The sequence below is a fragment of the Tsukamurella conjunctivitidis genome (assembly GCF_007858475.1).
GTDB lineage: Bacteria > Actinomycetota > Actinomycetes > Mycobacteriales > Mycobacteriaceae > Tsukamurella > Tsukamurella conjunctivitidis.
Window position 1 is genome coordinate 286,409 of the sequence record NZ_VIGX01000003.1, and the last position, 113,232, is coordinate 399,640.

Genomic DNA, 113,232 nt, shown 5'->3' on the forward strand with positions numbered 1-113,232 from the left:
CGAGACGATCGAAATGCGGCCCGAGGCCCACCTGCGCCAGGACTTCCACCTCAAGGGCGAATGGACCGACACCGTCGTCTACGCAGCGCTCCGGGCGGACCGCTGAGCCGGCGACCCGTCGGGCGGACTCAGCGTTGCTGGTTGCATCCAGGATCGTCGGCGCGGTCCAGGTAGATCTGCGTCGACGAGGTCGTGGGCGTGAGGAACCGGAGGTGCTGGATCAGCGCGTCCGGCAGCGGCTGGATCGGCTGGGCGTACGTGGTGCCGTCGAGCTGGCTGCGCGCGTAGAGCGTGAACAGTGACGCGTGATCGGCGTTGAAGCCGCCATAGACCTGCAGAGCGCGGGCCACCATGAGTTGGAAGGGCGTCAGGCCGAACCGGCTCAGGTCGAGCGCCGGGTCGAGCTGGAGGCGCGTCCCCTGCGGCACGCCTGCGAGAACCGTGCCGTCCGACCGTGTGCCGGGGTACACGACATTGGGGGATCCGCCCGGCAGCGCGTAGCGCAGGGCATGGTCGATCACGCCGGCCTGTACGTCCTGCGGCGTGATCATGCCCGCGAGATAGGAGAACTCGCCGCCCGCGTGACTCGGCCCGGCGGTGTGCCCGCCGGATCCGGTGTAGACGCGATAGCTCGCCGAGGCGATGGCCGTGCGGTTGCTCGCATTGAAGCTCTGGAACTCGTAGAGGCAGCCGGTCGCGTCATCGATGACCGCGAGGTGCGCGTCCGCGTCTTCGGTCGGCCGATAGGACGGCTGATAAGGGATGGCGAGTCGACGGTTGGTGTTGGTCACCAGTATGTCCGTGGTCGGCGTGCCGGCCGGCGCGTTGTAGACGGTGGTCGACCAGTCCCGGCTGTTGACCCATAGCCCGTTGTTGTTCGCATCGAGCGTCCGGATCCATCCGGAACTCCGGGGGTCGACGGTGGCGGCCGCCGGCACGGGCTGGTTCCAGAACGAATCGGCGGCGAAGTAATTGCCGTTGTTCGACGGGGCGCTCGGTGTCGCGCGGGGGAACGAGACGCCGAAGTGCGCGATCCCCGACGTGTTGAAGTACGTCGCGCGCACCCGGTGCTGCCCCGCCTGGACCGTCCGCGGCAGGTTGGTGGTCCCCCACTGCGGGGTCGCCTTGTCGAGGATGAGGGCGTCGTCGAGCCAGACGCGAGCGCCGACGTTGCCCAGCGTCGCGGACGCGATGTACGTGGTGGTCCGCGGGAAGTCGATGACGCCGTTGTAGTCGACGGAGAAGTTGTCGGCGTTGACCCCCGCCAGGGGCTGGCCGGTGAAGGAACCACCCGGTGCGTTCTCGCACTGCACCGCGACCGGGGTGCCGCTCGCGGTCGTGTTGTTGAAGTATCGCGCCTGGTACTGGTTCACGGGGCAGCCGGTCGGCGGCACCGTCGTGGTCGGGACCGTCGTGGTCGGCACCGTCGTGGTCGGGACCGTCGTGGTCGGCACCGTCGTCGTCGGCACCGAGGTGGTCGGGACCGAGGTGGTCGGGACCGTCGTCGTGGGAGTCGGGGTGGTCGTGGGGGTCGGCGCGCCGTCGCGCACCGTGACGCTTGCGACGTACAGGTTCCGGTCGCAGGACCACCGCCAGTAGTCGTTGGTGAATTCGAGCATCACGGGGCTCGTCCCGACCCGACCACCGAGTGCGACGGAGTAGGTGTTCCACCCCGATCCGAGGGTCACCGTGGCGAGCGTGACGCCCGCACGTTTCACCGCCATCACGGGAGCGCCGCGGCAGATCTCCCCGCGTGCCCGGACCTCGAGCTTACCACCGGAATTCGTTGTGGTGGCGGGGATCGCCACCGCACCGTTGCTCCAGAGCTTCACGACGGTGCCTGCGCGCCAGTCGGATACCTGGCCTCCCGCACTCGACGGCGTGACGGTCATCCCCGAGGGGCCGACGGTCGAATCGGCGGTCGCCGTCGCGGCGAGCCCTGTCGCGGTCAGCGCCGCGACGACGGCGGCGATCGTGATACGGACGGACCAGCTTCTCCTGGTCATGGCGGTCTCCTCGGGGTGCTCGCTGTCTTGAAGCATCGTCGGAGGCCGCTGAATCACTTCAGCAACTTCCGCCCATCAGAGAGCATTGAACCACAATTGCAACAGTCGTAACATCCGTGTTCGTGATCCGCTGCACCTGCAACCGTCGGGACCTCAGGGCGGTGCAGACGGCAAGCACACCGAGTGCTACTGTATCCGCGCTGGTCAGGACCGTTAATCGGGCTGCACTCGCGCTCGCGCGCGCAGACCGGCAAGGGGGCAGTAGCTCAGTCGGTTAGAGCCGCGGACTCATAATCCGCTGGTCGTGGGTTCGAGCCCCACCTGCCCCACCACATCGCCGCTGGTAGGCGGCTCGCCCCGGTACCCCGCCGCCCCGGCACCCCATCCCAACCCGGCATTACCCCGGCGCGCATGCAGGTGCTGCGCAGGCGGTAGCTCACGATTGTCCGAAACGTGTCGGTGCCACGTGGCAGCATCAGCGCATGAAGATGCCCCGCATTCCGCATGAGGTGATGGCCATGCTCACGCCCGCACTCGGTCGCGTTGTCGAACGATCAGAGCGGGGCGCCGCACTGGAGCTGTGGGGACTTCGACCGCACGCGGCCGACCCGGGGACCCCAATGGCCCTGGACGAAGCCGACGGCTACTACGACAAGATTCCCGAGGGGGTCACCCGGACAGTGGCATTTCCGATCATGAATGCCACAGATTCGCTGTCCGCGATCAACATACTAATCGCGCATGCTGCGAAGGCGACGCCGATGAATCACCACGCTGCGTCATTCTTGGCGCTATGCAGGACCGCAATCGAATCGTCGTCGCAGGCTATCTGGGCCATGTGTCCAGCCGATCGTGCTGACCGACGAGCGCGAGCAGCGGGCCTTGCCAAGATCGGACTTGAACACGCGCGGGACTACCACGCTGACGCGATTAGCGCCCACGACAACGGCCTGCAGAAGATGCCCGACCTCAATTACAAGCAGTCCCAGCACCGCCGCAAGTTCCATCAGGGCGAGCTCGATGAACTGGCGAAACTCCCTCAGCAGAGCGCTCGAAAGTACACGGAGCTCGTCAGGAAGGCCGCGAACTGGATCAAGGATCATCCGCCCGCACATACCAACGAGACTGCAATGGTCCACTTTCCGACCATGATGCAACTTCAGTACCGCCAGTGCTCCAGCTTCACGCACGGGCACAGCTGGCCGATAGACCTCGTCCAGGGGCCGTCAGGCATGTTCGCCATGATGGCCGACTCCATCAACACCGCACTCCTCACAACAGAGGTGGCCGTGTGCCTGTTCGAAGCGCAGTCCACGGACCCAAACGGTTCTCGCGAGAACTACTACCCCGCGCGACTACAGCCGACAATCGACGCCTGGCGCGAGTTGTACTCGGCCCCTACCGAAAAATTGCCCTCCGCAGTGGGTGACGCCAACGACGAAGGAGCCCCAGCATGAACGAGCCCCTCAAGGTCGAGCTCATAAACAGCGCGAACTGGTGGTTGCCGTGGCTGCCGGTCCTGGGCTCAGTGATCGCCGCGGTGGTGGCGCTAAGAATCGCCGCGACCTCGGCCAAACGGAAGGCGTCGCAATTACAGGTCGAGAAGGCGACGGAGGCCATCGCACTGCTCGCCCTAATGGAGGCCCGTTTCCGAGGTACCTATGCCCGGCTGACCACGGAAATCCCAGCCACCGCGGAAGCGCGAAAGAGCACCCGAGAAGCAGTCTCGGACTACAACCGCAGGTGGGGACAGTCGGTAGAACTCGCGTGGGCACAAGCCTACGCGTTTCTGCAGGACGATCTCTACAAGCAATTCGTCAGTTGCCACAAGCAAGCAACGGCAGTCCTGACCGCAATGACAGGCCTCGAGGACACGCTCGCCGAGGATCCCCGCGGAGACTACGCAACTGCACGACAGAACCTGCGCGACGCTGTGAACAAGCACTGGGCCGGTGTATACAACTTCCTCAATGCCGTTCGGACGGTGGCAAACACGAAGTCGGGCCTGAAGCGGGCCGAAATTCCGACGCCGGAGCCTCCTGAGCTCACCGAAGATTTGCCACCTTCTGATGCGCTCGCGGAGCCGGAGCCACCGTCGGACGAGTGAGGGGAGCTTGCTTGCCGCCTTCAGCCTCGGAGATGTAATCGGCGTAGACGGTAAGCGTGGTCACGAACGAGGCGTGGCCGAGCATCTTGCTCACTGCCATGTAGTGCTCGCCAGCCGACAAGCTGAGCACCGCGAACGAATGGCGCAGGTCGTGCCAGCGCGCGGGTGGCAGTCCCAGAGCAGCCAGGGCGGGCGTGTAGTACCGATTGGAGACGTTGTCGGTGTTGATCGGCTCCGTCCACTTGTAGGTAGCGGCGATCTCCGCTGCGCGGGCCTCGGCGCGCTGCGCGGCTGCTTCGGGGCTTTCGTCGGCTGCGGGCGTCGGGTCAGTGAGCGTCACGCCTGCGGCCTTCGCCTCGGCGCGGGTCATCCGGCCAGGGAACAGCGGCGCGGACGGGTCCAACCGACGCGGGTGCCCCGCGAGGTACGCGCGTAGATCATCGGCCAGCCAACCGTCCAGCGGAACCACGCGGGTGGACTTCACCGACTTGGGGGTGCCGGTAATCCACTCCCCTGCCTGGCGCGTCTTCGTTCGGCTGACCGAGACCATTCCCATCGCGCCCTTCTGGCGTGGCAACGTCACGTCGCCGATCTCCAGCCCGCGCAATTCGCCGGCTCGGAGTCCGGTGTAGGCGCTGAACGTGACGGCAAGGGCGTACACCGGCTGGAGCTGCACGGTAGTCATGTAGTCCGCCACCGCCGCGATCTGAGCTGAAGTGAGCGGCAGCGCCTTGAACGCGCGGCTTGGCGTCGTCGTTCGCGGCGATCTGCGCGGTACCCGCATGACGCGGCAGCGGCACCGAGTGCACCGGGTTCGCCTTGAGGGCTCCGTCGATCACCGCCAGGTCGAGAATGCGGCGGAGGATGTCATATGCCTTCTTCACGGTGGACCGGCTCAGCGTGATCATCTGCGGGGTGCCGTCAGCGTTTACCTTCGGCTTCGAGGCCTTCGAGCGGGTGTCGGGGTTGCGCGCAGGACGAGGCGAGAGCATCGCCGCGCGGAAGTGCCGTACGTCTGCCGCTGTGATCGTCGCGGTGGCCTTCTGTCCGAACGGCTCGGCCAGGTACCGGCGATAGATCGCCTCGCCCTCCTTGATGCTGCGCGGCTTCACGGTCCCCTGTTGCGACTTGAAGAACTCAGCCGCGTAATGCCCAAACGGGAGCGTGCCCGCTACCCGCTGATCCGCGAGCTGAGAGACGGTGCCGCTGTGCTTCGCGCTATTGAGCTCGTCTCGGCGCGCCTCGGCCAGCTCCCGCGTCGGGAACGTCTCCTGTCGGCTGCGGAGCTTCGGCTTGCCGCGCGCGTCCAGTACCGGGAGACCGAACTCGTCGCGGACCGGCTCGCGCCAGACCACCTCGTAGCGCTTGACCGGGCGACCCTTGCGCTTGGTCGTCGTCTCGTGAGCGCGGATGTACGCCATTACGCTGCCTCCTTCGCCTGCTCGATGGAGTTGCAGATGCGGCGCACGGTGGACGCCTGCCAGGTTGTCCGGCCCGCCGGGCTGAGGATGCCGTCGGCTGTGAGCGCGGCGGCGATCTTGCCGTAGCTCTGGCCGCTCTCCCGGGCCGCGACGATGCGCCGGGCGACCGCCTGCGGGACCAGGCTCGGGCGTCCCAGCTTCACGCCGCGCGCCTTCGCCGCCGCTGCTGCCGCGCGGGTCCGCTCGCGGATCAGCTCGCGCTCAAACTCAGCGAACACCGCCATCGTCCCTGCCAGGGCGCGGCCTGCGGGAGTGGTCAGGTCCACGCCGAGGTCCAGCACGACGAGCGCCCATCCTTGGACCTTCGCGGTGTCCAGGGTCTCCACCGCGTGCAGGAGCGACCGGCTGATGCGATCCATCTTCGCGACGACCAGACCGTCCGCGAGACCAGCGGCCAACTGGCCGAGCGCTTCCCGTAGCGCGGGGTTCACTTGCTTGCCGCTCAATCCTTCGTCGCGAAGGATGGTCAGCTCCCAGCCCCGACGGTCCGCCTCGGCGCGGAGAGCTGCCTCCTGAGCCTCCAGCCCGAGGCCACTCCGGGCCTGTTCGTCAGTGGACACCCGCAGGTATCCGATCATGTGAGTCACGCTGTCTCCCTTGCTGTCTGAGGCGAAATGCAACCGCTACGCCTCACGCCCCAACCACACCTCGTACACCTGTTCGATATATCGACGAATAGCTCTGTGCTGTCGAGGGATTCGCGCCTCATCCAGCGTCGTTGTAAGCACTGACGCCAGCCGCCCCTAGCCCGTGGGCCTGGCCGCCTCGCCAAGCTGGCAGCGGGACGGCTAGGCCGCCGCGATAGCTACGTGCCGCTACCTGCCACGGCCCCGGCGCTTGCCGGTGGGCGCGGGTGGCGGCGTGGTGGCCCTGAGCTGCGCGAGGGCCACCTCCATGTCCATTAGTCCCGTGTCGCGTGGCTTCGGTGTCGCCGGCTCCTCGCTGGGCCGCGGAAGTGGCGCGGGGTCCTCAACCTCGACGTCAATCACGTTGGACGCTGCGAGCTCTTCCGCGATCCACGCGGTGTCGGCGTCTTGGTCGTCGTCCACGCCACGGTCAGCGCGGGAGGCCGCACGGCTACCGCCCGGCAGCGTTGCCATGCCAGATAGCAACTGCTCGAACGGCTTCGGGTCCACGGAGACCTCCACTGCCGACTTGCTGGTGAGGCCAGCGCGGTCGAGCGCGTCCTTGATCGCGGCCAGCTTCACGTTGTCCGGGGCGTCGTCGCTGACGGCGATTTTCAGGAGCTCCTTCGCCATGCGGTCGGCGGCCATCTCCAGGCGGACACGGGGCGATGGAGCAAGATGGATGCGAGAGCACTTGGAGGGTACCTACTGATGGAGAGGCAAGATTGTGACGGTGAGTCAGAAGATGGGGCTGCGCCGCATTGCGGTGGGGTGGCTCGCCAGCTCATTGACTGCGGCCGCGGTGGCGGCGCCAGCCTCTGCGGCACCGGACTTTGTGGGCACCCCGTTATCGATTCCTCAAGCTGCACTCACGGGCTGGAAGTTCTACGGGCTCGAGGGCTCCGTCATGGCAACCGCCGAGGTGCCGAACGTTGCATGGAAATCGGCGATTGACCTCGGCAAGATTCGGGGGTTCGTCAGCATCTCTGAGCGCGCGCCACTGGCGGACCTAGCGCGAAACCTCTTCTCCGAGACCGTGAGTCCGCGCTCCGTGGGGTACTCCTCACGCGTCTCCGAGGCCGCCGTTACCCCGATCACGGTCAGCGGGCGCGCCGCCGTCCGGGCAAGCGCAACCATCACGGTCCGAGATCAGCCGATCAAGACGATGCGCTTGCATATCGTCGTCGTCGACACGACACCACGGACCTACTTCCGCTCGCGCGTCCCCCAGATAGCAACACAGCACACAATGCAAGCCGATGCCGCCGAAGCGGGGCTCAAGGTGGCCAACGTCGGCGCGTAGCCATCAGCTCAACGAAGCCACGGAAGCTGATCATCAAAAGCGGTTCTGCCGCGTGCACGCGTCACGTGCAGCGGCCTGCCATCGTCGATTCTGCGCCTACCGGTTCTGTTCGGGGCGGGTGAGGAAGATGGGTTTGCCGAAGGTGGTGAGGGTGTCGTCGGTGGCGTCGGTGCTGATGGCGACGGTGGCGTAGGTGCGGACTTGGACGCCGCCGATGCAGTTGTCGACGGCGATGCGGATGTCGCGGGACATGACCTGGGCGTTGGGGCCGACGACGGCCTTCTTGGCGTAGGGGATGTCTTTGGTGGTGCCGGGTTTGAGGATGCCGGAGATGTTGCCGGTCTCGGTGACGGTGTCCGAGAGGGTGCCGGAGAGGCTGCCGGTTCCGGTGCCGGAGACGCTGCCGCCGCCGGAGCCGCCGTTGGAGCCGCCCTGTCCCTGTCCGGTGACGGTGCCGGATGCGGTGACGGTGGGGGTGATCGAGGCGGTCGTCGCGTTGGAGAGTGATCCGCCGACGGTGAGGCTGTCGGCGGTCACGGCGCAGCCGACCTGGACACCGGTGGTCAGCGTTGCGGATTTGATCTTGCTGCTGGGCTTGCGCTTCGGGTCGTTCGGGTAGGCGGCTTCGATCTTCGCCTCACCGCCGACGCTGGAGAATCCTTCGAAGCTCTGGGGCGATCGGTTGAGCGGCGGGACGGAATCGAGCTTCTCCCCGAACTTGGAGACGGTGACTTTCCAGCCGTCGCGGGTGATCAGTTCGCGGCTGGTGTCGGCGAACTCGCCGTCGCGGATCTGCCCGGGGACAGGGACCCGCATCCGCGGTGCGGGCGGCGGGGTCACCGCCACCGGGGCGGCGGGCTTCGCGGCCGCCGCTGCCGGGGTCGGCTTGGGCGCCGGCGCCGGGGCAGCAATAGCGGGGCCGGCGGCGAGGGTGATCGCTGCGGCGGCAGCGCAAAGCGCGACAAGTGTCCTCGATGCCGCAGACGTGCGGGTGCGTGTGCTGGTCATGTGCGAACGGTCTCCCCCTGGGTGAAGTCAATCAGTGATGTCACATCGTTAACAACAGCCCCAATAGCAACATGCGCAACACTGGTTTGGCAACCCCGAGCACGTCACACCCCGTCTGTCCCGCGTGGGTGCTGCTTGTGCGCCGGGGTGTTTTAGCTGGTGAGGACGCCTGCGATGCCGGCGGCGATCACGCCGATGACGATGAGGCCGACGACGGTGGCCATGATCAGCCGGTGCACCGTCAGCTGCCGCTGCGCGGCGGTGTGGGAGGCCTCCCAGAACGGCAAAGCCGAGCTGGGAATGTGCTCAGCGGTAGCGCCGTCACCGAATCGGTATGCCTGGGCTGTGGTGGCAACGGTGACTGCGGGGACGGTGTGCAGGTGTCGTCCGCACGCGGTCAGCTGTTGCCAGGTGTAGAGGCTGTGCGGGTCGGGGCGAGCGTTCCAGCGAGCAGCGTCGGCGAGCAGAGCAGTTCGGGCTTCGAGAGCGAGCCGGTACTGCTCGATGAGCAGTGCAGCTCTACCCCAGAGGGTGGCGATCTTCGGGTCCGCCCACTGCACCATCGATCGCACTTGCTCGGGCGGTGCCGTAACTGCGGCGATGAGGCCGGTCGCGGAGAGTAGGTCTGCCGCGTCGGCAGGAAGCTCACCGGAGGGAACGCCGGTGGCCACAGGAGTACTGGTGGTGGGGTCGATGCCGGTCAGTTGCAGGATCGCCGTCTTCAGCTCTGCGGTCAGCCGCGCAGCAGCGAAGGAATCACCCGCAGGCGCACTGTCGCTGCCCGACGGATTGTCGTAGTCCTCGGGTTGGGGGTCGGGGTGGGTGAGGAGGAACTCGACTGCGTCGATTCGGGCTTTCAGATCCAGCGCCGCGGCCGCGGCGGGACTCTGCTCGTCGGTGAACAGGCGATACCAGTCACGCATCGACCGCACTGCAGGCCCCGGTCCCGCGTCACCGGACAGGCCATTGTTGTGGTGTTCGCGGGCGCGGAGGGTGAGCCAGATTAGGACCGGTGCGATGGTGTCGAAGCGATCGGGAAGGTGCCGGCCAGAACGCCAGTTCGACAGCCGCTGCGCGGTCACCCCGTGAGCTCCGGCCGCGTTCGCCGCCTCCGCGGTGTCGGCAAGGGTAGGGCTACCGGCGGCAGTGAACAGCTCCCGCAGTGCCGAGCCGAACCCGCCCTCGCCGGATCCATGCGGCGGCGTCGATGACAGCGGAGGGGGTGGAGGTACGGCGGGTGGTGTGGGCATCTACTTCGCTGTCGGCGAGCTTCGCAAGGCCTGCCAGAGGGCGGTGGCGCCGGCGACGGTGAAGTGGCTGGCGATCATCATCGCTAGCACGAACGCAAGGAACACCCAGGGCATGCCGATCTTCGCCCCCCAGCTGTTCAGGTGGGAGACGGCAAATGAGCACCCGATCAACAGGGCCGCACCGAACAGCAGGCCGATCAGCTTCATCGCCATCGCCCGCTGCGCGTCCGCCGCCTCCGCCGCCGGGTCACCACCCACTGGCGGTGCCGCTGTGTCCGACACCTGCTGCGTCACACAATCCCCCTGTTCCGAGCCCCGAAGTAACCCGAACCGCCACTCACCATTGGCGAATCAGCGGTTGCTGTCACCGAACACCAACGCACGTTACACGCTGCCACGCCCCCGTGCCGCGGCGACGCTTGCAAATCCGATATGCCTGAATACAGACCCCCTTGAAAGGGTCTGTATTTTACAGACCCCGGTCTGTATTCGGACACATTTATGCCCCTCTATCTGCGGTGATGACATGTGGTGGCGTTTTGGGGGTTGACAAACCCTCCTGGTGTGGTTGATTGCCGGCATCACGCGACAACTCGTCGCATCCCCCTGGTTCATCCCCCCTCTTCGAGGAGCTTGTCGATGTCAGAAAACAGCCCCAGCCCCGGTGGCTCAGCCGAAGGCGGGCGTCCGCCCCAGCCCACACCGCTCCCTGCGGGTGGCCCGCGGCACGCCCGCAACACGCCCGCGGGTGATACCGCCCAGTTCCCGGTGCAACGCCCCAACCCGAGCGGGGAGGCTGGACAGCGGCCGCAGCTGCTACAGCAACGTCTGCAGGGCACGTTCCTCACGATCATCGGCCTCGCCGGGATCGTCGGCGGTGTCCTCTTCTCCATCGAAGCGCCCCGGTTCACCCCGGTGCCGGTGGTGTTCTTGACCTTCTGGCTCGTCATGGTCATCGTCGGCCGGATCCTGTTCACCGGACTGAACAAGCTCCGCGAAGCCGGCGTCGGGGCCCCGGCGCCGCAGCAGGTGCGCGCCGCTGCCGCGGTCGCCGGGATCGTGGTCGCGGTCGGGATGATGGGCTTCGCCGCCACCACCGCAGGCAGCGGCACCGCTGCGGCGGCGCCGTGCCCCGGTGGAGGGCCTGCAACGTGTGGGCCGACCGGACCGGACTTGACCTTTGCTCCCCCGACCGGCCAGGCCACCGCTCCCGGAGAGCAGCCAGGCCAGCAGGGCGGTCAGGACCAGCAGGGCATTGCTACCTCCCCGGCGAAGGGTGGTGACAACGGCCCCGGCATCCAAGCCCAAACACCCGAGTTCGGCACCCCCGGCCAGCAGGCCCCGAACATCCCCGGCAACGAACAACCCGGCCAAGGCGGCCAGCAACAGCCGACGCAGGGCCAACAGACCGGCCGGCAGAACCCGGTCCGCACGACCGCACCCGGACGACCCGACCAGACCGGTCAGCAGCAGACCGGCCAGCCGACGCAGTCCGGACAGCCCTCCCAGTCGACGGTGACCGTCACGCAGACCCAATCGCAGTGTCCCGCTCCCGGCGCCGCCGGCAGTGGCGGCGCCCCCGGTGGGGGCAACGGTGGACCCGGTGCGCCCGGCACGGAAGGTGGCAGCGGCCCCGACGGGGACGGTGAGAACAAGGACGGCGCACCGTCATGGTCCTACCTCGTCGCCGAAGCCACCGGTGTCATGGCCGGCCGTCGCCGCAACACCAGCGGCGGTTCCAAGCCCACCGCCGATCAGGCGTGGAAGCTGTGGGACCAAGCGCAGCCCGGTGGCAGCGCCGGCCGCACCCCGGAGGAGATGGCCAAGATGGCCGGTCTCAAACTCAACCCGGACGGCACCAGCGCCGACCCGAGCTACGACATCATCACCGTCCCCAAGGAAGACGGCGACTACCAGAAGCTGATCCTGATGAAGAACCAGGACGCTCCCAAGCAGTACCGGTTCCCGCTCAACACTCCCGAGGGCGGCCGCTCGGTCAAGAACGACGACGGCTCCATTTCCGTCTTCGACCGCAACGGCGAGCAGGTCGGCCAGTTCAACGCCCCCTGGGCCTACGACGCCAACGGCAAGGAAGTACCCACCTGGTACGACATCGACGGCGACGAGATGGTCCAGCACATCGAGCCCGGGCCGGACAACGTCTACCCGATTATCGCCGACCCGTTCTGGGACAAGGTCAAAAGCGTTGGCAGCGGCGTGAAGAACTTCGGCGCCGGCGTCGGCCGCAGCGTTCTCGACACCGCTGAAGGTGTCGGAACCATGGTCGCCCACCCCGTCGACACCGCCAAGGGCATGGCACCCCTCGTCGGCCTCGGCGGCGACGGTGCACCCGGCGTCGGCGACTCCTGGAAAGCCGTCGGCAACGCTTTCATCGCGAAGGATGACTTCGACCGCGGCGACACCGCATACGCCTCCGGCAAGGTCGTCGGCAACGTCCTCCAGACAATCGTCGATCCCACCAAGGGCGCAGGAAAGGTCGCCTCCACCGCCGGCAAGGTCGCCAAGGGAACCGAGGAAGCCGCCCAGGTCACCGCCAAAACAACCAGCAAAGCAGCAGAAGCCGCCGGAGACGTAGCCAGCACCGCCGGCAAGACTGCAACGGATGCGGCTGGTGACGCAGCGAGTACCGCAGGCAGAACCGCGACTGATGCCGCAGGTGATGCGGCCAGCACCGCAGGCAGAGCCGCGACAGACGCCGCGCAAACAGCCGGACGAGCCGCGACAGACGCGGCAGGTGATGCAGCAAGCACCGCAGGCAGGGCTGCGACGGATGCCGCAGGTGATGCGGCCAGCACCGCAGGCAGAGCCGCGACAGACGCCGCAGGTGATGCAGCAAGCACGGCGGCGCGTGGCGGTGCTGAATCAGCGGGTAGCGCGGGGTCGAATACCGCGCGAGCGCTGGCGGAAGCTGCGGAAGGCGGCCTCACACCCCCGTCAGGAAAGATCCTGGAGATCTCGCATCCGCCGGCGAAATTCACTGTCGACCAGATCAATCAGGAGATCGCGAAGCTTGTAGAGCTAAATCTTGACTCGATACTCAATGATGGTCTGACAATAACGAAGCCCGTACGTTCAGGGTTCGATAGTATTAAGCAGAATTTCCTGTCGGCGCTCGGGAACGCGCCGACCAACGCTGCTGGTAAGTTTCTTGTCCCGAAGGGATGGAATGTAGATCACATAATTGACCTCCAACTGGGAGGGGAAAATGCGCTGGGAAACCTACAGCTCCTTAACGCGTCAGTCAATCAGAGTATGGGCGTTCGTATCGCGAACGCAATCAAGGCGGCCGGACTTGCCGAAGGGGATTTGATTTCCGAGATCATTTGGAAGGGTGGACAATCTCTAGTACGCTAAGATTGCAGTATCTCTCCCCTGTTGCCGCCCAAGGAAAGGCTCGACCTAATGGCTACCGTTGAATCAGGAGACTCGTCTAGCGGTGACGCTTTCGTGTCAATCGGAAGTGGCGCGATGCAAGTGTATGACGCCAACGCTGCAAGCACACTGTCTAGCATCATCAGTGCAATCCTAGGCAAGCAGGCTAGGGTCATCGCAGGAGACTGGCGCGGTGTGCAGTACTGGGTCGATGCCGGCGAAGGTGGTGCCGCTAGCTCGCCGGTTTGGATCTTTGATCCATCTACGATGGGAAATGATCAAACTGTCGATCTCGCGGCGTTTGTGCGCCTACTTCCGAGCGAAGCGATGCTAAATGCTGTTGACGCATCTTCATTTAACGCATGGCTGAGCTCAAATGACCGATCCTCGATAGGGGAATCGGAGTGTGTTCCCGTTAATCCTCCTCAGTTTGTTTCAGGCTTGGAGGATCCCAGCGACCGGGCGAATCATACTGTTTCCACAGCTGAGTATCTGATCTACTGTGCAAAAGCACTGCGGGTGATGAAAGATCTAGGACTCCGCTCCGGAGATCCGATTCCGGAGAACTTTAGCGAATTGGTATCGGCAGTCTAGCAGAGCGGAATTGAAGTAGTCTCGACGAAATTTGCTGAAAGGTCTTTTAATGAGTATTGACGCTAGCGTTCGGCGGGGAGTTGCCGGAGGTTTGATTGCAACGGTAATGGGGTCAGTGCTGGCTACCGGGGCGGTTTCCGCCGATCCAGGGCGTGTCGCAGCCGGGCCCTTGTCGATGTCGCGAGCGGCGCTGGCTGGGTGGAACGTCTCTGGTCCCGATGCAGAGGGCACGACAGCTGCCTCGGTAAAGCTGCCGGGAAAGAACTGGGCATCGGTCGTCGAGCTTGGGATTACGGGCGCTGACGGTCGGGCGAGCGAGGATGTGGCGCGGTCGATCGTGCTCAATGCACCGAATACATCAGGTTACGCGAAGAACAAGGCTCGCGTGGTTGGCCTAGCTGTCACTCCGACCAATATCTCCGGCGTCCCGGCGACCCGTGCTACAGCGAGCATCGAGGTGCAGGGAGCTCCTGTGCCCGCGGATCGATTCCATGTGGTTGTCGTGAACACCAAGCCTCAGACCTACTTCGTTTCCGCCGTCCCCTTTGAGACTGCAGATCGCATCGCGCAGGCAAACGCGGCGGAATCAGGGCTCATCGCGAACCGCTAGAAACCTCGATCGAACCCGGACACCGAGACATGAGTTGATGTCCGGGTTCGATCGTTCATGAGACACCTCGACCGATGACCCGTTCGCCCAGGGCACACGTGTAACGCGACCCGTGTCCGCAGCAACGTCACGCACTCCACCGTTTCCGATACAGTCCGCGAGGGCTGTCGGAGAAGGGGTGCGTGAGCAGACCGAACCCTTTGGGAAGGGTTGGCCGTGGTTGACGCGACTGATGACAAGACGCCCGGTGCGGTGCCCGGGGATGATCGATGCTGCGACCTGAGAGAACTTCGATCCGAAGCGTCTGACCGAGCAGCGGAAAAGATGGGCAGCCGACGCGCTCACCCACCGCGATCCTCGACGCCCGCTTCATGACCGACATACTGGCAATCGTACGGCCGAGACAGCGCCGCAGCAGGGCACCGTATGAGGCGTTCCCACCTCTGCCCCCATACGATGCCTCAACTCCGTAGGACAGCCACGGATACCCATGACTACTCCGCACCATTGACTCAGGTCAAGCGGCACGAGCGCACTTCCACAGATTCCACGAGACCCGCTGTAGCTCACTTAAAATCCGCTCAGTCCGGGTTCGAATCCCCGTGGGGGAACCTCGTTCTCGCAGGTGGATGGCGTTTTCGCAGTCTCCCCCGGCTTGTGCACGTCACCCCTGCTACCCCCGTGCACCCACCCGCGCTCGTGACAATTGCTACGGCTTCCTGTCGACACGCCGTAGGATGCGGGTTTGACGCGACTCAAGAAGGCAGGTCCCCCTCGATGCCGGACGGCCCACCACCTGGCCATGCTCGTAGGCAACGGCCTGAGCGTGGGTCCCGGCCTCAAGCGTTGCCGCGAGACCGGGACCGTTCGACTAGAGCGCGCCGATGTTGGTACCAAAGCCGTAGTGTTTCAACGACCGCATCGGTGTGCACTGCCTTCAGTATAGGCGACCTCAACCGTCCGCCGTCACCCAACGCGCCTACTGGCCTCCGAATAGCTGGATCACCGAGGCAAGCTCCTCGGTCGGCGGCGTGGCCGCGGGCAGAGCAGGGGCGGGCAGCGTGTTGAGCGCGCCGCCATCCTCCTCGGGGATCCAGTCGCCGTAGGTATCCGGGGTCAGCGTGAACGTGCCGTGGCCGAGCCACCGCGACACCTGCATGAAGTGCATACCCCAGCCATCAGCTGCATGGTGGCGAACGTGGCCGCAGATCGTGCAGACGGACGCCGTGGTGCGCCGGCTCGGCGGCGCGCGTCTTTGTGGCGGGCCTCGCGGGTTGGCTCGCCGGTAGACCAACGGCGATCAGCGCGGGCTTCAGGATCGTGTTCTAGAAGGCCCCTTCGCCAACGGCACACGCTACGGCCTCCAAGTTGTCGTGTAACCACCGTCGTTCATCCGGCTGGACCACCCGCACTTCTGGCGGCCGGGCGCTTCTTCTCGCTGCCCACCCCGGCGTCACCCCGGCCGCTGCGGGTAATCAGGCGATGGTTGGCCGGTGTCCGCTACTGCTCAACCGGTGCGCAAATAGTCGCCCTCACCTGCGTGTCTGCGGAATCGACAATCGCATCTTGCCTGGTCATACGTCTCGGAGCACGGTAGGACTAACGCTCTCATAATCCGCTGGTCGTGGGTTCGAGCCCCACCTGCCCCACCGACCGAAAGGTCATCGCGGAATTCCGCTTGCGGCCCCGGATACGTTGGATCCGTGACCACCTCAGCGCTGTGGATCAGCGGCGCGCCCGGAACGGGAAAGACCACCACCGGGTGGCGGGTGTTCGAACGACTCGCCGCCGCCGGCGCGAACGCCGCGTACGTCGACATCGATCAGCTCGGACTGCTGGGGCCCTTCGCGCGCCTCACCGGGGCCGGGCAGCACGCCGTGAAGGCGGAGAACGCCCGTCGCCTGGTCGAGGCCCTCAGCGAGCTCGGCCTCGGCCAGATGGTGATCTCCGGCATCGTCGACCCGAACCTCGACGAACCCGTCTTCGCCGATGCTCCAGCGAATCCCGGCATCGACCTCACGCACGTGCGACTCCGCTGCGACTGGCCCGAGCTGCGACGGCGCTACCTGGTCCGCGGCTCGGCACCGGACACCCTCGGCGACCTCGAGGAACTGGCCTCGCGACTCGACCGCAGCACGGCAGCCACCGTCGACACCACCGCGCGCGGCGTGGACGAGGTCGCGCGGGAACTGGTCTCCCTCTACTGCGCGACCGATCCCCGGCCGTGGACTGCCGCGCCCCGCACCCCCGCAGCGCGCCTGCCGACGACCGTGCTTCATGGCGCGACCGCCGTCGGTAAATCCACCATCGGCTGGGAATTCGTCCGACGGAGGTGGGCGGCAGGACGCGCGACCGCGTACATCGACGTCGAGCAGCTCGCCTTCCACGCGCCCGGTCACGACCGCGACGTGCACGCCGCCGCGTACGCCGCAGTGACCCGCGGCTACGCGCACGCGGGAGCGGACGAGCTCATCGTCGTGACCCGCGATCCGGACCTGGTCGCAGAGGCGCACCACGGCGAGACGCTGACGCGCGTCCTCCTCGATGCGTCCGACGATGCGCTCACCGCCCGCGTCGCTCTGCGCTCGCTGACGAGCACCGGGCGCTTGCCGGGCGATGCGCTCCTCGGCGCGACACCGGGACAGCAGCGCGCCATCGCCGTCCGCGCGCACCGGGAAGCGGCACACCTGCGGCGGTCGAGTGCCCACGACGGCGTGGTCGACACGACGGGCGCGACACCGACGTCGGTCGTCGACCGGGTCGAACGGGCGCTCGGGGAACCGGACTGACACTCACGCAACGAGCCCGGCACCCCGACCACGGTGACCAGGCATTCCGGCGCTGACTGGTTGCCCGTTCTCACCATCGCCCCGGTGACCCGCTGCCCGGTCGGCGCATTGCATAATGATGGGCGTGACGCAACAGCTGGAGCCCGAGTCCCCGTCGAACTCCGCGACTGCCGATGGGCATCGCGGTGCGTACGACAGCCACCGCGACGCCTGGGTCGCCCGTGAGGAGCAGGCCGAGCGCCTGATCCCCATCATCGGCCGGCTGTACCGCCAGCACGGCGTGGTGTCGTCGATCCATGGTCACCGCCTGATCAACCTCTCCACCTCCGCGGTGATCTCGGCGCACGAGCGCGCCGAGGAGCTGGGCCACCAGGCCCTCACCCTGTCGCAGACGGAGAAGGTCCTGCGCGGCCTCCTGGAGATCGCGCCCGAGCCCGCATCGATCGACATCGCACGTCTCGCCGTCCTCGCCGCGGACCTCGAGTCCGACGAGGCCGTGCAGGACCTGCTGCGCGCCGAGATCGCCAAGCGCAACGTCCCGGTCTCCGACGGTGACGGCGCCGACGTGGTGCTCTACGGCTTCGGCCGCATCGGCCGCCTGCTCGCCCGCATCCTGATCAGCCACGCCGGTAACGGCCACGGTCTGCGCCTGCGCGCGATCGTCGTGCGCCGCAGCGTCAAGAACGACCTCGAGAAGCGCGCCAGCCTACTGGCCCGCGACTCGGTGCACGGCCCGTTCGCCGGTTCGGTCTCGATCGACCCCGAGAACGACGTCATCATCGCCAACGGCACGCGCATCCAGGTCATCTACTCGGACGACCCGTCGACCATCGATTACACCGCGTACGGCATCAAGGATGCGCTGATCGTCGACAACACCGGCAAGTGGCGCGACGAGGAGGGCCTCGGCCTGCACCTCAAGAGCAAGGGCGCCGCGCGCGTGCTGCTCACCGCGCCCGGCAAGGCGCCGCTGAAGAACATCGTGCACGGCATCAACGACAGCACCATCACCGACGAGGACTCGATCCTCTCGGCCGCGTCGTGCACCACGAACGCGATCACCCCGGTCCTCGCGGCTCTGGACGAGGCCTACGGCATCCAGCGCGGCCACGTCGAGACCGTGCACTCGTTCACCAACGATCAGAACCTGATCGACAACCTCCACAAGGGCGATCGCCGCGGACGCTCGGCGGTGCTCAACATGGTGATCACCGAGACCGGCGCCGCAAAGGCCGTCTCGAAGGCGCTGCCGCAGCTCGAGGGCAAGCTCACGGGCTCGTCCATCCGCGTCCCCACGCCCGACGTCTCGCTGGCGATCCTCAACATCACCCTCGAGAAGCCGACCAGCAAGGACGAGGTCAACGACTACCTCCGTCGCGTCTCGCTGCACTCGAAGCTGCGCCAGCAGATCGACTACATCGAGTCCCCCGAGGTCGTGTCGACGGACTTCGTGGGCTCGCACCGCGCCGGCATCGTCGACGGTCTCGCGACCATCGCCGACGGCAAGGACCTCGTGCTCTACGTCTGGTACGACAACGAGTACGGCTACTCCTGCCAGGTGGTCCGCGTGCTCGAGCGCATGTCCGGCGTGCACCCCGTGGTGATCCCGGCCCGCGCCGACGTCCGCGTCGAGGCCTAGTACCCGAAACCGTCGCCGCCCCGGTAGGAGCCACTGCTCCTACCGGGGCGGTGTCGTCTCACGAGCAGTCACAGCATCCGCCGTCGCAGCAGCAGTCCCCGTCGCAACAGCAGTCTCCCGCATTCTCGCCGGCGTCGACGGAGCGCCGTCCGAGCTTCTTCTTCGCCCGTTTGCTCATCGGCGCACGCCGGGCGGCGAGCACGACTGTCATCGCAGTCAGCAGCAACGGCCGGACGAGTCGCTCATCGCGCAGTTCCACCCGGCCGAGCCGGTCGATCACGATGTCGCGCAGCGCCTGCAGTCGGGCGACGGCCGCGTCGACGGACGTCCCGGTCGCGTCGAGCGGGTTGTAGTCGCCCCGAGCCCGATCGGCCGCCAAGTCCTCCAACGCGTCCGCGAGGTGCGCGAACTCGCCGTACGCGCGGCCGAGCTCACCGAGCGCCTCCTGGTTCTCCGGGCACCCCGCGAGCTCCGCCGACGCCGCGAACATCGCACCCACCGCGGTCGCCGTGGGCGCGACCACCTCGTCCAGCCGCGTCGCGCGCGATTCGATCCGCGCCTGCTCCGCGAGACCCGCGAGCGCCTCGGGCACGCGCGCGGCCGCGGCCACCTCGGCGTCGGCCGCCGCGGTCCGCTGCAGGCGCCGCTCGGCCCACCGCCGTAGCCCGACGGTGCGCCGATCCGCGGCGCCTGGGCCGCACAGCCCCTCTTCGCGCTCTGCGGCCCGGTCGCCGACCTTCGCGGACGCCAGTGCGAGGGCCGCAGTACTGCCCAGCCGCACACCGAGTTCCGCGGGCGCGATCACCTCCGCGCCGCGCAGCCCCCGCAGGGCGCACGGCCCCGCTCTCCGTTTCGCGGCGGGCCGCGGCTGCTGCGCCTCCACGAGCACGGACAGTAGCGCCGCGTCGGTGTTGGTGAACAGGCGCGCCGGCTGCCCTGCCGTGTCCCGGAGCGAGAGGCACAGGCCGCAGACGTGCGCACGCCAGAGCGCTCGGACCTCGGGATCGAGGTGCGCGGCGCAGGAGCGCACGAGTCCGAGCACGAGACCTCCCGGATCAGTCGTCGAAGACGAAGCCGTCGGCCTGAGCGGCAGCGAGCACCTCGCGCAGGCGCGCGGGATCGTTCACCACGGAGGCCATCGCCGATCCCAGCAGCACCAGGACCTCCCGCTCGCCGCGGGCGCTGAACAGCCCGGCCTCGCTGTCCAGGTGCACACGCTCGACGAGCTGCGGCGCGATCCGCTCGGCGATCCCCTGCCAGAAGTATCCGTTCGGTTCGTGCCCGTGGGCACGGACGGCGTCGTCGGACGGCCTGCCGCCGGCCACGAGCACCAGCGAGTGCGCGCCCGGCGCGGTCTGGACCACCTGCAGCGGCGCGATCCTCCCGGCGCGGCCGCCCGTGCGCCTGTCCACCATCCTGCGCAGGCCGCGCCACACCGCGAGCACCGCCACGGAGCCGAACAGGATCGCGGGGTACTTCACCCACGGGTTGAGCGGTTCGAGCAGCCAGAACAGCAGCCCGAGGGCCACGACGACCGCCACCAGTTCGGCGATGTCGGCGGGCGTGAACTGGCGGTCCTCGTCGTCGGTCAACACGAGGGGAAGATTACTGCCCTTCGGGCCAGTAGTGGCTGTCGGGCAGCGCCCGCGAGCCGAAGATCGCCTGGCCGACCCGCACGCAGGTCGAGCCCTCCTCGACCGCGACCTCGTAGTCGCCGGACATGCCCATGGACAGCTCGCCCGCTTCCGGCCAGGACTGCACCGCGCGGTCACGGACGTCGCGGAGACGCCGGAAGCAGGCCCGCACGCGCTCCTCGTCGGAGGAGAACTCCGCGAGCGTCATGAAGCCCCGCACCCGCAGCGAGGTGTACGCGGGCAACGCATCGAGGAAGGCGGGCACCTCGGCCGGCGGCAGCCCGTACTTCTGCTCCTCATCCGAGGTGTTCACCTGCACGTAGACGTCGAGGCCCCGACCCAGCGCCTGCAGCCGACGGTCGAGCGCCTCCGCGACCCGGACGCTGTCGAGGGCCTGGAACTCGGCCGCCACGGCGGCGACGTCCTTGGCCTTGTTGGTCTGCAGGTGCCCGATCACGGCCCAGGAGACGTCCAGATCCGCCATCTCGGCGCTCTTGCGCTTGGCCTCCTGGACCTTGTTCTCCCCCAACTCGCGGCAGCCCGCCGCGACGGCGAGCCGGAGGCGCTCCTGGGGCACCGTCTTGCTGACCGGCAGCAGGCGCACGTCCGACGGTGACCGCCCCGCCCGGGCCGCCGCGGCGTCGATGCGGCGCATCACCTCGGCGATGTTGGCCTCGAACTCTGCGACGGTCTGGGCGGGTGGGTACGAGCTCATGGATCGAGCCTATCGGCCGGGGACCGCCCGCCGGAGCGGGCCCGCGGCCGGTACAGTGGCGGCATGATGCGACTGGTTATCGCCGCAGGTGCGGGCTACGTGCTGGGCACCAAGGCCGGACGCCGCCGATACGAGCAGATCAACCGCACCGCGAAGGCCATCGCCACCAGCCCGGCGACCAAGAGGGCCGTGGAGATCGGGCGCCGCAAGCTCGCCGAGCAGCTCAACCCCGATCCGAAGATGCGCACGATGCGGGAGATCGACGCGCAGACGGTGATCTACTCCCCCAAGACCGACCTGGACTGACCGGCGTCGCCCGACCGCTCAGAACGCCGAATCGCCCACGGCCATCTTGAGGAGACTCTGGCGGTAGCTCTCGAGCGCCACGAGGTCGCCGAACAGGCGGTTGTAGTCACCGTCGGAGTTGGGCGACATGCGCCGCAGCTTCGACTTCAGGTCGGCCACCTGCGCCCCGACCCACACCTCCTGCAGCCGAGCCATGACCGACTCGACGTAGCGCGGTGACGGATCGCCCGCCACCTGCATCGGCTCCACCGCGAGTTCGGTGACGAGCGGCTCCAGCACGGGGCCGTCGACATGGCGAACCACCGTGTCGACCCACTCCGGACCGCCGAGACCGGCGGCGATGCCGCCCGCGGACTCGATCGCCAGCCGCACCGCGCGGTAGGCGGGGTCGGTGAACATGTCGTCCGAGAGCGCATCGAAGACCATGCCCGCCAACGACGGCACCTGCAGCGCCGCCTTGAGCACCTCGCGCTGCACCCACAGCACCGGGTCCGCCGGGTTCGGCCGCTGGGGCCCGGTCGGCCTGTGCTCCGGGACCGGGGCGGGGGCCGCCGGCTCGCGGAACCTGGTGGTCGACGGTGCCGGCGCGCCCGGCCCGGGGCGTCCCTCGCCGCGGCGGATCCGGGCGGACTCCTCGCGCACGCGGCGCAGCACCTGCGTCACGTCGTCCCAGCCGACCCAGCCGGCGAGCTGCCGGGCGTACTCGTCCCGCAGTGCCATGTCCTTGATCCGCGCGACGACGGGTACCGAGCGGCGCAGTGCGTGCACGCGACCCTCGGCGGTGTCGAGGTCGAACTCGGTGATCAGCGTCTTCACCGCGAACTCGAACATCGGGACCCGCTGCGCGATCAGGTCGCGCACCGCCTCGTCGCCGTGCTTCTGCCGCAGCTCACACGGGTCCATCCCGTCGGGCGCCACGGCGACGAAGGTCTGCCCGGCGATCTTCTGGTCGCCGTCGAAGGCCTTCATCGCGGCGGCGCGTCCGGCCTCGTCGCCGTCGAACGTGTAAATGACCTCGCCGCGGAAGTAGCTGTCGTCCATCATGAGTCGCCGCACCAGCGAGACGTGCTCCTCGCCGAAGGCGGTACCGCAGGAGGCGACGGCGGTCTCGACGCCCGCGGCGTGCATCGCCATCACATCGGTGTAGCCCTCGACGACGACGACCTGATGTCCCTTGGCGATGTGCTTCTTCGCGTGGTCGAGCCCGAACAGGACCTGGGACTTCTTGTAGAGCATGGTCTCGCTGGTGTTCATGTACTTGCCGAGGTTGTCGTCGTCGAAGAGCTTGCGCGCCCCGAACCCGATCACGTCGCCGCCGAGATTCTTGATGGGCCACAGCAGCCGGCGGTGGAACCGGTCGATCGGCCCGCGCTGCCCGGGCTTGGTCAGGCCCGCGGCCTCGAGCTCCTTGACCTCGAAGCCCTGTCGCAGCAGGGCCTTGGTCATCGTGTCCCAGCCCGACGGTGCGTACCCGCAGCCGTAGAACGCCGCGTCCTCCTCCGTGAACTGCCGGTCCGTGAGGTACGTACGGGCCGCCTCGGCCTCGGGAGTGCGCAACTGCTCGGCGTAGAACTTCTGGGCGGCCGCGTTGGCGGCGACCAGCCGCATGCGGGTGCCGCGGTCCTGCTTCGGGCCGGGCCCGCCGCCCTCGTACGTGATCTGGATGCCCACCTTGTCGGCGAGCTGCTCCACGGCCTCCACGAAGGGCACGTGCTCGATCTTCTGGAGGAAGGAGATGACGTCGCCGCCCTCGCCGCAGCCGAAGCAGTGGAAGAAGCCCTGCGTGGGCCGCACGTGGAAGCTGGGGGTCTTCTCGTCGTGGAACGGGCACAGGCCCTTCATCGACCCCACGCCGGCGGGGCGCAGAGCCACGTACTCGCCGACGACGTCCTCGATGCGCGCACGGTCGCGGATCGCCGCGATGTCACGCTCCGGGATTCTGCCGACCACAGGTTCGAGTGTACTGCCGGTCAGCCCTCGAGGACCTTCTGGTCCAGCCGCTCGAGCCGCGTCTCCGTCATCGACGCGATCTGGTCGACCACCACGCGCAGGCGCACGGCGTCCGAATCCGCGGCGAGGTAGGCCGGCGAGTACAGCGGATCGATGTTCGACGGCGACGCTCCCATCAGGTAGTCCGCCACGCGCAGGATCCGGTCCCGCTGCCCCTGCTGGATCGCCAGGTGCATCTGGTTCGAGTAGATGTACTGCAGCGCCATCGTTTTCAGCAGGATCACTTCGGCACGCACCGACGGCGGCACCGCGACGTCGGCCTCGTACCGGCATACCGGTTCGTTGGCCGTGGCGGCGCGGGTCGCGTCGATGGCGGCGGACGCGAACCGCCCCACCAATTCGCTGGTCATGCGTTTGAGCGCCACGGACGACGCGAGGCCCCCGTCGTACTTCGCGGCCTCCGCGACCACCTCGAAGGAGGCGAGCCGCGCGCCGGCCTCCTCCAGCTCGGCGGCCTCGGCGCCGCGGAAGCTGCTCGCGCCGAAGCCCGAGAGGCTGCGCACCTCCTCGGGCGAGGAGAGCGCGCGCAGGTCGAGGCGGCCCGAGAGCACGCCGTCCTCCACGTCGTGCACCGAATAGGCGACGTCGTCGGACCAGTCCATGACCTGCGATTCGAGACACTGCCGGGTGCCGTGCGGCCCGTTCTCGCCGCCGCGCATCCACTCGAGAACGTGCGCGTCGTCGTCGTAGACGCCGAACTTGCCGCCCGGCTCGCGGCGCAGCCACGGGTACTTCGTCGCGGCGTCGAGCGCGGCCCGCGTGAGGTTGAGGCCCACCGACTCCCCCGCGGCGTTCAGCACCTTCGGTTCGAGCCGGGTGAGGATCCGCAGGTTCTGCGCATTGCCCTCGAAGCCGCCGATGTCCCGCGCCACCTCGTCGAGCGCCCGCTCGCCGTTGTGCCCGTACGGCGGATGCCCGATGTCGTGGGCGAGGCCCGCGAGATCGACCAGGTCCGGGTCGCAGCCGATGCCGAGGGCGATACCCCGGCCGATCTGGCTGACCTCCAGCGAGTGCGTGAGCCGGGTGCGGGGCGTGTCGCCCTCGCGCGGGCCCACGACCTGCGTCTTATCGGCGAGACGCCGCAGCGCGGCACTGTGCAGGACGCGCGCGCGATCCCGCGCGAAGGCGGAGCTGTGCCCCTCCCACCGCAGGGCCTCCCACTGCGGGCCCGAGAACAGCGTGGGCTCCGAATCCGCTTCGAGGCCGGCCGTCTTGGGCGGCTCGGCGACGAGGCGTTCGACGTCGGCCGGCTGATAGGCGGCCGGCCCGGGCAGCAGCGGCACCTACTCGGTGACCCAGCCGCGGGCGAAGGCGAAATCCGCGATGCGCTGGCGGATCTCGATGATCTGACCGGCGGTCAGGTCGTTCGAGGAATCCAGCAGCAGTTCGGTGAGCTCATCGACGAAGGACTGCATGTCGAGCGCGCCGGCAACCGGCCGCGGCGCGGTGTCGCGACGCGGCGCGTGATCGCGGCGATCCCCACGATCGCCCCGCCCGTCGCGCTGGTCCCGGTTGTCGCGGCGAGGTGCGGCGGCGGGCGCACCGCCGACGACCGCGACGTTCACCGCCTTGAGCCCCTTGTCGCCCTTCTCCACCTCGAACGTCACCGCCGTGCCGGGCCGCAGCGCCGACTCGTCGAAGTCGATGTCGTTCACATGGAGGAAGACGTCCTCGCCTCCCGCGTCCGGCGCTAGGAAGCCGAAGCCGCGCTGCGTGTCGAAGTGGACTACCTTGCCGTTCGTCATGCCCCGAGTATCCCATAACGCGACCGTGCGACCCGGTGGGTGCGGTGCACCGGACCGGCGGCGATGCACCGGTACGGTGATGCGCATGAAGAAAGCGGCAGTCGCCCTCGCGGGCTGCACCCTCGTGGCGCTCGCGGCGTGCACCTCACCCAACATCGACTCGAGCACCGTGGTCGAGATCGACGGCAAGGCCGAGTCCGCGGCCGAGTTCGTCAACGCCGGATGCTCACGCAACGGCGACGGAATCACGGTCGGCTCGGGCAGCGTGCAGACTGCCCGTGGCATCGGCGCCATGCTCACCGAGGGCAACCCGCCCACCGTGAACAGCCTGTTCATCGCCACCGGCGGGAACGTGATGACGGTGCTGAACACGCCGGTGGGCAAGGTCGGCTCCGCGAAGGCCTCCAAGGCCGGCAACCGGTACACGATCACCGGCGAGGCGCGCGCCGCCGACCTGAGCACCAAGAAGTTCCGCATCGAGATCACCTGCGGCTAGCGGCGCCCGGCACGCGCGAGGCCGCCCACCGTGCGGTGGACGGCCTCGTCGCTCGACGGCCCGGACGGGTGTGGATCAGCAGCCGGCGAGGCGCGCGGCCAGGTACTGCTGAATCTCCGCGAGCGGCACACGCTCCTGCGCCATCGTGTCGCGCTCGCGCACGGTCACGGAATCGTCGTCGAGGGTGTCGAAATCGACCGTGACGCAGAACGGGGTACCGATCTCGTCCTGGCGGCGGTAGCGCTTGCCGATGCCCTGGGCGTCGTCGAAGTCGACGTTCCAGAACTGGCGCAGCTGCGCGGCCAGCTCGCGGGCCTTGGGCGAGAGCTTCTCGTCGCGCGAGAGCGGCAGCACGGCCACCTTCACGGGCGCGAGCCGGCGGTCCAGCTTCAGCACCACGCGGGTATCGGTGCCGCCGTTGGCCTTCGGCACCTCCTCCTCGGTGTAGGCGTCCACGAGGAAGGCCATCAGCGAGCGGGTCAGGCCGGCCGCGGGCTCGATGACGTACGGGGTGTAGCGCTCGCCCGACTGCTGGTCGAAGAACTCCAGCGACTCTCCCGAGTGCTTCGTGTGGGTCCCCAGATCGAAGTCGGTGCGGTTGGCGATGCCCTCGAGCTCGCCCCACTCGCTGCCGGCGAACTCGAAGCGGTACTCGATGTCGACGGTGCCCTTGGAGTAGTGGCTGAGCTTCTCCTGCGGATGCGTGAACAGGCGCAGATTCTCCGGATCGATGCCCAGATCCGTGTACCACTTGAGGCGGTAGTCGATCCAGTACTGGTGCCAGGTGTCGTCCTCACCGGGCTTGACGAAGAACTCCATCTCCATCTGCTCGAACTCGCGAGTACGGAAGATGAAGTTGCCCGGCGTGATCTCGTTGCGGAAGCTCTTGCCGATCTGGCCGATGCCGAACGGCGGCTTCTTGCGAGCCGTCGTCATGACGTTCTTGAAGTTCACGAAGATGCCCTGCGCGGTCTCGGGACGCAGGTAGTGCATGCCCTCCTCGGACTCGATCGGGCCGAGGTAGGTCTTGAGCATCATGTTGAAGTCGCGCGGCTCGGTCCACTGCCCCTTGGTGCCGCAGTCGGGGCAGACGATCTCCGTCATGGGCACGTCGTCCGGGTCGACGGTCTCGCCCTTGGCCGCGCGCTTCTCGGCGAAGGCCTCCTGCAGGTGGTCCTGGCGGTGCCGCTTGTGGCAGTTCAGGCATTCGACCAGCGGGTCGTTGAAGACGGAGACATGGCCCGACGCCACCCACACCTCGCGGGGCAGGATGATCGCGCTGTCCAGACCCACCACGTCGTCGCGCGTGGTGATCATGTTCCGCCACCACTGCTTCTTGATGTTCTCCTTGAGCTCGACGCCCAGCGGCCCGTAGTCCCAGGCCGACTTCGTGCCGCCGTAGATCTCACCCGACTGGAAGACCAGCCCCCTGCGCTTGCACAGGTTGGCGACGGTATCGACTTTGGTTGCTTTGGCCACGGCGCGCTTCATCTCCGACGGGTTGTGAGACCAGAAAAACGTACGCACCGACTCTACCGTTCGCGCCTCGCGCCCCGGCGCGATGGGACGCCTCCCGCACGCTCGCTTGACGTGGCCGATCCCGCATATGAAAATGATTGTTGATAAGAGGAGGCTCCCATTCCCACCGACGTCGTCGCCGACTGCCCCGTCGACCCCGAGGACCCGCCGCGCGCCCAGCCCGACCCCGCGGTGCTGACCGCCACGGGCGACCTGCTGCGCGCCCTGGCGGCCCCGGTCCGCATCTCCATCGTCCTCGAGCTCATGCACTCCGAGCTGTGCGTCCATCAGCTGGTCGACGCGCTGGGCGTGACCCAGCCACTGGTCAGCCAGCACCTGCGCGTGCTCAAGTCCGCCGGCGTCGTGCGCGGCGAGCGCAACGGCCGCGAGATCGTCTACCGGCTCGTCGACGACCACCTCGCGCACATCGTGGTCGACGCGGTCGCGCACGCCACCGAACGGCCGGGAGCCTGATGGTGACCACCCACGCTGCGAAGGGCACCGGCGTCCGCGCGACTAAACAGCGCGGCGCCATCACGCAGGCGCTGCAATCGGTCTCGGAGTTCAAGTCGGCCCAGGAACTGCACGAACAGCTGCGCGCGGACGGCGAGTCGATCGGCCTGACCACGGTGTACCGGAACCTGCAGGCGATGGCGGACGCGGGCGCCGTGGACACCCTGCGGACCGACAGCGGCGAGGCCCTGTTCCGCCTGTGCTCCGACGAGCACCATCACCATCTGGTCTGCCGCGAGTGCGGGCGCACGGTCGAGGTGACGGACCGGGCCGTCGAAGCGTGGTCGGCGCGGACCGCCGCCGCGCACGGCTTCACCGACGTGACGCACACGCTGGAGATCTTCGGCCGCTGCGCCGACTGCCCACGCCCCTGAGGGACGGCGCTCAGGCGCGGACGGCCTGGGCGAGGAAGGGTGAGAGCACCTCGGAGACCTCGCGCGCCGCCTCCTCCGGGCCCTCGATCGGCATCGTGAGGTGGCTGAACGCGAGCCGCACGAGCACGGCGGCGGCGACCTGCGCATCCGCCCGGCGGACCTGCGCCCAGCTCATCGCGAGGATCTCCGCCAGCCCCTCGGAAGCCCGCTGCATGATCGGCGTGCCGTCGATCGTCACGATCCCCATGAGGTCGCGGTGGGGGTTCGGGCCCACGATGTTGATGACCACCGGGTCGCCCATACCGATCCGGAAGACGCCGCGCATGGCGTCCTCGACCGCCGCGTCGATCTGGCCGGGATTGGCGTCGATCCGCTCCTGCACGTAGGCGAGCAGGCCGTCGACGAACCGGGTGACGTAGGCGACGGCCATGCCCTTGCGGGATCCGAACTCGTTGTAGAGGGTCTGCCTGCTGACGCCCGCCTGGCGGGCTACGGCGGCCATCGTGACCGCCGACCACTCCCGCCCGCTGAGGACGTCGCTCACCGCGTCGAGCGCCTGATCCCGCACCGTTTGCTTGGGCGCGGCATCAGCGGCATCGCGCCCGACGAGGACGGTCATCGCGCGACCGCCGCCGCGATCTGCTCGGACAATTCGCCACGGACCGCCCGGAGTTCCTTGGGCCGCCCCATCGCCACGGCGCCCGCGAGCGCGCCGTCGCGGTGGCACCGCGCGAAGAAGGGATCACTGCTCGCCGTGTCCATGGGGCCGTCCACCTCCAGCTCGTCGTCCGCCGCGGGCCAGCCCGCGAACTGCAGTACCGCCCCGAACTGGTTCGACCAACCCCACGGGACCGTGGGGGCGGGCGCACCGCCGAGGAGCACCTGCGCGACCGCCGTGCCCTGGTCCTGTGCCGCTGACCAGTTCTCGGCGCGGTAGGTGCCTCCCTCCAGCGGGTTGGGCACCCGCGCGCAGTCGCCGACGGCGTAGACGCCCTCGGCGGACGTGCGGTACTGCTCGTTGACCAGGATACCGTCGTTCACCCGCAGGGCCAGACGCTCGGCGAGGCCGGTGTCGGGGGTGGAGCCCACCGCGACCACCAGGAGATCGGCGACGAGCACACCGCCGCCGGGCAGCGCGACGGAGACCTGATCGGGCTCGACGGTGATCGCGCCCGCCCGGACGCCGAGGAGCAGGTCGACGCCGGCGGCGCGCTGCAGGCCTGCAAGACGCTCACCGATCGAGGGAGGCACGACACGGGCGAGCGGCAGCGCGGCCGGCTCGACGACGGTGACGGCCGCGCCCAGCTTCGCGGCCGCCGAGGCGACCTCCGAACCGATGAGGCCCGCACCCAGGACGATGACGCTGCACGCGCGGCTCAGTTCGTCGCGCAGAGCGGTCGCGTCGGCGAAGTCCCGCAGGTACTTCACGCGCGGCGCCGGCGGCAGGCCCGGCAACTCCCGGGCGACACCGCCGGTCGCCAGGACCAGCGAGCCGTAGGCGAGTGCGGCACCGTCGGACAGTTCCAGGGTGCGGGCGCCGGTGTCACCGCCCGTGACCGTGACCCCGGTGCGGACGGCGACCGCGATGTCCTCCCAGTGCGCCGCCGGCTTGAGGAGCGCCTTCTCGACGGGCATGCCCGAGAGGAGGACGTCCTTCGACAGCGTGGGCCGCCGGTACGGGAGGTACTGGTCGCGACCGATGAGGGTCACGTTCCCGTCGAATCCGCCGGTCCGCAGCGCCAGGGCCGCGGTGGCGCCCGCGACGCCCGTGCCGACGATCACCACACTGTCGGTGCTCATGCCCGCGACACCTCGACCATCTCGAAGTCGGCCTTGGCGGCGCCGCAGTCGGGGCAGGACCAGTCGTCGGGGATGTCGTCCCAGCGGGTGCCGGGCTCGATGCCGTCCTCGGGCCAGCCCTCTGCCTCGTCGTACTCGAAGCCGCACTGGAGGCAGCGGAACAGCTTGAAGGGGGCGTCACTCATGATCGTTTCCTTTCTCGGGGCGAGGATTCGGACTCAGACCGGCTCGAAGTCGATCTTGTCCCGGACCCCGCAGTCGGGGCAGTTCCAGTCGTCGGGGATGTCGGTCCAGGCGGTGCCGGCGGGCCACCCCTCGCGGGGCGCGCCGGTGGCCTCGTCGTACACGTAGTCGCAGATGGGGCACTTGAAGGAACTCATGCGGCGGCCTGCTCTCCGGGGGTGGCGGCGCCGTACTTGGCGAGGACCCGGTCCCGGACGCGGGGATGGATGTTGACCTTGGTGATGTCACCGTCGTAGTGATCGAGGACGCGGTGGTCCATGATCTTGCGCCACAGGGGCGGGAAGTAGGTCACGCCGATCAACGTGGCGTAGCCCTGGGGCAGCGACGGTGCCTCCTCGAACGACCGGAGGGTCTGGTAGCGCCGGGTGGGGTTCGCGTGGTGATCGCTGTGACGCTGCAGGTGGTAGAGGAAGACGTTGGTGACGATGCGGTCCGAGTTCCAGGAGTGCTTCGGCGCGCAGCGCTCGTAGCGGCCCGAGGCGAGCTTCTGACGCAGCAGACCGTAGTGCTCGAGATAGTTCACGGACTCCAGCAGGCTGAACCCGTAGACGCCCTGCAGGATCAGGAAGGGCAGGACGTACCAGCCGAAGACCGCGGTCAGCACGCCGTACAGGACGATCGTCATGAGCCAGGCGTTGAGTACGTCGTTCTTCAGCGTCCACGGGCTCTTGCCGAGGCGGTGCAGGCGGGTCTTCTCCAGTTCCCAGGACGACTTCAGGCTGCCCCAGACGCTGCGCGGCAGGAACTCCCAGAAGGTCTCGCCGAAGCGGCCGCTGGCGGGGTCCTCCGGCGTGGCCACCCGCACGTGGTGACCGCGGTTGTGCTCGATGAAGAAGTGGCCGTACATGGCCGGCGCGAGGGTGAGCTTGGCGATCCATCGCTCGTTCTCGGGCTTCTTGTGGCCGAGCTCGTGGCCGGTGTTGATGCCGATGCCGGTCACCACGCCGAGGCTGAGGGTGACGCCGATCTGGCTGATGAGGCTGAGCCCGCCGCCGCCGGCGTACACGCCACCGAGCCAGCTGAGGTCATCGGCGGTGAGGAAATAGCACATCGCCACCAGCGACGCGAGGTGACACGGGAGGAAGATGTACGTGAGCCACTTGTAGTACCGGGAGTTCTCGAGGGCCTCCATCACCTCCTCCGGCGGGTTCTCGCCGTCGTCGCCGGCCTTGATGTCGACGATCGGGAGGATCACGTACAGCAGCAGCGGGCCGATCCACCAGAGCACCGGGGCGAGGTACATCAGCGGTGTGCTGCCGATGCCGAGCAGCATCATGAGCCCCACGGCGAAGAACAGGGCGGTGGGCACGAACAGCCCCCACAGCCACATTCGCTTCTTGTGGTCGGTCCAGACGGCTTCCTTGCCGTCCGCGTCGATGTAAGCCAGGCCCTTCACGGTGCCCTCCTTAATCCGTTCGCCCCCGATGAGGGCTGTGACTGAGGTCATACGCTCTAGAGTCAGTATTTGACACCTTCGCCATGTTTGTCAAGCGATTCGTGGACACATCTGCCAGATCTGTAAACCTGCAGGTAGACAGGTCGGCACCGTTCGTACAGTCTGAGGCATTTTAGTTGTGCGCAACTGAATTGCGTGTCATGATCATCAGGTGGAAGCAAGCCAGACCCTCGACGACCAGCTGTGCTTCGCGCTGTACTCGGCGGCGCGGGTCGCGTCGAACGCCTACCGCACCGAACTGTCGGCGCTGGGCCTCACGTACACCCAGTACGTGACCCTCCTCGCGCTGTGGGAGCACGACGGCGTCACCGTCTCCGCGCTCGGCGACCGGTTGCGACTCGACAGCGGCACACTCTCTCCACTGATCCGGCGCCTCGAGGGCGCCGGCCTGCTCGAACGCCGACGTGACCAGGCCGACGAACGCCTGGTCACGGTCCACGTCACCGACGCCGGGCGTGCGCTGCGTCCGCGGGTCGACGCGGCCCGGCGCCGGGTCTACGAGAGCTTCGACCTCCCCGTCGAGGACGCGATCGCGCTCCGCGACCTGGCGAACCGCTTCTGCGCGGCCCACACCTGACCCTCCACCGTTCCGAAGGAGCATCCATGAGCACCGTGTACACCGCAGAGGCGATCGCCACCGGCGCAGGCCGCGACGGCCGCACCCGCACCGACGACGGCCGCGTCGATCTGCAGCTGGCCGTCCCGAAGGAGATGGGCGGCTCGGGCGACGGCGCCAATCCCGAGCAGCTCTTCGCCGCCGGCTACGCGGCGTGCTTCCATTCCGCGCTGCAGATGGTAGCCCGCTCGCAGAAGGCGGACCTCGGCGACTCGAGCGTGGGCGCCCGAGTCGGCATCGGCCCCAACGGTTCCGGCGGATTCGGCCTCACCGTCGCGCTCGAGGTGATCATCCCGGCGCTCGAGCACGACGCCGCCCAGGCGCTGGCCGATGCGGCGCATCAGGTCTGCCCGTACTCGAACGCCGTGCGCGGCAACGTCGACGTCACCGTGACCGTCGCCGACGACTGAACTCCCCCCACCATCCCCCGACTTAGGAGACATCCATGCGTGCACTGATCCAGGACGAGTTCGGCGACCCCGCGAGCGTCCTGTCCGTCCGTGACGTCCCACTGCCCGAGCCCCGTCCCGGGCAGGTGCGGATCCGCACCCTGCTGGCGCCGATCCACAACCACGATCTCTGGACCGTGAAGGGCGACTACGGCTACAAGCCCGCCCTTCCGGCCGCTTCCGGCTCCGAGGCCGTCGGCGTCATCGACGCGCTCGGCGAGGGCGTCGAGGGCTTCACCGTCGGCCAGCGCGTCGCCACCGGGTCGGCCTTCGGCACCTGGGCCGAGTACTTCGTCGCCGGCGCCGCCGGCCTCCTGCCGGTCCCCGGCGAGATCTCCGATGAGGCCGCCGCACAGCTCTTCTCGATGCCCTTCAGCGCGATCAGCCTGCTCGACTACCTGAACGTCCAGCCCGGGCAGTGGATCGTGCAGAACACCGCCAACGGCATGGTCGGGCGCATGCTGGCGCAGCTCGCCACCGCCCGGGGCATCAATGTCACGGGCCTGGTCCGACGGTCCGCCGCCATCGACGAGCTGGCCACCTTCGGCGTGCAGAACGTGATCGCCACCGACACCGAGGGCTGGCGCGGGCGCGCCAAGGAGCTCGCGGGTGAGGCCGGCTACGCGGCCGCCGTCGACTCGATCGGCGGCCCCGCGAGCACCCAGCTCGCGCTCCTCCTCGGCCAGCGCGGCACCCTCGTCTCGTTCGGCGCGATGAGCGCCACCAACCCGGGCGAGGGAGCGATGCTGGAGATTCCCGTCAACGTCGCGATCTTCAAGGAGATCGTGGCCAAGGGTTTCTGGGGCCGCACCGTGAGCCAGGAGATGGATCCCGGCAAGCGGGCCGAGCTGATGGGCGAGGTCGTGCGCGGCGTCGCCTCCGGGACCCTCGCGCTGCCCGTCGACGGGGTGTACCCGATCGACGAGATCTCCTCCGCCGCAGCGGCGAGCGGGCGCCCCGGCCGCGTGGGCAAGGTGCTGCTGCGTCCCTGAGCGTGCACCTGCGGGATCGACGCGCGCTGTCAGCCCACGAGGCGGCGGCGCGCGTCGAGGCCCTGGGCCAGGACGAACAATACGAACTCCCGCAGCGCCTCGCCCGCGAGCGTGCCCGCAGGGAAGGAGTAGTGCAGCACGAGGTCGGCGGAGACCTCCCGCTCCATGAGTCGCAGGGAGCCGAATTGCACGCTCTCCGTCACGGCCCGCACGTCGGTGCGGAGCTCATCGGTGAGCGCCAGATCCCAGGCCACCACCTGGGTCAGCGAGTAGACGTCCACGTCGCGCGCGAGTTCGAAGACCTGGACCGAGGCGGGCGTGTCCCCGAAATCGACGAGCACTGCCTGGTTCTCGTCGCGGCGCAGCGCGACCCCGTCCGCGAGGGCGGATTCGAGGCGCGAGCGCAGCGCGTCCAGGCGCGGGTCCTGCGCCGTCACTCGGCGCCCCCGAACCGCCGGTCGCGCTTGGCGTACTCGAGGCACGCGTCCCAGAGGTTCCGCCGGTCGAAGTCGGGGAACAGCGTGTCCTGGTAGACGTACTCGGCGTACGCGCTCTCCCAGAGCAGAAAGTTCGAAGAGCGCTTCTCCCCCGACGGCCGCAGAAAGAGATCCACGTCCGGCATGTCGGGCTGATACAGGTACTGCTGGAAGGACTGCTCGGTGATGCGGTCCGGGTTGATCTCCCCCGCCGCGGCCCGGCGCGCGAGCTCGCGTGCGGCGTCGACGATCTCGGCCCGGCCGCCGTAGTTGACGCACATCGTGAGTGTCATGACCGTGTTGTTCTTGGTGAGCTCCTCCGCGACCTCGAGCTCCTTGATCACGCTGGCCCACAGACGGGGACGACGGCCGGCCCACTTCACCCGGACGCCCATCTCGTGCATCTCGTCACGGCGACGGCGGATCACGTCGCGGTTGAAGCCCATGAGGAAGCGCACCTCCTCCGGGCTGCGCGACCAGTTCTCCGTCGAGAAGGCGTACGCGGACAGCTGTTTCACGCCGATCTCGATGCACCCGCAGACGGTGTCCATGAGCACGGCCTCGCCGCGCTTGTGCCCCTCGGTGCGGGCCATACCCCGTTCCTTGGCCCAGCGACCGTTGCCGTCCATGACCAGGGCGACGTGATTCGGTACGAGTTCCGCGGGGATCTCCGGCGGCATCGCGCCCGAGGGGTGCGGATCCGGCGGCCGCACCGCGACCGGCGCCGGTGGCGTCTTCGACCTACCCCGCCGCAGTCCCGGCACCGTCGACCTCCCTCTCACCGGCCGCGAGGGCCGGGCTGTGCGGCGCGTGCCGCTCGATCATGGGCAGCGATCGCAGCTGCCGCCCCACGTGCCACTGTAGGTGCGCCGCGGCGAGCCCGTTCGCCTGCCTGCGCACCCGCTCGCCGGTGGACTCGGCGAAGTCGAAATCGGCCCGCGCGAGAGCCGCCATCAGATCCAGCACGCCCTGCCCCGGCACCGCTGATCCCGACGGACGGCAGTGCACGCAGACAGCGCCGCCCGCGGCCACGTGGAAGGCGCGGTGCGGCCCCTCGTCGCCACAGCGGGCGCACAGCGTGAGCGCGGGCGCCCAGCCCGCCGATTCCATGGCGCGCAGGAGGAAGGAGATCAGCACCAGGTCCCGGTCGCGTACGCCGGCCGCGATGGCCCGCAGTGCGCCGACGGTGAGCCGGTGCAGCTCCATCGCCGGGGCCCGCTCTTCGCCCGCCAGTCGTTCCGCGGTCTCGATCACGGCGCAGGCCGTGGTGTAGCGCCCGTAATCGCCCGCCAGATCGCCCGAGTAGGCGGCGATCGAGTGCACCTGCGTCACCATGTCCAGGTTGCGGCCGGGGTGCAGCTGCAGGTCGACGTGGGCGAACAGCTCCAGCCGCGCGCCGAACCGCGACCGCGGCCGGCGCACGCCCTTCGCGACCGCGCGGACCAGGCCGTTCTCCCGGGTCAGCAGCGTGAGGATGTAATCGGCCTCCCCCAGCTTGTGCTGCCGCAGCACCACAGCGCTGTCCCGGTACGACCTCATACCCTCCATCATCCCACCCCACACCGACGGATACGGCCCCGCCGCGCCGCCACCGTCTGGCACACTGATCTCCGAACGTCACGAGGAGATCAGCTATGACGGATTCATCAGGAAAGGTCGCCACGCCGGAGCAGGCGTGAGCACCCCGTTCGAGACGCCCCGCGGCGCGGTACTGCCCCTGCGGGTGAGCATCGCCAGTTGGATGCTGGGCGATGGATCGCCTCCCCCACCCATCGTCGGCGAGATCGGCGAATACGTGATCGGCTTCCGAGAGGCGGACGCCCACGACCCGAGCGACGCGGCCGTCTCCGAGCTCACCGCCCTCGCGATTCCCGACGGTGCGCCGTCCGTCACCGGCCGCGGCGACGAGCGGCGGATGCGATGGCCGACGCGGCTGCGCGGGGTCGGTTGGGAGGTGTTCTGGGGCGCGTCGCGCCCCGCCTCGGGGCCGGTGCACGTGCGCGGCACCGTCTACGCCGACTACGTCTACGGCGGGCGACCGGTCCGCGTCCGCGGTCGGATCCTCCGCGTGCAGATCGAATCGGTCCTGATGCATCTCGACGAGGAGCGCGGCCGGTACGTCGCCGTGCCCGGGACCTACCGGTATCGCGACGTCGACGAATGCCCGCAGTGGTTCGGCGGACCGTCGGAGGCGACGGCCGAGGACGGCGGCATGCGGCAGGAGTGGGCGGCGATCGTCGATCTCGATCTCGCGGATGTCCCGCCCGCGACACCACGGCCGCGGGTGTGCCCCGACGCTGTTGCGGTCGACGGCGATCGGGTGTGGGTGATCGATCGCGAGCTTCCGCTTGTAGTGGAGTACGACCTCTCCGGCGAGGACGAACCGACGGAGCACCTCTTGCCCGGCGCGGTGACGCCGAAGGAGGAGTACGAGATCCCGACAGTGTGGGCCGCCGCGGGTGCGTGCTGGGCGTTCAGGTCGGACGGGGTGTTCCGCATCGCCGACGGGGCCGTCACTCGCGTATCGACCTTGCCGGTCGACTCCGTCGTCAGCGGCAGCAACACCGCGCTGATCGCGCTCAGCGAGGAGCGGAACACCGTGCGGCTGCACGTGATCGAAGCCGAGGACGTCACGTTGCGCGAGCCCGTGTACGTAGGTGACGCGCCGCGCTGGGGCGCCGCCACTGACGCGGCGTTCCTCTTGCTGACCTGCAACGGGGAGATCGAACCGGAGGATCGAACCTTCCGGCTTGTGCGGATCGACGAACGAGGTGGGATCACCGTCGGGCCCGTACTCCACGAGGTCGGCCCCAATCCGGACGGGTTCGGCGGTGCGCCGCCGCGTGTCTTCACCGGAGGCATGTTCGGCAACCCGACGGCTCTCGAGGTGCGCCCCGACCTCACGGTCGGGCGCAGCCCCCGCACCCTGCAGCGCGGCTGGAGCATGCGGACGATCGGCGACGACCTGTTCGTCGTCTGTCACCCGGCCGACGGCACCGGCGACGACGGCTGGTGGCCCCTCGAAGGACCGTGCGAGTACCGGAGTGAGGAGCAGTTCTGGCTGCTGGTCCGCCTGGACGGGGACACGCTCGAACCGGTGGCGGTCGCACCGATCCACATCACGCAGGTGTCCGTCGCTCGGCACGGCGACGAACTCCTGGTCGCGACCGGCTCCGGCCTGTTCCGGTGGCGCGGCACGGGTTACTCGGAGCTCGAGGAGATCCCGCTCGCCGCACTCCTCGACCAGCACTCCTGAAACCTGTCAGCGGTGCGAGAATACTGAGGAACGCGGGCGGAGTACGGGAGGCCGGCATGAGTGACGCGACGCGGGATCCGGTGTCCATCGACGAACGCCGGGGCATGATCCGCGTGGTCGTGAGCGGACTTCGCGCGTTCAAGGATCCAGTGCCCCGGCAGATGATCGACTCCGTCGATGGCAGAACGGACGACCCCGGGCCGCTCCCGGACACCGGGACGTATCGGAACGCGCGCCCCAACTGGTGGCAGCGGATGCTCGGCCGCTGAGCCGGGCCCCTAGAAGCCGAGCCGTCCCAGCTGTTTCGGGTCGCGCTGCCAGTCCTTCGCCACCTTCACGTGCAGCGAGAGGAACACCTTGCGGCCCAGGAGCTTCTCGATCTCGCCGCGTGCCGCGGTCCCCACGGACTTCAGGCGCGAGCCGCCCTTGCCGATGATGATCGCCTTCTGCGAGGGCCGCTCCACGTAGAGCAGGGCGTGCACCTCCAGCATCGCGGGTTTGCCCGACTTCTCCTGCGTCTCCGTCTTCTCCCGCTCCAGCACCTCCTCGATCACGACGGCCAGCGAGTGCGGCAACTCGTCGCGCACGCCCTCGAGCGCGGCCTCACGGATGAGCTCGGCCATCATCGTGTCGTCGTCGGTGTCGGTGATCTCGTCGTCCGGGTAGAACGCCGGGCCCGGCTCCATCTTCGAGGCGAGCAGCTGCACCAGGTCCTCGACCTGCTGGCCGGAGGTGGCGGACACGGGGATCACATCGCACTCCCCGCCGAGGAACGCGGACACTGCCATCAACTGCTCCGCGACCTTGTCGCGACCCACCTTGTCGATCTTGGTGACCACGCCGATCAGAGTCGTTCTCGGCGCCATGTGCCGCACCTGATCGAGGATGTACCGGTCGCCGGGGCCGATCTTCTCGTCCGCGGGGATGGTCAGGCAGATCGCGTCGACCTCGGAGTAGGTGTCGCGCACCAGGTCGTTCAGCCGCTGCCCGAGCAGCGTCCGCGGCCGGTGCAGGCCCGGGGTGTCCACGAGGACGAGCTGGCAGTCGGGCCGGTTGACGATGCCGCGGATCGTCGAGCGGGTGGTCTGCGGGCGCGAGCTGGTGATCGCCACCTTCGCGCCGACCAGAGCATTGGTCAGCGTGGACTTTCCCGTGTTGGGCCGTCCCACGAAGCACACGAAGCCGGACCGGAAGTTCTCGCCGTTGTCGCCGTGCGTCTGGGTCTCTTCGGTCACGTCAGGGCCTCTCCACGCGCGTCGAACAACAGGATCGGTGCCGTCGGCGACACCTCGTGCAGGGCCGCCACGCCTGGATCGGCGCCATCGGCGGTACCCACGAGAACGGCGGCCTCGAAGCCCTCCGCCCCGGAGCTCAGGGCCGCGGCGACGGCCACCTGCAGCCCCGTCATCGCCAGGGACGACAGGGCGACGGGGGCGCCCGCGTAGGTGCGGCCGTCGAGGTCCCGGACCGCGGCGCCGTGCGCTGCGCCGGCCCGGCCCATCGCGCCGCGCGCGAGGGTCACCAGCTTGCGGTCCTCGTCGGAGGTCTCGGTCACACGGACTCCTTCTGATCGTTCTCGGTTGCGGGCCCGTCGTCCGACGGTGCGCCGTCCTCGGCCTCGGCCCTGCGCACGAGGACCGTCGAGATCCGCATCCGGCCGCGGCGATCGGTCGCGCCCTCGGCCTCCAGCAGCAGGCCGTGCGCCCGGGCCGCGGAGCCCGGCAGGGGCACCCTGCCCAGCGCCAGCCCGAGGAGGCCGCCGACCGTGTCGACCTCGTCCTCCTCGATCTCCTCGTCGAAGAGCTCGCCCAGCGTTTCCAGGTCGAGCCGGGCGGACACCCGGAACACCCCGTCGCCGAGTTCCTCCACGGGCGCGATCTCACCGGCGTCGTACTCGTCGGTGATCTCGCCGACGATCTCCTCCAACACGTCCTCGATGGTCACCAGACCGGCGATCGAACCGTACTCGTTGACCAGGACGGCCATGTGGTTGTTGGTGTGCTGCATCTCGCGCAGCAGCGCATCGACGGGCTTCGAATCGGGCACGAAGACCGCCGGCCGGGCCATCCGGCCCACCTCGATCGCGTGGCGGTCGGCACCGTCGGGCAGGGCGACGAGGTCCTTGAGATAGACGACCCCGCGCACGTCGTCGACGTTCTCCCCGATGACGGGGATGCGGGAGTGGCCGGAGCGGACGGCGAGCCGGGTCGCCTGCGAGACCGACTTGTCGGCCTCGATCCACACGATCTCCGGGCGCGGCACCATGACCTCGCGCGCCGCGGTGTCGCCGAGCTCGAAGACGGACTGGATCATCTTGCCCTCGTCCTCGTCCACCACGCCGCGCTGCTGCGCGAGGTCGACGAGCTCGCGCAGCTCGACCTCGGTGGCGAACGGGCCGTTGCGGTAGCCGCGGCCGGGGGTGATCGCGTTACCGAGCAGGATGAGCAGGCGCGTGATCGGCCCCATCAGGATCGCGATCGCCTGCAGCAGGACCGCGGTCGAGCACCCGAGCGTGTAGGCGTGCTGGCGGCCGAGGGTGCGGGGGCCCACGCCGATCAGGACGTAACTGACCACCGTCATCACAACGGCGGTGACCACCGCGGTCCACACGGTGGACAGGTAGCGGTCGAGCACGAGGAAGACGAGGACCGTGGAGAGGACCTCGCACGCGGTGCGCAGCAGCACCACGAGGTTGACGTAGAGGGGTCGGTTGACGAGGACGCGCTGCAGGCGCTTCGCGCCGGGCCGGCCCTCCTCCACGAGGTCCTCGACGCGCGCCGGTGACACCGTGAGCAGAGCGGAGTCGACGGCCGCGAACAGCCCGCCCAGCAGGACCAGTGCGACGACGCCGACGATCAGCAGGATCGACGAGGACACGGCTCAGTCCCGCCGCCCCAGGAAGCCGGTGCGGCCCAGCAGCTTGTCGTCGCGAGCGGACTGACGGGCGCGGCGCTCCTTGTCCCGCTGCTGCGCGTAGTACTCGGCGAGGATGCTGTCCTGGAGCGCGAACATCTCACGCTCCTCGTCGGGCTCGGCGTGGTCGAACCCCAGGAGGTGCAGCACGCCGTGCACGGTGAGCACGTTGAGCTCGTGCGCGGTGGAGTGCCCCGCGGCGGTGGCCTGCTCCGCGGCGAACTGCGGGCACAGCACGATGTCGCCGAGCGTCGCCGGCCCGGCGTCGGTCATGTCCGGGCGCCCGCCCGGGGTGAGCTCGTCCATCGGGAAGCTCATGACGTCGGTGGGGCCGGGCAGGTCCATCCACTTCACGTGCAGGTCGGCCATGGTGTCGAGGTCGACGGCGAGCATGTTCAGCTCGGCGCCCGGGTGCACGTCCATCGCGGCGATGGCGAAGCCGGCAACGGCCACCACCTCCGCCTCATCGACGTCGAAACCCGACTCGTTGGCGAATTCGATGCTCATCGGCGTCCCGGGATGCGTCGGGCGCCCAGCTGCGGGCGCTTGGTGGCTTCGAGCTGTTCCTCGAACTGGGAGTACGCGTCCACGATCTCGGCGACCAGCCGGTGCCGCACCACGTCCGAGCTGGTGAGCTCGGAGATGTGGATGTCGTCGATGCCGCGCAGAATGCCGACCGCGGCGCGCAGGCCGCTGGTCGCACCCCCGGGGAGGTCGACCTGCGAGGTGTCACCCGTCACCACGATCTTCGAGCCGAAGCCGAGGCGCGTGAGGAACATCTTCATCTGCTCGGCGGTGGTGTTCTGCGCCTCGTCGAGGATGACGAAGGCGTCGTTGAGGGTGCGGCCGCGCATGAAGGCGAGCGGCGCGACCTCGATGACCCCGGCCTCCATCAGCTTCGGGATCGCCTCGGGGTCCATCATGTCGTGCAGGGCGTCGTACAGCGGGCGCAGGTACGGGTCGATCTTCTCGTTGAGAGTGCCGGGCAGGAAGCCCAGCCGCTCCCCCGCCTCGACCGCGGGCCTGGTCAGGATGATGCGGCTGACCTGCTTGGACTGCAGAGCCTGCACGGCCTTGGCCATCGCGAGGTAGGTCTTGCCGGTGCCCGCGGGGCCGATGCCGAAGACGATGGTGTGCTCGTCGATGGCGTCGACGTACTTCTTCTGGTTCACCGTCTTGGGGCGCACCGTCTTCCCGCGGCGGGAGATGATGTCGAGGGTGAGCACCTCGGCGGGCGACTCGCCAGAACCGTCGGTCATCATGCCGATGGAACGGCGCACCTCCTCGGGGCTCACGGCCACGCCGCTGCGGACAGCGGCGAGCAGCTCGGCGAGCACGCGCTCCGCCAGCGCGACGTCGGCGGGGCGACCGGACAGCGTGATCACGTTGCCGCGCGCATGGATGTCCGCGGCGAGCGCGCCCTCGAGCGCACGAAGGTTCGCGTCCGCGGGGCCGAGGAGACCGAAGGTCAGCTCGACGGGGATCTCGACGGTGGACCGCGCCGGCGTCACTGCCTGAGCGGGGCTGTCGGAACTGGTGGGGTCTGGCACGCGGTGCGTCAATCCTTGTCTCGGCGGTCACCGCGCCTGACGGTGCGGATACGCCCAGTTTAGTACCGCTGACCCCGGGAAGGCCCGTGGGTTTCGCCCGCGGCCGATCCCGCCGCGGCGCGCGTCACCGGACGGACAGTTCCTCGATGGCCGCGAGGGTGGCGGCGTGCCCCTTCGAACCGGGCTCGAGGAAGTCGTCGTGCCCCTCGCCCTCGATCATCGTGAGCGTCGCGTCCATGCCGTTCTCCTGCGCCTGCGAGAGGAACCACTCGGAGAGCTGGTACGGCACCTGTTCGTCGAGCCGGCCGTGCAGCGCCCGCACGCGCGTCGAGAAGGGCATCGCCGCGACGGGGCTGGCCTGCGCGAAGGTCCGCTTGATGAGCCGCTGGTTGGCGTTCGGCGCGAGGTCGAAGAGCAGGCGCATCGACTGGTCGCCGTCGCCGCGCTCGATGAGGTCGAGCACGCCACCGCGGGAGATCACACCGAGCAGGTCGGGGCGCTGCGCGGCGGCCCAGACCGCGAGGGTGGCGCCGGCGCTGTGGGCCGCGACGATGTGCCCGGCGCCCTTGGCGAGCTTGGCGGTGCCGTAGTCGATCGCAGCGAGGACATCGTCGCCGAGGATCGGCCACACCACGCCCGGTTCGCCGACGCGGCGGTACTCGATGTTCCACACCGGGTAGCCGCGGTCGTTGAGGTCCTTGGCGACCTTGGACTCCATCGTCATCGAGTACAGGTTCCGCCAGTAACCGCCGTGCACCAGGGTGACCAGCGGCTTGTCGGCGTCCCCCGGGTAGAAGTGCCCGTGCTGCGATTCCTCGCTGCCGTAGAAGATGCGACGCGCCATCGTGTCCGAGCACTCCTTCGTCCCAGCCGCCGGACGGCACCCCGCCGATCCGGTTCGTTCAGTCCGGCGGCGTGCCGGACCATCTGTCTGTCATCACTCCCAGAGCGCCCAGGGCGACGGCTGCGGCGGTCGATGTCCGCAGCACCGTCGGGCCGAGGAGCGCGGGCTGCGCACCCATCCCGACCAGGGCTTCCAGTTCCTCGGGGCTGATTCCGCCCTCCGGCCCCACCACGATAACGACGGTTTCGGTTACTGAGAAGTCAACCTCGCCGAGAGGCACCGCCGAACCCTCGTGCAAGACAACTACATTCGCATCCATACTGGTGAGTAACGGAACGAGTTCCCGCGTCGTCACCAGGTCGTGGACCTCCGGAACATACGCTCGCCGTGCTTGTTTCGCGGCGGAACGAGCCACCGCGCGCCACCGCGCGACGCCCTTCTCGGCCTTCCCCTTGCCCCCGTCCCACCGGGAGACGCACCGGGCAGCCTGCCACGGGACGATCGCATCGATCCCCGCCTCGGTGGCGAGCTCCACCGCCAATTCGGAGCGGTCGGACTTGGGCAGCGCTTGCACCAGCACCACGCGCGGCGAGGCGGGCGGCACCCTCCAGGTCTCGGCGCACCGCACCGTCACGTCCGCCTTGCCCACCGCGATCGCCGTGCAGCGAGCGAACCCGCCGGCACCGTCGGAGAGTACGAGCTCCTCGCCCGTCCGCACCCGCCGGACCGCCGCGGCGTGCCGCCCCTCGTCGCCCGCGAGGAGGTGCTCCTCCCCCGGCGCGGGGAGCGACTCCGCGAGGAAGACGGTGGCCGCCACCTGCGGCTACCGTCCGGCGAAAGTGTCGCGCAGGCGGGAGAAGATGCCGCCGCCCTGGTCCGCGCCGCCGCGCCGCGCCGCCTGCGGGCCCTCGCCCGGGAACAGCGCCTTGAGCTCGCGCAGCTTCTCGGTCTGCTTCTTGTCCAGACGCGACGGGACCGCGACGTCGAAGTGGACGACGAGATTGCCACGCACCTGCGAGTTGACCTGCGGCATGCCGTGGCCGCGCAGCACCTTGGTGTCGCCGGTCTGAGTACCCGGGGCCACCTCCACCGTGAGCTCGCCGTCGATGACGGTGGGCACCACGACCTCGGACCCCAGCGCCGCGTCGAACATCGGGACCCGCGCCGTCACGTGCAGGGTGCTGCCGTCCCGGGTGAGGTACTCGTGCTCGCGCTCGGTGACTTCGACGTAGAGGTCGCCGGCGGGACCGCCGCCGGGACCGACCTCGCCCTGGCCCGCGAGCCGGACGCGCATCCCGTCGCCGACGCCGGCGGGGATCTTCACGGTGAGGTTGCGCCGGGTGCGCACGCGGCCGTCGCCGCTGCACTTGCTGCAGGGGTTCTCGATGATCTCGCCGACGCCCGAGCAGGTGGGGCACGGCCGCGAGGTCATGACCTGGCCGAGGAAGGACCGCTGGACGGACTGCACCTCGCCCGCGCCGTGGCAGGTGGGGCACGTCGACGGCTTGCTGTCGCCCTCGGTGCCGGCGCCGTGGCACTTGTCGCAGAGGATCGCCGTGTCGACGGTCAGCTCCCGGCTCACGCCGTTGGCGCACTCGTCCAGATCGAGCTCCATGCGGATCAGTGCGTCGTTGCCCTCGCGGACCCGGCCGCGCGGGCCGCGGCCCCCGCCGCCCATGCCGCCGCCGAAGAACGCCTCGAAGACGTCGCCGAGGCCGCCGGAGAACCCCCCGCCGAAGCCGCCGGCGCCGAACCCGCCGCCGCCCGGCGAGCTGTCCAGCGGATCACCGCCCATGTCCACGACGCGGCGCTTCTCGGGGTCGCTGAGCACCTCGTAGGCGTCGGAGACGTCGCGGAACTTCTCCTGGGCAGCCTCGTCGGGGTTCACGTCGGGATGCAGCTCGCGGGCGAGCTTGCGGTACGCGCGCTTGATCTCCTGGTCGGAGGCCTTCGAATCGACCCCGAGGATGCGGTAGTAATCACGTGCCACTTCTGCGTAATCCCTCTAACGAAATCGGCGACAGTCAGCGGACCTGCTCGGACCGCGCTCAACCCATGATTCCACCACACCGCCGGTTCGGACCATTCGCGCAGGTCGGGGCGCGGCCGCAGGGGCGTCCGCGGCGCAGTCAGCGCTCGCCGAGCACCTCGCCGACGTAACGTGCGACCGCCGCGACCGACGCGATCGTGCCCGGGTAGTCCATGCGGGTGGGCCCCAGCACGCCGACGCCGCCGAAGATCGCGCCGGGGGCGCCGTAGCCGGTGGAGATCACCGACGCACCGCGCAGGTTCTCGTCCTGCGTCTCCGAGCCGATCGCCACCGAGACGGTGCCGGGCTGCTGCCGCGCGGTGAGCAGCTTGAGCACCACCACCTGCTCCTCCAGCGTCTCGAGCACACTGCGCAGGGACCCGGAGACGGCGTCGAAATCCGCGGCGTTGCGGGTGAGGTTCGCGGTGCCGCCCAGCACCAGTCGGTCGTCTGCGCGCTCGACGAGCGTCTCGACCAGCACCGTGGACACCCTGATGACCGCGTCGCGCAGGTCCCGCGGCGCAAGGGGCGCGAGGTCCGCGACACCCATCGAGGCGTCGGGGATCAGCTTCCCGTGCACCGCCGCGCCGAACAGCTCGCGCAACCGGGAGAGGTCCTCGTCCGACGCGGCGTCGCCCAGTTCCACGAGCCGCTGCTCGACGCGGCCCGAGTCCAGGATGACCACGAGCAGCAATCGCGTGGGAGCCAGGGCGACGACCTCGAGGTGGCGCACGCGCGCGGAGCTGATGACCGGGTACTGGATGACCGCGACCTGCCGGGTGAGCTGCGCCAGGAGCCGCACGGAGCGCTGCAGCACGTCATCGAGGTCGACACCGGTCTCCAAGAACTGCAGAATCGCACGCCGCTCGGCCGCCGACAACGGCTTGATCTGGGCGATCCGGTCCACGAACTGCCGGTAGCCCTTCTCGGTGGGGATGCGGCCGGAACTGGTGTGCTGCTGCGTGATGTACCCCTCGGCCTCGAGGACCGCCATGTCGTTGCGGACCGTCGCGCTGGAGACGCCGAGGTGGTGGCGGTCCACCAGGGCCTTCGAGCCGACGGGCTCATGCGTCTCGACGTAGTCGGCCACGATCGCCCGGAGCACCTCGAAGCGGCGGTCCTCCGTCGTCGACATGGCGCGTCCTTTCGCGAGTGAACTTCGAAGGACCAGTTTACGCGGGCTAGAGTCGAGCCGTGATCTTCAAGGGCGTACTCGACGGGAAGCCGTACCCGGATCACGGCCTCACCGCCCGCGACTGGTCGCAGATCCCGCCGCAGCAGGTGCGGCTGAGCGCGATCATCACCACCACCACCGTGCTGGCGCTGGATCGCCTCCTCTCCGAGGACTCCACCTTCTACGGCGACCTGTTCCCGCACGCCGTCGAGTGGAACGGCGACCTCTACCTCGAGGACGGTCTGCACCGCGCCGTCCGGTCCGCGCTGCGCGGCCGCGAGGTGCTGCACTGCCGGGTGCACGCGCTCCCGCCCGGCACTCCGCGGCGTCCGGCATCCTCGGGTAGGTACGGCAAGCACGCCCGCCAGGACTGAGAGGACTCCCATGTCGCGCACCATCCGCCTGACCGGAACCGGCGTCGCCACCGCGACCCCCGATGTCGTCATCGCCCGGATCGGCGTGGAGTTCCGCGCGGCCGATGTCGCGACGGCCTTCACCGGCGCCGGCGCGGCGGCGCGCGCGGTCGTCGCCGCGGTTCACGAGGCCGGCGTGTCGGAGGGCGACGTCGCCACGTCGAACGTCGGGCTGCAGCCCGTCGAGACGGGCCCGTGGGAGGACCGTCGGCTGGACGGCTACGCCGCGACCGAGTCCCTCACGGTCACCATCCGCACCGTCGCCGACGCCGCCGCGGTGCTCCAGGCGGCCGCGAGCGCCGCGGGCGACGCCGCGCGGATCCAATCCGTCACCTTCACCGTGTCCGACGGCGCCGCACCCGCCGCGGCGGCCCGCGAGGCGGCCTTCGCCCACGCGAAGGCCAAGGCGGAGCAGTTCGCGGGCCTGTCGGGCGACGCTCTCGGCGCCGTGCTGTCGATCACCGACGATTCCTCGCCGAGTCCGCGCGCCGAGGTGCACGTCGCCGCCAAGTCGCTCGCCGCGGCGGCGCCCGCCGGACCGGCGATGGAGGCCGGCGAGCAGGAGGTCGGCGCACAGGTCACCGTCGAATGGGAGTTGGTGTAACCGTCCGCCCGTTGCCGTAACGGGCGATCGGCTGCGGCGGCGGGCCGCCGCTGCCACGCTGGGGCCATGGCGAACTCCACATCCAGCACAGCACGGAAACTGCGCACCACCGGCGTCGCACTCCTCGCGGCGGTCGTGCTGGGCGGGTCGGTGACGGCGTGCGGATCGTCGAGCACCAGCAACGACTCGCCGCGCGAGATCACGGCCGTCGGCACCGGAGACGCCTCCGGCAAACCGGACGTGCTGACGGTCGAGCTCGCCGTCCAGCACCAGGCGGGCGACGTCACCACGGCCCTCAACGACGCCTCGGCGAGCGCGCAGAAGGTGATCGATGCGGCGGGCGCGAACGGCATCGACAGGAAGGACATCGCCACCGCGAACGTGCGGGTCAACCCCCGCTACGGCACCGACCGGCAGATCACCTCCTACGAGGCGACGCAGTCGCTCACCGTGAAGGTCCGCAAGCTCGACACCGCGTCGAAACTGCTGGGCGACCTCGCGACCGCGGGCGGCGACGCCACGCGGATCAGCTCCGTCGGCTTCGACGTCGAGAACGATTCCGCGCTCAAGGCCACCGCCCGCGACAAGGCCTTCGCCGAGGCGAAGAGCCGGGCCGAGCAGTACGCCAAGCTCTCCGGAGGCAGACTCGGCGAGGTCCGGACGGTGACCGAGGGAGCGCCCGCGCGCCCGACCACGGCCCGGCAGTACACGCCCGATTCGGCCCCGGGGGTCGCCGCGTCGCCGGTCCCGATCGAGACCGGCGAACAGTCGCTCACGGTGACGGTGACAGTGGTCTGGGCCCTGTCGTAGCTCAGTCCAGGAGGCGACGCACCACGCCGTCGGCCAACAGCCTGCCGGCATCGGTCAGCACGTACGCGTCACCCAGCCGGCCCAGGTTCCCGACGGCGACCTCGTCCTCGGCCCGGGCGATCTCGTCGGGCCGCAGCACCGAGACCGGGATGCCCGAGCGCATGCGCACACGCAGCATGACGTCCTCGACGTGCCGGTCCTCGGCGGTGAGCACCTCGTGGCCCGCGAGCGGCAGTGCGCCGCCCGCGACGGCCTCGGCGTAGCGCGCCGGGTGCTTGACGTTCCAGACCCGCGTGCCGGCGACGTGACCATGCGCCCCGGGCCCCGCGCCCCACCAGTTCGCTCCCTCCCAGTACAGCTCGTTGTGCCGGCATCGGCCCGCCTCCGAGCGGGACCAGTTCGACACCTCGTACCAGTCGAAGCCGGCGTCCTGCAGGGCCCCGTCGAGCATCTCGTAGCGGTGGGCGAGCACGTCGTCGTCGGTGTCGGGCAGTTCGCCCCTGCGGATCCGCCGGGCCAGCGCGGTGCCGTCCTCGACGATGAGCGCGTACGCGGAGACGTGGTCGACCCCGGCGTCGAGCACGGCGTCGAGCGACGCCCGCAGGTCGTCGTCGGACTCCCCCGGCGTGCCGTAGATCAGGTCCAGGTTGACGTGCTCGAATCCGGCCGCGCGCGCCTCCTTCGCCGCCGCGACCGCGCGTCCCGGCGTGTGGGTGCGATCGAGCACCTTGAGCACGTGCGCGGCGGCCGACTGCATGCCGAGCGAGATCCGCGTGAAGCCCGCCTCCCGCAGACGCGCGAAGAACTCCGGGGAGGTCGACTCGGGGTTGGACTCGGTGGTCACCTCGGCGTCGTCGGCGAACCGGAAGTGTCGACGGGCCGTGTCCAGCAGGGCGGCGAGCCCGTCGCCGCCCAGGAGCGACGGGGTGCCGCCGCCGACGAAGACCGTCGACACCGCGGCGTCGCCGACGACGCCGCGCGCCAGCGCGAGTTCCCCGTCGATCGCGTCCGCCCAGGCCTGCGGTGACGTCGACGCACCGAGCTCGCCCGCCGTGTAGGTGTTGAAGTCGCAGTATCCGCAGCGTGTCGCGCAGAACGGAACGTGCAGGTAGAGCCCGAACGGCGCGTCCGCGCCCTCGAGTGAGGGCAGAACGGGAGCGGCGTCGGTGGCGTGCGGGGCGGTCACCCGTCCAGTCTGGCAGGCACCAGACCGGAGGGCCCTCGGCGCTCACCGGATTTCGCTCATCGGTGAGCGGAACCCGATTCTGAGATCGGGCCCAACCAGTGGCACAATGATCTCGATGGATGAACAGGGTGAGCTGCTGGCATCGCGCCGGCACATCGATTACCTGCGGGTCTGCAGCAGCGGCTGTCGGGCCTGATTCCCGACGCCCTCTGCCGCGTCGAGTCACCTGAGCGCCACCAGCCCGGCGCACCATCCCATGAATCTCCCAGGAGTCTCCATGACGTCGATCGCCGACGCCCCTGTCCCCTCCGCCGCCGAGGCCGCACCGACGCGGCCGGCGCGCACGCGGCCGGTCAAGCGCAAGTCGGAGGGCCAGTGGAAGCTGGGGTACCGCACGCCGCTCAACGCGAACGAGCAGACCAAGCGCGACGACAACCCGCTCAACGTGCGGGCGCGGATCGAGAACATCTACTCGAAGCAGGGCTTCGAGTCGATCGACAAGGCCGATCTGCGCGGCCGGATGCGCTGGTGGGGCCTGTACACGCAGCGCGAGCAGGGCTACGACGGCACGTACACCGGTGACGAGAACATCGACCTGCTCGAGGCGCCCTACTTCATGATGCGGGTGCGGTGCGACGGCGGGAAGCTCGACGCCGCCCAGATGCGTACCCTCGGCGAGTTGTCCACCGAGTTCGGCCGCGACACCGCCGACCTGTCGGACCGCGAGAACGTCCAGTTCCACTGGATCGAGATCGAGAACGTCCCGGAGATCTGGAAGCGGCTCGAGGCCGTCGGCCTCAAGACCACCGAGGCGTGCGGGGACTGCCCCCGCGTGGTGCTCGGCTCGCCGCTGGCGGGCGAGTCCTTCGGCGAGGTCCTCGACCCCACCCCCGCGATCGACGAGATCGTGCGCCGCTACATCGGCGACCCGAAGTACTCGAACCTGCCGCGCAAGTTCAAGACCGCCATCTCGGGCCAGCAGGACGTGGTGCACGAGATCAACGACGTCGCCTTCGTCGGCGTGGAGCACCCCGAGCACGGCCCCGGCCTCGACCTGTGGGTCGGCGGCGGCCTGTCGACGAACCCGATGCTGGCTCAGCGGGTCGGCGCGTGGATCCCGCTCGACGAGGTGCCCGACGTCTGGGAGGGCGTCGTCTCGATCTTCCGCGACTACGGCTACCGCCGGCTCCGGTCGAAGGCGCGGCTGAAGTTCCTCGTCAAGGACTGGGGCATCGAGAAGTTCCGTCAGGTCCTCGAGGACGAGTACCTCGGCCGCAAGCTGATCGACGGTCCCGCCCCCGCGCTGCCGGAGCGCCCCATCGACCACATCGGCGTGCAGAAGCTGCGCAACGGCCTCAACGCCGTCGGCTTCTCCCCCATCGCCGGCCGCGTCTCGGGCACGGTCCTGAGCAAGGTGGCCGACGCGATGGAGCGGATCGGTTCCGACCGTGCCTCTTTCACGCCGTACCAGAAGCTCATCGTTCTCGATGTCCCCGATGACCAGGTCGATTCCCTGATCGACGAGCTGGCGCCGCTGGGCCTGCAGGGCCGGCCGTCGATCTGGCGCCGGAACCTCATCGCGTGCAGCGGCATCGAGTTCTGCAAGCTCTCCTTCGTGGAGACCCGCAAGCGCTCGCAGGTGCTGGTCCCGGATCTGGAGCAACGGCTGAACGACATCAACGCCCGGCTCGACGTGCCCATCACGGTGAACATCAACGGCTGCCCGAACTCGTGCGGCCGCTCCCAGATCGCCGACATCGGCTTCAAGGGCCAGCTCGTGGACGACCACGAGGGGAATCAAGTCGAGGGCTTCCAGGTTCACCTTGGTGGAAGCCTCGGCCTCGACAGCGGGTTCGGTCGCAAGCTGCGCCAGCACAAGGTGCTGTCGACGGAGCTCGGGGACTACATCGAGCGAGTGGTGCGGAACTTCGTGGCACAGCGCGAGACCGGCGAGCGGTTCGCGCAGTGGACGCTCCGGGCCGCGGAAGAGGATCTGCGATGAGCGCACCGTCGAACCCCCTGACCGGACGCGACGCGGACGAGCTCCGCGCCCTCGCGGACCGCGCGGCGAAGGAGCTGGAGGGCGCCGACGCGCTCACCCTGCTGCAGTGGACGCTGGACACCTTCGGCGAGGACTTCGTCGTCGCCTCCAACATGCAGGACGGGGTGCTGGTGCATCTCGCCAAGCAGGTCCAGGACCGCCCGAAGGTGCTGTTCCTCGACACCGGCTACCACTTCCCCGAGACGATCGGCATGCGCGACGCGGTCGAGGCGATCTACGAGGTGGAACTGCTCAACGTGACGCCCGCGCAGAGCGTCGGGGAGCAGGACGCGACCGTCGGCAAGGACCTGTTCGCGACCGACCCGGCGCAATGCTGCAACCTGCGCAAGGTCGTGCCGCTGCGCAAGACCCTGGCGGGCTACCGCGCCTGGGTCACCGGTATCCGCCGCGTCGAGTCGCCCACCCGCGCGAACGCGCCCTTCATCTCCTTCGACGAGGGCTTCGGCCTGCTCAAGGTCAATCCCATCGTCGACTGGACCGACGAGCAGATGCAACGGTTCATCGAGGAGAACGGCATCCTGGTGAACCCGCTGGTCGACGAGGGTTACCCGTCGATCGGCTGCCAGCCCTGCACCAACAAGCCCGCCCCGGGTTCCGATCCTCGTAGCGGCCGCTGGGCCGGCTCGACCAAGACAGAATGCGGACTGCACGCCTCATGACCATCACCGAGCCCACGGAGCCCGTCATCGCCGCCGACCACACCGAATTCAGCACGCTCGACGCGCTGGAGTCCGAGGCCGTCCACATCTTCCGGGAGGTCGCGGGCGAGTTCGAGCGCCCCGTCATCCTGTTCTCGGGCGGCAAGGACTCGACGGTCCTGCTGCACCTCGCGGTGAAGGCCTTCTGGCCCGCGCCGCTCCCCTTCGCGCTGCTGCACGTGGACACCGGCCACAACCTGCCCGAGGTCCTGGACTTCCGCGATCGAATGGTCGAGAAGTACAACCTGCGCCTGCACGTCGCGAAGGTCGAGGACTACCTCGCCGACGGCCGGCTCGAGGAGCGCGCCGACGGCATCCGCAACCCGCTGCAGACGGTGCCGCTGTTGGACGCCATCTCCGAGAACCGGTTCGACGCCGTCTTCGGCGGTGGCCGCCGCGACGAGGAGCGCGCCCGCGCCAAGGAGCGGATCTTCTCGCTGCGCAACGCCTTCGGCCAGTGGGACCCGAAGCGGCAGCGCCCCGAGCTGTGGAACCTCTACAACGGACGGCACGCCCCGGGCGAGCACGTGCGCGTGTTCCCCATCAGCAACTTCACCGAGCTCGACATCTGGCGGTACATCGCCCGCGAGGACATCGAGCTCGCGTCGATCTACTACGCGCACGAGCGCGAGGTCTACTCGCGCGACGGCATGCTGATGACCTCCGGCGTGTGGGGCGGCCCGCGCGAGGGCGAGGAGGTGCGGACCCTGTCGGTGCGGTACCGCACGGTGGGTGACGGCTCCACCACCGGCGCGATCGAATCCACCGCGTCGAACAACGAGCAGATCATGGCCGAGGTCGCCGCGTCGCGCCTCACCGAGCGCGGCGCCACCCGTGGCGACGACCGCGTCTCCGAGGCCGCCATGGAGGACCGCAAGAAGGAGGGCTACTTCTGATGAGCACCGCCCCCGCGCTGCTGCGCCTGGCCACGGCCGGCTCCGTCGACGACGGCAAGTCCACCCTCGTCGGGCGACTGCTGTACGACACGAAGTCGGTCCTCGCCGACCAGATCGACGCCGTGACTCGGGCATCGGTCGACAAGGGCCTCGACACCCCCGACCTGTCGCTGCTGGTGGACGGCCTGCGGGCCGAGCGCGAGCAGGGCATCACCATCGACGTGGCTTACCGCTACTTCGCGACGCCCAACCGGTCGTTCATCCTCGCCGACACCCCGGGGCACGTGCAGTACACCCGCAACACGGTGTCCGGCGCGTCCACCGCCCAGGTCGTGATCCTGCTGACCGACGCGCGCAAGGGCGTCATCGAGCAGACCCGCCGGCACGCCGCCGTGCTGTCGCTGCTGGGTGTCCCGCGCCTGGTGCTCGCGGTCAACAAGATCGACCTGGTCGAGGACCCGGCGTCGGTCTTCCAGGAGATCTCCACCGAGTTCCGCGCGCTCACCGGCTCACTGGGCTGGTCCGAGGAGTCCGTCCACGCGATCCCCGTGTCGGCGCTGCACGGCGACAACGTCGCCTCACGCTCGGAGGGCACGCCGTACTACGACGGCCCGTCGCTGATCGAGCACCTCGAGTCGATCCCCACGGACCCGGACACGAAGCCCATCGGCTTCCGGTTCCCGGTGCAGTACGTGATCCGGCCGCGCACGCCCGAGTACCCCGACTACCGCGGCTACGCCGGGCAGGTGGCCGCGGGCACCGTCGACGTGGGCGACGAGGTGCTGGTTCTCCCCGCCGGCACCCGCAGCCGCGTCGAGCGCATCGACACCCCGGACGGGGAGCTCGCCTCGGCGCACACCGGCCGCTCGGTCACGGTGATCCTCGCCGACGACGTGGACGTCTCGCGCGGTGACGTCATCGTCTCCGCCGCCGACGCCCCCGAGCCGCGCCAGCAGTTCGAGGCGACCGTGTGCTGGCTGGCCGAGAAGCCGCTACGCATCGGGGCCCGCCTGCTGCTCAAGCACGGCACCAAGACCACGCAGGCCATCGTCGGCGGGCTGGACGCGGTGTTCGACGAGCAGAACCTCACCGTCGGCGAGGGCACCACGCTGGAACTGAACCAGATCGGCCGCATCACGGTCCAGACCGCGGAGCCGATCGTCGCCGACGACTACGACAAGAACCGGGAGATGGGCTCGTTCCTGCTCATCGACCCCGCCGGTGGCAACACCCTCGCCGCGGGCCTGGTCGGGGACGCCCTGGCGCACCTGGTCTGAGCAGTTCGACGGTCCGACGGCCGCACCTCGGTTCCCGGAGGTGCGGCCGTCGTCCGCGAGGTGCACTGCGCCCGTCGATCGTGGTAGGTCTCGTACTCGTCGTCCTCCTCCGGCAGGAATCCGACTCCCGCAGCGCCGGGGATTCCCGGAAAGGACAGCCACAATTCCACGTCTCCCCGCGGCGGCCACGTGAAAACGCACGACAGCCGACTCACGTGCATGTCCCGCTCCACCCGCAGGAACGCGGGCGACGTCGAGTGGTCGAGCATCAGAAGTGCTCGACTCCCCACGGTCGGCGGGGGCTGAACAGCATGAGGTCGGCGCGGGCCGCGGCCCCGTCGTTCAGCTCGCGCACCGAACCGACGGCGACCCGACGTGCGACGGGCTCATCGGAGAGCCACAGCCGACCGAGATCGGTGACGTCGAGGGCGAGGTCCGCGGGCTCGTCCGACGGCGTGCAGGTCCCGGCTCCGCCGTCGGTGGAGATCAGGAACCGGCCGTGCGCCGGGCCCGGGCCGGCCCCGTCGAACCCCGGGTCGGTGACGTCGAGGACGAGCCGCCCCGGGGCGGCGTAGGTGCGCGTCGCGAACAGGGCGGGCACGTCGAAGGGCCTGAGCCACAGCATGTCACAGCGGTTGGATACCTGGACGATCCGCGGATCGTCGGGAACGGTGGTCACGATGTCGTCGAGCGCGCGCTGCGGCGCGACGACGGCGGTGACCCAGTCGATGCTCATGGCGAACGCCCACAGCTCGCGTTCGGCGGCCGCGTCCACGCCGAGCAGTTCGACGATGGTCACGGTCGAGTCGGGCCGGGAGTCGGTCCACTTGTTCGCGACGGTGTACGTCAGCACGCCCGCGACGTCCCCGTCGCGACGCAGGACGAGACGCTGCTTGTCGTCACTCTTTCCGAGCAGGCCCGCGGCCTGCCGGCCGTTGATCTCGAGACGTGAGACGCGGCCGGGGATGTTCACGCGCTCGCGAACCCGGTCGGCGGCGGCCAGGTAGTCCTCGCCCGCGACGTACCGCAGCTCGCCCGACCGTCGCGCCGGCAGGTTGCTGCGGTCGACCGATATCCGGAAGTCGACGACCTCGGTGCTCTGGCCGAAGCCGTACCGGCCGTATATGGCGTGCTCCGCGGCGATGAGAGTGGCCGCGGCGGCGCCGTCCGCTCGGGCCGCCGTCAGGCAGTCGCGCATGTGCGTGGCGAGGATGCCGCGACGTCGATGAGTGGGCAGCACCGTCACGGCCGAGACGGCCCGGACCGGCACCCGCGCCCCGCCTACGGCGGTCAGCTCCTGATCGAAGGAGAGGAAGGTCCCGACGGTCCGCTCCCCGTCGACCGCCACCCTATGGTCCAGCGAATCCAGTTGCGCCGATACCGCTTCGAGCCATTGCTCGGCGTCCGGCAGCGCGCTCTGGAAGCCGATGGAGGCGCACTCCTGGAAGCCGAGCAACTGTTCGCGGGTCGTGACGCGCTGGAAGTCGATACCGCTCGAATCGGTCATACCGCCAACGTTACCGGCGCGCACAACTGCATTTCGGCGATCAGCACCCCCAACCGCAGCGGTGCACGCCGAGGATGCTCCCGTCCAGCCCCGCGACCAGATGGGAATCGAGACCGTTGCTGTTGACGCCCACCCACACCTGGCCGCCGTCGTCGCCGCCGACGGTGACCCGGAACGGCACGGTGCGCGGCACCGCCCCGGTCGTCAGCCCCAGCCGCTCGGGCGCCGAGGCGATCAGCGCCGCGAGGCGGCGGGTGTCGAGCTTCGCCACGTCGACGCGGAGGTTCGGGTCCGACGAGACCGATTGGCCGCCGTAGACCTCGCGTTCGTGGAAAGCGCCGCCGAGCGAGTAGGTGTACCAGGCCGAGCCCGTCGGGGACGTGGCCTCGGGGATGCTCGCGACCGCCTTGTCGCGGTAGAAGTGCACCCCCTCGATCACCGTGGTGCCGAACTTCTCGCGGATCGCGCGCACCACCTCGTCGAGGCCGGCGGCGGCGAAGACGGGCCCGCCCACGAGCCGGTCGGTCTCGGACGCGACGACTGCGGCGGGACCGGCGGGCGCGACACCGGCGGGCGCGACACCGGCGGGCGCGGCCTCGTCGGGTATCGCCTCGATGGAGAAGAACGCCACGCCGAGGACGACGACCACCGCTGCGACGGCGACCGCCGCCAGGCCGATCACGATCCGCGCGCGCCGCCGGCTCTCCCGCGGCCGCGCCGTCGGAGCCGCGGGGAGGCGCAGATCGCGCAGCACGTGATCGAGCTCGTGGACCCGCACCGCGGTCCGGGCGGTCTCCAGCCTGTCGAGGTGTTCGTCGGCCGAGAGCTGACCGTCCGCGAAGGCCTCGTCGAGCCGGGCCATGACCCACACCCGATCGACGTCCCGCGCCCGCAGTCCTGCTTCGTCCGGTTCCCGCGGTTCTTCATGCCGCGCCGCCATGTTCACGACGGTACATCGGCGCGACGCCGTGGGACGCTACTTCGGGGCCGCGATCTCCGGGACGTGCGTGGCCCGCACGTACACGGAATCCCCCTCGGACAGGTCCAAGGCGGTGGCGTCGCCGCGCGTGATCTGCGCCTGGAAGCGCTCCCCCGTCGCGGCGTTCCTGAGCTCCACACGGACCTCGAAGCCGAGGTAGACCACGCGCTCGACCTCGGCGCGGAGCACACCCGCCTCCTCGGAGCTGAGCCCGCCGGCGCGCGCCAGCTCCGGCGTGCGCCCCACCCGGATGTCGTGCGGGCGCACCAGCACGCCGTTGAGCTTCGCCACCGAGCCGAGGAAGGACATGACGAACTCGGTCTCGGGTCGGTCGTAGACGTCCGCGGGAGTACCGACCTGCTCGATACGGCCCTTGTTGAGCACGGCGATGCGGTCGGCGATGTCGAGCGCCTCCTGCTGATCGTGCGTCACGATCACGGTGGTCACGTGGACCTCGTCGTGCAGCCGCCGCAGCCAGGACCGCAGCTCGTCGCGGACCTTCGCGTCCAGCGCCCCGAAGGGCTCGTCGAGCAGGAGCACCTGCGGGTCCACCGCCAGGGCGCGGGCGAGCGCCATGCGCTGGCGCTGACCGCCCGACAGCTGCGCCGGGTAGCGGGTCTGGAAACCCGCGAGCCCGACGACCTCGAGCAGGTCGTCGACCTTGGCCTTGACCTCGGCTGCGGGACGCTTGCGGATCTTGAGTCCGAAGGCGACGTTCTCGCGCACGGTCATGTGCTTGAACGCCGCGTAGTGCTGGAAGACGAAGCCGATGTCGCGCTGCTGCGGGGTCGCGTGCGTGACGTCGACGCCGTTGATCTCGACGAGGCCCGAATCGAGCCGGTCGAGCCCGGCGATCGAGCGGAGCAGCGTCGACTTGCCCGAGCCGGACGGCCCGAGCAGTGCGGTCAGCGAGCCGTCCGGGATCTCCAGGGAGACGTCGTCGAGGGCCGCGAAATCGCCGTAGCGCTTGTTGGCTCCCACCACGTTAATCGTCATCGCGGTTCCTCCTGCGGGTCGCTTCGAGCAGGGACATCGCCACCAGCGCGACGAGCGCCAGCAGCATGAGCAGCGTCGCGGCGGCGTACGCCCCGAAAGTGTTGTAGTCGTCGTGGTTGCGTGAGCTCACCAGCAGGGTGAGCGTCTGCGAAATGCCCGGGAAGTTCGACGAGACCATGAGCACGGCGCCGTACTCGCCCAGCGCGCGGGCGATCGTGAGCACCACGCCGTAGGTCAGGCCCCAGCGGATCGCGGGCAGCGTGATCCGCCAGAACGTCTGCCAGGCACTCGCGCCGAGTGTCGCCGCAGCCTGCTCCTGGTCCTGACCGATCTCGTGCAGCACCGGCTCCACTTCGCGCACCACGAAGGGCAGCGTGACGAAGGTCGTCGCCAGCACCATGCCGGGGAGCCCGAAGATGATGCGGAAGCCGAGCGACTCTATGCCGCCGAACCAGCCTCCCACGCCCCACAGCATGATGAGCGCGACGCCCACGACGACCGGCGAGACGGCGAAGGGCAGGTCGACGGCCGCCTGCAGCGCGGCCTTGCCGCGGAACTTCCCGCGGGCGAGGGCGAGTGCCACCAGCACGCCGAAGATCACGTTGAGCGGCACCACGATCGCGACGATGAGCAACGACAGCTGCAGCGCCGAGATCGCGGCCGGGGTGGTGATCCAGGCCCAGAACTCGCCGAAGCCGCGCTCGAACGAGCGGTACAGGATCACGCCGATGGGTAGGACGAGCAGCACCAGCAGGTACAGCAGCGCGACCGATCGGAGGCTGAGGACGGTTCTCCTGGAGAGGTTCATCGGCTCTTCTCCTCGCTGCGCTCGCCGGGCTCGCGGCGGGAGGCGCTCGTGTCGCCGGTCATTCGCTGTTCTCCTCCCGCTTGGCGGTCCTGCCCCCGACGAAGCGCATCACGGCCAGCAGCACGAAGGCGATGGCCAGCAGCGCCACCGAGACGGCGGAGGCGGCGACCTGGTTGTCGACCTCCAGTTGCTGTTGGATGTACTGCGAGGCGACCTGCGTCTGCCCGGGGATGTTGCCGCCGACCAGGACCACCGAGCCGAACTCGCCGATCGCGCGGGTGAAGGCGAGGCCGGCGCCGGACAGAATGGCGGGGAGCAGGGTCGGGATCACGATCTTCGCCGCGATCACCCGATTGGGCGCGCCGAGCGAGGCCGCGGCCTCCTCGACCTCACGGTCGAGCTCGATGAGCACCGGCTGCACCTGTCGCACCACGAAAGGCAGGGTCACGAAGGCCAGCGCGATGACGATGGCCGGCTGCGTCGCGTTGAGCGTCAGGCCGATGGGGCTGTCAGGCCCGTACAGCGAGAGCAGCACGATCGACGCGACGATGGTGGGCAACGCGAAGGGCAGGTCGATGAGCGCGTTGACGATCCCCTTACCGGGGAAGTCGTCGCGCACCAGCACCCAGGCGATGACGGTGCCCATGACCACGTTGATCAGCGTCACGAGCAGCGAGACCCACACCGTGATGACCAGCGTGGAGACGGCGTTCTTCGCGGTGAGGGCGTCCCAGAAGCCCGACCAGCCGTTGTCGAAGGCGCGAGTGGTGATGGCCGCGATCGGCAGCAGCACGATCAGCGAGATCCACAGCCACGCGACGCCGATCCGCAGCGGGTTGACGAGCCGCCGCATCACTTGCCGCCGTTCTTGTACGCCGCGGCGATGGCACCCTTGTCGCCGAACAGTGCCGCGTCGACCGCCGGCCAGCCGGTGAGGTCCTTGCCGTTGTTCTTCGCAGCGGTGCCCTTGCCGAGCACGGCGCCGAGCTCATCGACGGTCCACAGCCGCTGCGGCTGCGCGGGGAACAACGGCGCGGTCTCGGCGGCGATCGCCGGGTCGCCGGCCCGGAAGCCCGACCGCGGGATGGCGCGCTGCGCCTCGGGCGAGAACAGGAAGCCGACGAAGCGCTTCGCGGCGTCGGGCGACTGCGCGGTGTTCACGACCGCCACCGGTAGGTCGATCCGGAAGGACTGCGGCGGGATGAAGTACTCGGGTGTGGGCTTGCCGTCCTTCCGGCTCTGCCGTTGCAGCAGCACGGCCTCGCTCTCGTAGCTGAGCAGCACGTCGCCCTGCCCCGACTCGAAGGCGGAGGTGGCGTCGCGGCCGGAGCCGGGGCTCACCGTCGTGTGGTCGCGGATGAGTTCCTTGACGAAGGCCAGCCCCTTCTCGGGCTCCTTGCCGCCGTTCGACAGCGCCGCGTAGGGCGCGAGCAGGTTCCACTTCGCCGAGCCGGAGCTGGCCGGGTTCGGCGTCACCACTTCCACGCCGGGCTTGAGCAGGTCGGCCCAGTCGTGGATGCCCTTGGGATTACCGGGGCGGACCACGACGGCGACGAGCGAGGTGAACGGCACCGACTTCCGCGGGTACGCCTTCTCCCAGTCCTTGTCGATGAGGCCGGCCTTGACGATGCGGGTCACGTCCGGCGCGACGGACATGTTCACCACGTCGGCCGGGACGTGCCGCGCGACCTTGCGGGACTGGTCGCCCGAGGCGCCGTACGACTGCGAGAAGCCCACGTCCGGGTTGCTCTCGCGGAAGAGCGGGATGGCCACGTCGAAGGCGGGCTTGGGGGCTGCGAAGGCGACCAGGTTCACCCGCTTGTCGCCGCTGGAGATGTCGACGCCGTGCGGGTCGTCGGTGGAGCCGCCCCCGCATGCCGCGAGCAACACGGTCAGGGCGACCGCGATGATGCTCACAGCACGGCCGCGGTGGCTGGGTCGGATCACGTCTCGCCGTTCTCCTCGGGGCTTCGGTCAGGCGAGAATCCTACGAAGCGCGGTCAGCGCAACACGGCCCACGCGATGACGAGGAGCACCAGCAGCGCGATCAACGCGAGCGTCACCTTCGATTTCGGTACCAGCGCCCGCCATCCACGGCCCGTCTCAGACACTCTCGTCATTCCCTTCTCCGGCACGCTGACCTGCGCCGTCCGCACGACCGGACCGCTCGAGGCGAGCGTCCAGCGCGTCGGCGACGCGATCGATGAGGGCGCTGAGGACGCGCACCACCAGCATTGCGATCACTGCGAGTACAACCATCACGAGGCTGACCTGCAGTACGTAGGGCAGACCGGTGAGCCATAGCTCCACCGAGTCCCACCACTGCGCGATCGCATGCACCCGCCCAGCCTAGCGACCGCCGTGCGCGAACCCGTCGCCGTGCCTCATCATGGAGTGCATGTCATCGAAGAACGACAGCCCGACCTCCGATGCGCCCGGCTCCGACGCCCTCATCACCGACACCCCGTCGGTCGGCGATGGCGTCTTCCCGCCCATCCACGATTACGCCTTCCTCTCGGACTGCGAGAACACGTGTCTGATCGCGCGGGACGGCAGCGTGGAATGGATGTGCATCCCCCGGCCGGACTCCCCCAGTGTCTTCGGGGCGATCCTGGACCGCGGCGCCGGCTCGTTCCGGCTCGGGCCGTACGGGGTGAAGGTCCCCGTCGACCGGCGGTACCTGCCCGGCAGCCTCATGCTCGAGACCACGTGGCAGACCTCCACGGGCTGGCTGATCGTGCGCGACGCCCTCGTGATGGGACCGTGGCACGACACGAGCACCCGGTCCCGCACGCACCGCCGGACCCCCACCGATTGGGACGCGGAGCACATCCTGCTCCGCACGGCTCGATGCGTGTCCGGCACCGTCGAACTGCAGCTCAACTGTGAGCCGGCTTTCGACTACAACCGGGCCGGTGCCGAGTGGACGTACTCCGCCGACGGCTACGGCGAGGCCGTCGCGCAGGCCCGGACGGACTTCGGCACGAACCCGGAGCTCAAACTCACGACCAACATGCGGCTGGGGCTGGAAGGCCGCGAGGCCCGCGCGCACACCCGGCTCAAGGAGGGCGACGAGGTCTTCGTCGCCCTGTCGTGGAGCAAGCACCCCGTGCCGCAGACCTACCCCGAGGCCACGCAGAAGATGTGGGCGACCGCGGAGTCCTGGCGGCAGTGGATCAACCGCGGGCAGTTCCCGGACCACCCGTGGCGCACCTACCTGCAGCGCTCGGCACTCACCCTCAAGGGCCTGACGTACTCCCCCACGGGCGCGCTGCTCGCCGCCTCCACCACCTCGCTCCCGGAGACGCCGGGCGGGGTGCGAAACTGGGACTACCGGTACGCCTGGGTGCGCGACTCCACGTTCGCGCTGTGGGGCCTGTACACACTCGGCCTCGACCGGGAGGCCGAGGACTTCTTCTCCTTCATCGCCGACGTCTCCGGCGCGAACAACGGCGAGCGCCATCCGCTGCAGGTCATGTACGGGGTCGGTGGGGAGCGCACACTCATCGAGGAGGAGCTCGGGCACCTGTCGGGGTACGACGGTGCGCGGCCCGTCCGGATCGGGAACGGGGCCTTCGACCAGCGCCAGCACGACATCTGGGGCACGATGCTGGACTCGGTGTACCTGAACACCAAGTCGTCCGAGCGGATCCCCGAGACGCTGTGGCCGGTCCTCAAGGAACAGGTCGAGGAGGCGCTCAAGCACTGGCGCGAGCCCGATCGCGGGATCTGGGAGGTGCGCGGCGAGCCGCAGCACTTCACCAGCTCGAAGGTCATGTGCTGGGTCGCACTGGACCGGGGGGCGAAGCTGGCCGCGATGCACGGCGAGGACGACTACGCCCGTGAGTGGGCGGAGAAGGCCGAGGTGATCAAGGCCGACATCCTGGAGAACGGCGTCGACGAGCGCGGCGTCTTCACCCAGCGTTACGGCTCGCCCGCCCTCGACGCCTCCCTGCTGCTCGTGCCGCTGCTGCGGTTCCTCCCGTCCGACGACCCGCGCGTCCGCGCGACGGTGCTCGCCATCGCGGACGAACTCACCGAGGACGGCCTCGTGCTGCGCTACCGCGTGGAGGAGACCGACGACGGGCTCTCCGGCGAGGAGGGTACGTTCACGATCTGCTCGTTCTGGCTGGTCTCGGCCCTGGTCGAGATCGGCGAGGTGACCCGTGCGCGAGCGCTGTGCGAGCGGCTGCTGGCCTACTCGTCGCCGCTCAAGCTGTACGCGGAGGAGATCGATCCCAAGTCGGGCAAGCACCTCGGCAACTTCCCGCAGGCGTTCACCCACCTGGCACTGATCAATGCGGTGGTGCACGTGATCCGCGCGGAGGAATCGGGGCACGACGCCTCCGCGTTCCTCCCCGCACATCACACGCCCTGAGGCCGTAACGTGCAGTCATGCACGACGACCGGCGACTGACCGAAGAGCGGCTCGACAGGTTCACGCGGGAGTTCCTGAACGGCGCGGTGTACTCGCACTCGGCACCGGTCACGGTGACCGCGTGGGCGGCACCGGGCGAGCCGGTCCCGTTCGCGGAGGCGGTGGCGCAGGACTTCACGCCGATCGAGCCCGGCACGCCGTGGGGCCCGCCGTGGTCCACGCTGTGGCTGCACGTGACGGGGTCCGTTCCGGGGGATTGGTCCCGGCTCGTCGAGCCCGACGGCGCCCTCCACGCCCTGGAACTCCGTGTGGAACTCGGCTTCACCGGCGGCCCCGGGTTCAACGCCGAGGGCCTCGTCTACCGGGCGGACGGCACCGTCGTGAAGGGGATCTCCCCCTTCAACGCCTCCGTCCCACTCGAACCCGGCGAGCCGCTGGACCTGTACATCGAGGCCGCCGCGAACCCCGACCTCGGCGGCGATTTCGTCTCCCCCACCCACCTGGGCGACCGGGAGACTGCGGGCGACGGTCCGCTGTACCGGCTGGGAACCCTCGACCTGGCGCTCCGCGATCTGACGGTGTGGGAGCTGCAGCAGGACGTCTGGACGCTCAACGGCCTCATGCACGAGCTGCCCTTCGACCTGCCGCGGAGGCACGAGGTGCTGCGCGCGCTGGAGCGGATGCTCGACGCGGTGGATCCGCACGACGTCGCCGGCACCGCCGCCGCCGGACGGGAGGCCCTGGCGCCGGCACTCGCCACGCCCGCCGCCGCATCGGCGCACCGGATCACCGCGGTCGGCCACGCGCACATCGATTCCGCGTGGCTGTGGCCCGTGCGCGAGACGGCCCGCAAGTGCGCGCGGACCTTCGCGAACGTCGTGAACCTCATGGACCGCGACCCGTCGTTCCGGTTCGCCTGTTCGTCCGCACAGCAGTTCGCCTGGGTGCGTGACCGCTACCCCGCGCTCTTCGGCCGGATCAAGGACAAAGTGGCGGCCGGGCAGTTCATCCCGGTGGGCGGGATGTGGGTCGAGGCCGACACCAACATGCCCGGCGGCGAGGCGATGGCCCGGCAGTTCGTCGCGGGCAAGCGCTTCTTCCTGCACGAGTTCGGGATCGATACGGCGGAGGCGTGGCTGCCGGACTCCTTCGGCTACTCCGCGGCGATGCCGCAGATCGTGGCCGCCGCGGGATCGCAGTACTTCCTCACGCAGAAGCTGTCGTGGAACCAGACCAACCGGATGCCGCACTCGTCCTTCCTGTGGGAGGGCATCGACGGCACCGCTCTGTTCACGCACTTCCCGCCCGTCGACAAGTACAACTCGGACCTGTCCGGCGCGGATCTCGCGCGGGCGCAGAAGAACTACCGGGAGCAGGGCCACGGCACCCGGTCGCTCGTCCCGTTCGGCTGGGGCGACGGTGGCGGCGGCCCCACCCGCGAGATGCTCGCGGCCGCCGCGCGTACGTCCTCGCTGGACGGCTCCCCGACCGTCGAGATCGGCTCACCCCGGGAATTCTTCGACGCCGCCTCCGCGGAGCTGCGTCATCCCGCGCGGTGGGTGGGAGAGCTGTATCTGGAGTTCCACCGTGGCACCTACACATCACAGGCGAACACCAAGCAGGGCAACCGCCGCAGCGAGCACCTTCTGCGCGAGGCGGAGTTGTGGGCCGCGACGGCTGCCGTGCGAGCCGGTTCCGCCTATCCGGCGGAGGAACTCGAGGAGATCTGGCATCTGGTGCTGCTCCAGCAGTTCCACGACATCCTTCCCGGCAGCTCCATCGCGTGGGTGCACAGGGACGCGGAGCGGAACTACGCGGCGGTCGCCCGGCGACTGGAGTCGATCATCGGCACCGCGCTCGAAGCGCTGGTGGCCGGGAGCGCCACGGTCGCGCGAACCGCGGACGCAGCGATCGCCGGCGGTCAGCGGTCGCTCGCGGACTCCGGCGACCGACGGCTGGTGTTCAACGCCGCGCCGCACGCCCGGGACGGTGTGCCGCCGCTGGGCGCCGCCGTGATCGAGCCCGCCCCGGCGGTCTCCCCGGTCGTCGAGGACAGCGGATTCCGACTCGACAACGGCATCGTCTCCGTTCTCGTCGACGCGCGGGGTCTCCTCGTCTCGCTGATCGACGCCGCCTCCGGGCGGGAGGCGCTCGCGGGACCCGGCAACCTGCTCCAATTGCACCGCGACATCCCGAATCACTGGGAGGCGTGGGACATCGACTCGTTCTACCGCCGCGACGTGACCGATCTGGTCGACGCGGATTCCGTGTCCGTGGAGGGCGACGCCGTGGTGGTCCGTCGCAGCTTCGGCGATTCGGCGATCACACAACGGATCGGCCTACTCGCCGGCTCCCCCGCCGTCGACATCGTCACCGAGATCGATTGGCACGAGAGGCAGAAGCTGCTCAAGCTGGCCTTCCCGTTCGACGTGCATGCCGACCGCAGCGCCGCGGAGACCCAGTTCGGCCATGTCTTCCGGCCGACGCACGCGAACACGTCCTGGGACGCCGCGAAGTTCGAGATCTGCGCGCATCGCTGGGTCCACGTCGGCGAGCCCGACTACGGCGTCGCCGTCGCCAACGACTCCACGTACGGCCACGACATCGCGCGCCGCTCGAGTGATTCCGGCACCGTCGTGCGATTGTCACTTCTCCGTGCGCCGCGCTACCCCGACCCGGAGACCGATCAGGGATTCCATCGCCTCGCCGTCTCGGTGCGACCGGGAGCGACGATCAGCGACGCGGTCGAGGAGGGGTATCGCCGGAACCTCGCGCCGCGCACGGCGATGGGACCCGCTGGGTCCGTCGCTCCCCTGGTGAGCGTGGACCACCCCGGCGTGATCGTCGAAGCGGTCAAGCTCGCGGAGGACGGCAGCGGCGACGTCGTCGTGCGCCTCTACGAGTCCCGCGGCACCCGCGCGAGTACGACGGTGCACGGCGATTTCGAGCACCGCTCCGTGGTCCGCACCGACCTGTTGGAACGCCCCGTCGCCGAACCCGAGCCGGTCGGTGAGACGCGACTCACGCTGCGCCCCTTCCAGATCGTCACCCTGCGCTTCCGTCGTTGACGTGGCCAGCATCACCCCGAGATGATCTCGATTCATCCGAGCTCGAGTGATAGTTTGAAAGATCATTCCTATCAATCGAGATTCTTCGAGCTCAGGAGGTCGAGATGCTCACCGTGCTGGCATTGATCACGTTCATCGTCTTTCTCATCTGGCTGACGAACGACCGGAACGGCCTGGACTTCCGCGCCCGCGACATCCACCGCGCCGCGGCGGACCGGGACGCCCGCACCGACCACCGCGGCGTCATCGTTTCCTGACCTGCGCGGTCACACCCCCGCGTCGTCGGCGCCACGCGACACGATGTGACCGCCGAGGTCCAGCACGTCCCGCAGGAAGTGTCGGACGTGCTCGACCTCATCGGGACCGCAGTCGATCAGCACCTTGATCTCGGTGTCGCGCTTGCGCGGATCCGAAGTCAGCGCGACCGCCACCACGCCCGCGCCGGTGGCGGATCCGACGAAGACGTCGATCCCGTCGCCGTCTCCACCGATGGTTGCGGCGAGATAGCCGTAGTCGAGCGGATAGACCACTTCGGGATATCGAGGGTGCGCCGAACCACGCGGGCGGTCGATCACCACCTCGGATCCGCGCACGATCTCGTCGAGGGCGAGGAAGTACCGATCGGAGGCAGTGTCCCGCATGGCTACGCCGTCAGCCCCCGCCGCTCCAGCAGCGGCTCGATGTCGGGATCGGCGCCGCGGAAGTCGCGGTAGGCCTGCGAGGCGTCCACACTGCCACCGCGGGAGAGCACTGCGGCGCGCAGCTTCTCGCCGTTCTCGCGCGTCGGCCCGTCGTGCGCGGTGAACCAGGCGGAGGCGTCGGCGTCGAGCACTTCGGACCAGATGTAGCTGTAGTACCCGGCGCTGTACCCGCCCGAGAAGATGTGGTTGAAGAAGGGACCGCGGTACCGCGGCGGCACCCCGGCCACGTCCAAGCCCGCATCCGCGAGCGCGGCGGCCTCGAAGGCTTCCACGTCGGCGACCACGGTGCCCGGCTCGATCGTGTGCCAGGCCAGGTCGATCACGGCCGCCGCCAGGTACTCGACGGTGCTGAATCCCTCACCCCGTGTACCGGGCTCGAGGACGGACCGGCGCAGCCCCTCCGGCAGCGGCTCCCCCGTCTCGTGGTGCCGGGCGTAGCCGTCGAGGATCGTGGGCCAGGCGGCGAACATCTCGTTGAACTGGGACGGGAACTCGACGAAGTCGCGCGGCACGCTGGTCCCCGAGAAGTACGGGTAGGTCACGTCCGAGAGCAGGCCGTGCAGCGCGTGCCCGAACTCGTGGAAGACGGTGGTGACCTCGTCCCGGGTGAGCAACGCAGGCCGTCCCGTGGGCGGCCGAACGAAGTTGCACACGTTGATGATCACGGGCCGCGCGTCGAGCAAGCGCGACTGGTCCACGAAGCTCGTCATCCAGGCACCGCCCCGCTTGCTCGGCCGGGCGAAGTAGTCCCCGATGAACAGGCCGAGCGGCGCACCGTCCGGCCCGGTGACCTGCCACGCCCGCGCATCCGCGTGGTGCAGGGCGAGGTCGGTGCGTTCGGTGAAGCGGAGCCCGTACATGCGGGCGGCGGCCTCGAAGACACCCTGCTCGATGACCGTGTCCAGCGCGAGGAAGTCGCTGAGCTGCGGCCCCTCGTCGGTGTCCTCCCCCGCCTGCGCACGCTGTTCGGCGAGGCGGGCGTAGAAGGGCCAGTCCCAGGCCTCCATCGGGTGGCCGGCCAGTTCTTCCAGTTCGGCGCGCTCAGCGGCGGCGTTGCGCGCGGCCGGGACGGCGAGATCGCGCAGCATGCCGAGGGCCGCCTCGGCGGTGCCCGCGGTCTGATCGGCGATCTGGTACGCGGCGTGATGCGGGTACCCGAAGAGCGCGGCCCTTTCGGCGCGTAGAGCCGCGACGCGGGCGATCAGTTCGCGGGTGTCGTTCTCGTCCCCGCGCGTGTTCCGTTCCGACGATGCCTCGAAGACCTTGCGACGCGACTCCCGGTCGGTCAGGCGGGCGATGGTGGGCTGGTTCAGCGGGTAGCCCAGCGCGAGCAGGTAGCCGTCCCGTCCCGCGTCCCGTGCGGCCGCGCGGGCGGCGGCGACGGTATCCGCATCGAGGCCGTCGATCTCTGCTTCGGTCGCGAAGTGGACCGCCGAGGCGTTGGTCTCGGCGAGGGTGCGCCGGGAGAACTCGGTGGTGAGCTCGGCGAGCTCGGTGTTGATCGCGCGGAGGCGGTCCTGCGCGTCGGCGGCCAGCCCGGCGCCCGCGCGGGTGAAGCGCAGGTGGTAGCGCTCGACGAGACGCAGCTGCTCGGCGTCGAGGCCGAGTTCGGTGCGCCGGCTGTGCAGCTCGTCGATGCGGGCGAACAACGCCGCGTCCATGAGGATCGCGTCGAAGTGCGCCGACCAGCGCGGCGAGATCGCCGCCTGCGCCGCCTCCAGCGCGTCGGTCCGGTCGGTGGAGGTCATCGAGAAGAACACCGCGGCCACGCGCCCCAGCTCCTGTCCCGCGCGTTCCATCGCCTCGATCGTGTTCGCGAACGTGGCGGGTTCGGGACTCTCGGCGATCGCCGCGATGTCCCGACGGTGCCGGGCGAATCCCTCGGCGAACGCCTGCTCGTAGTCCACGTCCGCGAACGCGGCGAAGTCGGGCAGGGCGAAGGGCAGGGCGCTGGGGGCGAGAACGGCGTCGACGGTCACCTCTCGAACCTACCGCCCCCGCCTGCTCCACCTCAGGGCGAAGACGGGGAGATTGCGGGCGGGATCTGAATAGTTCCACGGATACCCCGCGGTCGCCGCCCGGCGAAGCTGGATCCCATGAGCGATCCGATTGCCCTTCCGACACTGTTCACGACGGAACCCGCGCCGCGCCGGGAACGCTCGGCGACCGCGGACACCGCCGCCGGCGTCGCGCTGTGGATCATCCTGCTCAGTGCGGCCTTCTGCACAGCGACCTTCGCCTGCCTCTACGCGATGGCTGCCGATGGCTGTCCCATCGACGGGCCGTGCGCCGCCGCCGATGCCGCGGGACGCGCTATAGCCACGCAGTGGGCAGGGGTGACCGCGATCGTCGTCGCCACCGCCGTCGCCACTGGCATCCAGGCACGCCGGAACCGGTACTGGTTCTACTGGCCGCTGGCGGGAATCGGTCTCGTCGCGCTCTGCACGCTCGTCACCGTCAGCATGGCCGACGCGGCGATGGCACTGTGAACCGGCACGACCGGCCGGTCATCGATCCGATTATCGGAGGGCTTCTCCTCGGCGTCCTGGGCGTCGCGGACTTCTTCGCGATCCTGTGGGCCTCGCTCGGGTTCGCCATGGCGTCCGACCCGTGCGCCGGGAGCGACTGCACGTCGACGGGGTGGCCCCCGGGGTCGGTATCGCCATCGTCGTCGGCGGCGCGGGGCTTGGCGGGCTGATCGCGCTCGTCGGCTACGGCCGAGCGCTCGACGACGGGAGGACCACCATCGGCTGGCCGTTCGTCGGTTTCGCCTTCACCGTGGTCGGGTGGAAGGTCGGCGCATGGCTCACCGCACCGATCTGGTGATCGCTCAGTCGGTGACGCTGATGCCCAGGTGGGCGGCGAAGACCTCCGCGAGGCCGACCACCTGCAGGTGCGACATGGTGGCGCCGGCGATGCCCTCGACGCCACGGATCCGCTCGACCTGCAGCCCACGCAGGTCGACGTGCTGCAGCTTCGCCCGCGAGACGTCGATCTCGCCCGCCGTGCAGTCCTCGAAGGCGACGCGCGTCAGGGCCGCGTCGGCGGCGTCGATCCCGTCGAGCATGCAACCCCGGAAGACCACGTCGGTCAGGCCGGCTCCCCGCAGGTTCACGAAGCCCAGCCGGACGTCGGTGAAGACCACGGACCGTAGTTTCGACTCCATGAGCTCGACGGCGCCGATCCGGGCGTCGTCGACCTCGACCTGGCGGAACGTCGACCGCGAGGCCCGGAAACCCGTGGCGAACAGTCCCGCGATCCGCGTCTCGAGGAACGCCGACTCGGTGAAGATCGCGTCGCGGACCTCCCACCCGGCGAGTTCGCACTCGCTGAAGGTGATACCGCTCAGGTCGCGTCCCTTGACCGTCGGCCCGGCGAACCGGCGCCGGTCCTCGGTGCTGTCCGGCGTCAGCTCGTCGGCGTCGCCCTCCTCGAGATCCGCCAACCGCAGCGGCGCGATCTTCGGCGCGGCGAGACCGGCCATCAGTCCAGGACCCCCGCGACGGCGCGGAGTCGCGCTTCCGCGTCCGCGGCGATGCTCTCGACCACCTCGCGGGCGGGACGCACCGCGTCGACCAGGCCCGCGGCCTGACCCGCGTACACCACCCCGACCTCGGGCATCGTTCCGTCGTACGCGGCGCTGACCGCCTCCTCCGTTCCGGACGAGGGGACGGCACCGTCGCCGTCGTGCCACCGCGCGGTGAAGTCGTTGGTGAGCGCCCGGCCGAACCACCGTGTCGGCCACGGCTGATGGCGAGCCTTGTCGAAGACGTCGGTGTACACGGTGTCGGCGCTACGCGCCTTGAGCAGCGCCGGGATCGCGTAGTCGGGTCCCACGGTCTCGGGCGAGGCGAGGAGCGCCGTGCCGATCAGCGCACCCTGGGCACCCGCGGCGAGGACGGCCGCGAGACCCGCACCGGTACCGATGCCACCCGCCGCGAGGACGGGGAGCTCCGTGGCCCGCAGCACCTCCTGCAGTAGCGGCAGGGTGGCGATCCGGCCGGTGTGGCCGCCCGCCTCACCGCCCTGGGCGACCACGGCGTCGACACCGGCGGCCTCCACCTCGCGCAGATCGTCGACGGAGTTGATCTGGGAGATCACCACGGCCCCGGCATCCTTGCACCGCTGCACGAACGGAGCGGGGTCACCGAAGGAGAGCGACACGAGCTTCGGCGCCTCCGCGAGCACCGAGTCGAGCAGTTCGGGGCTCTCGGCGAGCGACCAGGTCTGCAACCCGAACGCGAGTGGCGCGGACTCGCCCGCGGCGGCGCGGATGACCCGCAGTTGCTCGTCGATCCACTCGGGAGTCGCGTACCGTGCGGCGCCGATCATTCCCAATCCGCCGGCGGCCGTGACCTGCCCTGCGAGTTCACCGCCGGCGCGGCCGCCCATGGGGGCGCCGAGGATCGGCAGATCGATGTCCAGGGAGCGCGTCAGCCAGGTGTTCCACACACCGACGAGGCTACGCCCGTGGCAGGATTCCGCCATGGGCACCACCGCATCCGTCGATCCCGAGATCCGCCGCATCCGCGCACTCCGACTCCGGGCGCAGGGACTCGTCCCGGGGGTCCGGAAGTGGCGTTCCGCGCCGGACGCGGCACGGGGCATGCTCGCGATCCAGGCGCAGGACGGGGCCGCCGCTCGGTTCGCCCTCTCGCTCCGCGCGTCCGACCGTCCCGACGACGCGACCGTGCTCGACGACCTCGCCCAGCGGCGCATCACCCGGAACCGTCCCGCGCGGGGCACCCTGCAGATCACCGCGCCCGAGGACTTGCACTGGCTGAGCGCCGCGCTCACCGTCCGCTCGCGATCGGAGGCCGCGAAGCGCCGCCCGCAGTTGGGAATCACCGAGACGATGATGGCGGACGCCGAGCGGATCATCCGCGCGGAGCTCGCCGGCGGCGTCTCGCGCACCAGACCCGAACTCGTCGCGGCGTGCGCCGACGCGGGCCTACCGCTGGACAATTCGCAGACCGGGAACATTCTGCGCGACCTCACCGAGCTCATGGCCATCGTCTTCGCCGACCCCGTACCGAAGACCGACGTCTTCGCCCTCGCCGACGACTGGATCCACGACCGCCGAGACCCCGAACACGCCCTGGGCGAGGCGGTCTCCCGATTCGTCGGCTCCCGCGGACCCGTGACCCGTCAGGACATCGGGAAGTGGGCCTACCTCCCGATGGGCGCGGTCGACGAGGGCATCGAGGCCGCGGGCGGCACCGTCGAGTGGGTGACCCTGGCGGGGACCCGGTACCTGGTCGCGCCCGGCACCGTCGACCTGACGGACGCACAGATCGATGAGGCACTGGCACGCCCCCTCATGCTCCCGGGCTTCGACGAGTACATCATCGGATACGGCTCCCGCGCACCGCAGCTCGACGAGTCGCACCTCAGCCGAATCGTCCCCGGACGCAACGGTGTCTTCAAGCCGATGGTGGTGATCGACGGTGAGATCGTGGGCGTCTGGAGCAGGCGTGCCACAACGAAGTCGGTGACCGTCACCGTAGAGCCCTTCACGAGGATCACGGCAGCGGCCAGACACCGCCTCGCCGCACCCGTCCGCGAGTACGGCGGGTTCCTCGGCACCGACGCCACCCTCGCATAACCCTCCGACCTGCCGCATCACCCGATACGCTGCGATCGTGAAGACGATCGCAGCACGGACGGCGCCGCTCGCAGTGGCCTGCCTCCTCCTCGCCGGATGCACCACGACCACGGGCGGCACGGCCCTCCCGGCGAGCGCGACGACGACCGCGTCGACAGCACCCACCACAGCGGAAGCACCGGCAACGAGCGGTACCGCGGCGACGAGCAGTGCTCCCGCCGACGCACCCGCTGGAGGCGGGCGCGTGGTGGGGTCAGCGGTCATGCGGGTGACGGGTTCGGCCGCACCCGTGACCATCCGGTACCGCATCAACGGCGGACCGGAGCAGGTCGAGACGGCCGCGACGCTGCCCTGGGAGCGCACCTTCGAAGCCCGCGATCAGGTGTCGAGCAGCGTCTCGGCCGATGCGGGCGCGGAGATCCTCACCTGCACCATCATGATGGGGTCGCTCCTCATCAGCTTCAAGGTGGACCCCACACCCTCCTGCACCTTCTACTACGCCGAATGACGTAGCCGCGCACCGCGATGCCGGGATCGGGCCCCACGGTGCGCGACCCGACGCAGATCAGTTGCGTGCGACGAAGTAGTTGTTGCTGTAATTGATGTCGAAGCTGCTGGTCGCGGTGTGCACCCACGTCGACCGGAAGGGACAGCCCCAGGTCGGCACGGTACGGGTGGTGGCGAAGCCCTGGCCGGGCGCCAGCGTCGCACGTCCCTGGCCCCCGCCTCCGCCGAAGCCCAACCAGACGTTGACGGCGGGCACGTTGCCGTTGTTACGGACGTAGCCGTGGTCGGTCTGCGAGTTGGTCTCCGCGCGCCCCGGCAACGGCCCTCCGCACGAGATCCCTCCCGTGACCTGCAGATCCACGATGGGTACGAACGCGCTCGCGGACGGTGCGGTGACCAGCGACGAGGCGCCGACGATCGCGGCCGAGACGGCCGCCAATGCGAATTTCCTCATGATTCGATTCCCCTGTTCCCCGATCGAACTTCTTCGGACGCGGCGCATTTTCGACCGCGAGCGCCGAGGTGGCGCTGTCTGTCTTGTCGGTACGGCTGGGCCCACTGTTACGGCGGCCACATCACGATTCGGATTCGTTCAGCACGAATCCCGTTATCCTTCCGCCACTTCCGTGCAACAGACCCGCGACCTCGCCGCCCACCAGGCCAGCGATTCGTTCCACAGAGGTGCGGAAGTGCCTGAAGTTTCCCACGATTCGCACGGGATGATAGCTCGCGCTAGTTGAGTCGCCAGTCCTCATAGGCGCGGGGATCGCCCAGCGGCTCGGTGTGGATCGTGGTCCGCAGATCCGCGAACCGCTCCGCGAGCTCCTGCTCCACCTGCTCGGAGAGGTCGTGCGCGTGGTCGACGGTCCAGTCACCGGGGACGAGCATGTGCATCTGCACGAACCGCTCGTGCCCGGACTCCCGGGTCCGCAGGTCGTGGAACTCGACGCCCTGGACGCGATGCCGGTCCAGCACCTCCTCGATCCGTGCGAGGTCCTCGTCGGGCATAGCCGCATCCATGAGCCCGGCTCCGGACCGCAGCACCAGTCGCACACCCACGATCAGGATGTTGATCGCCACGGCGATCGCGATGAGCGGATCCAACGGCAGCCAGCCCGTCAGCGCGACAAGGAGGACGCCGGCGATCACGCCGACCGTCGTCCACACGTCGGTGAGGAGGTGTTTGCCGTCTGCCTGCAGGGCGAGGGAACGGTGCTCCCGCCCGACCCGCAGGAGGTAGACGCCGACGGCACCGTTGATGGCCGTCGCGAGCACGGAGATCGCGAGGCCCAGCCCGACCTGCTCCAGTTCCTGCGGGTTGAACAGGCGATTCACCGCGGAGACGATGATGACCCCGGCGGCGACCACGATCATCACGCCCTCGAGGACAGCGGAGAAGTACTCGGCCTTGGTGTGCCCGAAGTTGTGGCCGCTGTCCGCGGGCCGCGCGACCACCCGCAGCGCGATGTACGCCGCCACCGCGGCGACCAGGTTCACCGAGGACTCGGCGGCGTCGGAGAGCAGGCCCACCGAGCCGGTCAGCAGCCAGGCGACGACCTTGAGGCCGATCGTGACCACACCGGCCGCGATGGCGACGAGCGCGTACTTCGAGAGGTCCGGGCGCAACGGGGCCGTCGGCCCGTGATCATGACCACCGCCCATGACCGTTCCCTACTTGCCCTTGGGCTTGTCCGACGCGGCGTCCGACGACAGCGCGGCGACGAAGGCCTCCTGCGGCACGTCGACCCGGCCGATCGTCTTCATGCGCTTCTTGCCCTCCTTCTGCTTCTCCAGCAGTTTGCGCTTACGGCTGATGTCGCCGCCGTAGCACTTAGCGAGGACGTCCTTGCGGATGGCGCGGATGTTCTCACGGGCGATGATCTTGGAACCGATCGCGGCCTGCACCGGCACCTCGAACTGCTGGCGCGGGATGAGCTCCTTGAGCTTGACCGTCATCTTGTTGCCGTACGCCTGCGCGCCGTCCCGGTGCACGATCGCACTGAAGGCGTCGACGGCCTCACCCTGCAGCAGGATGTCCACTTTGACCAGGTCGGACTGCTGTTCGCCCGACTCCTCGTAGTCGAGCGAGGCGTAGCCGCGGGTGCGGGACTTCAGCGAGTCGAAGAAGTCAAAGATGATCTCGGCCATCGGCAACGTGTAGCGCAGCTCCACGCGGCTCTCGGACAGGTAGTCCATGCCGCCGAGCTCGCCCCGTCGCGCCTGGCACAGCTCCATGATCGTGCCGACGAACTCGCTGGGCGCGATGATCGTGGTCTTGGTGATCGGTTCGTAGGTCTCGCGCAGTTTGCCGTCGGGCCAGTCGGACGGGTTGGTGACGATCTGCTCCTTGCCGTCCTCGCCGACGACGCGGTAGACCACGTTCGGCGAGGTGGAGATCAGATCGAGGCCGAACTCGCGCTGCAGCCGCTCCCGGGTGATCTCCATGTGCAGGAGCCCGAGGAAGCCGCAGCGGAAGCCGAAGCCCAGCGCGACCGAGGTCTCCGGCTCGTAGGTGAGTGCCGCGTCGTTGAGCTGCAGTTTGTCGAGTGCCTCGCGCAGGGCCGGGTAGTCCGAGCCATCGACGGGATACAGGCCGGAGTACACCATCGGCCGCGGCTCCTGGTACCCCGTGAGGGCCTCCTCCGCGCCATTGCGCGCACTCGTCACGGTGTCGCCGACCTTCGACTGACGCACGTCCTTCACGCCGGTGATGAGATAGCCCACCTCGCCCACACCGAGGCCCTTCGTGGCCTTCGGCTCCGGCGAGACGATGCCCACCTCGAGCAGCTCGTGGGTCGCGCCCGTCGACATCATCTTGATCTTCTCGCGCGGGACGATCTTGCCGTCGACCACGCGGATGTAGGTGACGACGCCGCGGTAGGTGTCGTAGACCGAGTCGAAGATCATCGCGCGGGCCGGGGCGTCGGCGTCGCCGACGGGGGCGGGCACGCGCTCGATCACGCGGTCGAGAAGAGCACCGACACCCTCGCCGGTCTTGCCCGAGACGCGCAGCACATCGTCGGGCTCGCAGCCGATGATGTGCGCGATCTCCTCGGCGTACCGGTCCGGATCGGCAGCCGGCAGGTCGATCTTGTTGAGGACCGGAATGATCTCCAAGTCCTTGTCCATCGCCAGGTACAGGTTCGCGAGGGTCTGCGCCTCGATGCCCTGCGCGGCGTCCACGAGCAACACAGCACCCTCGCAGGCCTCCAGCGCGCGCGAGACCTCGTAGGTGAAGTCCACGTGCCCGGGGGTGTCGATGAGGTGGAGGACGTACTCGTCCTTCGTCCCGTCCTCGGCGGTCACTGTCCACGGCAACCGGACGTTCTGCGCCTTGATGGTGATGCCGCGCTCGCGCTCGATGTCCATGCGATCGAGGTACTGCGCCCGCATGGCGCGCTCCTCGACCACACCCGTGAGCTGCAGCATCCGGTCGGCCAGGGTCGACTTGCCGTGGTCGATGTGCGCGATGATGCAGAAGTTACGGATCCGGGCGGGATCCGTGAAGGTGGTGTCGGCGAAGCTGGGAATCGGTCTCACTCCTCGGGCGGCTGGCCGGGTTCCCGGCACACGTCACCTTTCAGTTTCTCATGCCGCAGCGAACGGGCGCACCATGGTGAGCTGGTGGACCCGCGCGCCGCGGTATCGGACGCCCGGCACCGTCGGGCTCGGGCCGTACGGGACGAACCCGTGACGCTCGAAGAACCGGATCGCGCGCGGGTTCTCGACCAGCGTCTGGAGATGGCAACCGGCCCCGTCCAGGGCGCCCATCCAGGCCTCCATGAGCCCGTCCGCCGCGCCCGTGCCGCGCGCCTCCGGCGCGACGTCGATGTGCAGGTGCGCGGGCCAACGGTCGTCGTGCAGTTCTCCCGAGGCCGACGGCTCGCGGCGGCACACCGTCGCCATGTCGAGCGCCGCGCGCCCGAAGAAGCGGGCGGTCGCCGGCCGCAGCAGCACGGCCGGGCTGCGGAGCGCGCCGATCAGGCGATCGTCCTCCGACGGCAGGGCGGCGCCCGGCGGGCAGCCCGTGAGGTAGCCGACGAGGGCCCCGTCCGTCTCGGCGACGAACAGCGATTCCGGGCAGTGCTCGATGTAGGGATCGAGGTAGACGGCTCGTTCGGACTCCGGGTGGCGCCACAGGTCCCCCGACGGGGAGCCCTCCCCCGCTCGGATGAAGAGGGCACGCAGAGCCTCCGCGTCGGAGGCCCGGTAGGTGCGGATCACGGCCGTCGCGCCCCATCCGGGGAATGACCGTCCTCGTCCGGTTTCATGGCGTCCACGGTAACGTCGAACGACATGAGTGATTCTGAATCCTCACGAACATCGAAACCAGCAGAGACGACACCGACACCGACGAGCTCCTTGAACCGCCGAGTCTTCATCGCCGCCGCAGGCTCGGTCGTGGCCTTCGCCCTCTGGGCGCTCGCCTCTCCCGGAACCGCGGAGAGTGTGATCAGCGGCGTCGTCACCTTCATCACCACCTGGTTCGGATGGTGGTACTTCCTCCTCGCGACGGTGATCGTCGGCGTCGTGGTCTTCATCGGCTTGAGCCGCTACGGCACCTACCGCCTCGGCCCCGAGGAGTCCCGGCCCGAGTACAGCCTGTTCACCTGGACGTCGATGCTGTTCGCGGCGGGCATCGGCATCGACCTGATGTTCTTCTCCGTGGCCGAACCCGTGAGCCACTACCTCAATCCCCCGGTCGGCTCCGGCGAGAACAATCACGCCGCGCGCGAGGCCGTCACCTGGACGGTCTTCCACTACGGCGTCACCGGCTGGGCGATGTACGCACTGATGGGCGGAGCGCTCGCCTACTTCGCCTTCCGCCACAACCTTCCGCTGACGATCCGTGCAGCGCTCTACCCGATCCTGGGCAAGCGCGTGCACGGCCGGCTCGGCGACGCCGTCGACGTGGCCGCCGTGCTCGGCACCATCTTCGGCATCGCCACGTCGCTGGGCATCGGCATCGTCCAGCTCAACTACGGACTGCACGAGCTGTTCGGCGTGCCACAGGGCAAAGCCGCGCAGATCGGTCTCATCGTGCTGTCCGTGATCGTCGCGACGATCTCGGCGACCTCCGGTGTCGACAAGGGCATCCGGCGGCTCAGCGAGCTCAACGTGATCCTGGCGATCCTGTTGCTCGTCTACATCCTGGTGGCGGGCCGCACCGACTTCCTGCTCAACGGACTGGTCCAGAACACGGGCGACTACCTCTCGACCTTCCTCGACCGCACGATGGACACCTTCGCGTGGGGCCAGATCAATCCGGAGACCGCGGGGAACGATCCACGCGGCTGGCTCGACTCCTGGACGTTGTTCTTCTGGGCGTGGTGGGTGGCGTGGGCACCTTTCGTGGGCCTGTTCCTCGCCCGCATCTCGCGCGGCCGCACGTTGCGCCAGTTCGTCTTCGGCGTGCTCGTCGTGCCGTTCAGCTTCATCCTCGTGTGGATCTCGATCTTCGGGAACAGCGCCCTCGAGGTCGCGCGCGGCGACAAGACCTTCGCCGAGGCGACCGCGTCGACCCCTGAGGTGGGCTTCTACTCGCTGCTCGAGACGTACCCCGGCGCCCCCTTGCTGCTCGCCGTCGCGACCATCACCGGCCTGCTGTTCTACGTCACGAGCGCCGACTCCGGCTCGCTGGTGATGGGCAACTTCACGTCGAAACTCGACGATCCGATGGCGGACTGCGCCCGCAGCACCCGCATCTTCTGGTCCTTCGCGATCGGTCTGCTGACCCTTGCCATGCTGTTCGCGGGCAACGACGGATCGATCGTGACGCTGCAGAAGGCGACGATCATCATGGGCCTGCCCTTCTCGTTCGTGCTCGCCCTGGTGGGACTCTCGCTGCTGCGCGCTCTGCACACCGAGTCGTACAAGCTGGACAGCTACCGCACGGCGCTGCCGAAGTCCCTGGCCGCGGGCCGCGGCAGCAGCGAGCCGGGCAGTTGGCGCAGGCGGCTGCTGGCGACGGTCCACTACCCGAGCCGCAACGCCACGCTGAAGTTCCTGGAGAACACCGTCGGTCCCGCGATGCGGGACGTGGCCGCGGAGTTCGCGTCCGAAGGGGTGTCGGCCTCGATCGACGAGTCGGGGCGCAGCGAGTCGCTGCCCTCCCCCACGCTCACCGTCGACCTGGCCGGCGAGCCGCACTTCGAGTACTGCGTGTGGCCCGTCTCCGCCCCCGCACCGAGCTACGCGATCCTCGCGCAGCGATCCGACGACCGCTACTTCCGCTGCGAGGTCTACCTCGCCGAGGGCTCCCAGGGGTACACGCTCAACGGCTACACCCGCGAGCAGATCATCGGCGACATCCTCGACCAGTACGAGCGGCACCTCGGTTACCTGCACCTGCGGCGCGCCGCATCCGACCACCACGACGGCCACGACGAATCCACCGACACCCGAACCGATCCCGACCCTGAAGCGTCCGCAGAACCCGAAGGGACACCCGCATGACCGAACCCACCCTGTTCATCGACGGCGCCTGGCGCCACAGCGAGAGCGGCGGAACCCGCACGATCGTCTGCCCCGCCGACGGCACCGAGGTCGGCATCGTCGACGAGGCGACCCCGGCCGACACCGAGGCCGCGATCGCCGCGGCCCGCCGCGCCTTCGACACCGGCCCGTGGCCGCACATCCCCGCCGCCGAGCGCGGCGATCTACTGCTCGCCGTCGCCGACGCCCTCGACCGCCGCCGCGACGAGTTCGCCCGCGCGGAGACGCTCGACACCGGCAAGCGCCTGTACGAGTCGGAGCTCGACATGGCCGACATCGCCGCCTGCTTCCGCTACTTCGGCAAGCTCGCCGGTCAGGAGAGCGGCCGTATCGTCGACGCCGGGTCGGCGGACGTCGCCTCGCAGATCGTGTACGAGCCCGTGGGCGTGTGCGGGATGATCACTCCCTGGAACTACCCCCTGTTGCAGGCGGCGTGGAAGGTCGCGCCGGCGCTGGCCGCCGGAGACACCTTCGTGCTCAAACCCTCCGAGCTGACGCCGCACACCTCGATCCTGCTGATGAAGGTGCTCCAGGAGGTCGGCCTGCCCGCGGGCGTCGCCAACCTCGTGCTCGGCGCGGGTGCGCAGGCGGGCGCGCCGCTCTCCACCCATCCGGACGTGGATCTCGTGTCCTTCACCGGCGGACTGGTGACCGGCCGGATCATCGCCGCGAACGCCGCCGGCACCGTCAAGAAGGTCGCACTCGAGCTGGGCGGCAAGAACCCCAACGTGATCTTCGCCGACAGCTGCGCCACGCCGGAGGGCCTGGCCGCGGCCGTCGACAACGCCCTCAACGCCGCCTTCCTGCACTCCGGACAGGTGTGCTCGGCGGGTGCGCGGCTCGTGATCGAGGAGTCGGTGCACGACGTCTTCGTCGACGAGCTGGTGCGCCGCGCCGAGGGGATCCGCCAGGGTCTCCCCTACGCCGAGGGCACGGAAACGGGGCCGCTGATCTCCGCGGCGCACCGGGACAAGGTGCACGCCTACGTCGAGAAGGCGCGCGAGGACGGCGCGATCGTCCGCACGGGCGGCGCCTTCGCCACGGGCGATCAGGGGTCCGGCGCGCTCGACGCCGGCTACTTCTACCTCCCGACGGTGCTGGACCGCTGCGATCCGTCGATGGCCTGCGTGCACGACGAGGCCTTCGGGCCGACCGTCACCGTCGAGACCTTCACCACGGAGGACGAGGCCGTGTCGATCGCCAACGACACGGAGTACGGGCTGGCGGGCGCTGTGTGGTCGGCGGACGGCGGCCGCGCCAAGCGCGTGGCGCGGCGGCTGCGGCACGGCACCGTCTGGATCAACGACTTCGGGCCGTACCTCCCCCAAGCCGAGTGGGGTGGTTTCGGCGCCTCGGGCATCGGGCGTGAGCTCGGGCCCACGGGCCTCGGCGAATACCTCGAGGCCAAGCACGTCTACGAGAACCTGCGGCCGTCCGTCACCGGGTGGTTCGCCGAGCGGAAGGACGAGAAGTGAGCAGCGAGACCTTCGATTACGTGGTGGTGGGCGCCGGTTCCGCCGGGGCGGCCGTCGCCGCCCGCCTCTCCGAGGACCCGGCGGTGACGGTCTGCCTGCTGGAGGCCGGACCGTCCGACGTGGGCGACGACGCGATCCTGCAACTGGACCGCTGGATGGAGCTGCTCGAATCCGGTTACGACTGGGACTACCCCATCGAGCCGCAGGAGAACGGCAACTCCTTCATGCGGCACGCCCGCGCGAAGGTGTTGGGCGGCTGTAGTTCCCACAACAGCTGCATCGCCTTCTGGGCGCCCCGCGAGGACCTGGACTCGTGGGAGCACGATCACGGCGCCACCGGCTGGGGCGCGGATTCGGTGTACCGCCTGTACCCGACGATCGAGAGCAACGACGCCCCCGGCGACCACCACGGGCGATCCGGACCGGTGCACATCATGACCGTGCCGCCGAACGATCCGTGCGGCGTCGCGCTGCTCGACGCCTGCGAGGAGGTCGGCATCCCCCGCGCGGAGTTCAACTCCGGGACCACGGTCACCAACGGCGCCAACTTCTTCCAGATCAACCGTCGCGCCGACGGGACGCGGTCCTCCTCGTCGGTGAGCTACCTGCACCCGATCCTGGACCGGGAGAACCTGACCATCCGTACCGGCGCGTGGGCCAAGCGCGTCGTCTTCGACACCTCCGGCGATCTGCCGCGTGCCACCGGCGTGGACATCACGGACAACGCCTTCGGGCGCACCACCTTCGTCGAGGCGCGCCGCGAGGTGATCGTGAGCGCGGGCGCGATCGACTCGCCGAAGCTGCTGATGCTCTCGGGGATCGGGCCCGCGGATCACCTGCGGGAGACCGGCATCGACGTCCTCGTCGACTCGCCGGGTGTGGGCGCGCACCTGCAGGATCACCCGGAGGGCGTGATCGGCTTCGAGACCTCGCGGCCGATGGTGCGCGAATCCACGCAGTGGTGGGAGATCGGGATCTTCACCCCCACTGAGTACGGCCTGGACCGGCCGGACCTGATGATGCACTACGGCAGCGTGCCCTTCGACATGCACACGGTGCGGCAGGGCTACCCCACCGCGGAGAACACCTTCTGCCTCACGCCGAACGTCACGCACGCGCGCTCGCGCGGCACCGTCCGGCTGCGGACCCGCGATTTCCGGGACAAGCCCAAGGTCGATCCGCGGTACTTCACCGATCCCGAGGGACACGACCTCAAGGTCATGATCGCCGGGATCCGGAAGGCGCGCGAGATCGCGGAGGCGGGCCCGCTGAAGGACTGGATCGAGCGGGAGCTCTACCCCGGCCCCGGGGCGCAGACCGACGCCGAACTGGCCGACTACATCCGACGCACGCACAACACCGTCTACCACCCGGCGGGCACGGTGCGGATGGGCGCCGTCGACGACCCGATGTCGCCGCTGGACCCGGAACTGCGGGTCAAGGGCACCGCGGGACTGCGGGTGGCGGACGCCTCCGTCTTCCCCGAGCACACCACGGTGAACCCGAACATCACCGTGATGCTCGTGGGCGAGCGCTGCGCCGAACTGGTGACCGCGAGCCGCTGACCGTCCCGCTCCGGATCAGCGCGCGGCCAGACGGGCCGGGAGGCCGAAGGCCTCGAACCGGTCCGCCTGATCGAGGCACGTGGTCACCCGGGTGACACGGGCGCCGTCGGATTCGACGACGACGAGGGCGAACGGGACCATCCCGTCCTCGTCGCCCGGCGCGTACTGACCGAACGCGGGTGCGCCGTTCGCGGTCGTCGGGACGAGGCGGTGCCCGACGCAGGCGTCACCCCCCGCGAACATCGCGGCGTAGTCCTCGGCGCCGCGGAGCCAGAAGGCGACGGGCGGCATGGAGAAGACCACGTCCTCCGCCAACAGCGCGGCCAGGCCGGCGGCATCGTGCCGCTCGAAGGCGCGCACGAAGCCGTCGAGCAGCCGGGTGTCCACCTCGCCCGCCGGAACATCCGACGGTGCCGGGGCCGCACCGGCGAGAACCTTCCGGGCGCGCTGCAGCGACGAGTGCGCCGCCGCCGCGCTGATCCCCAGGATCGCCGCGGTCTCGGCGGCGCTGTGCCGGTACACGTCGCGCAGCACGAGCACGGCGCGCTGGGGCGGCGTCAGGTGCTGCAGCGCCGCGACGAAGGCCATCCGGATCGTCTCGTGCCGCTCGGCGGCCGCCGCCGGATCGGACTCCGCGGTGTCGGGCAGCGGCGTCACCCAACTCCCGGGAGGCAGCTCGGCGAAGGCCTGCTCTCCGGCTCCGCCCCGCTCGGACAGGTCGGTCGGCAGTGCTCGGCGCGCGGCGGCGCGGAGCAGATCGATGCAGTAGCGCGACGCGATCGCGTACGCCCAGGTCCGGACGCTCGCGCGGGCGGGGTCGTAGCCGTCCCGCGCGCGCCACAGCCGCAGCAGCACCTCCTGCGCGGCGTCCTCCGCGCCGGCCCCGTCACCGATCATCCGGTAGCAGTGGCGGACCAGCTCGGGCCGCAGGTCACCGAGGACGCTCTCATCGATCACCGCGTCGTCGATCACCGCCACGGGGCGATCATCCCACGGCGTCGCGCGTCGGGACCGGGTGTCGGCCGGTCGCGATCAGCACGATGGTGAGTGTCGGGAGCGGGACATCTGTGGGGCCGTCACCGAGGACGAGATCGGAGTCGTCCGCCGTGAGCCGCAGCCCGTCGAGGTCGACGCCGAAGAAGGCGAGCCCCTCGGGAGTCGACCCGGCGACCGTCGCCGCGAGGACCTCGGGCGCGGGCCCGGGCAGGCCGAGCGGGAGGGTGATGTCGAGGCCGTGGATCACCTCGTGCGCGAGGGCGCCCTGTGTCGCGCCGGGCCCGGGGGTCCACCGGCTCGCGACCCGGGCCTTCTGGATCGCCAGCAGCTCGGCGTCGGTGTACCGCGCGACGTCGGCGCGGGCGGTGCGGTCGACGGCGACGTTCACGTCGCCGCCCGCAGCGGCGAGCGCCGCCCCGAACTCCTCCTGGGTCTGGGTGTCGGTCATGTTCAGGTGAGCGACCACCTCGCGGATGCGCCAGCCGGCGCAGAGCGAGTCGGCGGCCCATTGCGCTGGTGCGAGGCCGCCGAGCAGCGCGGCCATCCGGGTGCGCTCGGCGACGGTGGCGTCGTACAGATCGGTGTCGGTGAGGACGGTCATGATGGTCTCCTGTGCTCTGGTCGGTCGTCACAGGTGCATACGAGCGGGACCGCCGGAATTCGTCGCGCGAGCGACTCGTCGTGGTCCGGGCCTATCCTGGGAGTCATGGCGAACGACTTCACCCGCTTCGCGGCGGTGGCGGCCAAGCTCGCACGCGAGCACGGCCCGCGACTCGCGGCGCAGGTCGTGAACAGCCCTCCGGTCCGTGCGGGCCGCGAGGCGATCACCCAGGTGGTCACGCAGACGGTGAACCAGGCGCTCGGCCTGGAGGCACCGTCGGAGCCCAAGGAGTTCACGCCCGGCAGGCCCGTGACCCGCACCTCCACACCCACGGCGCTCATGGCGCGCGGCGTCTTCTACGCCCCGCAGCTCGACGGCCAGGCCGACCCGGGGGAGATCGTCTGGACCTGGGTGGAGTTCGAGGAGACGACGGGGCCGAACGCGGGCCAGGGCAAGGACCGACCGGTGCTGGTCGTCGGGCGGTCGGTGAACAGCCTGCTCGGGCTGATGCTGTCCAGCCAGGAGCGGCACATGGGCGATCCGGACTGGGTCGGCATCGGCTCGGGGCCGTGGGACGCCGATCAGCGCCCCTCGTGGGTGCGGCTCGATCGGGTGCTCGACGTGCCGGAGGACGGGATCCGTCGCGAGGGTGCCGTCCTGGACCGCCGGCGTTTCGAGTCTGTCGCACAGCGCCTGCGGGACGATTACGGCTGGACCTGAGTCAGTCCACGACGGCTGCGACGGCCTCGAGTTCGACGAGCTGATCGTCGTAGCCGAGAACGGTGACGCCGAGGAGCGTACTGGGCACGTCGTGGTCACCGAAGGCAGTGCGAACGACGTCCCAGGCGGTGACGAGGTCGGACTGCGACGTGGACGCGACGAGGACGCGGGTGTGGAGCACGTCCTCGAGAGTCGCCCCGGCCGCCTCGAGGGCGATCACCAGGTTCTCGACGCACCGCGCCGCCTGCGCGGCGTAGTCCCCCGCACCGACAGTCGCTCCGTCGAGGGCGAGAGGGCACGCGCCGGCCAGGAAGATCAGCCGGGCGTCGGCGGGTGCCGTCGCCGCATAGGCGTACTGGGCGACATCGCTCAGCGCGGACGAACGGATGAGACTCACCTGGCTCGGCATGCCCCGAGCCTGTCACACCGTCACCCGAGGATCGCCGCGACCTTCTGCGCGGTCTCCTTGGCGGAGCCCGGATTCTGGCCGGTGACGAGGTTCCCGTCGACCACCGTGTAGGACGTGAACGGCAGCTTGCCCTTCCGGTACAGCGCGCCACGCTCCTTACAGCGCTCCTCGGCGTTGTACGGAACGAGCTTGTCTACGCGGGCGAGAACCTCTTCCTGCCAGGCGAAACCTGTCATCTCCCGCCCCGCGATGAGGTACTCGCCGTTCGACAGCGTGGTGTCGAGCAGGCCGCAGTAGCCGTGGCAGACCGAGGAAACGACGTCGCCCCGCTCGTAGAGCTCCCGCGTGATCCGCTGCAGCCCTTCGCTGCCCGGGAAGTCGTACATCACGGCGTGGCCGCCGGTGAAGTAGATCGCGTCGAAGTCGGCGGAATCGACCTCTTCCGGGCTGAGCGTGTTCTCCAGGAGCTTCATCCGCTCGGGATCGGCGTGCCACGCCTTGGCGGTCCTGTCGTAGTTCGGGAACTTCAGCGACCGCGGTTCCAACGGCGACGCTCCCCCGGACGGACTGACGAGGACCTGTTCGTAGCCCTTCTCCTCGAAGACGTGCCAGGCGTGCGTGAGCTCCGAGAGCCACAGGCCCGTCTTGTGTGACGGGTCGTCGTACTGCCCGACGTTGGTGACGACGTTGAGGATCCGCTTCGACATGGTGGCTCCTACCTGGAAGGATTGCGCTGTTGACACTGCTTACATTAGCGCACTCAGGCTATGTAAGCAATGCACACATCGATGTCCGGCGCGGTCACGCCTCCAGATGGGCCCGCAGGAATCGCCCCGTGACACTCTCCGGGGCCGCCGCCACATCCTCCGGCGTCCCCTGCGCGACGACGGTGCCACCCGCGGCGCCGCCACCCGGCCCCAGGTCGATGACGTGGTCGGCGTTCGCGATCATGTCCAGATCGTGTTCGACGACCACGACCGTGGCGCCCCGCTCGACGAGCCGCTGCAGCACCTCGAGCAGCACCCGGACGTCCCTCGGGTGCAGGCCGACGGAGGGCTCGTCGAGGACGAAGACCGCATCGGACTGATCACGGCCGAGCTCGCCCGCCAGCTTGAGTCGCTGCGCCTCGCCGCCGGAGAGGGCAGGGGTGGCCTCGCCGAGAGTGAGGTAACCCAGGCCGAGGTCGGCGAGGGTGCCCAGCTTCTTCGCGATCCGGGGCACGGGCACGACGTCGGCCGCCTCGCGCACGCTGAGCGCCAACAGATCCGGGAGCGGGCGCCCCGCACCTTCCGGCGCCTCGGGCCAGCGCACCGCCGCGGCCTCGGGGGCGTACCGTCGGCCCAGGCAGGCCGGGCATTCGATGTCGACATCGGGCAGGAACTGCACGTCGAGCGAGACCTGGCCCGTGCCGTCGCACCGCGGGCAGCGCAGGGAGCCCGTGTTGTAGGAGAACGCGCCGGCCTTGAGTCCGGCAGCCTTCGCCGCCTCGGTCTTCGCGTACTCGCGCCGCAGGTCGTCGAGCACGCCGCTGTAGGTCGCGACGGTCGAGCGCACGTTGACGCCGATGGGCGTGGCGTCCACCAGGTTCACGCGACCGAGGCCCGGTGCGTCGAGGACGGTGACGTGCGCGGGCAGGGTCTCGCCGGCCACCGCCGCGGCCAGGGCCGGTACGAGCCCCTCGAGGACCAGCGTCGACTTCCCGGACCCCGATACCCCGGTCACCGCGGTCATCCGGCTCACGGGGAGGTCGACGGCGAGCGCGTGCACGGTGTGGATAGAGGCGGTCTCCAGGCGGATCCGGCCGTGCGCGAAGACCTCCGCGTCGGGCGTACGCGGCCTGGTGCGGACGGGCACGCGCCCGGCCAGGTAGGGGCCGAGCACGGATGCGTCGTAGCCCTCGATCTCCCCGACGGTGCCCTGCGCGACGAGTGTGCCGCCCTCCGCGCCCGAGCCGGGACCGATCTCGATGAGGTGCTCGGCCTCGCGCAGCACGTCCAGGTCGTGATCCACGACGACGACGGAGTTGCCGTCCCGCAACAGGTCCCGCACCACACCGATCAAGCCCTCGACGTTCGCGGGGTGCAACCCGACCGAGGGCTCGTCGAGCACGTACAGCACGCCGGTCGTCCGATTGCGGACCGCCCGCGCGAGTTGGACGCGCTGCCGCTCGCCGGTCGAGAGCGTGGAGCCCGCGCGATCCAGGCCCAGGTAGCCCAAGCCCAGCTCCCGGAGCCGCCGCGCGATGGAGTCCAGCGTGTCGACGAGGATCGCGGCCATCTCCCGCATGTCGCGCGGAAGCGGGTCGACGGTGCCGGACGCCCACGCCACGACCTCGTCGAGCGTCATCGCGGTGACGTCGGCGAGCCCGAGATCACCGATGCGCGGCGTGCGGGCCTGCGGACTCAATCTCGTTCCGCCGCAGTCGGGGCAGACGCCCGCGTGCACGAATTTGGTGATCCGCCCGAGCCCCGCCTCGGTGGTCGCCTTGTCCAGCGCCTCCTGCACCGCGGCGTAGGCGTTGCGATAGGTGAAGTTGACCTCGAACAGCTTTCCGTTCTTGCTGGAGACCGCGACTTTCCGCTTCTCGGCGGGGCCGTGCAGCACGATCTCGCGCTCGGCAGCGGTGAGGTCCGCGTAGGGCACGTCGATCCGCACGCCGAGGTCCTCGACGACCTGCGGCATGAACGCGAACCCGAACATCGACCAGGGCGCGACGGCACCGTCGGCGATGGTCTTCGTGGGATCGGGCACGAGCGCGGCCCCGTCGATCTCGCGGACGGTGCCCGTCCCCGAGCAGGTGGGGCAGGCACCGTCGGAGTTGAACGCGAGGGCCTCCGCCCCCGGTGGGGCGAAGACGGCCGCGCAGACGGGACAGGTGAGGTCGAGACCGACGGCGACGTCGATGGTGGGATCGAGGTAGTGGCCGTTCGGGCAGCGGTGCGAGGCGAGCCGGGAGAACATGAGCCGCAGCACGTTCAGCAGCTCGGTACTGGTGCCGAAGGTGCTGCGCACGCCGGGCACACCGGGCCGCTGCCGCAACGCGAGGGCCGCGGGGACGTGCTCGACCGAGTCGACGGCGGCCCGCGGCGCCTGCGCCATGCGGCGGCGGGTGTACGTCGACAGCGCCTCCAGGTAGCGGCGCGAGCCCTCGGCGTAGAGCACGCCCATCGCCAGCGAGGACTTGCCGCTGCCGGAGACTCCGGCGATCGCGACCAGTCGCCGCAGGGGCACGTCGACGTCGAGGGACCGCAGGTTGTGCACCCGCGCTCCGCGGACGGCGATCCGCAGCGGGGCGTCGTCGGTCATGCGTCGCGCACGGTCATGCGAGGCGGGTGATCTCGACGACGACGTCGAGGTCCGAGGCGCCGCCGCCGGCGATCACACCGCGTAGGGGCGGTACGTCGGCGTAGTCGCGCCCCACGCCCACGGACACGTGCCGCTCGCCGATCGGCACGTCGTTGGTCGGGTCGTAGCCGCGCCACTGGCCCGTCCACGCCTCGATCCAGGCGTGCGACTCCCCCGCCACCGTCGAACCGACCTCGGCGTCGCGCTGCGGGTGCAGGTAGCCCGAGACGTATCGCGCCGGGACGCCGACGCTGCGCAGCAGGAGCAGCGTCAGGTGCGCGTAGTCCTGGCAGACGCCCTTGCGCTCGTCCCAGGCGTCGATCGCCGACGAATGCACGCCGGTGGTACCCGGCACGTAGTCGAGCTCCTCGTGCACCCAGCGGCACACCGCGAGCACGGCCTCGTCGGGCTCGAGATCCTTGACCAGCTTCTTCGCCTGCGCGGCGAGCTTGCGCTGCTTGGGCACGTAGTCGGTGTAACTGAGCAGCTCGTCGAAGCGGTCCCGCACACGGTCCGTCGCGAGCTCGTCCCAGGTCACCACGTCGCCCGATTCGTCGGCGGCCTCGGTCTCCACGACCGAGGCGCCCGTCACCTCGAGGGCGGTGTGCGGGGCGTGCAGGTCGAAGGCGGTGACCGCGGTACCCCAGTAGTCGGTGTACCGGTACGCACGCGTCGCGGGCACGGTCTCGACGCGGTTGAGGATCACGTTCTGCCGCTGATCGCTGCGCGGGGTCAATCGGGCCTCGTTGTACGACGAGGTGACCGGTGCGTTGTACCCGAAACCGGTGGAGTGCACGACTCGAAGACGCCAGCTCACAGCTCCCCCTCCAGGATGGTGTCGATGTCGCCGCGGGCGCGGGCGTCGGTCCACGCGACGTAGGGCGTCACGTGGAAGTAGCGGGCGGTGATCGCCTCACCGGCGGCCTGGCCCAGCTCCTGCATCGCGAGCAGGCGCCGCTGCAGATCGTCGAGGAGTTCGCCCGGGGCGAGGAACTCGAGCTCGCCGCGGGCGCGGCCCAGCAGTCGCTGCGCCTCGGTGCGGGTGCCGAGCCGGCCCTCGCGGCCGCCCTCGATGGCGCTCAGGCAGTCCTCGGCCGTCGTGAGCGCGTGGATCACCGACCGCGGGAACAGGCGGTCGACGAGGATGAACTCGACGACCCGGGTCGCGTCGAGCACGCCGCGGTGCGTGCGCAGGTAGGTGTCGTGGGCGCCGGTCGCGCGGAGCACGGTGACCCATGTCGGGGCGTTCGCGCGGTCACCGGCGCGGGAGAGCAGCAGGCGCACGGCCATGTCCATCCGCTCGATAGAGCGGCCCAGCAGCAAGAACCGGTAACCCTCGTCGCGCGAGAGGGTCGAGTCGGTGAGGCCGGCGAACATCGCGGCGCGGTTCTTGATGTAGTTCAGGAACTCGTGCGGGCCCAGTCGCCGCGCGGCGCGCTCGCGCTCGGCGAGACCGTTGTAGGTGGCGTTGAGGCACTCCCACATCTCGGAACTGGTCACCTCGCGGGCGCCGCGGGCGTTCTCGCGGGCCGACGCGACACTGGCGGCGATCGAGCCGCTGCCCGGGTCCCGGTTGTAGGCCACGACCTCGGTCACCGACCGCAGGTCCAGGGGCTGGTCGGCGGGCGGTTCCGGGATGCCCAGGACGCGGACGAGTTGGCGGGAGGCCCGGTCCTCGTCGATGGTGGCGTCCTCGAGGAACTGGTGGACGGTCACGTCGAGCATGCGGGCGGTGTCGTCGGCGCGTTCGGCGTAGCGACCGATCCAGTACAGCGCCTCGGCGTTACGGGCGAGCATGGGGCGCCTCCTGACGGGCCTGCTGTTGCTGTTGGTCCTGCGAACTGAGTTCGGGGCCGAGTTCCACCTGCTGCTGTTCCGCGAGGTCGCGACTCGGGACGACCTCGACGCCCTCGAGTTCCGCCTCCGCGGCCGAGGAGCGGGCGGCGAGCACCCAGGTGTCCTTGGAACCGCCGCCCTGGCTGGAGTTCACGACGAGGGAGCCCTCGGGCAGCGCGACGCGGGTCAGGCCGCCGGGCAGGACCCACACGTCGTCGCCGTCGTTGACCGCGAAGGGCCGCAGGTCGACGTGGCGCGGCCGCGCCTGCTCGCCGATCTTGGTGGGCACCGTCGACAACTGCATGACCGGCTGCGCGATCCATCCGCGCGGATCCGCGGCGACCTTGCGGCGCATGGTCGCGAGCTCCTTGTCGCTCGCATCGGGGCCGAAGACGATGCCGTACCCACCGGAGCCCTCGACGGGCTTGATCACCAGCTCGTCGATCCGGTCCAGCACCTCCTCGCGCTCGTCGTCGAGCCAGCAGCGCAGGGTGTCCACGTTCTGCAGCAGCGGCTTCTCACCGAGGTAGTAGTCGATGATGTCGGGCACGTAGGTGTAGGTCAGCTTGTCGTCGGCGACACCGTTGCCCACCGCGGAGCTGATCACCACGTTGCCGGCGCGCGCCGCGTTGAGCAGGCCCGCGACGCCCAGCACGGAGTTCGGGAGGAACTGCATCGGGTCGAGGAATTCGTCGTCGATGCGGCGGTAGATCACGTCCACCTGTTGCTCGCCGCTCGTGGTGCGCATGTAGACCACGTTGTCGCGGCAGAAGAGGTCGCGCCCCTCGACCAGCTCGACGCCCATCTGCCGGGCCAGCAGGGAGTGCTCGAAGTAGGCCGAGTTCGCCATACCGGGTGTGAGAACCACCACGGTCGGGTCGGCCTCGTTCGATGCCGCACTGCGCCGCAGCGCGCGCAGCAGATGGGAGCTGTAGTCGGCGACCGCGCGCACGCGGTGCCGCTGGAACAGGTCCGGGAAGACCTGGGCCATGGTGCGGCGGTTCTCCATCACGTAGCTCACCCCCGACGGGGAGCGCAGGTTGTCCTCGAGCACGCGGAAGGTGCCCTCGGCGTCCCGGATCAGGTCGATGCCCGCGACGTGGATGCGCACACCGTTGGGCGGGCGGATCCCCGCCGCCTGCCGGTGGAAGTGCGCGCACGAGGTGACCAGCCGCTTGGGCACGACCCCGTCGCGCAGGATCTCCTGCTCGGAGTAGATGTCGTCCAGGAACATCTCCAGCGCCTGAACCCGCTGCTTGATGCCCTTCTCCAGGCGGTTCCACTCCGCGGCGGCGATCACCCGGGGCACCAGGTCCAGCGGGAAGGGCCGCTCGCGGCCCTCCAGCGAGAACGTGATGCCCTGATCGATGAAGGCGGCACCGAGCGCGTCGACACGGGCCGCCAGGTCCGATTCGTCGGCCGAGGAGAGCGCGCCGAAGATCCGCTTGTAGGGGGCGCGGACGGTGCCGTCGTCGGCGAACATCTCGTCGAACGCCCGCCCGAACGACGGTGCGTCGTCATAGCCCCCGAAGAGGGGCGCCTCGTCGGACAATCGGGGGGCGGCAGCCTGCTTCCGGGTCGCGGACTTGGCCTGTTTCTGCGGGGTCACCCGGCCATCGTGCCGCACCCGCGCGGTTTCGGCAGCGGTCTCGTTCACGGCGTGGCAAGGTGACGGCCAGGCGGTGTTCCCGCGGGCGGCGTCGCGATTTGGGTTGTATCCGGGCCACTGGTAACCTGGTACGTCGGCAGTCAGTACCGGCTGTCCCTTTCGAGACAAGAGAGTTTGAACGCGTGGCCAACATCAAGTCCCAGATCAAGCGGATCAAGACCAACGAGCGCAACCGTCTGCGCAACCAGTCGGCGAAGTCGTCGCTGCGTACCGCCATCCGCCACTTCCGCGAGGCCGTCGAGGCCGGGGACAAGGCCAAGGCCGGCGAGCTCCTCGTGAGCACCAGCCGCCAGCTCGACAAGGCCGCCAGCGCCGGCGTCATCCACGCCAACCAGGCCGCCAACAAGAAGTCGGCCCTCTCGCTGGCGCTGAACAAGCTCTGATCTTCCGCTAGACGCGCGTATCACCGCGCCGCACCACCCACCGGCACCACGCGGGCCGGGAATGGTACGGCGCGGTTTTCGCGTATCCGGGTGCGGGTGACGGAGCTCGACGGTCCCCGCAGTCCCCGTCGCGCCCCGGCCCGGTGTCGGCCCGGCTCAACCGGCGAGCGTGGCGACCTTGCGGACGGCGATCTCCAGGGCGTAGTCCGGGTCGGCGGCCTGGCCCTTGACGTCGGCGTTGGCCGCGGCCACGGCCTGCAACGCGCCCGCGACGTTCTCGGCCCGCCACCGTCGCGCGACCTGGGTCATCTTCTTCACCTTCCAGGGCGCCATGCCCAGCTCCCCCGCATCCCGGTACTGATCGGGAGTGCGGCCCAGCCCGCGGATGCGCGCGACCGAGTGCACCGCGTCCGCGAGGGCGTCGGCGATGAGCACGTGCGGGGTACCGCGGTGCTGCGCCCACCGCAGCGCCTCGAGCGCGGCCGCCACCTGCCCGGCGACCGCCTTGTCGGCGATCTCGAAGCCGGTGACCTCGGCGCGGCCCGCGTAGTAGCGGTGCACCGCCGCGAGATCGACGCGCCCACCGGTGTCGGCGACGAGCTGGGCGATGGCCGCCGCGAGTTCGCGCAGATCCTTGCCCACGGAGTCCACGAGCAGGTCGACCAGTTCGTCCGAGACGCGCACCTTCTGCGCCCGGAACTCCGACTTGGCGAAGTCCGCCCGATCGCGCGCGGAGGTGATGGTGGGCACCTCGATCATGGTCGCGCCGGCCTTCTTCAGCGCCGCGACCATGGACTTCGCCCGACCACCGCCGCTGTGCTCGATCACCAGCGTGATCCCGTCCGGCGGGTTCTGCGCGGCTTCCACGATCAGGTCGACGGGCGCCTTGCCCGCCTCGCCGGCGGACTCGAGGACGACGATCCGTTCCTCCGCGAACAGCGACGGGCTCAACAACTCCACGAGTTCCGACTGGTCGACGTCACCGGCCCGGATCCGAGTGACCGGCACCGCGTCTCCCGCGCCGCCCGGCAGCCCCATCCCGCCGTCGCCCGCGGATGCGCGCGCCGCCTCGACGATCGTCGCGACCGCTCGCTCCACCAGGAGGCCCTCGGTCCCCACCACCACGTGTACGCGCGCGCTGTCCACCACGTCTCCCATACTTCCAGACCCCACCGACGACACCGCACGCCACGACGAGTGCCAACCCGGTGCCGGCGCCGCCCGGCACGTCGAGAACGCCGATCCGCGCGCACCACCGCGCTACGGTGATCACCCACCACAGCTCCGGCCCCGTCGCCCGCACCGCCAGGGCGGCCACGGGGACGACGATCGGCGCGGCCACGGCGGCGAGTGTCCCCGCCACGGTGACGACCGGGATCACCGGCCCTGCGAGCAGGTTCGCAGCCACCCCTCCCACCGGCACGCGGCCGGAGAACGCGATCACCAGGGGCAACGTCACCACCTGCGCGACGAGGGTCACCGCGAGCAACCCGGCGAGCACGTCCGGCACCCGCGCCGCGACCAACCTGTCGCGCACCACCGGGGACCACAGCACCAGCCCCGCCGTCGCCCCCACCGAGAGCGCGAAGCCGATGTCGCGGGCCAGAGCGGGGCGGACCAGCATGAGCACGACGATCGCGGCGAACAGCGCGACGAGCGGCTGCCGGCCACGGCGCAGCGCGAGCGCCGCCACCCCGACGAGCCCCATCACCGCGGCGCGCACCACGGACCCGGTGGGCCCCACGAGTCCGACGAACGCGACGATCGCCACCGTCGTGACCGCGGCGCGCACCGCGAGCGGCAGCCCCACCGCGGCGCAGAGCCCCAGCACGCACAGCGCGATGATCGCGAAGTTGGCGCCGCTGACGGCGGTCAGGTGGGTGAGACCGGCGTCCTGGAAGTCGCCGCGCACCGTCGGCAGCGTCGACGACTCGTCACCCAGCACGAGTGCGGGCAGCAGCCCGGCGGCGTCGACGGGCAGCGCATCGGCGGCCACCGCGGCCAGCGCGCGACGAACCGCGGCGGCGGCACGGAAATAGGGCGGCGCGCGGCCCAGTACCGTGGGCTCCCCCGCCCCGACGAGGACCGCGGCCACCAGTCCCGGGCGCGTGCTCCGCAGCACGGTCGCGCGGATCGCGATCCGCTCGCCCGGGACCAGGGCACCGAGATCGTGGGTGGTGCCGAGCAGGAGCACTTCCCCGCGCGCAGGAATCGCCTCGTGGGTGCGCACGGCCAGCGCCGTCGCGGGCACCAGGACGCGGGACGCGTCGAGGTGGCCACCGGGATCGCCGGACCGCTGCCGCGGCCACTCGTCGACTTCCAGCAGTACCCGGACCGGGCCCGCGCCGTCGAAGGCGGCGATCGGGGCCCGCTCCCGGTCGTGGACGCGCACCGCGACCGACCCGGCGACCCCGGCGCCCAGGCCCGTCGCGGCGGCGAGCACGAGGCAGACCGTCTGTGCGACGGGCCGAGAATCCCGCCGCCGAAGAACCACTGCGCCGACCGCGACGGCCGCCAGTCCGGCCGTCGTCCGCCACGCCGACGCGGCGGAGATCAGCGCGATCGCCGCGGCAGCCCAGCAGACGACGGCCGCCGGCAGGAGTCGCAGGTCGAGCTGCTCCCGCACGTCACACCGTTGCCATCGACTTGATCTTGGCGAGCTTCGCGTCGCCGATCCCACTCACCTTCCCGAGATCGTCGACGGTGCGGAACGGACCGTTCTTGTCGCGGTACGCGATGATCGCGGCGGCGGTCGCCGCCCCGACCCCCGGCAACCGGTCGAGCTCGGTAGCGCCCGCGGTGTTGATGTTGACCGCGCCGGCCGCTGCGGCTCCGGTCGCGCCCGCGGGCGCGACGCCCGAGGCTTCCGGGGCGGACGCGCCGGCGGCCCCGGGTCCCGACCGGACCGAGCTGCGCAGCGTCACACCGGCCTTCGGATCGACCACGCCCACGACGACCTGGTCGCCGTCCCGCAACTGCTGGGCGAGATTCAGGCTCGCGGTGTCGGCGCCGCCGAGCGTGCCACGGGCGGCGGTGAGCGCGTCGGCCACCCTCGCGCCGGGCCGCAAGCGATGGAGCCCGGGCGTCCGCACCAGGCCCACGACGGCCACCACCATCTCCGACGGCGCCGCACTCGGTGCCGCGGTCGCCGAACCGCCACCGAGCGCGGGCGTCGGCGCGCCCGCCGCTGACGGCGCCACCGACGATGACGCCCCGGCGAAGTCGACGATCGGGTGCTGCCCCGCGCCCGACCCGCGCGCGGGTCCGAGGACCGCGATCGCCGCCACCACGGCGGCGATCAGCCCCACCGCGACGAGGGCGAGCGCGGCGCGTGGCGTCGTCCGCACCTTCTCGACGGTGGAACGCCACCCCGAGGGCTCCTCGTCGTCCCAGAAGTCGTCATCCACGCGCACCCGGCGCGACGGGCTGATCGCATCGTCGCGACGCTCGGGATCGCCGTGCCCATCACCCCGATCCGGCGTGAACTCGTCCAGCCATGCCGGGCGCGCGAAGATCTGGTCGTCCGCGGCCCCGGTACCCGGGTCGCCCTCACGTTCGCCGTTCATGCGACGACGGTAGGGCGCGGACATCGTCGGACAGGCCCGTGCGCACCCGAGAATCGGGCTGCCTGTGGATAACCCCGAACCTGTGGACGAAGGGCTCGGGCGGGCAGATCCCGGCGGAGGGACGTGTTAGGCCCCGTCGCCCGCCTCCACCAGCGCCGGAGCGACGGCGACACCCACGGCACCCGGCCCGAGGTGGGCTGCGATGGTGCCGCCGAAGCGACCGATCACCAGTTCCTCGAGCTGCGGGAACTCCTCCTTGACGAGGGCCGCCACGTGCTCGGCGGCGTCGGGCGCCTCGACGTGGTGCACCGCGACCCGAGCGGGACGGTTCCCGAGGTGCTGGGAGGCCAGCGCCGCGAGCTGGTCCCGCGCGCGCGAGACCGTCCGGGTCTTGCGCTCGGAGACGATCCGGCCGTCCTGCAGCCGCAGCACGGGCACGATCTGCAGCGCACCGCCGAGCAGCTTCGCCAGCGCGCTCACGCGCCCGCCCGCCCGCAGGTGATCGAGCGTGGCGACGCAGAAGAAGCCCTCGGCACCGTCGAGCACCTGGCGCGCGGCCTCCGCGACCTCGTCGGCGGACGCCCCGGCCCGGGCCAGCCGAGCGGCCTCGAGCACCCCGAAGCCCATCGCCATGTCGATGCTCCGCGAGTCGATCACCGTGATCCCGGCGTCCATGAGCGCCGCCTGCGCCACCGACGTCGAGTACGTGGAGCTCAGGTGCGAGCTCATCGTGATCACGACGACCCCGTCGCCGTCCGCCTCGGCGACCGCGGCGGCGAGAACCGCGCGGACCTCGCCCACCGACGGGCCGGAGGTGGTCACGCCCTCCTTGACGAAGCGCTCCGCCTGGTAGCCGGTGCCCCGGTCGATGTACTCGCCCTCGCCCGACAGCACGTGCAGCGGAAGGATGTGGATGCCCAACTCGGCGGCCCGCTCCGGGGTGATCGCGGCCGATGCGTCCGTCACCACGACGACGCTCATCGCGCACCCCCTTCCGCACCGCGCAGCGCGCGCAGCACCCGCTGCGCCACCTGCTCGTGCATCTCGAACGACCAGTGGATTCCGTCGATGTTATTGATCCCCAGGTCGAACGACCACTCGCACAGGTCACGCAGGGGGACGACGGGCACGCGGGCACCGTCGGACCAGTCCCGCATGGCCCGCCGCGTCCGCGCCCATCCCGGGTGCGCGAAGGAGTAGGCGAGCGCCCGGTGCGTGGGCGGCTCGAGGACCGCGACGGGCGCGGCCGGGCGCAGGGAGTGGATCGAGTCGTAGGTCTTGCCGAGGTAGTCGACGGTGACCTTCGGCGGTAGCGCCATCGGCCAGCCCACCGGGGCGAAGGTCTTCTGCACGGCGGCGTAGCCGTCCCGTGCGCGGGCGCGCAGCGATGCGGGCCGCAGGTAGCGGATCTGCTCGCGGAGCGCGGTCGGCAGCGGCGAGGGCAGCGAGTCCATGCCGCCCAGCGCCAGCACGGCGGCCTCGACGGTGGGCACCGCGGCCCAGACCCGCGGGTCCTGCGTCACGCACCACCAGCCGTCGCGCGTGGTCCAGCCGACGCGGGCGAAGAGCTCGCACCGCAGCCCCAGCTCGGCGGCGACCAGGTTCGGCCAGATCCGCGGATCCGAGGCGGGCAACGCGCCCTCGGGCCCGTAGAAGCCGAGGGAATCGCTGAGCACCAGGAGGGTGCCGGTCGACGGTCCGCTCACTGGACCTCGGGCGCGACGTCCGACGAGGCGTTCCACACGTCGAGGCGCCAGCGCGGCACGTCGCCGTGACCGGAGAGCTGTACCCAGCTGCAGTTCCCGAGACCGCCGAGAATCGGCCAGGAGGTCACCGGGAGGTCCAGCAGCCGGGCGGTGAGTGCTGCGACCAGGCCGCCGTGGGCGACGAGCACCACGGGGCGCTCCGAGTCGCCCCACTCGGGCAGCCTCTCGATCAGCTCCTCCACCAGCGGGTACGAGCGGGCGGCGACGTCCACCCGCGCCTCGCCGCCGGGCGGCGCCCATTCGGGCGCGTCGCGCCAGCGCAGTCGCGCGCCGGGCATGTACGCGTCGACTTCGCCGTGGGTCATCCCCTGCCAGTCGCCCAGCATGGTCTCCCGCAGCCGGACGTCCGTCTCGACGGCGCCGCCCGTGACCGCCGCGAGCGCGTCCGCCGTGTCGCGGGCACGGCGCAGGTCGGAGCTGAGGATGGTGAGGGGATCGCGGTCACCGAGCGCATCGGCGGCCGCGGCGGCCTGCCTGCGGCCGAGCTCCGTCAGGTCGGTGTCGAGCTGGCCCTGCATGCGCCCCTCGGCGTTCGAGGCGGTCTGCCCGTGCCGGAGCAGGATGAGCCGGCGCACCGTCGGGGTCAGGCGCTCGACCGACGAGTCGAGACCGTCCTCCACGCGCATCAGGCGTCCTCGCGGTCCCCGCCGGAGCCCGCGGAGTCCTCGGCCCCGGCGTGCTCGCCCAGGCCCTCCACCTCGATGTGCGGGCAGTCCTTCCACAGCTTCTCGAGGGCGTAGTACTCACGCTCCTCCTCGTGGAAGACGTGCACCACGATGTCGAGGAAGTCCAGCAGCGCCCAGCGGCCCTCGCGGGCGCCCTCGCGGCGGGTGGGCTTGACGCCGGCCTCGCGGAGCTTGTCCTCGACCTCCTCGACGATGGCGTTGACCTGCCGCTCGTTGCTCGCCGACGCGATGACGAAGGCCTCGGTCAGCACGAGCTGCTCGGACACGTCGAGCACGACGACGTCGCTGGCCAGCTTGTCGTCGGCCGCGCGGGCCGCGATCGCGGCGAGGGTACGGGCCTGATCGGATGCGGTCATGATCCTCCTGGGTTCACGGTCTTGTCCGGTGCCGGGCGGCTCTGGTACAGAGCGCGCTTGGCGATGTACTGCACCACGCCGTCGGGCACCAGGTACCAGACGGGCCGGCCGGCGTCGGCGCGCGCGCGACATTCGGTCGACGAGATGGCCAGCGCGGGCACCTCCACGAGGAACAATCTATCCTTCGGCACGTCCGACAGGTGATCCGCGGCCAGGTGATAGCCGGGGCGGGAGACTCCGATGAACGTGGCGAGGCCGAAGAGCTCCTCCCAGTCCTGCCAGCTGAGGATCGACGCGAGGGCGTCGGCGCCGGTGATGAAGAACAGGTCGGTGTCGGGGTTCTGCCGATGCAGATCGCGCAGGGTGTCCACGGTGTAGGTGTCGCCGCCGCGGTCGATGTCGACGCGGCTGACGGAGAAGCGCGGATTCGACGCGGTCGCGATCACCGTCATGAGGTAGCGGTCCTCGGCGGGCGTGACCTCGCTCTTCTGCCACGGCCGGCCGGTGGGGACGAAGATCACCTCGTCGAGGTCGAACCGATCCGCCACCTCGCTCGCGGCCACGAGATGGCCGTGGTGGATCGGGTCGAAGGTCCCACCCATGACGCCGACGCGACGGCGTCCGTTGTCGCCGCCGCGGCGGCGCCCGGCGGTGCTGGACTCACGCATAACGGACCATCCTATGCATGTGGCCGCGGGGTCAGACCGGCAGCAGGCGCCCGATGACCTCGGCCAGCTGCCCCGCGGTGCGGCACTCGTACATGTCGATCAGCCGCCCGTACCTGTCCGCCACGGAGTCACCCGTCCCCCACGCGGCCTTCCGCTCGGGGTTCAGCCAGAAGGCGTGGCGCGCCTTGTCGACCAGTTCGTCGAGCTCGGCGAGTGCCGGATCGGTGTGGTTCGATCGCGCATCGCCGAGGATGAGCAGCGTTCCGCGGTGGGTGACCGCGTCGGGGAAGTCGCGCACGAAGGTGCGCAGCACGTTGCCGTAGTCGGAGCCGCCGAACCGCGCCACATTGGTCTCGCGGATCACCCGGTCGAACATGTCCACGACGGTGTCGACGGTGAGCGTGCGGGACGGATCGATGTAGTCGGTGATCTCGTCGACCGAGTCGACGAAGCCGAACACCCGGATCTTGGAGAACTCGGCGCTGAGCGCATGCGTGAGCAGCAGGGTGAAGTTGGAGAATCCTGCGACGGAGCCGGACAGGTCGCACAGGAGGACGAGCTCGGGCTTGGTGGGGCGGGGCCGACGGTGCGCCAGATCGATCGGTACACCGCCGGTCGACATCGACTTGCGGAGCGTGCGCCGCAGGTCGATGGGGCCGCGGCGGGCGCGGCGACGGCGCACGAGCAGCCGCGTCGAGAGCTGGCGGGCCAGCGGCCGCACGGTCTGCTCCATGCGGTGCAGCTCGGTGCGGGTGGCGGCGAAGAAGGCGACGTTCTCGGGCAGCTGCGGCGCGGCGTACTGCGCGACGGCCTCGGGGCCCCGCCGGGCGGCCATGGCGACGGAGGTGAGCTCCTGCACGCGCTCGGTGAGGCCCGCGACGCGGGACCGCGCGACCCGGCGGGCGGACTCGTACTCGAAGCTGCCGGGCGCGGCGCCGTCCTCGCCGGCGGCCGCGAGCAGGCCGTTCGCGATCGCGGCGATGAGCGTCTGCGGGTTGAGCGCCTTGAGCGCCTGGTACGAGGAGAAGGCGGTGCCGGTGGCCGACTGGTACTCGCCGAGCTGCTCGACGATCTGGCTGGCGATGCCGTCGTGGTCCCCGCCCGCCACGAGGGCGGCGACGGCCTCCTGGCGCAGCGCCTCGCGCACCGCGTCGGGGTCGGGCGGCGTATCGGCGGCGGGCATCTTCAGCGGGTCGACCTGATCCGGTGCCTCACCGGGCACCCCGGAGCACCCGCCCGGTCCGCCCTGGCCCGAGCCGGCGGCACCGTCGGCCCCGAAGCCCCCGCGGACGGGGAAGTACAGGTCGAAGATGACGTCGAAGGTCTTGCGGTGCATCTGCTCGCGCAGCAGCACCGCGGCGAGGCCCTCGCGCAGCTGGCTCCGATCGGCGAGGTCGAGCACCGTCAGCACCTCGGCGGCGGTGATCGCCTCGCCGGGCCCGATGGCCATGCCCCGCTCACGCAGCGTTCGCACGAAGGCGTGCAGGTGCTGATCGAGCGGGGTTCCGGCGCTGGTCATCTACAGGCCCAGCGCCGCGGCCGCGGTCTCGATGTCGACCTGGTGCTTGAGCACCACGCCGAGCGTCGAGCGGAGCGCCGCCTTGTCGATGGAGCCGCTGGCGCTGCCCGTGACGCCGAGCGCCAGCAGGGTGCGGCACCAGTCGAGCGTCTCCGAGACCGACGGCTTCTTCTTCAGGTCCAGCCCGCGCAGCGTCGAGATGACGCGCAGCAGCTGCTGCGCCACCTCGGTCGGCAGGTCGGGCACCCGGCTACGGATGATCGACAGTTCGAGCTCGGCGTCCGGGAAGTCGATGTGCAGGTAGAGGCAGCGGCGCTTGAGCGCCTCCGACAACTCGCGCGTCGCGTTGGAGGTGAGGAAGACCAGCGGCTTGCGCACGGCGGTGATGGTCCCGAGTTCCGGCACCGTCACCGCGTAGTCCGAGAGGACCTCCAGCAGCAGTCCCTCGAACTCGAGGTCGGCCTTGTCGGCCTCGTCGATGAGCAGCACCGACGGTCCGCCCTCCCGCACGGCCTGCAACAGCGGACGCGGGAGGAGGAACTCCTCGGAGAAGACGTCCTCCTTGGTCTCGTCCCAGTCCCCGCTCGCACCGGCGGAGCCGGCGGACTGGATGCGCAGGATCTGCTTGGCGTGGTTCCACTCGTACAGGGCGCGCGCCTCGTCGATGCCCTCGTAGCACTGCAGGCGTACGAACCGCGCGTCGCGGGCTTGCGCGCAGGCGCGGGCCAGTTCGGTCTTGCCGACGCCCGCGGGGCCCTCGACGAGAAGCGGCTTGCCGAGCTTGTCGGCGAGGAAGACGGCGGTGGCCGTCGCCACGGACGGGATGTAGCCCGTCTCGCGGAGCGCGGCGGCGACGTCGTCGACGCTGGTGAACAGGGCCGTGGGAGCCGGGGTGGCGGCGAGAGTACTCAGCGTGCTGCCTTCCGTTTGAGGACCTCCTTCGTGAAGCCCTTCGACGCGATCTCTGCTGACATCTTCACACCCTTGCGCACGACGAAGCCGGGCAGCTTGATCTTGAGGTCGATGTTCATATCGCACAGGACGTGCACCTTGTCGTCGCCGACGGGCGTGAGCAGGTAGTACCCGCCCTGCGAGCGCACGGCCACGCCCTCACCCTCGGACTGCCATGCGACCCTGGTCCCGGGCGTGAACTCGTACCGGAACCGCATGCGGTCGCTGATGCCGACCATGCCCGCCTCGACCTCGACGACACTGGGGTTTCCCGCGGCGTCGCGCTCGACGACCGTGACGCTCTTGTGCGACGAGGACCATTCGGGCAGGGATTCGACGTCCAGCAGCGTCGCGTAGGCGAGCGCCGCCGGCGCGTCGATCTCGAACTCGACCTTCTCGTTGATTGCCATCGCAACAATCTAGCGGCGCCGCCGGGGCTTTCGCGCCGAGCCCCGGCGGCCGACCGTCAGGCGGCGGCCTTGCGCTTCATGACCTCTTTGGTCAGGCCGTTCTTGATGATGTCCATGGCGAGCTTGATGCCCTTCTTCACCACGAACCCCGGGGCCTTGACCTTGGGGTCGAGGTACATCGTGACCTTGACGTGCGTCTGGTCGTCCCCCTTCGGCGAGAGCTCGTAGATGCCTCCCTGGCTGCGGACCGCGGTGCCCTCGTTACGGGTGTCCCACTTGCAGCTGACGTCGGTGAAGACGTAGTCGAAGGTCAGGTTGTCGCTGAACATCATGAGACCGACGGAGGCGTCGACGACGCTCGGCCGGCCGTTCGCATCGCGCTCGACGACCTTGACGTTGCTGTGCGCCGACGACCAGTCCGGCAGGGCCTCGACGTCGGCGAGCGTGTCGATGACCAGCGTGACCGGGGCGTCGATGTCGAATTCGAGGGACTTGTTGATTGCCATGGCGACAACCTACCCCCGACGGTGCCGTCGTCCGGCGGGGTCGGGATTACCGGGGCCGGACGTGCCCGTCGCCCCACGCGATCCACTTGGTGGAGGTGAGCTCCGGCAGACCCATCGGGCCGCGCGCGTGCAGCTTCTGCGTGGAGATGCCGATCTCGGCGCCGAAGCCGAACTGCTCCCCGTCGGTGAAGGCGGTGGAGGCGTTGACCATGACGGCGGCGGCGTCGACGCGGGTGGTGAACGCGCGGGCGGCGGCGAGATCACCGGTGATGATGGCCTCGGTGTGCCCGGTGCCGTACCGGTCGATGTGCTCGATCGCGGCGTCGATCCCGTCGACCAGCTTCACGGCGACGTCGAGGCTGAGGTACTCATCGGCCCAGTCCTCCTCGGTGGCGGGCACCATCGACGCCTCGTCGCCGTGCACGATCACGCCCTCGGCCTGGAAGGTGCTCAGCAGGCGGGGCAGGAAGGTGTCGGCGAGCGCGCGGTCCACGAGGACGGTCTCGACGGTGTTGCACACACTGGGGCGTCGGGTCTTGGCGTTGACCACGATCTCCTCGGCCATGTCGAGGTCGGCCGCGGGGTGGACGTAGATGTGGCAGTTGCCCGTACCGGTCTCGATGGTGGGCACCGTCGCGTCGCGCACGACCGCCGCGATCAGCCCCGCACCGCCGCGCGGGATCACCACGTCGACGAGGCCGCGGGCGCGGATCAGCGCGGTGACGCTGGCCCGGGACTCGGCAGGGAGCAGCGCGACGGCGTCGGGCGTGATGCCGCTCGCCTCCAGGGACTCGCGCAGGACGGTCACCAGGGCCGCGTTCGACGAGGCCGCCGAGCTGGAGCCGCGCAGCAGCACCGCGTTACCGGACTTGAGCGTGAGACCGAAGGCGTCGACGGTGACGTTCGGCCGCGCCTCGTAGACGATGCCGACGACGCCGAGCGGCACGGCGACCTGTCGGAGCTCGAGACCGTTGGGCAGCGTGGATCCGCGCAGCACGGTCCCGATCGGGTCCGGCAGGCCGGCGACCTGACGCAGGCCGGAGGCGATGCCGTCGACGCGGGCGGCGTTGAGGGCGAGCCGGTCGATCAGCGATTCCTCGGTGCCGGTGGCACGCGCCCGCTCGACGTCCTCCGCGTTGGCCGCGAGGATGCGATCCTTCGCCGCGAGCAGCGCGTCGGCGGCGGCGTGCAGCGCCGTGTTCTTCTGCTCCGTGGTCAGCGTGATCAGCTGCTTCGACGCGGCGCGGGCGGCGCGGGCCGCCTCCTCGACCGCGACGGTCGCGGTCTGCAGGTCGGCGTCCTGGGCGGTGGGCGTGCTCATGATCCGAGAATACGCGGCGGCCGGAATCGTCGGTGCGCGGTGCTACGTTGCGCTCGTGTCCCGCCGGAGGAGTGTCCGCAGCCTGTCCCGGCAGGCGTGGGTCTCGTTGATCCTCGTGGTCGCGACGGCGGTCTTCGTGGCCGTCGGCGTCCTCCGCGATCGGTCGGCCGGGGACCCCTCCCCCGGTCCCGCCTCACCGTCCGGGACCGTGTCCGACGGTGCGCCGCTCGCGGGAGTCCGGATCGTCGCCGCGCGCGAACGCGCCCCGCAGCCCTACCGCCGGGCCGCCTTCGGGAAGGCGTGGACCGATGACCAATCGGCCCCGCTCGGGCACAACGGCTGCGACACCCGCAACGACGTGCTGGACCGGGACCTGAAGAACAAGACGTACGTGCGCACGTCGGGCTGCCCGAGCGCCGTGGCGACGGGCACCCTCGTCGATCCGTACAGCGGGACCACGATGCGCTTCGAGCGCGGTGCGAAGACCTCGGCCAAGGTCCAGATCGATCACGTGATCGCGCTCGCCTACGCGTGGGACATGGGCGCCTGGTCGTGGGACGACGCGAAGCGCACCGTCTTCGCCAACGATCCGCGGAACCTGGTCGCGGTCGACGGCCCGGCCAACGAGAACAAGCGCGACTCTCCCCCGGGCCGGTGGATGCCGGCCAACGGGCGCTTCCACTGCCAGTACGCGCGCCAGTTCTCCTTCATCGCCCGCGAGTACGGCCTGTCGGTCGACCGCGCTTCGTCGGCCGTCATCGAGCAGGCCGGCCGGACCTGCTCCTGAGCGCCTCCGCACCCCGCCCGGGAGCGGTGTCGGCAACCCCGGCACATCAAACAAGCATTGCTGCTTGTTTTTTTCGTCCGGGGCTGACAGAGTGTGCGCGTGCCCACTTCAGCCCCCGTGTTCGACGCGCTCGAGTCCACCTCGGCCGCCGTCGCCGCCATCGCGGATTCGCTCCCCGACTGGTCGATTCCCACGCCCGCCGAGGGCTGGACCGTCGCCCACCAGGTCGCCCACCTGGCCTGGACCGACGAGGTCTCGCTGGTCTCCGCCACCGATCCCGACGGCTTCGCCGCGATCCTCAAGGACGCGATGCAGGACCCGATGGGCTTCGTCGACGCCGGCGCCGCCGAGCTCGCCGCCGACCCCGACCTGCGCGCCCGCTGGGACCGCGCCCGCGCCGCCCTCGCCGCCGCGCTCCGCGAGGCCGATCCCGGCACGCCGCTCCCCTGGTTCGGCCCGCCCATGCGGCCCGCCACCATGGCCAACGCCCGCCTCATGGAGACCTGGGCCCACGGCTTGGACATCGCCGACGCCGCCGGCACCGAGCTGGACACCCCCGAGGCGCTCCCCCACGTCGCGAAGATCGCGTACAAGACCCGCGACTTCGCGTACACCGTGAACGGCGAGACGCCGCCCGCCGAGCCCTTCGACGTCTTCCTCGTGGCCGCCGACGGCTCCGAGGTCTGCTTCGGCCCCGGCGACGCCGCGCAGCACGTGAACGGCTCGCTCGAGGACTTCTGCCGCCTCGCGACCCAGCGCATCAACGTCGCCGACACCGACCTCGTCGCCACCGGCGCCGACGCCGCCCACTGGCTGACCATCGCGCAGTGCTTCGCCGGCGCCCCCGGCACCGGCCGCGCCCCTACCTCGACCTAGGAGGCATCTGACATGACCAGCCCCATCCGGATCGCCAACATCTCCGGCTTCTACGGCGACCGCGCCGCCGCGCTCGGCGAGATGCTCGCCGGCCCGCGCGTCGACTACATCACCGGGGACTACCTCGCCGAACTCACCATGCTCATCCTCGGTCGCGACCGGCTCAAGGACGCGGACCTGGGATACGCCAAGACCTTCCTGCGGCACCTGACCCCGCACCTGCAGACACTCGCCGAGCGCGGCACCAAGGTCGTCGTCAACGCCGGCGGCCTCAATCCGGGCGGCCTCGCCGCCGCGGTCGAGAAGGCCGTCGCAGAGTCCGGCACCGACCTCAAGGTCGGCTGGGTCGACGGTGACGATCTGCTCGCCCGGTCCGCCGACCTCGGCGTGCCGAACGCGGTGACCGCCAACGCCTATCTCGGCGCCTTCGGTATCGCCGACTGCCTCACCGCGGGCGCCGACATCGTCATCACCGGCCGCGTCACCGACGCCTCCGTCATCCTCGGCCCCGCGATCGCCGAGTTCGGCTGGCAGCGGACCGACTTCGACGCGCTGGCCGGCGCGGTCGCCGCGGGACACATCATCGAGTGCGGCACCCAGGCCACCGGCGGCAACTACGCCTTCTTCGACCGCCACCCCATCACGCAGCTCCTCCACCCCGGCTTCCCCATCGCCGAGATCGCCTCCGACGGCTCCTTCGCCATCACCAAGCAGCCCGGCACCGGCGGCGTGGTGGAGGTCGGCACCGTCACCGCCCAGCTGCTCTACGAGGTCACCGGCCAGCGGTACGCGAACCCCGACGTCACGCTGCTGCTCGATTCGATGACCCTGGCCCAGGACGGCGCCGATCGCGTGACCGTCACCGGGGTCCGCGGCGAGGCACCGTCGGCCATGACCAAAGTGGCGACGACGACCCTGGGCGGGTTCCGCAACGAGATCGCCTTCCTGCTCACCGGCATCGACGTCGAGCGCAAGGCAGAGCTGCTCGAGGCACAGCTGCGGGATGCGCTGAACCCGGCGCCGTCGGGCCTGCAGTTCCGGCTCGCGCGCACCGACCACCCCGACGCCCCCACCGAGGCGGCGGCGTCCGCCACCCTCACCGCGGTGGCCTGGGACGCCGACCCGAACCGCGTGGGCCGCGCGTTCAGTTCGGCCGCGGTCGAGCTGGCGCTCGCCACCTACCCCGGTGCCTCCCCGATGGCGCCGCCCTCGAGCGGCGGCCCGTACGGCGTGTACCAGGCCGTCTACGTGCCCAACGAGGACGTGCCCCACCGCTCGCACCGGCCCGACGGCACCGTCGCCGACATCGCGCCGCCGGCCGTCACCCAGGACCTCCCCGTGGACCCGTCGCAGCCCGGCACCGCGCCGCAGGTCTCCGCCGGCCCCGGAGCGACCGCCCGCGTGCCGCTCGGCACCGTCTTCGGTGCGCGCAGCGGCGACAAGGGCGGGAGCGCCAACGTCGGCGTCTGGGCGGAGTCCGACGAAGCCTACGAATGGCTCCGCAGTAACCTGACCGAACAGGCTCTGCGCGAACTCCTTCCGGAGGCGGCGGACCTCCCCGTCCGCCGGTACGAGCTGCCCAACCTCAAGGCCCTCAACTTCGTCATCGAGGACCTGCTCGGTAAGGGCGTCGCGCACGGCTACCGGTTCGACCCGCAGGCCAAGGGCGTCGGCGAGTGGCTCCGCGGCCGCTACGTCGACCTGCCCGTCGCCCTGCTGCCCGCCAGCCACACCACGAAGGAGATCGCATGACCGACCTGTGGGAGTCCGACGAGCGGCTCGCCCTGCGGAAGACGGTGACGGCGTTCACCGAACGCGAGATCCTGCCGTACCAGGACCAGTGGGAGGCGGAGGGCCTGCTCCCCCGCGAGCTGCACAAGAAGGCCGGCGACCTGGGCCTGCTCGGCGTCTCTTTCCCCGAGTCGGTCGGCGGCGGGGGCGGCGACCCCCGCGACGCGCTCGTCGTGTGCGAGGCGATGCACGAAGCCGGTGGCTCCGGCGGCCTGTTCGCGTCGCTGTTCACCTGCGGGATCTCCGTGCCGCACATCATCCTCGCGGGCACCGACGAGCAGAAGGCGAAGTGGGTCGCCCCCGTTCTCGCCGGCGAGAAGATCAGCTCGCTCGGCCTCACCGAGCCCGGCGGCGGCTCCGACCTGAGCCACCTCACCACCACGGCGCGCAAGGACGGCGATCACTACATCGTCAACGGCGCCAAGACGTTCATCACCTCGGGCATCCGCGCCGACTGGGTGGTCACCGCGGTCCGCACCGGCGGTGAGGGAGCCGGCGGCATCAGCCTCCTCGTGATCCCCAAGGGCCTCGACGGTTTCGAGGTCAGCGCGCCCCTGAAGAAGATGGGCTGGCACGCCTCCGACACGGCCGAGCTCTCCTTCACCGACGTGCGTGTGCCGGCCGAGAACCTCATCGGCCCCGAGAACAGCGGCTTCCTCATGATCGGCGCCGCCTTCGTGACCGAGCGCCTCGCGCTCGCCGTCCAGGCCTACTCGCACGCCCAGCGCTGCCTCGACCTCACCCTCGACTGGGTCCGCCAGCGCGAGACCTTCGGCAAGCCGCTGATCAAGCGGCAGGCGGTGCAGAACACCGTGACCGAGATGCGCCGCCGCACCGAAGTGGCACGCGTCTACAGCCGGCACGTGGCCGACCTCTACACGGAGGCCCTCGCCGCGGGCGGTCCGGCAGCGGCCGCGGAGCTCGTGCCCCAGGCCTGCTTCGCGAAGAACACCGCCGTCGAGTGCGGCGAGTGGGTCGCGAACGAGGCGGTGCAGCTGTTCGGCGGCCACGGATACATGTCCGAGTACGAGGTCTCGCGGCACTACCGCGATGTCCGCATCCTCGGCATCGGCGGCGGCACCACGCAGATCCTCACGACGCTCGCGGCGAACCGCCTCGGCTACAAGTGATCCCCACCCAGGCACCCACTCCGACACCGACGACAGGCAAAGGAACACACCCATGACGGTGCTCCGCAGCACCCCGGCCCCCGACGCCGCCGCGTACCGCGAGACCATGCTCGGCAAGCTCGCCGACCTCACCGCCGAGTTCGACAAGGCCCTGGCGGGCGGCGGCGAGAAGTACGTGGAGCGGCACCGGGGGCGCGGCAAGCTCACGGCCCGGGAGCGCATCGACAGCGTGCTCGATCCGGCTTCCCCGTTCCTCGAGCTGATGCCGCTCGCGGCGTGGGGCAGCGACTTCCAGGTGGGCGCCTCCCTCGTCGGCGGCATCGGCGTGGTCGAGGGCGTCGAGGTGATGATCGTCGCGAACGACCCCACCGTCAAGGGCGGCACCTCGAACCCGTGGACCCTACGCAAGTCGCTGCGCCTCAACGACATCGCCAAGGAGAACCGGCTCCCGGTGCTCTCCCTGGTCGAGTCCGGCGGCGCCGACCTCCCCACACAGAAGGAGGTCTTCGTCCCCGGCGGCGCGATGTTCCGCAACCTGACGCAGCTGTCCAAGGCCGGTATCCCGACCATCTCGGTGGTCTACGGCAACTCCACCGCCGGCGGCGCGTACATCCCCGGCATGAGCGATCACGTGGTGATGATCAAGGAGCGCTCCAAGGTCTTCCTCGCCGGGCCGCCCCTGGTGAAGGCCGCGACGGGCGAGATCTCCGACGACGAGACGCTCGGCGGCGCCGAGATGCACTCCCGCACCTCGGGCCTCGGCGACTACATGGCCAACGACGAGCTCGATGCCGCACGGATCGCGCGCTCGATCGTCAAACGCCTCAATTGGCACAAGCAGGGCACGGCTCCGTCGAGCCTGGTCAAGCCCCCGCGCTACGACGCCGAGGGCCTGCTCGACATCGTCCCGGACGATCTGAAGATCCCGTTCGACCCGCGCGAGATCATCGCCCACATCGTGGACGACTCCGACTACGACGAGTTCAAGCCGCTCTACGGCGGCTCACTGACCACCGGTTGGGCGAACCTGCACGGCTACCCGATCGGCATTCTCGCGAACGCGCGCGGCGTCCTCTTCTCCGAGGAAGCGCAGAAGGCCACGCAGTTCATCCAGCTGGCCAACCGCTACGACACGCCGCTGCTGTTCATCCACAACACCACCGGCTACATGGTGGGCGCCGAGTACGAGCGCGGCGGCATGATCAAGCACGGCTCGATGATGATCAACGCGGTCTCCAACTCGGAGGTGCCGCACCTCTCGCTGATCGCCGGCGCCTCGTACGGCGCGGGCCACTACGGCATGGCGGGCCGCGCCTTCAACCCGCGCTTCCTGTTCTCCTGGCCGAGTGCGCGTTCCGCGGTCATGGGCGCCAAGCAACTCGCCGACGTGGTCACCGAGGTCGCCGCCGCCTCGGCCGCCTCCCGCGGTCAGGCGATGGACCCCGCGTTCGTCGACGGCATGCGCACCGCGATCGAGACCCAGATCGACAAGGAGTCCCTGCCGGCCTTCATGTCCGGAATGCTCTACGACGACGGCATCATCGACCCCCGCGACACCCGCACGGTGCTCGGCATGGCGCTCTCCGCCATCCACAACGGCCCCGTCCACGGCACCGACGCCTTCGGCGTCTTCCGGATGTGAGGAACCCATGACGACATTCGATTCCGTCCTCGTCGCCAATCGCGGCGAGATCGCCCGCCGCGTCATCGCCGCGGCGCACGCCCGCGGCCTGCGCGCCGTCGCGGTGTACTCCGACCCGGACGCCTCCGCGCCGCACGTCACGGAGGCCGACGAGGCCGTGCGCCTGCCCGGCGAGTCCCCCGCTGATACCTACCTGCAGGGCGAGAAGATCATCGCCGCGGCGAAGGCCACCGGCGCGCAGGCGATCCACCCCGGTTACGGCTTCCTCTCCGAGAACGCCGACTTCGCCGCCGCGGTCCACGCGGCCGGGCTCACCTGGATCGGTCCCTCCCCCGAGGCGATCACAGCGATGGGCTCCAAGGTCGCGGCGAAGGCGCGCCTCGCCGAGGCCGGTGTCCCGATGCTGACGAACCTCACGCCGGATCAGGTCTCCGACAGCGACTTCCCCGTGCTGGTGAAGGCCTCCGCAGGCGGCGGCGGTCGCGGCATGCGCGTGGTCCGCACCCGTGCGGAGCTGCAGGAGAATCTGGACGCCGCCGAGCGCGAGGCGAAGTCCGCCTTCGGCGACGGGACCGTCTTCTGCGAGCGCTACCTCGAGCGCGGCCGCCACATCGAGGTCCAGGTGATGGCCGACTCCCAGGGCACCGTCTGGGCCGTGGGCGAGCGCGAGTGCTCGATCCAGCGCCGCCACCAGAAGGTGCTCGAGGAGGCACCGTCGCCGCTCGTCGAGCGCCACCCGGCGATGCGGACCGCCCTGTACGAGGCGGCCGCCAACGCCGCCAAGGCCATCGGCTACACCGGCGCGGGCACCGTCGAATTCCTCGCGACGGACGCGGGCGAGTTCTTCTTCCTCGAGGTGAACACGCGTCTGCAGGTGGAGCACCCGGTCACCGAGGCCACCACCGGCCTCGACCTCGTGGGCCTCCAGTTCGACGTGGCCGCCGGCCTTCCCCTGCCGTCGGCCGAGCCGCCCGCCACCCGCGGCTGGGCCATCGAGGCCCGCCTCTACGCGGAGGATCCGGCCAACGACTGGCGCCCGGCCGCCGGCACCGTGCACCGCTTCGAGGTCCCCGGCGTGGTCAGCGAGTTCTCCGGCCCGGATCGTCCCGGCATCCGGCTCGACAGCGCGCTGGCGCCCCGCGACAGCGTCGTGGAGGTCTTCTACGACCCGATGCTGGCGAAGGTCATCGGCTACGCCCCGACTCGCGCGCAGGCCCTCGCGATCACCGAGGCCGCCCTGCGCAAGGCTGTGATCCACGGCCTCACCACGAACCGCGACCTCCTCGTGCGCGTCCTCGCGGACGCGGACTTCAAGGCGGGCGACTTCGCGACGGACTTCCTCACCGGTGAGCGGCTCGAGCGGCTCGCGGCGCCGCTGCTGGGCGAGGACGAGCTCGCCGAGGCGGCAGCGGCCGCCGGGGCGGTGCTGGACCGCCGGGGTGCCGCCGCGAGCCCGCTGCCGCACGTCGCACCCGGCTGGCGCAACCTCGGTTCCCGCACCCTGGTACCGGAGTTCCGCACCGCCGACGACCGCGACTTCCGAGCTGACGGCGGACGGGTCGCCGCCGTCACCGACGACGGGGAGCGCGCCACTGTCGCGGTCGAGCGCGACGGTGTCCGGCGCACCGTCGCCGTCACCGCCTACCCCGGTGACCAGACCGTGGTCGAGGTGGAGACCGCGCGGGGCGCGGCGACGCTGACGCTCGTGAACCCGCTGCCCTCGGCGGACGCCGCGGCCGCCGCGGGCTCGCTGCTCGCGCCGATGCCCGGCGTGATCACCCGGATCGGCGCGCAGGCGGGCGATTCCGTCACCGCCGGTCAACCGGTGCTGTGGATGGAGGCCATGAAGATGGAGCACGCCATCTCCGCCCCCGCCGACGGCGTCATCGCCTCCATCCCGGTCGAGGTGGGCCAGAACATCGATGCCGGCGCGGTCGTCGCCGTGCTGGAAGAGACGGAGTAACAGGGAATGAGCACCACGGAAGCCATTTCGATGGACGTCATCGAGTCCGACGAGCGCCAGGCGCTCCGCACGACGGTCTCGGATCTCGGTAAGCAGTTCGGCCCCGAGTACATGCGCGAGAAGATCGCGGCCGGCGAGGGCCCCACCGAGCTGTGGAAGGCCGCGGGCGATCTCGGCCTGATCGGCGTGAACATCGCCGAGCAGTACGGCGGCGGCGGCGCCGGGATGTACGAGCTGGGCATCGTCGGCGAGGAGCTGGCCGCGGTCGGTTCATCGCTGCTCATGCTGGTGGTCTCCCCCGCCATCAACGGCACCATCATCTCCAGGTTCGGCACGGAGGAGCAGAAGCAGCGCTGGTTGCCGGGCATCGCCTCGGGCGAGACGATCGCCGCCTTCGCGATCACCGAGCCCGACGCGGGCAGTAACAGCCACCGCATCACCACCACCGCCCGGCGCGACGGCGACGACTGGATCATCTCCGGCCAGAAGACCTTCATCTCCGGCATCGAGCTGGCGGACGTGATCCTCGTGGTCTCGCGCAGCGAGGACGCCAAGACCGGCAAGCTGCGCCCCGCGCTCTTCCTCATGCCCACCGACTCGCCCGGCCTGCAGAAGACCAAGATCCCCATGGAGGTGGGCCTGCCGGAGTCGCAGTGGACGCTCTTCTTCGACGACGTCCGCCTGCCCGCCGAGGCGCTCGTCGGCGAGCCCGACGCCGCCATCGCGCAGCTCTTCGCCGGGCTCAACCCGGAGCGCATCATGGCCGCCGCCGGCTCGGTCGGCTCGGCCCGGTACGCGATCGACCGCGCGGTGGCGTACGCCAAGGAGCGCACCGTCTTCAAGGTCCCGATCGGCGCGCACCAGGCCATCGCCCACCCGCTCGCCGAGCTCAAGGTCGAGACGGAGCTGGCGAAGCTCATGCTGCAGAAGGCGGCGACGCTCTACGACGCCGGCCAGGAGTTCGCCGCGGCCGAGGCAGCGAACATGGCGAAGTTCGCGGGCGGCGAGGCCGGCGCGAAGGCCGTCGACCGCGCGATCCACTCGCTCGGCGGCAACGGCCTCACCACCGAGTACGGCCTCGCACAGATGCTGGTCGCCTCGCGCCTGTTCCGCATCGCGCCGGTCAGCCGCGAGATGGTGCTCAACTTCATCTCCGAGCACTCGCTCGGTCTGCCCAAGAGCTACTAGGAGTCCGCATGACCGAACCCCTGGTCCGGTACGACACCACGAACGGGGCCGCGTACCTCACGATCGACAGCCCGCACAACCGCAACGCGATCTCGCAGCGGCTCCTCGCCGACCTGAGCGCCGGGCTGCAGCGGGCTGCCGCGGACGACGCCGCACGCGCCGTGGTGCTCACGCACACCGGCACCACCTTCTGCGCGGGTGC

At 70.0% G+C, this 113,232-nt stretch carries 113 protein-coding genes and 1 tRNA gene (2 of these 114 only partly in view); 45 read left to right on the top strand and 69 right to left on the bottom strand.

Annotated elements, in window-relative coordinates:
• Positions 1 to 106, top strand: the 3' portion of a protein-coding gene (locus FK530_RS08410) for a GNAT family N-acetyltransferase (RefSeq protein WP_146486564.1). Its footprint begins 35 nt before the window's first position; 106 of the gene's 141 nt are visible here — the last part of the coding sequence; its start codon lies beyond the left edge, outside the window; its stop codon occupies positions 104 to 106.
• 22 nt (positions 107 to 128) lie between these two features.
• On the opposite strand, the gene FK530_RS08415 is transcribed toward FK530_RS08410, so the two are convergent.
• Positions 129 to 2,006 carry a carbohydrate-binding domain-containing protein gene (locus tag FK530_RS08415; protein WP_191834065.1) on the bottom strand — a complete coding sequence of 626 codons (1,878 nt, stop codon included), beginning with the start codon at positions 2,004 to 2,006 and terminating at the stop codon, positions 129 to 131.
• Between the two features lie 255 nt (positions 2,007 to 2,261).
• Here FK530_RS08415 and FK530_RS08420 point away from each other — a divergent pair.
• The 3 genes from FK530_RS08420 to FK530_RS08430 all read left to right on the top strand — a co-directional run bounded on the left by FK530_RS08420 (position 2,262) and on the right by FK530_RS08430 (position 4,113).
• A tRNA-Ile gene (locus tag FK530_RS08420) sits at positions 2,262 to 2,338 on the top strand.
• Between the two features lie 150 nt (positions 2,339 to 2,488).
• Positions 2,489 to 3,463, top strand: coding sequence for a hypothetical protein (locus FK530_RS08425; protein WP_146486566.1), 975 nt, complete (start codon positions 2,489 to 2,491; stop codon positions 3,461 to 3,463).
• Entirely contained in the window at positions 3,460 to 4,113 is a 654-nt protein-coding gene (locus FK530_RS08430; RefSeq protein WP_146486567.1) for a hypothetical protein, read from the top strand. Before FK530_RS08425 ends, FK530_RS08430 begins: the two co-directional genes overlap by 4 nt.
• On the opposite strand, the gene FK530_RS08435 is transcribed toward FK530_RS08430, so the two are convergent.
• From FK530_RS08435 to FK530_RS08445, 3 genes are all read right to left on the bottom strand, one after another.
• On the bottom strand, positions 4,052 to 4,897 hold the full coding sequence (locus tag FK530_RS08435) for a tyrosine-type recombinase/integrase (protein ID WP_146486568.1): 846 nt from the start codon (positions 4,895 to 4,897) through the stop codon (positions 4,052 to 4,054). The genes FK530_RS08430 and FK530_RS08435 overlap by 62 nt on opposite strands.
• A gap of 636 nt (positions 4,898 to 5,533) precedes the next feature.
• Positions 5,534 to 6,172, bottom strand: coding sequence for a recombinase family protein (locus tag FK530_RS08440; RefSeq protein WP_146486694.1), 639 nt, complete (start codon positions 6,170 to 6,172; stop codon positions 5,534 to 5,536).
• Positions 6,173 to 6,409: 237 nt separating this feature from the next.
• Entirely contained in the window at positions 6,410 to 6,853 is a 444-nt protein-coding gene (locus FK530_RS08445; protein WP_158645054.1) for a hypothetical protein, read from the bottom strand.
• 100 nt (positions 6,854 to 6,953) lie between these two features.
• Here FK530_RS08445 and FK530_RS08450 point away from each other — a divergent pair, with 100 nt between their 5' ends.
• A complete protein-coding gene (locus FK530_RS08450) occupies positions 6,954 to 7,523 on the top strand; it encodes a hypothetical protein (protein WP_146486570.1) in 570 nt (189 codons plus the stop codon).
• Between the two features lie 96 nt (positions 7,524 to 7,619).
• Here FK530_RS08450 and FK530_RS08455 read toward each other — a convergent pair whose 3' ends face one another.
• From FK530_RS08455 to FK530_RS08465, 3 genes are all read right to left on the bottom strand, one after another.
• Positions 7,620 to 8,531 carry an MspA family porin gene (locus FK530_RS08455; protein WP_158645055.1) on the bottom strand — a complete coding sequence of 304 codons (912 nt, stop codon included), beginning with the start codon at positions 8,529 to 8,531 and terminating at the stop codon, positions 7,620 to 7,622.
• Between the two features lie 152 nt (positions 8,532 to 8,683).
• On the bottom strand, positions 8,684 to 9,613 hold the full coding sequence (locus FK530_RS08460) for a hypothetical protein (RefSeq protein WP_146486572.1): 930 nt from the start codon (positions 9,611 to 9,613) through the stop codon (positions 8,684 to 8,686).
• A 168-nt stretch (positions 9,614 to 9,781) separates the two neighbouring features.
• Positions 9,782 to 10,075, bottom strand: a complete 294-nt coding sequence (locus FK530_RS08465; protein ID WP_146486573.1) for a hypothetical protein — start codon at positions 10,073 to 10,075, stop codon at positions 9,782 to 9,784.
• Between the two features lie 474 nt (positions 10,076 to 10,549).
• Between FK530_RS08465 and FK530_RS25805 the strand changes: the two genes are divergently transcribed.
• On the top strand, positions 10,550 to 13,156 hold the full coding sequence (locus FK530_RS25805) for an HNH endonuclease signature motif containing protein (RefSeq protein ID WP_158645056.1): 2,607 nt from the start codon (positions 10,550 to 10,552) through the stop codon (positions 13,154 to 13,156).
• A 48-nt stretch (positions 13,157 to 13,204) separates the two neighbouring features.
• On the top strand, positions 13,205 to 13,768 hold the full coding sequence (locus FK530_RS08485; protein ID WP_146486576.1) for a hypothetical protein: 564 nt from the start codon (positions 13,205 to 13,207) through the stop codon (positions 13,766 to 13,768).
• 1,589 nt (positions 13,769 to 15,357) lie between these two features.
• Here the strand turns inward: FK530_RS08485 and FK530_RS26640 are convergent.
• Complete coding sequence (locus tag FK530_RS26640; protein WP_231706549.1) at positions 15,358 to 15,546, bottom strand: hypothetical protein; 189 nt, start codon at positions 15,544 to 15,546, stop codon at positions 15,358 to 15,360.
• Positions 15,547 to 16,081: 535 nt separating this feature from the next.
• On the opposite strand from FK530_RS26640, the gene FK530_RS08495 reads away from it, so the two are divergent.
• Together FK530_RS08495 and FK530_RS08500 are read left to right on the top strand one after the other, a co-directional pair.
• Positions 16,082 to 17,167 carry a hypothetical protein gene (locus FK530_RS08495; protein ID WP_146486577.1) on the top strand — a complete coding sequence of 362 codons (1,086 nt, stop codon included), beginning with the start codon at positions 16,082 to 16,084 and terminating at the stop codon, positions 17,165 to 17,167.
• A gap of 136 nt (positions 17,168 to 17,303) precedes the next feature.
• A complete protein-coding gene (locus FK530_RS08500) occupies positions 17,304 to 18,806 on the top strand; it encodes a glyceraldehyde-3-phosphate dehydrogenase (protein ID WP_262406658.1) in 1,503 nt (500 codons plus the stop codon).
• 58 nt (positions 18,807 to 18,864) lie between these two features.
• Here FK530_RS08500 and FK530_RS08505 read toward each other — a convergent pair whose 3' ends face one another.
• The 3 genes from FK530_RS08505 to FK530_RS08515 are packed head-to-tail and all read right to left on the bottom strand — an operon-like array spanning position 18,865 to position 21,155.
• Positions 18,865 to 19,848 carry a DUF5685 family protein gene (locus FK530_RS08505; RefSeq protein WP_146486579.1) on the bottom strand — a complete coding sequence of 328 codons (984 nt, stop codon included), beginning with the start codon at positions 19,846 to 19,848 and terminating at the stop codon, positions 18,865 to 18,867.
• A 13-nt stretch (positions 19,849 to 19,861) separates the two neighbouring features.
• Positions 19,862 to 20,401, bottom strand: a complete 540-nt coding sequence (locus FK530_RS08510) for an Imm51 family immunity protein (protein WP_146486580.1) — start codon at positions 20,399 to 20,401, stop codon at positions 19,862 to 19,864.
• Positions 20,402 to 20,411: 10 nt separating this feature from the next.
• Complete coding sequence (locus FK530_RS08515; RefSeq protein WP_146486581.1) at positions 20,412 to 21,155, bottom strand: YggS family pyridoxal phosphate-dependent enzyme; 744 nt, start codon at positions 21,153 to 21,155, stop codon at positions 20,412 to 20,414.
• A 63-nt stretch (positions 21,156 to 21,218) separates the two neighbouring features.
• On the opposite strand from FK530_RS08515, the gene FK530_RS08520 reads away from it, so the two are divergent.
• Positions 21,219 to 21,461: a hypothetical protein gene (locus FK530_RS08520; protein ID WP_146486582.1), complete on the top strand. Its 243-nt coding sequence runs from the start codon at positions 21,219 to 21,221 to the stop codon at positions 21,459 to 21,461.
• A gap of 18 nt (positions 21,462 to 21,479) precedes the next feature.
• Here FK530_RS08520 and dnaG read toward each other — a convergent pair whose 3' ends face one another.
• The 3 genes from dnaG to FK530_RS08535 are packed head-to-tail and all read right to left on the bottom strand — an operon-like array spanning position 21,480 to position 25,216.
• Positions 21,480 to 23,411, bottom strand: a complete 1,932-nt coding sequence (dnaG, locus tag FK530_RS08525; RefSeq protein ID WP_146486583.1) for a DNA primase — start codon at positions 23,409 to 23,411, stop codon at positions 21,480 to 21,482.
• A 20-nt stretch (positions 23,412 to 23,431) separates the two neighbouring features.
• The gene (locus FK530_RS08530; RefSeq protein ID WP_146486584.1) at positions 23,432 to 24,754 is read right to left on the bottom strand and encodes a deoxyguanosinetriphosphate triphosphohydrolase; all 1,323 of its coding nucleotides are present in this window, start codon (positions 24,752 to 24,754) and stop codon (positions 23,432 to 23,434) included.
• Positions 24,755 to 25,216 (bottom strand): cold-shock protein, encoded by a 462-nt coding sequence (locus FK530_RS08535; RefSeq protein WP_146486585.1) that lies wholly within the window; start codon positions 25,214 to 25,216, stop codon positions 24,755 to 24,757. It lies immediately after the preceding gene.
• Between the two features lie 85 nt (positions 25,217 to 25,301).
• Here FK530_RS08535 and FK530_RS08540 point away from each other — a divergent pair, with 85 nt between their 5' ends.
• On the top strand, positions 25,302 to 25,712 hold the full coding sequence (locus tag FK530_RS08540; protein ID WP_158645057.1) for a lipoprotein LpqH: 411 nt from the start codon (positions 25,302 to 25,304) through the stop codon (positions 25,710 to 25,712).
• A gap of 75 nt (positions 25,713 to 25,787) precedes the next feature.
• On the opposite strand, the gene FK530_RS08545 is transcribed toward FK530_RS08540, so the two are convergent.
• Positions 25,788 to 27,191, bottom strand: coding sequence for a glycine--tRNA ligase (locus FK530_RS08545; protein ID WP_166443265.1), 1,404 nt, complete (start codon positions 27,189 to 27,191; stop codon positions 25,788 to 25,790).
• Between the two features lie 231 nt (positions 27,192 to 27,422).
• Between FK530_RS08545 and FK530_RS08550 the strand changes: the two genes are divergently transcribed.
• Both FK530_RS08550 and FK530_RS08555 read left to right on the top strand, forming a co-directional pair.
• Complete coding sequence (locus tag FK530_RS08550; protein WP_231706550.1) at positions 27,423 to 27,704, top strand: ArsR/SmtB family transcription factor; 282 nt, start codon at positions 27,423 to 27,425, stop codon at positions 27,702 to 27,704.
• A 2-nt stretch (positions 27,705 to 27,706) separates the two neighbouring features.
• Positions 27,707 to 28,117: a Fur family transcriptional regulator gene (locus FK530_RS08555; protein WP_231706551.1), complete on the top strand. Its 411-nt coding sequence runs from the start codon at positions 27,707 to 27,709 to the stop codon at positions 28,115 to 28,117.
• A 10-nt stretch (positions 28,118 to 28,127) separates the two neighbouring features.
• On the opposite strand, the gene FK530_RS08560 is transcribed toward FK530_RS08555, so the two are convergent.
• The 5 genes from FK530_RS08560 to FK530_RS08580 are packed head-to-tail and all read right to left on the bottom strand — an operon-like array spanning position 28,128 to position 31,490.
• On the bottom strand, positions 28,128 to 28,736 hold the full coding sequence (locus tag FK530_RS08560; protein WP_146486590.1) for a TetR/AcrR family transcriptional regulator: 609 nt from the start codon (positions 28,734 to 28,736) through the stop codon (positions 28,128 to 28,130).
• Positions 28,733 to 29,917 carry an NAD(P)/FAD-dependent oxidoreductase gene (locus FK530_RS08565; RefSeq protein ID WP_146486591.1) on the bottom strand — a complete coding sequence of 395 codons (1,185 nt, stop codon included), beginning with the start codon at positions 29,915 to 29,917 and terminating at the stop codon, positions 28,733 to 28,735. The genes FK530_RS08560 and FK530_RS08565 overlap by 4 nt, the downstream gene beginning before the upstream one ends.
• Complete coding sequence (locus FK530_RS08570; protein WP_068521261.1) at positions 29,914 to 30,102, bottom strand: rubredoxin; 189 nt, start codon at positions 30,100 to 30,102, stop codon at positions 29,914 to 29,916. The genes FK530_RS08565 and FK530_RS08570 overlap by 4 nt, the downstream gene beginning before the upstream one ends.
• 33 nt (positions 30,103 to 30,135) lie before the next feature.
• A complete protein-coding gene (locus tag FK530_RS08575; RefSeq protein WP_146486592.1) occupies positions 30,136 to 30,297 on the bottom strand; it encodes a rubredoxin in 162 nt (53 codons plus the stop codon).
• Positions 30,294 to 31,490: an alkane 1-monooxygenase gene (locus FK530_RS08580; protein ID WP_231706559.1), complete on the bottom strand. Its 1,197-nt coding sequence runs from the start codon at positions 31,488 to 31,490 to the stop codon at positions 30,294 to 30,296. The genes FK530_RS08575 and FK530_RS08580 overlap by 4 nt, the downstream gene beginning before the upstream one ends.
• A gap of 277 nt (positions 31,491 to 31,767) precedes the next feature.
• Here FK530_RS08580 and FK530_RS08585 point away from each other — a divergent pair, with 277 nt between their 5' ends.
• From FK530_RS08585 to FK530_RS08595, 3 genes are read left to right on the top strand one after another with little or no spacing between them, the layout of a single operon-like run.
• Entirely contained in the window at positions 31,768 to 32,193 is a 426-nt protein-coding gene (locus tag FK530_RS08585; protein ID WP_146486594.1) for a MarR family winged helix-turn-helix transcriptional regulator, read from the top strand.
• Between the two features lie 26 nt (positions 32,194 to 32,219).
• Positions 32,220 to 32,642 carry an organic hydroperoxide resistance protein gene (locus FK530_RS08590; protein ID WP_146486595.1) on the top strand — a complete coding sequence of 141 codons (423 nt, stop codon included), beginning with the start codon at positions 32,220 to 32,222 and terminating at the stop codon, positions 32,640 to 32,642.
• A gap of 35 nt (positions 32,643 to 32,677) precedes the next feature.
• The gene (locus FK530_RS08595; protein ID WP_146486596.1) at positions 32,678 to 33,673 is read left to right on the top strand and encodes a zinc-binding dehydrogenase; all 996 of its coding nucleotides are present in this window, start codon (positions 32,678 to 32,680) and stop codon (positions 33,671 to 33,673) included.
• 29 nt (positions 33,674 to 33,702) lie between these two features.
• Here the strand turns inward: FK530_RS08595 and FK530_RS08600 are convergent, their stop codons facing one another.
• The 3 genes from FK530_RS08600 to recO all read right to left on the bottom strand — a co-directional run bounded on the left by FK530_RS08600 (position 33,703) and on the right by recO (position 35,688).
• Positions 33,703 to 34,110 carry a hypothetical protein gene (locus FK530_RS08600; RefSeq protein ID WP_146486597.1) on the bottom strand — a complete coding sequence of 136 codons (408 nt, stop codon included), beginning with the start codon at positions 34,108 to 34,110 and terminating at the stop codon, positions 33,703 to 33,705.
• On the bottom strand, positions 34,107 to 34,829 hold the full coding sequence (locus FK530_RS08605) for an isoprenyl transferase (RefSeq protein WP_146486695.1): 723 nt from the start codon (positions 34,827 to 34,829) through the stop codon (positions 34,107 to 34,109). Before FK530_RS08605 ends, FK530_RS08600 begins: the two co-directional genes overlap by 4 nt.
• Positions 34,830 to 34,890: 61 nt before the next feature.
• On the bottom strand, positions 34,891 to 35,688 hold the full coding sequence (recO, locus tag FK530_RS08610; RefSeq protein WP_146486598.1) for a DNA repair protein RecO: 798 nt from the start codon (positions 35,686 to 35,688) through the stop codon (positions 34,891 to 34,893).
• Positions 35,689 to 35,824: 136 nt separating this feature from the next.
• On the opposite strand from recO, the gene FK530_RS08615 reads away from it, so the two are divergent.
• The gene (locus tag FK530_RS08615; protein WP_146486599.1) at positions 35,825 to 37,405 is read left to right on the top strand and encodes a hypothetical protein; all 1,581 of its coding nucleotides are present in this window, start codon (positions 35,825 to 35,827) and stop codon (positions 37,403 to 37,405) included.
• Positions 37,406 to 37,461: 56 nt separating this feature from the next.
• On the top strand, positions 37,462 to 37,674 hold the full coding sequence (locus FK530_RS08620) for a hypothetical protein (RefSeq protein WP_146486600.1): 213 nt from the start codon (positions 37,462 to 37,464) through the stop codon (positions 37,672 to 37,674).
• A gap of 9 nt (positions 37,675 to 37,683) precedes the next feature.
• Here the strand turns inward: FK530_RS08620 and era are convergent, their stop codons facing one another.
• From era to hrcA, 9 genes are all read right to left on the bottom strand, one after another.
• Positions 37,684 to 38,640, bottom strand: coding sequence for a GTPase Era (era, locus tag FK530_RS08625; RefSeq protein ID WP_146486601.1), 957 nt, complete (start codon positions 38,638 to 38,640; stop codon positions 37,684 to 37,686).
• Entirely contained in the window at positions 38,637 to 38,960 is a 324-nt protein-coding gene (locus FK530_RS08630; protein ID WP_146486602.1) for a cytidine deaminase-like protein, read from the bottom strand. Before FK530_RS08630 ends, era begins: the two co-directional genes overlap by 4 nt.
• Positions 38,957 to 40,282 carry a hemolysin family protein gene (locus FK530_RS08635; RefSeq protein WP_146486603.1) on the bottom strand — a complete coding sequence of 442 codons (1,326 nt, stop codon included), beginning with the start codon at positions 40,280 to 40,282 and terminating at the stop codon, positions 38,957 to 38,959. The genes FK530_RS08630 and FK530_RS08635 overlap by 4 nt, the downstream gene beginning before the upstream one ends.
• Before the next feature lie 3 nt (positions 40,283 to 40,285).
• Positions 40,286 to 40,825 carry an rRNA maturation RNase YbeY gene (gene ybeY / locus FK530_RS08640; protein ID WP_146486604.1) on the bottom strand — a complete coding sequence of 180 codons (540 nt, stop codon included), beginning with the start codon at positions 40,823 to 40,825 and terminating at the stop codon, positions 40,286 to 40,288.
• Entirely contained in the window at positions 40,822 to 41,880 is a 1,059-nt protein-coding gene (locus FK530_RS08645; RefSeq protein ID WP_223120178.1) for a PhoH family protein, read from the bottom strand. The genes ybeY and FK530_RS08645 overlap by 4 nt, the downstream gene beginning before the upstream one ends.
• Before the next feature lie 112 nt (positions 41,881 to 41,992).
• The gene (locus tag FK530_RS08650; RefSeq protein WP_146486606.1) at positions 41,993 to 42,712 is read right to left on the bottom strand and encodes an alpha/beta hydrolase family protein; all 720 of its coding nucleotides are present in this window, start codon (positions 42,710 to 42,712) and stop codon (positions 41,993 to 41,995) included.
• A 58-nt stretch (positions 42,713 to 42,770) separates the two neighbouring features.
• Positions 42,771 to 43,529 carry a 16S rRNA (uracil(1498)-N(3))-methyltransferase gene (locus tag FK530_RS08655; RefSeq protein WP_146486607.1) on the bottom strand — a complete coding sequence of 253 codons (759 nt, stop codon included), beginning with the start codon at positions 43,527 to 43,529 and terminating at the stop codon, positions 42,771 to 42,773.
• 6 nt (positions 43,530 to 43,535) lie between these two features.
• Positions 43,536 to 44,702, bottom strand: coding sequence for a molecular chaperone DnaJ (gene dnaJ, locus FK530_RS08660; RefSeq protein ID WP_146486608.1), 1,167 nt, complete (start codon positions 44,700 to 44,702; stop codon positions 43,536 to 43,538).
• 139 nt (positions 44,703 to 44,841) lie between these two features.
• The gene (hrcA, locus tag FK530_RS08665) at positions 44,842 to 45,876 is read right to left on the bottom strand and encodes a heat-inducible transcriptional repressor HrcA (protein WP_146486609.1); all 1,035 of its coding nucleotides are present in this window, start codon (positions 45,874 to 45,876) and stop codon (positions 44,842 to 44,844) included.
• A gap of 59 nt (positions 45,877 to 45,935) precedes the next feature.
• On the opposite strand from hrcA, the gene FK530_RS08670 reads away from it, so the two are divergent.
• The 3 genes from FK530_RS08670 to FK530_RS08680 all read left to right on the top strand — a co-directional run bounded on the left by FK530_RS08670 (position 45,936) and on the right by FK530_RS08680 (position 47,742).
• Positions 45,936 to 46,289 (top strand): type II toxin-antitoxin system VapB family antitoxin, encoded by a 354-nt coding sequence (locus FK530_RS08670; protein WP_146486610.1) that lies wholly within the window; start codon positions 45,936 to 45,938, stop codon positions 46,287 to 46,289.
• Positions 46,290 to 46,299: 10 nt separating this feature from the next.
• On the top strand, positions 46,300 to 46,932 hold the full coding sequence (locus FK530_RS08675; protein ID WP_146486611.1) for an SIMPL domain-containing protein: 633 nt from the start codon (positions 46,300 to 46,302) through the stop codon (positions 46,930 to 46,932).
• A 66-nt stretch (positions 46,933 to 46,998) separates the two neighbouring features.
• Complete coding sequence (locus tag FK530_RS08680; protein WP_146486612.1) at positions 46,999 to 47,742, top strand: SIMPL domain-containing protein; 744 nt, start codon at positions 46,999 to 47,001, stop codon at positions 47,740 to 47,742.
• 1 nt (position 47,743) lies between these two features.
• On the opposite strand, the gene hemW is transcribed toward FK530_RS08680, so the two are convergent.
• Positions 47,744 to 48,892: a radical SAM family heme chaperone HemW gene (gene hemW, locus FK530_RS08685; RefSeq protein WP_223120195.1), complete on the bottom strand. Its 1,149-nt coding sequence runs from the start codon at positions 48,890 to 48,892 to the stop codon at positions 47,744 to 47,746.
• Between the two features lie 313 nt (positions 48,893 to 49,205).
• On the opposite strand from hemW, the gene FK530_RS08690 reads away from it, so the two are divergent.
• Genes FK530_RS08690 through FK530_RS08705 form a run of 4 tightly spaced genes read left to right on the top strand, consistent with a single transcriptional unit; the run spans position 49,206 to position 53,861 of the window.
• Positions 49,206 to 50,930, top strand: a complete 1,725-nt coding sequence (locus FK530_RS08690) for a nitrite/sulfite reductase (RefSeq protein WP_146486614.1) — start codon at positions 49,206 to 49,208, stop codon at positions 50,928 to 50,930.
• Positions 50,927 to 51,649 (top strand): phosphoadenylyl-sulfate reductase, encoded by a 723-nt coding sequence (locus FK530_RS08695; RefSeq protein ID WP_146486615.1) that lies wholly within the window; start codon positions 50,927 to 50,929, stop codon positions 51,647 to 51,649. Before FK530_RS08690 ends, FK530_RS08695 begins: the two co-directional genes overlap by 4 nt.
• Positions 51,646 to 52,584: a sulfate adenylyltransferase subunit CysD gene (gene cysD / locus FK530_RS08700; protein ID WP_146486616.1), complete on the top strand. Its 939-nt coding sequence runs from the start codon at positions 51,646 to 51,648 to the stop codon at positions 52,582 to 52,584. The genes FK530_RS08695 and cysD overlap by 4 nt, the downstream gene beginning before the upstream one ends.
• On the top strand, positions 52,584 to 53,861 hold the full coding sequence (locus tag FK530_RS08705) for a sulfate adenylyltransferase subunit 1 (protein WP_146486617.1): 1,278 nt from the start codon (positions 52,584 to 52,586) through the stop codon (positions 53,859 to 53,861). Before cysD ends, FK530_RS08705 begins: the two co-directional genes overlap by 1 nt.
• A 268-nt stretch (positions 53,862 to 54,129) precedes the next feature.
• Here FK530_RS08705 and FK530_RS08710 read toward each other — a convergent pair whose 3' ends face one another.
• The 7 genes from FK530_RS08710 to FK530_RS08740 form a co-directional block, all read right to left on the bottom strand.
• Positions 54,130 to 55,368: a GNAT family N-acetyltransferase gene (locus tag FK530_RS08710; RefSeq protein WP_146486618.1), complete on the bottom strand. Its 1,239-nt coding sequence runs from the start codon at positions 55,366 to 55,368 to the stop codon at positions 54,130 to 54,132.
• Positions 55,369 to 55,408: 40 nt separating this feature from the next.
• Positions 55,409 to 56,308 carry a DUF1707 SHOCT-like domain-containing protein gene (locus FK530_RS08715; protein ID WP_146486619.1) on the bottom strand — a complete coding sequence of 300 codons (900 nt, stop codon included), beginning with the start codon at positions 56,306 to 56,308 and terminating at the stop codon, positions 55,409 to 55,411.
• Between the two features lie 36 nt (positions 56,309 to 56,344).
• A complete protein-coding gene (locus FK530_RS08720) occupies positions 56,345 to 57,343 on the bottom strand; it encodes a sulfate/molybdate ABC transporter ATP-binding protein (RefSeq protein ID WP_146486620.1) in 999 nt (332 codons plus the stop codon).
• On the bottom strand, positions 57,333 to 58,151 hold the full coding sequence (cysW, locus tag FK530_RS08725) for a sulfate ABC transporter permease subunit CysW (RefSeq protein WP_146486621.1): 819 nt from the start codon (positions 58,149 to 58,151) through the stop codon (positions 57,333 to 57,335). The genes FK530_RS08720 and cysW overlap by 11 nt, the downstream gene beginning before the upstream one ends.
• A gap of 58 nt (positions 58,152 to 58,209) precedes the next feature.
• Positions 58,210 to 59,004, bottom strand: a complete 795-nt coding sequence (cysT, locus tag FK530_RS08730) for a sulfate ABC transporter permease subunit CysT (protein WP_146486622.1) — start codon at positions 59,002 to 59,004, stop codon at positions 58,210 to 58,212.
• Positions 59,004 to 60,098: a sulfate ABC transporter substrate-binding protein gene (locus tag FK530_RS08735; RefSeq protein ID WP_146486623.1), complete on the bottom strand. Its 1,095-nt coding sequence runs from the start codon at positions 60,096 to 60,098 to the stop codon at positions 59,004 to 59,006. The genes cysT and FK530_RS08735 overlap by 1 nt, the downstream gene beginning before the upstream one ends.
• A 156-nt stretch (positions 60,099 to 60,254) precedes the next feature.
• The gene (locus FK530_RS08740) at positions 60,255 to 60,491 is read right to left on the bottom strand and encodes a hypothetical protein (RefSeq protein ID WP_146486624.1); all 237 of its coding nucleotides are present in this window, start codon (positions 60,489 to 60,491) and stop codon (positions 60,255 to 60,257) included.
• 58 nt (positions 60,492 to 60,549) lie between these two features.
• Between FK530_RS08740 and FK530_RS08745 the strand changes: the two genes are divergently transcribed.
• The 3 genes from FK530_RS08745 to FK530_RS25810 all read left to right on the top strand — a co-directional run bounded on the left by FK530_RS08745 (position 60,550) and on the right by FK530_RS25810 (position 65,854).
• The gene (locus FK530_RS08745) at positions 60,550 to 62,529 is read left to right on the top strand and encodes a glycoside hydrolase family 15 protein (protein ID WP_146486625.1); all 1,980 of its coding nucleotides are present in this window, start codon (positions 60,550 to 60,552) and stop codon (positions 62,527 to 62,529) included.
• Positions 62,530 to 62,546: 17 nt separating this feature from the next.
• Complete coding sequence (locus FK530_RS08750) at positions 62,547 to 65,597, top strand: alpha-mannosidase (RefSeq protein ID WP_146486626.1); 3,051 nt, start codon at positions 62,547 to 62,549, stop codon at positions 65,595 to 65,597.
• Between the two features lie 104 nt (positions 65,598 to 65,701).
• Positions 65,702 to 65,854 (top strand): hypothetical protein, encoded by a 153-nt coding sequence (locus FK530_RS25810; protein ID WP_158645058.1) that lies wholly within the window; start codon positions 65,702 to 65,704, stop codon positions 65,852 to 65,854.
• Positions 65,855 to 65,863: 9 nt separating this feature from the next.
• On the opposite strand, the gene FK530_RS08755 is transcribed toward FK530_RS25810, so the two are convergent.
• Both FK530_RS08755 and FK530_RS08760 read right to left on the bottom strand, forming a co-directional pair.
• Positions 65,864 to 66,238 carry an inorganic diphosphatase gene (locus tag FK530_RS08755; RefSeq protein ID WP_146486627.1) on the bottom strand — a complete coding sequence of 125 codons (375 nt, stop codon included), beginning with the start codon at positions 66,236 to 66,238 and terminating at the stop codon, positions 65,864 to 65,866.
• A gap of 2 nt (positions 66,239 to 66,240) precedes the next feature.
• Positions 66,241 to 68,277, bottom strand: coding sequence for a M3 family metallopeptidase (locus tag FK530_RS08760; protein WP_146486628.1), 2,037 nt, complete (start codon positions 68,275 to 68,277; stop codon positions 66,241 to 66,243).
• Between the two features lie 117 nt (positions 68,278 to 68,394).
• Here FK530_RS08760 and FK530_RS08765 point away from each other — a divergent pair, with 117 nt between their 5' ends.
• Both FK530_RS08765 and FK530_RS08770 read left to right on the top strand, forming a co-directional pair.
• Positions 68,395 to 68,787: a hypothetical protein gene (locus FK530_RS08765; RefSeq protein WP_146486629.1), complete on the top strand. Its 393-nt coding sequence runs from the start codon at positions 68,395 to 68,397 to the stop codon at positions 68,785 to 68,787.
• 121 nt (positions 68,788 to 68,908) lie between these two features.
• A complete protein-coding gene (locus FK530_RS08770; RefSeq protein ID WP_146486630.1) occupies positions 68,909 to 69,124 on the top strand; it encodes a hypothetical protein in 216 nt (71 codons plus the stop codon).
• A 4-nt stretch (positions 69,125 to 69,128) separates the two neighbouring features.
• Here FK530_RS08770 and FK530_RS08775 read toward each other — a convergent pair whose 3' ends face one another.
• The gene (locus FK530_RS08775) at positions 69,129 to 69,782 is read right to left on the bottom strand and encodes a pentapeptide repeat-containing protein (protein ID WP_146486631.1); all 654 of its coding nucleotides are present in this window, start codon (positions 69,780 to 69,782) and stop codon (positions 69,129 to 69,131) included.
• Entirely contained in the window at positions 69,782 to 70,786 is a 1,005-nt protein-coding gene (locus FK530_RS08780) for an NAD(P)H-dependent flavin oxidoreductase (protein ID WP_191834060.1), read from the bottom strand. Before FK530_RS08780 ends, FK530_RS08775 begins: the two co-directional genes overlap by 1 nt.
• Here FK530_RS08780 and FK530_RS08785 point away from each other — a divergent pair.
• Positions 70,785 to 71,903, top strand: a complete 1,119-nt coding sequence (locus FK530_RS08785; RefSeq protein WP_146486633.1) for a winged helix DNA-binding domain-containing protein — start codon at positions 70,785 to 70,787, stop codon at positions 71,901 to 71,903. The genes FK530_RS08780 and FK530_RS08785 overlap by 2 nt on opposite strands.
• Positions 71,904 to 71,940: 37 nt before the next feature.
• A complete protein-coding gene (locus FK530_RS26645; RefSeq protein WP_231706552.1) occupies positions 71,941 to 72,411 on the top strand; it encodes a hypothetical protein in 471 nt (156 codons plus the stop codon).
• A gap of 57 nt (positions 72,412 to 72,468) precedes the next feature.
• On the opposite strand, the gene FK530_RS08795 is transcribed toward FK530_RS26645, so the two are convergent.
• From FK530_RS08795 to FK530_RS08810, 4 genes are all read right to left on the bottom strand, one after another.
• Positions 72,469 to 72,864, bottom strand: coding sequence for a hypothetical protein (locus FK530_RS08795; RefSeq protein WP_146486634.1), 396 nt, complete (start codon positions 72,862 to 72,864; stop codon positions 72,469 to 72,471).
• A 278-nt stretch (positions 72,865 to 73,142) separates the two neighbouring features.
• Positions 73,143 to 74,072, bottom strand: coding sequence for a cation diffusion facilitator family transporter (locus FK530_RS08800; protein WP_146486635.1), 930 nt, complete (start codon positions 74,070 to 74,072; stop codon positions 73,143 to 73,145).
• Positions 74,073 to 74,081: 9 nt separating this feature from the next.
• On the bottom strand, positions 74,082 to 75,950 hold the full coding sequence (gene lepA, locus FK530_RS08805; protein WP_146486636.1) for a translation elongation factor 4: 1,869 nt from the start codon (positions 75,948 to 75,950) through the stop codon (positions 74,082 to 74,084).
• A gap of 48 nt (positions 75,951 to 75,998) precedes the next feature.
• Positions 75,999 to 76,634: a GNAT family N-acetyltransferase gene (locus tag FK530_RS08810; protein ID WP_146486637.1), complete on the bottom strand. Its 636-nt coding sequence runs from the start codon at positions 76,632 to 76,634 to the stop codon at positions 75,999 to 76,001.
• A 72-nt stretch (positions 76,635 to 76,706) separates the two neighbouring features.
• Here FK530_RS08810 and betT point away from each other — a divergent pair, with 72 nt between their 5' ends.
• Genes betT through FK530_RS08825 form a run of 3 tightly spaced genes read left to right on the top strand, consistent with a single transcriptional unit; the run spans position 76,707 to position 81,945 of the window.
• Positions 76,707 to 78,866 carry a choline BCCT transporter BetT gene (betT, locus tag FK530_RS08815; RefSeq protein ID WP_146486638.1) on the top strand — a complete coding sequence of 720 codons (2,160 nt, stop codon included), beginning with the start codon at positions 76,707 to 76,709 and terminating at the stop codon, positions 78,864 to 78,866.
• Positions 78,863 to 80,380 (top strand): aldehyde dehydrogenase family protein, encoded by a 1,518-nt coding sequence (locus tag FK530_RS08820; protein WP_146486639.1) that lies wholly within the window; start codon positions 78,863 to 78,865, stop codon positions 80,378 to 80,380. Before betT ends, FK530_RS08820 begins: the two co-directional genes overlap by 4 nt.
• Positions 80,377 to 81,945, top strand: coding sequence for a GMC family oxidoreductase (locus tag FK530_RS08825; protein WP_146486640.1), 1,569 nt, complete (start codon positions 80,377 to 80,379; stop codon positions 81,943 to 81,945). Before FK530_RS08820 ends, FK530_RS08825 begins: the two co-directional genes overlap by 4 nt.
• Before the next feature lie 15 nt (positions 81,946 to 81,960).
• On the opposite strand, the gene FK530_RS08830 is transcribed toward FK530_RS08825, so the two are convergent.
• Both FK530_RS08830 and FK530_RS08835 read right to left on the bottom strand, forming a co-directional pair.
• Positions 81,961 to 82,923 carry an RNA polymerase subunit sigma-70 gene (locus FK530_RS08830; RefSeq protein ID WP_146486641.1) on the bottom strand — a complete coding sequence of 321 codons (963 nt, stop codon included), beginning with the start codon at positions 82,921 to 82,923 and terminating at the stop codon, positions 81,961 to 81,963.
• 7 nt (positions 82,924 to 82,930) lie between these two features.
• Positions 82,931 to 83,542: a maleylpyruvate isomerase family mycothiol-dependent enzyme gene (locus tag FK530_RS08835; RefSeq protein ID WP_146486642.1), complete on the bottom strand. Its 612-nt coding sequence runs from the start codon at positions 83,540 to 83,542 to the stop codon at positions 82,931 to 82,933.
• 105 nt (positions 83,543 to 83,647) lie between these two features.
• Here FK530_RS08835 and FK530_RS08840 point away from each other — a divergent pair, with 105 nt between their 5' ends.
• Positions 83,648 to 84,262 (top strand): type II toxin-antitoxin system PemK/MazF family toxin, encoded by a 615-nt coding sequence (locus FK530_RS08840; protein WP_146486643.1) that lies wholly within the window; start codon positions 83,648 to 83,650, stop codon positions 84,260 to 84,262.
• Between the two features lies 1 nt (position 84,263).
• Here the strand turns inward: FK530_RS08840 and FK530_RS08845 are convergent, their stop codons facing one another.
• The 6 genes from FK530_RS08845 to FK530_RS08870 form a co-directional block, all read right to left on the bottom strand.
• Positions 84,264 to 84,671: a RidA family protein gene (locus FK530_RS08845; RefSeq protein WP_146486644.1), complete on the bottom strand. Its 408-nt coding sequence runs from the start codon at positions 84,669 to 84,671 to the stop codon at positions 84,264 to 84,266.
• Between the two features lie 20 nt (positions 84,672 to 84,691).
• Positions 84,692 to 85,378, bottom strand: a complete 687-nt coding sequence (locus tag FK530_RS08850) for a type 1 glutamine amidotransferase domain-containing protein (protein ID WP_146486645.1) — start codon at positions 85,376 to 85,378, stop codon at positions 84,692 to 84,694.
• Between the two features lie 94 nt (positions 85,379 to 85,472).
• Positions 85,473 to 87,977 (bottom strand): excinuclease ABC subunit UvrA, encoded by a 2,505-nt coding sequence (locus FK530_RS08855; protein ID WP_146486646.1) that lies wholly within the window; start codon positions 87,975 to 87,977, stop codon positions 85,473 to 85,475.
• Positions 87,978 to 87,990: 13 nt separating this feature from the next.
• Positions 87,991 to 88,833: a transglutaminase family protein gene (locus FK530_RS08860; protein WP_146486647.1), complete on the bottom strand. Its 843-nt coding sequence runs from the start codon at positions 88,831 to 88,833 to the stop codon at positions 87,991 to 87,993.
• Positions 88,830 to 89,813, bottom strand: a complete 984-nt coding sequence (locus tag FK530_RS08865; protein WP_146486648.1) for an alpha-E domain-containing protein — start codon at positions 89,811 to 89,813, stop codon at positions 88,830 to 88,832. The genes FK530_RS08860 and FK530_RS08865 overlap by 4 nt, the downstream gene beginning before the upstream one ends.
• Positions 89,800 to 91,335 (bottom strand): circularly permuted type 2 ATP-grasp protein, encoded by a 1,536-nt coding sequence (locus FK530_RS08870; protein WP_231706561.1) that lies wholly within the window; start codon positions 91,333 to 91,335, stop codon positions 89,800 to 89,802. Before FK530_RS08870 ends, FK530_RS08865 begins: the two co-directional genes overlap by 14 nt.
• A 308-nt stretch (positions 91,336 to 91,643) precedes the next feature.
• Between FK530_RS08870 and rpsT the strand changes: the two genes are divergently transcribed.
• Positions 91,644 to 91,904, top strand: coding sequence for a 30S ribosomal protein S20 (rpsT, locus tag FK530_RS08875; RefSeq protein WP_068572410.1), 261 nt, complete (start codon positions 91,644 to 91,646; stop codon positions 91,902 to 91,904).
• Between the two features lie 156 nt (positions 91,905 to 92,060).
• Here the strand turns inward: rpsT and holA are convergent, their stop codons facing one another.
• The 13 genes from holA to FK530_RS08940 all read right to left on the bottom strand — a co-directional run bounded on the left by holA (position 92,061) and on the right by FK530_RS08940 (position 103,653).
• Positions 92,061 to 93,002, bottom strand: a complete 942-nt coding sequence (gene holA / locus FK530_RS08880) for a DNA polymerase III subunit delta (RefSeq protein ID WP_231706553.1) — start codon at positions 93,000 to 93,002, stop codon at positions 92,061 to 92,063.
• Complete coding sequence (locus FK530_RS26650; RefSeq protein ID WP_158645059.1) at positions 92,884 to 94,530, bottom strand: ComEC/Rec2 family competence protein; 1,647 nt, start codon at positions 94,528 to 94,530, stop codon at positions 92,884 to 92,886. The genes holA and FK530_RS26650 overlap by 119 nt, the downstream gene beginning before the upstream one ends.
• 1 nt (position 94,531) lies before the next feature.
• Entirely contained in the window at positions 94,532 to 95,470 is a 939-nt protein-coding gene (locus tag FK530_RS08890) for a ComEA family DNA-binding protein (RefSeq protein WP_146486652.1), read from the bottom strand.
• 126 nt (positions 95,471 to 95,596) lie between these two features.
• Entirely contained in the window at positions 95,597 to 96,451 is an 855-nt protein-coding gene (locus tag FK530_RS08895; protein WP_146486653.1) for a DegV family protein, read from the bottom strand.
• A complete protein-coding gene (octT, locus tag FK530_RS08900) occupies positions 96,448 to 97,176 on the bottom strand; it encodes a diglucosylglycerate octanoyltransferase (RefSeq protein WP_146486654.1) in 729 nt (242 codons plus the stop codon). The genes FK530_RS08895 and octT overlap by 4 nt, the downstream gene beginning before the upstream one ends.
• Complete coding sequence (locus tag FK530_RS08905; protein ID WP_146486655.1) at positions 97,173 to 97,862, bottom strand: histidine phosphatase family protein; 690 nt, start codon at positions 97,860 to 97,862, stop codon at positions 97,173 to 97,175. The genes octT and FK530_RS08905 overlap by 4 nt, the downstream gene beginning before the upstream one ends.
• Positions 97,862 to 98,278, bottom strand: coding sequence for a ribosome silencing factor (gene rsfS, locus FK530_RS08910; protein ID WP_146486656.1), 417 nt, complete (start codon positions 98,276 to 98,278; stop codon positions 97,862 to 97,864). Before rsfS ends, FK530_RS08905 begins: the two co-directional genes overlap by 1 nt.
• Complete coding sequence (gene nadD / locus FK530_RS08915) at positions 98,275 to 98,946, bottom strand: nicotinate-nucleotide adenylyltransferase (RefSeq protein ID WP_146486657.1); 672 nt, start codon at positions 98,944 to 98,946, stop codon at positions 98,275 to 98,277. The genes rsfS and nadD overlap by 4 nt, the downstream gene beginning before the upstream one ends.
• 31 nt (positions 98,947 to 98,977) lie before the next feature.
• A complete protein-coding gene (locus FK530_RS08920) occupies positions 98,978 to 100,465 on the bottom strand; it encodes a vWA domain-containing protein (RefSeq protein ID WP_146486658.1) in 1,488 nt (495 codons plus the stop codon).
• On the bottom strand, positions 100,466 to 101,377 hold the full coding sequence (locus tag FK530_RS08925) for an AAA family ATPase (RefSeq protein WP_146486697.1): 912 nt from the start codon (positions 101,375 to 101,377) through the stop codon (positions 100,466 to 100,468).
• Complete coding sequence (locus tag FK530_RS08930) at positions 101,374 to 101,826, bottom strand: SRPBCC family protein (RefSeq protein ID WP_146486659.1); 453 nt, start codon at positions 101,824 to 101,826, stop codon at positions 101,374 to 101,376. Before FK530_RS08930 ends, FK530_RS08925 begins: the two co-directional genes overlap by 4 nt.
• A gap of 56 nt (positions 101,827 to 101,882) precedes the next feature.
• The gene (locus tag FK530_RS08935; protein ID WP_146486660.1) at positions 101,883 to 102,332 is read right to left on the bottom strand and encodes an SRPBCC family protein; all 450 of its coding nucleotides are present in this window, start codon (positions 102,330 to 102,332) and stop codon (positions 101,883 to 101,885) included.
• A 46-nt stretch (positions 102,333 to 102,378) separates the two neighbouring features.
• Complete coding sequence (locus FK530_RS08940; RefSeq protein ID WP_146486661.1) at positions 102,379 to 103,653, bottom strand: glutamate-5-semialdehyde dehydrogenase; 1,275 nt, start codon at positions 103,651 to 103,653, stop codon at positions 102,379 to 102,381.
• An 82-nt stretch (positions 103,654 to 103,735) separates the two neighbouring features.
• Between FK530_RS08940 and FK530_RS08945 the strand changes: the two genes are divergently transcribed.
• The 8 genes from FK530_RS08945 to FK530_RS08980 all read left to right on the top strand — a co-directional run.
• On the top strand, positions 103,736 to 104,440 hold the full coding sequence (locus FK530_RS08945) for an HNH endonuclease family protein (RefSeq protein ID WP_146486698.1): 705 nt from the start codon (positions 103,736 to 103,738) through the stop codon (positions 104,438 to 104,440).
• Between the two features lie 99 nt (positions 104,441 to 104,539).
• A complete protein-coding gene (locus tag FK530_RS08950) occupies positions 104,540 to 105,316 on the top strand; it encodes a TIGR03084 family metal-binding protein (RefSeq protein ID WP_146486662.1) in 777 nt (258 codons plus the stop codon).
• 12 nt (positions 105,317 to 105,328) lie between these two features.
• Positions 105,329 to 107,068 (top strand): acyclic terpene utilization AtuA family protein, encoded by a 1,740-nt coding sequence (locus FK530_RS08955; RefSeq protein WP_146486663.1) that lies wholly within the window; start codon positions 105,329 to 105,331, stop codon positions 107,066 to 107,068.
• Positions 107,065 to 108,237, top strand: a complete 1,173-nt coding sequence (locus FK530_RS08960) for an acyl-CoA dehydrogenase family protein (protein WP_146486664.1) — start codon at positions 107,065 to 107,067, stop codon at positions 108,235 to 108,237. The genes FK530_RS08955 and FK530_RS08960 overlap by 4 nt, the downstream gene beginning before the upstream one ends.
• A 52-nt stretch (positions 108,238 to 108,289) precedes the next feature.
• Positions 108,290 to 109,879, top strand: a complete 1,590-nt coding sequence (locus FK530_RS08965) for an acyl-CoA carboxylase subunit beta (protein WP_146486665.1) — start codon at positions 108,290 to 108,292, stop codon at positions 109,877 to 109,879.
• Positions 109,880 to 109,886: 7 nt separating this feature from the next.
• Positions 109,887 to 111,842: an ATP-binding protein gene (locus FK530_RS08970; protein WP_146486666.1), complete on the top strand. Its 1,956-nt coding sequence runs from the start codon at positions 109,887 to 109,889 to the stop codon at positions 111,840 to 111,842.
• A 6-nt stretch (positions 111,843 to 111,848) separates the two neighbouring features.
• Positions 111,849 to 113,030, top strand: coding sequence for an acyl-CoA dehydrogenase family protein (locus FK530_RS08975; protein WP_410468434.1), 1,182 nt, complete (start codon positions 111,849 to 111,851; stop codon positions 113,028 to 113,030).
• A gap of 8 nt (positions 113,031 to 113,038) precedes the next feature.
• Positions 113,039 to 113,232: the 5' end (the start) of an enoyl-CoA hydratase family protein gene (locus FK530_RS08980; protein WP_146486667.1), read on the top strand. Its footprint extends 631 nt past the window's final position; 194 of the gene's 825 nt are visible here — the first part of the coding sequence; its start codon is at positions 113,039 to 113,041; its stop codon lies beyond the right edge, outside the window.

Coding starts and splice junctions, on each gene's coding strand:
- FK530_RS08820 (WP_146486639.1), top strand. CDS start 78,863: ATGACCGAACCCACCCTGTTCATCGACGGCGCCTGGCGCCACAGCGAG.
- FK530_RS08750 (WP_146486626.1), top strand. CDS start 62,547: ATGCACGACGACCGGCGACTGACCGAAGAGCGGCTCGACAGGTTCACG.
- FK530_RS08565 (WP_146486591.1), bottom strand. CDS start 29,917: ATGAGCACCGACAGTGTGGTGATCGTCGGCACGGGCGTCGCGGGCGCC.
- FK530_RS08870 (WP_231706561.1), bottom strand. CDS start 91,335: ATGTTCGCCGACGACGGCACCGTCCGCGCCCCCTACAAGCGGATCTTC.
- cysD (WP_146486616.1), top strand. CDS start 51,646: ATGACCATCACCGAGCCCACGGAGCCCGTCATCGCCGCCGACCACACC.
- cysT (WP_146486622.1), bottom strand. CDS start 59,004: ATGCGGCGGCTCGTCAACCCGCTGCGGATCGGCGTCGCGTGGCTGTGG.
- FK530_RS08595 (WP_146486596.1), top strand. CDS start 32,678: ATGCGTGCACTGATCCAGGACGAGTTCGGCGACCCCGCGAGCGTCCTG.
- FK530_RS08835 (WP_146486642.1), bottom strand. CDS start 83,542: ATGACCGTCCTCACCGACACCGATCTGTACGACGCCACCGTCGCCGAG.
- FK530_RS08795 (WP_146486634.1), bottom strand. CDS start 72,864: ATGAGGAAATTCGCATTGGCGGCCGTCTCGGCCGCGATCGTCGGCGCC.
- FK530_RS08960 (WP_146486664.1), top strand. CDS start 107,065: ATGACCGACCTGTGGGAGTCCGACGAGCGGCTCGCCCTGCGGAAGACG.
- FK530_RS08840 (WP_146486643.1), top strand. CDS start 83,648: ATGGCGAACGACTTCACCCGCTTCGCGGCGGTGGCGGCCAAGCTCGCA.
- FK530_RS08515 (WP_146486581.1), bottom strand. CDS start 21,155: ATGAGCTCGTACCCACCCGCCCAGACCGTCGCAGAGTTCGAGGCCAAC.
- FK530_RS08765 (WP_146486629.1), top strand. CDS start 68,395: ATGAGCGATCCGATTGCCCTTCCGACACTGTTCACGACGGAACCCGCG.
- FK530_RS08755 (WP_146486627.1), bottom strand. CDS start 66,238: ATGCGGGACACTGCCTCCGATCGGTACTTCCTCGCCCTCGACGAGATC.
- FK530_RS08690 (WP_146486614.1), top strand. CDS start 49,206: ATGACGTCGATCGCCGACGCCCCTGTCCCCTCCGCCGCCGAGGCCGCA.
- FK530_RS08930 (WP_146486659.1), bottom strand. CDS start 101,826: ATGGCAATCAACGAGAAGGTCGAGTTCGAGATCGACGCGCCGGCGGCG.
- FK530_RS08720 (WP_146486620.1), bottom strand. CDS start 57,343: ATGACGATTAACGTGGTGGGAGCCAACAAGCGCTACGGCGATTTCGCG.
- rsfS (WP_146486656.1), bottom strand. CDS start 98,278: ATGACCGCATCCGATCAGGCCCGTACCCTCGCCGCGATCGCGGCCCGC.
- FK530_RS08570 (WP_068521261.1), bottom strand. CDS start 30,102: ATGAGTGACGCCCCCTTCAAGCTGTTCCGCTGCCTCCAGTGCGGCTTC.
- FK530_RS08785 (WP_146486633.1), top strand. CDS start 70,785: ATGGGCACCACCGCATCCGTCGATCCCGAGATCCGCCGCATCCGCGCA.
- FK530_RS08605 (WP_146486695.1), bottom strand. CDS start 34,829: ATGCCGCCGGAGATCCCCGCGGAACTCGTACCGAATCACGTCGCCCTG.
- FK530_RS08895 (WP_146486653.1), bottom strand. CDS start 96,451: ATGAGCGTCGTCGTGGTGACGGACGCATCGGCCGCGATCACCCCGGAG.
- FK530_RS08955 (WP_146486663.1), top strand. CDS start 105,329: ATGACCAGCCCCATCCGGATCGCCAACATCTCCGGCTTCTACGGCGAC.
- FK530_RS08775 (WP_146486631.1), bottom strand. CDS start 69,782: ATGGCCGGTCTCGCCGCGCCGAAGATCGCGCCGCTGCGGTTGGCGGAT.
- FK530_RS08710 (WP_146486618.1), bottom strand. CDS start 55,368: ATGACCGATTCGAGCGGTATCGACTTCCAGCGCGTCACGACCCGCGAA.
- FK530_RS08650 (WP_146486606.1), bottom strand. CDS start 42,712: ATGGCGCGTCGCATCTTCTACGGCAGCGAGGAATCGCAGCACGGGCAC.
- FK530_RS08850 (WP_146486645.1), bottom strand. CDS start 85,378: ATGTCGAAGCGGATCCTCAACGTCGTCACCAACGTCGGGCAGTACGAC.
- FK530_RS08445 (WP_158645054.1), bottom strand. CDS start 6,853: ATGGCGAAGGAGCTCCTGAAAATCGCCGTCAGCGACGACGCCCCGGAC.
- FK530_RS08675 (WP_146486611.1), top strand. CDS start 46,300: ATGTCGCGCACCATCCGCCTGACCGGAACCGGCGTCGCCACCGCGACC.
- FK530_RS08920 (WP_146486658.1), bottom strand. CDS start 100,465: ATGACCAGCGCCGGAACCCCGCTCGATCAGCACCTGCACGCCTTCGTG.
- betT (WP_146486638.1), top strand. CDS start 76,707: ATGAGTGATTCTGAATCCTCACGAACATCGAAACCAGCAGAGACGACA.
- FK530_RS08715 (WP_146486619.1), bottom strand. CDS start 56,308: ATGGCGGCGCGGCATGAAGAACCGCGGGAACCGGACGAAGCAGGACTG.
- FK530_RS08800 (WP_146486635.1), bottom strand. CDS start 74,072: ATGGGCGGTGGTCATGATCACGGGCCGACGGCCCCGTTGCGCCCGGAC.
- FK530_RS08575 (WP_146486592.1), bottom strand. CDS start 30,297: ATGAGTTCCTTCAAGTGCCCCATCTGCGACTACGTGTACGACGAGGCC.
- FK530_RS08855 (WP_146486646.1), bottom strand. CDS start 87,977: ATGACCGACGACGCCCCGCTGCGGATCGCCGTCCGCGGAGCGCGGGTG.
- FK530_RS08935 (WP_146486660.1), bottom strand. CDS start 102,332: ATGGCAATCAACAAGTCCCTCGAATTCGACATCGACGCCCCGGTCACG.
- FK530_RS08435 (WP_146486568.1), bottom strand. CDS start 4,897: ATGCGGGTACCGCGCAGATCGCCGCGAACGACGACGCCAAGCCGCGCG.
- FK530_RS08425 (WP_146486566.1), top strand. CDS start 2,489: ATGAAGATGCCCCGCATTCCGCATGAGGTGATGGCCATGCTCACGCCC.
- FK530_RS08780 (WP_191834060.1), bottom strand. CDS start 70,786: ATGGCGGAATCCTGCCACGGGCGTAGCCTCGTCGGTGTGTGGAACACC.
- ybeY (WP_146486604.1), bottom strand. CDS start 40,825: ATGAGCATCGAATTCGCCAACGAGTCGGGTTTCGACGTCGATGAGGCG.
- FK530_RS08620 (WP_146486600.1), top strand. CDS start 37,462: ATGAGTGACGCGACGCGGGATCCGGTGTCCATCGACGAACGCCGGGGC.
- FK530_RS08580 (WP_231706559.1), bottom strand. CDS start 31,490: ATGTGGCTGTGGGGGCTGTTCGTGCCCACCGCCCTGTTCTTCGCCGTG.
- FK530_RS08520 (WP_146486582.1), top strand. CDS start 21,219: ATGATGCGACTGGTTATCGCCGCAGGTGCGGGCTACGTGCTGGGCACC.
- FK530_RS08865 (WP_146486648.1), bottom strand. CDS start 89,813: ATGCTCGCCCGTAACGCCGAGGCGCTGTACTGGATCGGTCGCTACGCC.
- FK530_RS08940 (WP_146486661.1), bottom strand. CDS start 103,653: ATGAGCACGCCCACCGCCCAGGACGCCGACCTGCAGACCGCGACCGTC.
- FK530_RS08415 (WP_191834065.1), bottom strand. CDS start 2,006: ATGACCAGGAGAAGCTGGTCCGTCCGTATCACGATCGCCGCCGTCGTC.
- FK530_RS08975 (WP_410468434.1), top strand. CDS start 111,849: ATGAGCACCACGGAAGCCATTTCGATGGACGTCATCGAGTCCGACGAG.
- FK530_RS08430 (WP_146486567.1), top strand. CDS start 3,460: ATGAACGAGCCCCTCAAGGTCGAGCTCATAAACAGCGCGAACTGGTGG.
- cysW (WP_146486621.1), bottom strand. CDS start 58,151: ATGAACCTCTCCAGGAGAACCGTCCTCAGCCTCCGATCGGTCGCGCTG.
- FK530_RS08540 (WP_158645057.1), top strand. CDS start 25,302: ATGAAGAAAGCGGCAGTCGCCCTCGCGGGCTGCACCCTCGTGGCGCTC.
- FK530_RS08535 (WP_146486585.1), bottom strand. CDS start 25,216: ATGACGAACGGCAAGGTAGTCCACTTCGACACGCAGCGCGGCTTCGGC.
- FK530_RS08485 (WP_146486576.1), top strand. CDS start 13,205: ATGGCTACCGTTGAATCAGGAGACTCGTCTAGCGGTGACGCTTTCGTG.
- FK530_RS08970 (WP_146486666.1), top strand. CDS start 109,887: ATGACGACATTCGATTCCGTCCTCGTCGCCAATCGCGGCGAGATCGCC.
- FK530_RS08745 (WP_146486625.1), top strand. CDS start 60,550: ATGTCATCGAAGAACGACAGCCCGACCTCCGATGCGCCCGGCTCCGAC.
- FK530_RS08890 (WP_146486652.1), bottom strand. CDS start 95,470: ATGAACGGCGAACGTGAGGGCGACCCGGGTACCGGGGCCGCGGACGAC.
- FK530_RS08695 (WP_146486615.1), top strand. CDS start 50,927: ATGAGCGCACCGTCGAACCCCCTGACCGGACGCGACGCGGACGAGCTC.
- FK530_RS08590 (WP_146486595.1), top strand. CDS start 32,220: ATGAGCACCGTGTACACCGCAGAGGCGATCGCCACCGGCGCAGGCCGC.
- FK530_RS08440 (WP_146486694.1), bottom strand. CDS start 6,172: ATGATCGGATACCTGCGGGTGTCCACTGACGAACAGGCCCGGAGTGGC.
- FK530_RS25810 (WP_158645058.1), top strand. CDS start 65,702: ATGCTCACCGTGCTGGCATTGATCACGTTCATCGTCTTTCTCATCTGG.
- FK530_RS08455 (WP_158645055.1), bottom strand. CDS start 8,531: ATGACCAGCACACGCACCCGCACGTCTGCGGCATCGAGGACACTTGTC.
- hrcA (WP_146486609.1), bottom strand. CDS start 45,876: ATGTCGACGACGGAGGACCGCCGCTTCGAGGTGCTCCGGGCGATCGTG.
- FK530_RS08560 (WP_146486590.1), bottom strand. CDS start 28,736: ATGACCGTCCTCGTCGGGCGCGATGCCGCTGATGCCGCGCCCAAGCAA.
- FK530_RS08965 (WP_146486665.1), top strand. CDS start 108,290: ATGACGGTGCTCCGCAGCACCCCGGCCCCCGACGCCGCCGCGTACCGC.
- FK530_RS26640 (WP_231706549.1), bottom strand. CDS start 15,546: ATGCACTTCATGCAGGTGTCGCGGTGGCTCGGCCACGGCACGTTCACG.
- FK530_RS08705 (WP_146486617.1), top strand. CDS start 52,584: ATGAGCACCGCCCCCGCGCTGCTGCGCCTGGCCACGGCCGGCTCCGTC.
- nadD (WP_146486657.1), bottom strand. CDS start 98,946: ATGCGTGAGTCCAGCACCGCCGGGCGCCGCCGCGGCGGCGACAACGGA.
- FK530_RS08680 (WP_146486612.1), top strand. CDS start 46,999: ATGGCGAACTCCACATCCAGCACAGCACGGAAACTGCGCACCACCGGC.
- recO (WP_146486598.1), bottom strand. CDS start 35,688: ATGAGGTCGTACCGGGACAGCGCTGTGGTGCTGCGGCAGCACAAGCTG.
- FK530_RS08845 (WP_146486644.1), bottom strand. CDS start 84,671: ATGCCGAGCCAGGTGAGTCTCATCCGTTCGTCCGCGCTGAGCGATGTC.
- FK530_RS08905 (WP_146486655.1), bottom strand. CDS start 97,862: ATGCGCGTGGAGGACGGTCTCGACTCGTCGGTCGAGCGCCTGACCCCG.